The organism is Streptococcus sp. 2_1_36FAA (assembly GCF_000161955.2).
Lineage (GTDB): Bacteria > Bacillota > Bacilli > Lactobacillales > Streptococcaceae > Streptococcus > Streptococcus gordonii.
The window spans coordinates 115343-230177 of sequence record NZ_KI391974.1 but is presented as its reverse complement, the minus strand read 5'-3'; the positions used below and the strand labels follow the sequence as shown (position 1 = coordinate 230177).

Here is a 114835-nt window from a genome sequence, read left to right as displayed (position 1 = left end):
AAGTTAAAGAAGCTGTGGCAGGACAAGGACCTCTTGATCGTAGAGGGCTTGACTTCTCGCTCTGGTGTTGGCAATGACCTCTTTGACGGGGCTAGGTCCATCAAGCGGATTATCTGTCCTTCTCGCAATGCCTACAGCAAGCTGGAGGTCATCAAGCAGGCTGTTCGAGAGCATGTGGATAATCGTCTGATTTTGACCATGCTGGGTCCGACGGCCAAGGTCTTAGTCTATGATCTGGTTCAGGAAGGTTACCGGGCGCTGGATATTGGACATATTGACTCAGAGTATGAGTGGTTCCAGATGAGAGCTAGTCACAAGATCAAGCTATCGCACAAGCATACAGCTGAGCACAACTTTGATCAGGATATTGAGTTTAGAGACGACCAAGCTTATGACAGTCAGATTGTTGCCAATCTGGCTCAGGAATGAAGATTAGAAAAAGAATATGAAAGTTAATATTACCAATCTATACGGTATGTCTGGCCAGAGTACGGCCTTGATTGCCCAGAATGATGTGACTAAGCTAGCCAAGCAACTGGGCTTTAATGAACTGAGTTTTTATTTTTACGATATTTACAGCGACAGCCAGTCGGAGCTCAGTCGTCGTCTGGACGGTATCATGGCTAGTGTTGGCTATGGAGATGTGGTTATCTATCAGTCGCCCACTTGGAATGGTCGGGAGTTTGATCAAGCCTTTATCAGCAAGCTCAAGATTTTGCAGGCCAAGTTGATTACCTTTATCCATGATGTACCGCCACTGATGTTCCCGTCAAACTACTATCTGATGCCGGAGTACATCGATATGTACAATCAGTCAGATGTAGTCATCGTGCCTTCTGAGCAGATGCGGGACAAGCTGCTGGCAGAGGGGCTGACTGTGGACAAGATTTTGATCCAGCGCATGTGGGATCATCCCTATGATTTGCCCCTGCACCAGCCTCAGTTTGCGCCTAAGCTGTATTTCGCAGGAAGTGTGGAGCGTTTTCCACATCTGATCAATTGGTCTTATGCTACGCCACTGGAGATTTTTTCGCTTGAGGAAGAGTCAAATCCAGAGGCCAATGTCAGCTATCGCGGCTGGGTTAGCCGGCCCGAGCTGCTCTTGGAGCTGTCCAAGGGGGGGCTAGGCCTAGTCTGGGGTGTTGAGGAAAATCCAGCAGACGAGCCGGAGTACTATGGTCTCAATATCTCTCATAAGTCTGCTACCTATCTGGCAGCTGGTATTCCGGTCATCGTCCCTTCTTACCTGTCCAATGCAGAGCTGATTCGTGAGCGTGGTCTTGGCTTTGTCGTAGACAGTCTGGAAGAGGCCAGTCACATCGTTGAAAATCTGACTGTCGAGGAGTATCAGGCTATGGTCGAGCGGGTCAGAAAGTTCTCTTACCTGCTTAAGGAAGGTTATTTCAGTAAAAAAGTATTAATTGATGCGGTGATGGAAGTCTTGTTTTAAAATTCTCGAGCCATCATCATAAGGAGTCAGAGTGAAGTCATTTTTTAAACCGCTTATTCTCAAAAAGTTTCTTTGGACCTTACTTTTCGTATTTATTTATATTCTGGGAAGTAAGTTGACTCTTCCATTTGTTGATGTCTCGAGTATAGCTAAACTAAATGGAGATTCAGTAACCCTAAATTATGCAGCTGCTTTGATGGGTGGAAACTTAAGGAGTATATCTTTTTTTTCGATTGGACTGGCCCCTTGGATGTCGTCTATCCTCATCTGGCAAATGTTCACCGTTTCAAAACGATTGGGACTTAATAAACTTTCTATGGAGAGTCAAGAAAAGAGACGAATGTTGTTGACTTTAGCTATTGCTCTGATTCAATCCTTAGGTTTAGTTCTTAATTTGCCTTTGAAGACAGTGACAGGAGTTGGACAAGGAACGATTGTCTTCCTGGATACCTTGATCTTAATAGCAGGAACTTATTTTCTTATTTGGTTGACTGACCTTAATTCATCAATGGGACTTGGGGGTTCTATTATGATTGTCATGGTCAGTATGATTTCCTATATTCCTCAGGACATATGGCTTTCTATCCAAGAACTCAAAATTTCTCCTCTTATTTTAGCTCTAATAGGCTTCTTTAGTCTTTGTTTTCTATATCTTGCTGTTCTAGTTGAGAGAGCCAAGTATAGAATACCTATCAATAAGATTAACATACACAATCGTTTTAAAAAGTATTCCTATCTAGATATCCGAGTGAATGCTGCTGGGGGTCTTCCTATTATGTATGCCATGACTTTGGTCAGCATTCCCCAGTATTTCCTCATGCTAGTTCTGTTTTTTCAACCAAATAATAGGCTGGTGAAAGAATGGATTCTAAGCTTAGCGATGGGGGAAATACCTTGGTTGATTCTCTATCTGCTGACTATTTTTATTCTGGCTTGGGCTTTTGCTTTTATTAATGTTAACAGTGATCAAATTGCAGAGCGGATGCAAAGGAGTGGGGAATATATTGAAGATTTGTATCCTGGTGAAGCAACCCGTCGTTATATTCACAAAATTGTAGGTTATTTTGCCTTTGTCGGAGCGCTTTACCTAGTTTTGGTGGCTGGTCTTCCAATGCTTCTGATCCTCTTGGATATTCGTTATATGAGGCTTGGTATGATTCCTGGTATGTTTATGATTTTTATTGGCATGGTCTTTTCTATTAAGGATGAGGTAGATACTTTAACACTTAATGACCGTTATCATTCATTGTTCTAGGAGGAACTATGTATTATTTTATTCCTTCATGGAGTGGAAGTGGAAAGAGGGTTTGGCATCGAGATATTATTCCCTGGTACCGCTCTATGCGGAGACTTGAGTTCGATGACACTATTCATCAGATTCGGATTTTTCAAAGTGAGAATCTGCCAGTCAAACTCCTCTTACAAGCTTATATGCCACATGCCCGTTATTTTTTACATCGCCAAGATATCTTTGAGACGGAATACTATTCAGTTTTTGATGAGATCCAGGCTGTAGAATCTAATGATATGCAGGTTTTACAAATCAAAGATCTTGAATGGGAAGATGATTGTGAATTTATTTATACTCCATTTTTGATTATCGTACACAGGCAAGGACAGCTTTATGCTCATGTCGAGTTTGGAGTAGAAGGCTTTATCAGTTTTATTAAATTTTTCAAGGATGATCAGCTGGAAAAGCTAAATATTTTTGATGATAGAGGCTTTGTCTCTAGTATCGTCTATTATGAAGATGGTCAGGAAGTATACCAGGACTACTTAAATCCAAATGGAGATTGGCGTATACGAGAATATCTAAAATTTGAAAATAGTCATGTAGTAGTCAATCCAGTTTTTTCTCGAGACTTTGATAAGCTGGAGTATGAATGCATGCCAGATTTGATTCTTGAGAAGTTGGGATATTATATTTCTCATAATGTTGAAGAAGACAGCCGATTTGTAGTCGCTGCACAGCCTTTTACTAATCAAGGGGTGCTAGATCTGTTACCTCAACATTCTCATAGTATTCTCAGTTTTTTCCACGAACGTAATCAAGCAAGCAAAATAGAGAATTTTAAAGCTGATTTGGAGTACGTGGACTTGGTATTGACAGATCGAATGGATTTCAAAGAGACTCTTCAGAATCATTTTCCTCTCCAGGCAGAGAAGATTCATTACTTGTCTCCATTTGATACACGTTTGCAGCTAGGAAAGAGTCAACAACGTCATGAGTCAAAGATTTTTTATCAAATTGATCTTAGTGAGCTTTTGAATGACTATGCTATTTTTAAGGTTCTGTTTTATGTAGCCCAGCATCCAGACACGGAACTGGTTATCGGTGTATACAATGCATGGCAAGAGGGTATTAAACAGGTGGAGAATAAAGTAGAGGAACTTATTTCTGATTACTTGGATTTAAAAGATTTTATCAAAAAATCTTATAAAAATAACCAAGCAGAAAACCCTTTACCAGAAAACCAAGAGTTGGAATACCGATTTAGGATTAGGAACATTACAGATGAGCTTAGCCTGATTCAAGAGTTGGATGATACTCGTCTTATTATTGATTTAAGCCAGCAACCTAATCTTTATACACAAATTGCCGGTATCTCAGCTGGTATTCCACAGGATCAATCTGGTTGCTTCTGACTATGTGACCCATTTGCAAAATGGTTATATTCTTGATTCTATCTCTCAACTTGCGGTTGCTGTAGATTATTATTTACAGGGGCTGAAAAATTGGAATCAGGCTTTGATTTATTCAATCGAAAAGATCAAACTGAATACTGGACATCAAGTGATTGCCCGGTGGGAGAAGTGGCTCAAGGAGGCTATAGATGCAAAATAAGCTGAAAATCTTACAGATTGGTTCGATTGATTGGAGCAAGGAAGTAATGATTCCGGATAATATGGATTGGTATTATTTCTTTCCTCACTCTCAGCTAGCCATCAAAAAAGTTATGGAAATGGAGAAAATCAGTCATTTCAGCGCCATTATTGTAGACGATTTAGACTTGATTCCAGATTTATTTTTGATTGAATCAAAAATCATTCCTTATACTATTTTTTACAGTAAAAAGCAGCAAGCCAGTCAAGAGTCTATCAACTTTTTCCTAAAGAGATACTGCGCTCAACAGATAGATCTAAGTGATAGACCAGACTTGCTGAGAAAACTTTCTAAGGCACTTTTTCGTGGCCAATATGGAGATAAGATGACACCTCTTGATATGGTCGTTAGTCCAGGTTTTAAGGGCAGGATTTGTCACAATGGCTATGAACATTTGGAATTGGAAGGGAATTTTGGGTCAGACTTTAGGCCAATTGTGTCTTGGAAATATAATATTGTAGCAAGCAAGAAAAATCCTGTAGAAATTTGGCTTGAATACGAAAAAGACTTTAGTTGCGAACTTCGCTTAAGAATTTATAATATTCAGGAAGGTTCGGCTGCTGATCTTGTTAGAGAATCAGTTTTTTCAGAAACTGATATGCAGGAAGCTATTGTTTTAGATAATGATTTCACTTCCTTTTTAGGAATCACTTTAGAAGCCAGAGGCTTTGGTACTTTAAAAGTCGGGGCCTTCCACCAGCGTTTGACTCGCTATGAATTTGGTAAGTTTGTTTTAGGAGGTGAAATTTTAAAGGATAGCCATCGGCAGGAAATCAATTATTTCTTTTATCCTGGAGATTTTAAGCCACCCTTGGTTGTTTATTTTTCTGGCTATCGTAGAGCAGAAGGCTTCGAAGGATTTGGTATGATGAGAGGTCTAGGTTGCCCTTTTCTTTTGATTTCTGATCAGCGATTAGACGGTGGTGTCTTTTATCTAGGTAGCGATGAATTAGAAGAAGGTATTAGACGCATAATCCAAGAACATATGGAATTACTAGGTTTTTCTGAACGAGAATTAATCCTATCCGGTATATCCATGGGAACCTATGGCGCCGCTTATTACGGGGCAGATTTCAGCCCTAGAGCAATTATATTATGTAAGCCACTTGCTAATCTTGGAACAATTGCTCAACGTGGCCGTCTTCGGCTACCAGAAGTTTTTCCGATGGCTCTTGATATCCTTCATCGTCATACAGGAGGGAAAGGTCGAGAAAATGTAATAGAGCTAGATAATCGCTATTGGAAAAAATTTAAAAATGCGGATTTCAGACGTACTATTTTTGGTCTGGCTTACATGAAGGAAGAAGACTACGATCCGACAGCTTACGAGGATTTAGTACAATATCTCTATCCTACTGAAACCCAGTTGATGAGCAACGGGCTTTCAGGGCGACATAATGACGATTCTACTATGGTGATCAATTGGTTTATGAATTATCATCGCATCATACTGGAAAAAGAATTTGGAAGAAAGAAATGAAGATTCAAAAACATAAGGAAATTTACTGGGGAGAATTGAGAGGTGCGTCTATCTCAAAAACTAGAAAAGATTTCACCTACTTGTATGGTTCAACCATCATATTTCATTCTCCTGACCAGGTCTATTTTGAAAACAAATTAATGGCTTCTGGTCAAACGATTCATGAATGGTCCTCCAGTTGGAACTATCAAGGAGATAGACAGGTTCCTTCCCTTCCTTTGCTAAAAAGGGGAAGATCTTATTCTTTGGCTAGAGATATGACTTCCTACCCTTCCGAAAGTGTTTTTCTAAAACTTATTTTTTTCGATCGTTATAATAAAGAAGTCGGCAATATTGTTGAGCGTTCGGATAAAATGACTTTTACTTATCCCGAAGAAGCCTACAGCTATAAGGTACAGCTTCTTAGTGCGGGTGTTGAGTCTTTTGAGTTTCACTGCTTAAGAATTGAAGAAATTTTAGAGGAGTCAAATGGTTAAAAATTTTTTTCATATTCGGCGCTTAAAGAAAATTTTAGCTAAAATTAAGAGTTTTGAAAAAGAGATGTCTAGTCTGTCAGATTTAGACCTACAGAAAAAAACTGTCGAATTCAAGAAGAGATTAGCTGACGGGGAAAATTTGGATCAACTTTTGCCAGAAGCCTATGCTGTTGTTCGAGAAGCAGATAAGAGGATTTTAGGATTGTTCCCTTACGATGTCCAAGTCATGGGAGCAATTGTCCTCCACGAGGGAAATATTGCTGAAATGGCGACAGGTGAAGGTAAAACTTTGACAGCGACTATGCCTCTTTATCTAAATGCCTTGTCTGGTCAAGGAGCGATGTTGGTCACTCCTAATTCCTATCTGGCTTTGCGAGATGCGAAAGAAATGGGTCCTGTCTACCGTTTTTTAGGACTGACGATTGAGACAGCAGTGAGGGCGGATGAAACAAAGCCCTTGGAGACCAAGGAAAAACGTAGGATCTACCAGGCAGATATCCTATATACAACCAATAGTGCTTTAGGATTCGATTACTTGATCGAAAATTTAGCAGAAAATAAAAAAAATCAATTTCTAAGAGAATTCAACTATGTTATTATAGATGAGATTGACTCTATTCTTCTGGACAGTGCACAAACCCCTTTGATTATATCTGGCGCTCCGCGTGTCCAGTCAAATTTCTATGACGTGATGGACACGTTAGTACAAACTCTCTATGAAGATGAGGATTATTGCTATGATGATGAGAAGAATGAAGTTTGGCTGACCCAGAAAGGAATTCGAGCAGCAGAGTCTTTCTTAGGATTAAACCATCTCTTTTCCAAAGAAAATCAGGAATTGGTTCGACATCTCAATCTAGCCTTGAGAGCTCATATGGTTTATAAAAAAGATCAAGACTATGTGGTACGACAAAGTGAAAATGAAGCAGAAGTAGTGCTTTTAGACCGTTCAACCGGTCGCCTTATGGAATTAACCCGTCTTCAAGGAGGCCAGCATCAGGCGATTGAGGCTAAGGAACATGTTAAACTAACTCAGGAAACACGTGCCATGGCCTCCATAACTTATCAGAATCTTTTTAAACTCTTTCGAAAACTCTCGGGTATGACCGGGACTGGAAAAGTTGTAGAAAGTGAATTCCTAGAAACTTATTCTATGTCTGTCGTTAAGATTCCAACAAATTGCCCTGTCATTCGAAGAGATTATCCTGATCAGATTTACCAAACCTTGCCTGAAAAAGTATTTGCTTCACTGGATGAAGTAAAGCATTATCATGCAAAAGGAAATCCTCTTTTGATATTCACGGGTTCTGTTGAGATGTCTGAAATCTATTCTTCTCTCTTACTGAGAGAAGGAATTGCCCACAACTTGCTAAATGCTAACAATGCGGCTCGAGAAGCACAGATGATTGCTGAATCTGGTCAGCTTGGAGCGGTGACTGTAGCTACATCTATGGCTGGTCGAGGAACAGATATTAAATTAGGTCCAGGAGTAGCTGATCTAGGTGGCTTGGTTGTTATTGGAACTGAAAGAATGGAAAACCATAGAATTGACCTACAAATTCGTGGCCGTTCAGGCAGGCAAGGTGATCCGGGGATCAGTAAGTTTTTCATCTCTTTAGAAGATGATTTACTAAAAAAATGGGGACCAGATTGGATAAAAAACTTTTATCGAGATTATTCTCCAGAAGATCTTAAGAACAACCCTATCTTGCTTAAACAAAGACGTTTTAAAAAACTTGTCTCTAAAGCACAAAAAGCTAGTGAGGGCAATGCTAAATTATCACGACGTCTGACTTTGGAGTATGCTCAAAGTATGAAGATTCAGCGAGAGCTGACCTATGCGGAGCGCAATCGCTTACTTGAGGATACAAATGAGATGGAAGAGGAAATCAATCGAGTTATTGAGTATGTCATTAAACAAGTTGCCTATGAACAAAGTTTTGAAAATAGGGCAGATTTTTATCGATTTATCTTGCACCATTTTAGCAACCGGGCTGAAAGAATTCCCCAGGAGTTTGATATTCACTCACCAAAAGAAGTCTCTCATCTTCTTCAAGCCATTGCTGAGCAGGAATTATTGGCAAAGAAAAGCTATCTTAAGTCGGACAAGCTTTATAGTCAATTCCAGAGTTTAGCTATTCTTAAGGCGATTGATGAAAACTGGGTTGAACAAGTAGACTATTTGCAACAGTTAAAAAGTGCTTTGAGTGGATTTCATACTTCTAATAAAAACCCTATAGTTGAGTATTACCAAGAGGCTTATGATGGTTTTGAATACATGAAAGAACGTATGAAACACCAAATTGTTAAGAATCTTTTAATGAGTGAATTGGCACTTAACCCCAAAGGAGAAGTCGTAATGTACTTCCCATAGGATGAGGAAAACATGACAGTATATAACATCAATTTAGGCATTGGCTGGGCCAGCAGCGGTGTAGAATACGCCCAAGCTTATCGGGCCCAACTTCTGCGCAGGATTCAGCAACCGGCTAAGTTTATCTTTATGGATATGATTTTAGCGGATAATATCCAGCATCTGACGGAAAATATCGGTTTTCTGGATGAGGAAGTTATCTGGCTTTATAACTATTTTACTGATATCAAGATTGCACCGACGACGGTGACGCTGGATCAGGTGCTGGCTCAAGTAGCTGGTCAGCCGGATCGCTCGGAGAGAGAGGGCAAGATTGTCCGCTATTTCTATCCGCAGGATGACCAGTTTATCACTTGCTATCTGCGGCAGGAAGATCAGGACTTTGTCGAGCATGTGGAGTATGTCTCGCGGGGGAGATTGATTCGCAAGGATTATTTCTCCTATGTTCGCTATGCCAGCGAGTACTTCGCACCCCACAATGACGCCGCAACCCTCTACCAGCGCCGTTTCTACCATGAAGACGGCAGTGTGGCCTATGACTTGCTGATAGAGGATGGTCAGGAAGAGCTCTATCGCTTTCCAGATCGGATTTTCTATTCCAAGGCTGAGCTGGTCCGTTATTTTCTTCAGTGTCTGCAGCTACAGGCTGATGATGTGGTCATCTTGGATAGGGAGACAGGGATTGGTCAGGTTGTCTTTGAGGAGAGTCAGAAGGCTAAGCTGGGAGTAGTGGTCCATGCGGAGCATTTTAGTGAAAATGCCAGCAGCGACGACTACATTCTCTGGAATAATTTCTATGACTACCAGTTTACTAATGCAGACAAGGTGGACTTTTTCATCGTGGCAACAGAGGCTCAGAAAAGGATTCTAGAGCAGCAGTTCCAGCATTACTCGGACAAGCAGCCCAAGATTGTCACCATACCGGTGGGGAGTTTGGACCAGCTGACTTATCCCAAAGAGCCTCGCAAGCCTTTCTCCATGATTACGGCTTCGCGTCTTGCTACGGAAAAGCATATCGATTGGCTAGTGGCAGCGACTGTCCAAGCCCATATCCAGCTGCCTGAACTGACTCTGGATATTTACGGTAAGGGGAGCGAAGAGGACAAGCTGCGTCGCAGGATTGAGGAAGCAGGAGCTCAGGACTACATTCGGCTCAAAGGGCATGCAGATTTGAGCCAGATTTATGCAGGCTATGAGCTTTATCTGACGGCTTCAACCAGCGAAGGCTTTGGTTTGACTCTTATGGAAGCGGTCGGATCAGGTCTGCCCCTCATCGGCTTTGATGTCCGCTATGGCAATCAGACTTTTATCGATGATGGTAAAAATGGCTATCTGCTACCGGTCAGTTCCAATCAAGTCGAGGACCAGATTATTGCTGCTTTTGTGGAGAAAATAATAGCTCTCTTTAGCCAAGGGCGCCAGCAGGAGATGAGCCAACACTCTTATCAAGTGGCCGAGAATTATTTGACCAGCCGGGTTGAAGCGGCTTGGACCCAGCTTTTAAAGGAGGTTAGAGATGATTCAGCTCTTTGATTATTACAATCAGGAAACCCAGGATCTGCATGATTCCCTCCTTGCAGCTGGCTATGCCTGTCAGACCATTGTCATTGAGGCCAATGGCTTTCTGCCGGACGACATGATCTCCCCCTATACTTATTTTTTAGGGGATGAAGAGGGAGTAGATCATCCGCTCTTTTTCAATCAAGTGCCAGTGCCCCCTTTCTGGGAAATCACAGGCGACCATCAGGCGGCGCGTGTCAGTGACATGGGAGAAGAAAGAGCACGGATTCACTATGCCAGTCAGGCCAGGGGCCGGCTGGTCAATCAGGTGGATTGGCTGGATAAAAAAGGCCAGCTGCGACTGAGTGAGCGCTATAATAAGCAAGGCCGTTGCTTTGCCAAAACAGCCTATAAATCAGGCCAGGAGGCTTTCAACACGACCTATTACAGCACTGATGGTCAGGAGCGTATCGTGGAAAATCATGTCACTGGTGACATCATCCTGACTCTGGACCAAGAGCCTTTGCGAATTTTTAAAAGCCGAGTGGATTTTATCCGTTTCTTTTTAGAGCGCCTAGACTTTGACTTGGATCACATTCTCTTTAATTCGCTGGCTTATTCTTTCCTAGTTTCCCACAGCTTGACAGGTCGAGCTGGGCAGGATATTCTCTTTTGGCAGGAACCTCTGTATGACGAGCTTCCGGGCAATATGCAGCTGATTCTGGACAATAGTCAGCTGCGGACGCAGACCATTGTCATTCCAGACTTGGCGACTTATGAAAAGGCCATGAGTCTGGCTGCAGCTGACCAGCAGCAGAAGTTCCTGCATCTGGGCTATCATTATGACTTCAAGCGGGACAACTACCTACGAAAAGATGCTTTAATCCTGACCCATTCGGATCAGATTGAGGGCTTAGACACCTTGGTTCAGTCCTTGCCGCAGCTAGTCTTTCGTATTGCAGCCCTTACGGAAATGTCGCCTAAGCTCTTGTCTATGCTGTCCTATAAGAATGTTGTCCTTTATCAAAATGCCAGTCTCAAGCAGATTGAGCAGCTCTACTTGGAATCGGACATTTATCTGGATATTAATCACGGAGGTCAGGTCCTGCAGGCAGTGCGCAAGGCTTTTGAGAATAATCTCTTAATCCTAGGCTTTGAGCAGACCCTGCATGACAGACACTACATTGCCCAGCAGCATATTTTCGACAGTAGCCAGCCTGCTCAGCTGGCATCGACACTGGAAGAAGCCTTATCTGGTGTTGAGCAGATGCGGTCGGCCTTGCAAGCTCAAGGCCGGCATGCCAATGATGTACCCGTTAGTCTTTATCAGGAGACTCTCCAAAGCTTGTTAGGAGGTCAGCATGGCTAAAAATGATTTATTTCATAAGGATATTGAGGGGCGGTTAGATGAGCTAAAGCATGGCAAGCCCAAGAAAGAAAAGGCCAGCCTGGGAGAAAATCTCAACAAAGTCTTTGTCATCGTCTTGGGCTTGATGATCTTGATTGGCTTGATTTTTACATTGATTGGAGCCTTGAGGAAATAAAATGCAAAAATTATTACTTATTCTGACTATCTTACTTGCTCTTATTTTAATTACATTGGTTATTTCTTTGCCTAGAGAAAACCAACAGTTTTTCAGCGAAACTCGTTCAACAATTGGTAAGTCAGGTTATTGGGAGACAAATTTTTTTAAAAAAATTATTCTTTTGATTGTTAGTATTCTTCTCTTTTTAATCCTCATTTTCTATATGATTCAAACAGCCTAACTTTTTAGATCAAAAAGAGACCCTTAGACTAGGGTCTCCTTTGATTTAAATATTAGGAAGTTGATTCATTATTAGCCGATTTCATATCCCATTAATAATCCGCCTTCTTCTGCATAGAAACTACATAAGCCGGATGTCGGGATAGCTTGAATTTGGGCGTTAGGAAATTTTTCCTTGACTAAGTCAGAGAATTGCTGACAGAATTTATCATTATTGCGGTGAGAGATAATAATTTCACCTCCTGCATAACCCGCCTTGATGATTTCTTCAAAAGCAGCAGACAACGACTTCTTATAACCTCTAGCCTTCTGCAATAGTTCTAAGGTTCCTTGTGGCCCAGCTTCCCCAACCATGCGAATATTGAGCAAGCCTACGACTGCTCCAATTAGCTTATTTAATCGCCCGTTTTTAACCAGATTATCCACTTTGGCCAGGACAAAAAGTAATTTGGTTTTTGATTGGTAGTTTGTAATTTCTTGCACGATTTCGTCAAAAGAAAGGCCGTTACTAATTAGCTGATTGAGCTTTTGAACAAGCAAGTCAACTTCACCTCCAGCCGATAAACTATCAATCACATGAATATTGACATTCGGATGCTCTTCAAGGTAAAGCTTTTTAGCAACCTGAGCGCTGTTATGGCTACCAGATAAGGTTCCAGTAATAGTGACAACAAAGATATTATCAGCTCCTGCAAATGCTTTTAGATAGTCATCTGGACTTGGGCAAGCAGATTTAGAAGCAGTTGATGTGGCATACATTTTTTCCATCATTAAGTCAATATTTAGTTCTGCGTTGTCAATAAAGATTTCCTGGCCTACCTGAATGGTTAATGGGACATTTTCAAAATTTGTGTCTAAAGCCAGGTCTTTTAATTCTCTAAAATCGCATCCAGAGTCACTAACGATTTTCCAAGTCATTTTTAATCCCCTTGTTCCTATAATTATACATTGACAAAGATTGTGTCTTTTTTTACAATTATATCATGAAAGACTGTTTCCAGAAAGCTATTGATATCCGATGAGACAAGAAGGAAGAAACTGTTATGCCTGAACGTAAAATATCCAAAAAATCTCTTGAAAACCTAACGATTTCCAATCGGGAATCCAATCGTTTAACTCGCGAATCTTTGGAAATTTCCTTATTACAGTTATTAGAAAAAAAAGAATTGGCTAAAATCACTATTTCTGAGTTAGTAAACCGTGCTGGCGTATCCAGAGCGTCTTTTTACCGAAACTACAGCTCAAAAGAAGAGATTCTAGAGGAGCTTTTCGGCCAGACTGTGCATAATATTATGGAAAAAATGGCTCAGTTCGATTTTAAGACGGAGCTTTACCAAGTATGGCTTGCTCTGTTTAAAGAGGCACAGAAGGAAGCGTATCTCATTCGTTTAGCTGTTGAGTATAATTTAGAGAAACACTTGACGCAAGCAGTTCTTAACTTTTTAGAGAAAGGTCAAGAGTCCAAGAAAGATGCTTCGTCCTACGTTAATTCTTTCTGGAGCTCAGCTTTGGTTTCTGTCCTGTCAAAATGGATCAAAGAAGGCATGAAAGTGCCAGCTGAAAAGATTGCTTCTCTTGGTTTGCCTTTAATGGTTCAAGAAAATATCTAGTAAAGAAAAGAGAAAGAAATGGAAACAAAACGATTAGCTTGGGATGAATATTTTGCTGCACAGGCTCTTTTGATTGCCAATCGCTCGACTTGTAAGCGCGCAAGAGTAGGAGCGGTTTTGGTCAAGGAAAACAAGGTTATTTCTACGGGATATAATGGCTCCGTATCAGGAACAGAACATTGTATTGATCACGAATGTTTGGTAGTCGATGGCCACTGCGTAAGAACCCTACACGCTGAAGTGAATGCCATTTTACAAGGCGCTGAACGAGGTGTTCCAAAAGGGTTTACTGCCTATGTAACTCATTTTCCCTGTCTCAACTGTACCAAGCAGTTGCTCCAGGTCGGATGTAAGCGTGTAGTCTATATCAATCAGTATCGGATTGACGAGTATGCTGAGTACTTGTATCGCGAGAAAGAAGTGGAATTAGTGCACCTGCCTTTAGAGGAAGTGAAGTCAGCCATAGCGGAAACAGATTTTATTTAAAAAGTGACTATCCTAGTTATTGTTTAAGATAAAAAGGCTCTATCATTACGATAGAGTCTTTTTACAATCATACTGATTATTTGACTTGACCACCTTCTACAACAAGATCATCGGCCTTAGCTGCATCTCCGTAGGTAGGATGAAGAGTTTTTTCATAAGCCTTATGGAAGAAGTTTTCCTTACCAAGCTTTTCTATATCCTTGTTGATAAAGTCAAGAAGTTCTTTGTTTCCTTTTTGAACGGCTGGAGCAATAGTATCAGGGTCACCTAAAGAAGTAATACCAACTTCGTAACCCTTGTTTTCAAGAGCCCAAGCTAGGACTTCAGTGTTATCCGTTGAGAAGGCATCACCACGTCCATCAAGCAGAGCTTGGTAGGCGTCACTGTATTGATCATATTTTTGAAGTTTAACCTCTGGGTGATTCTTTTCAAAGTATGTTTCAGCTGTTGTACCTTTGGTCACGATCAAAGTTTTTCCCTTAAGTTCCTTAACGTCTTTTATAAGGGCATCTTTAGGAGAAACGACTCCCAGTGAAACCTTCATATAAGGAAGCGCAAAGTCGACTTGTTTTTTACGTTCATCTGTTACAGTGAAGTTTGCCAGTGTAATATCAACCTTGTTTGAGATCAAGTACTCTGCACGGTTGGCTGCGTCAACAGAGACATATTTAACCTTGACTCCAAGATCTTTGGCAAGTTGATTTCCAAGTTCGATATCGTATCCTTGGTAAGAACCATCATTATCAACATAACCGAAAGGTTTTTTGTCTCCAAAGACTGCGATACGAAGCTCGCCACTTTTCTTAATTTCATCAATGGTCCGAGCCTTAGAACTTGATGCATTGGAGTTTTTGCTAGCACCACAAGCTGTGATAAAGACTAGAGCAAGGGCAAGTGTCATTACAGTTAAAATTGATTTAATTAGTTTCATAATCGTCTCCTTTATAGATATGAGCCAAATTGGCTAAAGTCAAATACGTTTAAAAATTCTTGCGCTCTTTTTGTTTTAGGATTGGTAAAGAAAGAGTGAGCATCTCCTTCTTCAGCGATCTGACCTTGGTCCAAGAAGATGATTCGATCAGCAATAGCTTGAGCAAATTGCATTTCATGTGTGACCAAAATCATGGTGCGTCCTTCTTGGGCAAGATCATTAATTAATTCTAGCACCTCTCGTACCATCTCAGGATCTAAAGAGGCGGTTACTTCATCGAAAAGGATGATTTCAGGATGCATGAGAAGGGAACGAACAATTGCCACCCGTTGTTTTTGACCTCCAGAGAGCTGTCTTGCGTAGCTATGCTTTTTCTCTAGAAGACCAACGCGTTTCAGTAGTTGTTCGGCTTCCTGAATGACTTCCTCTTTCTTACGACCCTGAGCTTTTGTTGGCCCTAAAATAAGATTTTGCAGAACATCCAAGTGTGGAAAGAGTTCGTAGCTTTGGAAAACCATTCCAATTTTCTGGCGGACAAGATGAAAGTTCTTTTGATTGCCTGTGATGGATTGGTCATCTAAGAGGATATCACCTCCTTGAATATTTTCTAAGCCATTAATACAACGAAGAAGTGTACTTTTACCACATCCAGAAGGACCCAAAATCACGACAACTTCACCTTTTTTAACTTCAAGTGAAAGACCTTGAAGGATAGGATTGTCTCCAAAGGATTTTTGAAGGTCCCTTATTTTTAAAATCGTTTCAGGCATATTAATTCCTCCAGTGTTTTTCTAAATGACCTGCTAATTTGGAAATAGGGAAGCAGACAAGGAAGTATAAAACAAGAATAGTTCCATAGATCCAAAAGGAAGCAGTAGGAATGGTCAATCGGTTGCTATCGATAATTTGCTGGCCGACCTTCGTAACCTCAACAACACCAATCAAAACGACTAGCGAAGTTGTTTTAATCATACGTGTAATCAGGTTAATGGCTTGTGGTAGTAAACGTCTTAGAACCTGTGGAATGATGACATAATAGTAAAGCTGAAACTTGGTTAAACCTAGAGCTTGACCACTTTCAAACTGGTGCTTGGGTAGAGAAGTGATAGCTCCTCGAACTAGGTCCCCCATTTCAGCAGTTCCCCAAAGAGTAAAGACAATGATGGCTGAACTCTCGCCTGAGATATTGATATTAAAGTTACGTGCTAACCCGAAGTAAACAATAAACAGTAAGACGAGCTGGGGCATTATTCGGATGAATTCTAGATAAAATCGAGTTAATAGACGAACGATTTTAGATCGAGAAGTCATGATAATTCCCAAAAAAGTACCAAGGATCATGGATAATAGAACGGAAATAACTGAAATACCAATTGTAACTCCCAAGCCCTGTAAAATACGAAGGAGATTATTTCCCTGAAAGAGTACCTGGATTCCCGAATCCTGCATGGCGTAATCTCCTTTCTATCCAACCAAAGAGAAGTGAAATCGGTAATAACATGAGCAGATAGGCAAGGACTAACATGGCTAAGGCAATATCTGTCTCGTAGTAAAGTCCAATCAAGTCCTTGGCCACATACATAAGATCCGCCAAAGCCACTACAGAAAAAACTGAGGTTTCCTTGATTAAGAAAATGACATTTGCACTAAAAGAAGGAAGTGCTACAGCAGTCGCTTGTGGAAGAACAACGTAGCGAAAAACTTGTCTGGGTGTTAATCCAATCGAAAGACCAATTTCATGCTGGGTTTGACTAACAGCTTCCAAGCCACTACGGAAGGATTCAGCCATGTAAGATCCACCTAGGAAGATGAGACCGATTGTTGCACAAGCTTCTGAAGACAATACAAGACCAATCCTAGGTAGGCCAAAATAAAGAAAGAAGAGCTGAATCAATAGTGGCGTGTTCCGAGATAGCTCAATGTAGGCAGTAGCTATCTGTCTCAAAATGGGAACACGGTAGTGTCGGATGATACTAACAACCAAGCCTAAAAGAAATGAACCAATTATCCCCCAAACTGCGATATGCAGGGTCAAAAAGAAGGCCTGCTGGTATAGTGGATAATATTGTTCGATAATAGACCAATCCAAAAATGAATTCCTCCCCTCCTTAAGTCAGGAAATCATTTTTCTTCCTGAACTTATAGGTATAATAATAGAGTCATTTTACCATCAATTACACTGTTTGAATAATATGTATATTTTATCGGTCTGATAGAAAAAATTTATAAGGACTGTCAAAAAGATTGTATTTTAGTAACTGATCTAGACAAAGATGTTTGTCTAGATGCTGGATTGTTTTGAGAGAAGATGGGTATACCTGATTATTATACTGAAAATAATTAAAGAATAGAGTATAATGTATATAGAAAAATATGAAAGAGTATTTTGTTTTTTTTAAAGAAATATAACAGTAGGATGGATCAATCAAATGTCAAATAAAGAGATAAACCAGGAGTTAAGTCAAACGCGTAATGAGATAAGCCCAGAGATAGATAATGAAAAAAATAAGGAGAAGATTGAAGAAAATCAATCTATTGATGAAGCAATTGAGTCAGAACAAGTGGTAAAAGATTCAAAAGAGATCAAGTATACATCGGCTCTTCTTTCATTTTCCTTCTTCTCATCGATCATTTATCTGATTCTTTTCGTGTCACTTTTTAGTATAGCTTTACCATGGGGAATTGTCTTGTTGATTTTTCTAGGCCCTAGCTTAATTTGTTTTTTTATTGCAACTATTTTAACTAGGGTTGGGATGACTAATGGGAGGAAAGGTTTACTATATGCAAGTTCAGGTATTTACCTGATTTCAGCTCTTTGTGCAGGAGATCCTGATTGGCATCTTTTTCAAATAGCACCTTTTGTTTTCGCAGTTCTCGTTTTGGTTGGAACGCTAATGGCTAAAGAAGAAAAGAGATAATATGACGCGAAGTCATATCTTTTTACGGAAATTTTTGAAACCATAAAGGATGCGATCCCCATTCTAGTACAACTATTTTCACTCTCAAAAATTAAGCAATCAAAAGAGTTTTCTTTATCTATCAATGGTTCTGTACTCACTTTCTTATGTATGGACACTTGGTTCATCTTTTAGCCTCTTTTTGATTGTACCCATTGTAATCGTAGCTCTAATCAGGATTGGTTTGCTAAAAACAGCAGATTCATAATTTTAAAAAGGTATAGTTTATGTCTATACCTTTTTCTTTTTTTAAACAAAGGAGTGTTAGCGTAAATTATGTTATAATGAAAAAGTTATATAGTCCCGATAAGGTGGTAGTTTTTTCTATCAGTACTTTGTAACTCTATAACAATATTTTTTAAGGGGGGACATTTCTATGTCAGAACGTAAATTATTCACGTCTGAGTCTGTATCGGAGGGACATCCCGATAAGATTGCAGACCAAATTTCCGATGCTATTTTGGATGCTGTCTTGAGTCAGGATCCAGATGCCCATGTGGCTGCTGAAACAGCTGTTTATACAGGCTCTGTTCATGTTTTTGGTGAGATTTCGACTACAGCTTATGTAGATATTAACCGTGTGGTTCGTGATACCATTGCAGAGATTGGCTACACCAATACAGAGTATGGCTTTTCGGCAGAGACCGTCGGTGTGCATCCATCTTTGGTGGAGCAGTCGCCAGATATCGCTCAGGGTGTCAATGAAGCTTTAGAGGTTCGTGGGAATGCAGATCAAGATCCATTGGACTTGATCGGTGCTGGCGACCAAGGGCTTATGTTTGGCTTCGCAGTGGATGAAACACCGGAGCTTATGCCATTGCCTATCTCACTCAGTCATAAGCTAGTCCGTCGATTGGCAGAGTTGCGCAAATCAGGAGAGATTGGCTATCTGCGTCCAGATGCTAAGTCACAAGTGACTGTTGAGTATGATGAAAATGGCCAGCCTGTACGCGTGGATACGGTGGTTATTTCGACCCAGCATGACCCAGAAGTGACCAATGAAGAGATTCATCGTGACGTGATTGAAAAGGTGATTAAAGCTGTTATTCCTGCCCAGTATCTGGATGATAAGACAAAATTTTTCATCAATCCAACCGGACGTTTTGTAATTGGCGGCCCGCAAGGTGACTCTGGCTTGACTGGACGTAAGATTATTGTGGATACTTACGGCGGTTATGCTCGTCACGGCGGCGGTGCCTTCTCCGGTAAGGATGCAACCAAGGTTGACCGCTCAGCTTCATACGCAGCACGCTATATTGCTAAAAACATCGTGGCTGCTGGACTAGCCAAGAAAGCAGAGGTACAGCTAGCTTATGCCATTGGTGTGGCTCAGCCGGTTTCTGTACGGATTGATACTTTTGGCACTGGAGTAGTTGCGGAAAGCAAGCTTCAGGAAGCTGTTCGTCAGATTTTTGATCTGCGTCCGGCCGGTATCATTAAAATGCTGGACCTGAAACGTCCAATCTATCGTCAGACAGCTGCTTATGGCCATATGGGTAGGACAGATATTGATCTGCCTTGGGAAAAAACGGATAAAGTTCAAGCGTTGAAGGATTATCTGGCCTAATTATAAAGAGTTGCAAGATGATTATTTGATGGTTTCTACTTTATAGAAAAATAAAGATTATGAAATTAGAACGATTAATTTATATTTTATTAGCCCTTTTGAATAAGAAGCAGATAACGGCTAAAGAAATTGCTGAACGTTTTGAAATATCTACTCGTACAGTATATCGAGATATGGATACGCTCAGCTTAGCTGGAATCCCTATTTACTCTGAACGTGGGGATAAGGGAGGCTTTTATATACCAGATGACTACAAGATGGACAGCAGCTTTTTCACAGAAGAAGAAAAGCAGTTTATCATCAATATGAGCCAAAATGTTGGCAAAATTGTCGGTCGTCCAAGTTTTGACAGCATTGAGCATAAGCTTACTTCTCAAGAAGTGACTGATAATGTTAATCCTTTTTACTTCGATCTTACTTCATGGTCTCTCAATACAAATTATTTACTTGAAATTGAGCAGGCTATACAAACTGGAAAGAAAGTTTCCTTTTCTTATTTTTCTAAAAAACAAGAACGAAGCCTGCGAACAATTCTTCCTTATCGACTGATTTTTAAACTAAATGCCTGGTATGTGATCGGCTACTGCTTTGAAAAATTAGATTTTCGTATTTTCAAGCTTAGCAGAATTCGTGATTTGCTGATAGTAGATGAGGGGATAGAAGTTGGTGACTACCCACTTTTATCTCAAGAAAAGCTAGATCTTTTTCTAAATCCATCTAAAGATAAAGTTGAGGGCAGTAAAGAGGAAGTAGAGTTGATTTTCACAGAGTCTGCGCTTCCAAAAATTTATGATCATTTCACAGAAGAAGAAATCACTGTTGAGCAAACCAGAATAAAGGTCCATGCTTTCAGAGCATTGACACCGGCCTTTTTCGAATTGATTTTAAGTTTTGCTCAGCAAGTAAAGGTCATATCACCAAAAATCTTACAGGATAAATTAATTGAAACTCTTCAAAAAAATCTTCAGCAATATGACAGACTGTAGTCATATTGCTTTTTGTATACTCTTAAGTGGGCTCAAGCTTTCATTAGTTTGAAAACTGCCTAAATTATTTTTGGAGGTTCCAAATGGATACAAGAACATTAGCAGAAAGCTATTTTACCGCAGTCAATAAAGGTGGCTGGGAAGATTTTGTAGCTGAAAACTTTGATTATGGTATGTGTGACAGTCAGGAAATCAGGCGAGGTCGTGATGTTTATCTGCAAGGTGCAGGTCAGTTCTATGCTTTAAGTCAGCATCTTGAAGTGAAGAAGTTGCTGGTAGATGGAAGAGAAGTAGTGGCTTTAAATCGCTATCGCTTGCAGTCGCCACAAGGAAATCAACTAGAATTGGATGTGGCGGAATTTTTGAAATTTGACGAATCAGACAAATTAATAGCATCCAACATTTACTTTGATACTCATCGTTTCCAAGAGTTTATGCAGGGCAAATAATTCTTAAGTTTCATTTGACAAATAGTAGAACTTGTTTTATACTGTTAAAAATTAAATATGACTTTAAACATGTTCCGTGAGACATGAAAGTTCTAAAATGAGACTAGCAATTGCTATGCTCTAATTTTCTGTAAACTTTTAGAGGTTGGGAACATGATTTCCAACCTCTTTTTAAGGCGTATTCAATTTAATAAATGCAGTCTGTGAGCTGCGATTAAGGAGAATCATATGTCAAAATTGTCTTTAGACAAAAACAATCAACGGGCTTTAGTCGCTGCGATTGTCGCTTCTGGTACGGATGACTTAAATGTCATGTTTCTGGCCTTTTCAATGTCCTCTATTATCTCAGAACTTGGGATTAGTGGTACCCAGGGTGGTTGGATAGCTACTATAACTAATTTGGGCATGCTTGTTGGTGGCTTGATTTTTGGCCTTTTAGCTGACCGATATCACAAATTTAAGGTCTTTAAATGGACCATTCTGATTTTCTCTCTGGCAACCGGTTTGATTTTCTTTACGAAAGACGTCCATTACCTTTATATCATGCGCTTTATTGCAGGCATGGGTGTTGGAGGCGAATATGGCGTGGCTATTGCTATAATGGCGGGAATTGTTCCACCAGAAAAGATGGGGCGGATTTCATCCCTAAACGGTATTGCGGGTCAAATAGGATCGATTACATCGGCTTTACTTGCAGGCTTGCTAGCTCCTGCTTTGGGATGGCGTGGGCTATTCCTTTTTGGGCTAGCACCTATTGTCCTAGTACTATGGATGGTTTTAGCTATTGACGATCAGAATATTCGTGACGACGGTGGAGCTAAAGTAGAAGAAGAAACAACACAACCCGTTAAAATAAGTCAGCTTTTCAAAACTCCAGCTCTCACATCACAAACCATAGCTCTAATGGTTATGACAACCGTGCAAATCGCTGGTTACTTCGGAATGATGAACTGGTTACCGACGATTATTCAAACTAGTTTGAATATTTCTGTCAAAGACTCTTCTCTTTGGATGGTGGCAACCATTTTGGGAATGTGCCTAGGAATGTTGACTTTTGGACAAATTTTGGATAAATGGGGACCTAGAGTCGTATACTCTGGCTTTCTTCTTGCATCATCTATCTGTGTCTATCTTTTCCAATTTGCAAATTCTATGGCCACTATGGTAATAGGTGGAGCAGTTGTTGGTTTCTTTGTGAATGGAATGTTTGCTGGTTACGGTGCCATGATCACTCGTCTATACCCTCATCAAATTCGATCAACAGCTAATAATGTTATCTTAAATGTTGGACGAGCAATTGGCGGATTTTCATCTGTTATTATTGGAAAGATTTTGGATATCTCAGGTGTTTCAACAGTTATGATTTTTCTTGCCTCTTTGTATCTAATCAGTCTAGCTGCTCTTTGGACAATCGGCAATTTGAAATCTGATATTTATCAAGACCTAGGTCAAGGTCTTGAAGCAGAAAAAGCGTAGCCATTAAATAAAAAAAGACAAAGAGAATTATTCTTTGTCTTTTTTATGATCATGTAAAAAACTCTCTACTTTAAATAGAGAGTTTTAAGGTTACTCTTAGTGTGCTACGCGTTTGCGAGCTGCTTTTTTACGGTTTTCTTCAATGAAAGCCGCTTTTTGTTCTTCAGGTTCGATAACTTTTTTCTTGACTGTATAAACTGCACCAGCTACAGCCGCAACAGTAGCCGCAACACCTGTAAGTACGCCTTTTCCAAATCCTTTAGCCATAAGATTTCTCCTTTTCTGAACTTTAATTATTTATGTTATAATTAATAGTAACGGAAAATCAAAATTTTTTCAAGGAAAAAAATGAAAACTAAGATAATTGTAATTGTAGGGCCTACAGCTGTTGGAAAAACGGCTCTGAGCATTGAGGTTGCTAAAACCTTTAATGGTCAGATCGTCAGTGGTGACAGTCAACAGGTCTATCGTGGCTTAGATATTGGCACGGCTAAGATTCGTCCTGAGGAGCAAGAGGGCATTCCCCATCATCTGTTGGATGTACGGGAGGTTGGAGAGAGCTACTCGGCCTATGATTTTGTGACTGAGGCGGCTCAGGCTATTCGTGAGATTGAGTCTCAAGGTCAGCTTCCCATCATTTGCGGCGGCACAGGGCTCTATATCCAGAGTTTGCTCGAGGGCTATCATCTGGGCGGCTCCGTTCCTCACGAGGAGATTCTGGCCTATCGGGCGCAGCTGGACAGTTGGTCAGATGAGGATTTGTTTGGAAAAATAGCAGAGCTGGGTATTGAGATTCCCCAGATAAATCGCCGTAGGGCTATGAGGGCGCTGGAGATTGCTCAGTTAGGTGGTCAATTAGAAAACAGCCAGCCAGATTATGAAGCCCTGCTGATTTGCCTAGATGATGAGCGTGAGCGACTTTATGAGCGAATCAATCAGCGAGTAGATCTGATGATAGAAGATGGTCTCTTAGAAGAAGCCCGTTGGCTTTATGAACAGGCTCCAACCAGTCAAGCCAGCAAGGGGATCGGCTACAAGGAACTTTTCCCCTACTTTGCAGGTCAGGTGAGCCTAGAGGAGGCCGTGGACAAGCTCAAGCAGAATACCCGTCGTTTCGCCAAGCGCCAGCTGACTTGGTTTCGCAATCGGATGTCCGTAACCTTTTATCAGGTGGGAAATCCAGACTATAAAAATCAGGTTATGGAGGACATCAAGAATTTTCTGGACAAGCAGCTGGCTGACCAAGTCATAGTAAGGATATGAGATGATAGAAACAGAGAAAAAAACAGAGCGTGTCTTTCTGGTTGGTGTGGAACTAGCAGACACGGAGAATTTTGACCTATCCATGGAGGAGCTTCAAAATCTGGCTAAGACGGCAGGGGCGGAAGTAGTTGGCTCTTATAGTCAAAAACGAGAAAAGTATGATAGCAAGACCTTTGTCGGCTCTGGCAAGTTAGAAGAAATCCGGCAGATGGTTGATGCCGAAGAAATTTCGACCGTTATTGTCAATAACCGTCTGACACCTCGCCAAAATGTCAATCTGGAGGAAAGTTTGGGGGTCAAGGTCATTGACCGTATGCAGCTGATTTTGGATATTTTTGCCATGAGAGCTAGGAGTCACGAGGGCAAGTTGCAGGTGCATCTGGCCCAGCTCAAGTACCTGCTACCTCGCTTGGTTGGACAGGGGATTATGCTTAGCCGTCAGGCAGGAGGTATTGGCTCCCGTGGGCCTGGTGAAAGCCAGCTTGAGCTCAATCGACGCAGTGTCCGCAATCAGATTCATGATATTGAGCGCCAGCTCAAGGCAGTGGAGAAAAATAGAGCTACCGTTCGTGAAAAACGGTTGGAATCTAGTATTTTCAAAATCGGACTCATCGGCTACACCAATGCTGGCAAGTCTACGATCATGAACTGCTTGACTAGTAAGAGTCAGTATGAGGCCGACGAACTCTTTGCAACGCTAGACGCTACGACCAAGAATATAAACCTTAGTGGTCAATTAAACGTCACTCTGACGGATACGGTTGGTTTCATTCAGGATTTGCCGACGGAGCTGGTGTCAAGCTTTAAGTCTACTCTAGAGGAGAGTAGAAATGTTGATTTGTTGGTCCATGTTATTGATGCCAGCGACCCTCATCATGAGGAGCACGAAAAGACTGTCCTCGACATTATGAAAGAGCTGGACATGCTGGATATTCCCCGTCTGACTCTCTATAACAAAGCGGACAAGTCTGAGGATTTCACTCCAACCCTGACTCCTTATTCTTTGATTTCGGCTAAGGCAGACAATAGCAGAGCTCTTTTGCAGCAAGTCCTTCTGGAGCGGATGAAAGAGTTATTTTTGCCTTTTACCATCAAGGTAGCGTCGGCTAAAGCTTACAAGATTCATGATTTAGAGCAAGTCGCGATTATGGGGAATCGAGAATACATAGACGATATCGAAGTCATTTCAGGCTGGATTGCCGAGAAAAACAAATGGAAACTGGAAGAATTTTATGACTGATTATATAGATTTGGCCCTCAAATACGGCGGTTTTACTAGCCTAGACAGGGTCTACTTAGAGCAAGTATTGGCTAGCCTGACAGAAGAGCAGAAGCTGAGCTTTATCACACCACCGCCTAGCGTTATCAATGCTTACTTTGCTGAGCTTTATCAAAAGAAAAGTCCTGAAGCCGCGACAGCATATTTTCTAGAGATTAGCCAGGCACTGGACTTGTGGAATGTGGATCCTAGCTTTATAGAAAATAAACCTTTTGTTAGGCTTAATCTTTCTGGCAAGTCCTATGGATTTTGCTATGAGAGTGAGGAAGTCGGCTTGGTTTTTCCTGAAAAGCCTGAGCCGGTAACAGCGGACTTGCTTTTTGAAATCGCACAAGTCTTTCCGCAGTACTTGGTCTACGAAGAAGCTGGGAGAATAAAAATGGCACCTCTCAAAGCTGACTCTAAAGTTGTGGACAGTCAGGCGCTGACTGCCTTGACCGATTGGGAGCAACTGGCAGATGGTAGCCAAAGACTTTTTGGATACAATCAAGATGAAGTCAGTGATCTGGCTCAGTCCTATGCAGGCAGAAAATACTATCACTCGCAGAATCGGTCTGCCATGATTTATATCATTTAGAAAGAAAAATATGCAATTACAATTTTTAGGAACAGGAGCTGGTCAGCCATCCAAGGCCCGAAATGTATCCAGCCTCGTTCTCAAGCTCTTGGAAGAAATCAATGAAGTCTGGATGTTTGATTGTGGTGAAGGGACCCAGCACCAGATCTTGGAGACAACTATTAAACCTCGCAAAATTAGCAAGATTTTCATCACGCATCTGCATGGAGATCATATTTTTGGCTTACCTGGCTTTCTATCCAGTCGTTCTTTTCAAGCTAATGAAGAGCAGACGGATATAGAGATCTATGGCCCTAAAGGGATTAAGAACTTTGTTATGTCCAGTCTTCGAGTTTCTGGTTCTCGTTTACCTTATCGAATTGATTTTCATGAATTTGATGAAAATAGTTTGGGAAAGATTTTGGAAACGGACAAGTTCACTGTTTATGCAGATAAGCTGGATCATACGATTTTTTGCGTTGGCTATCGTGTAATGCAGAAAGATTTGGAAGGCACGCTGGATGCAGATAAGCTACGAGCAGCGGGGGTTCCCTTTGGCCCTCTCTTTGGTAAAGTCAAGAATGGTCAAGACATCGTCTTAGAAGATGGTACAAAGATTATCGCAGCAGACTATATCTCAGCCCCTCGTCCTGGGAAAACAATTACTATTTTAGGGGACACAAGGAAAACAGATTCTAGTGTACGCTTAGCTGTGGCGGCAGATGTTCTTGTACATGAAGCTACCTATGGTAAGGGAGATGAAAAGATGGCCCGTAAGCATGGGCATTCTACCAATATGCAGGCAGCTGAAGTAGCCAAAGAAGCTGGAGTTAAACGACTTCTTCTCAATCACGTCAGTGCTCGGTTCTTGTCGAAAGATATCAGCGTTATGCAACAAAATGCTAGTGAAGTTTTCGAAAAGGTTCATGTGGTTAAGGACTTGGAAGAAGTTGAAATCTAAGGATATTAAAGAGAATTTTAATTCAAGAAAAAATACAATAATGACAAAGAGGCGGGAGATTTTCCTGTCTTTTTTATGTTATAATGTAAAAAAAGGAGAAAGAATGAGAACAATCATCATCACAGGGGCTAGTGGAGGGCTAGCACAGGAAATGGTTAAGCTTTTGTCTAAGGATAAATTGATTTTGGTAGGACGTAGCAAGGAAAAGCTTGAAAAACTATATGGAAAAAGCGAAAATATTGACCTTGTGGAACTGGATATTACAGATAGCTCAGCTTTGGAGAGATTTGCTGAGCGGATTGATAGTCAGTACGGCCACGTTGATGTTCTAGTCAATAACGCTGGCTATGGGATTTTTGAGGAATTTGACAAAATCAGCTCAAGCGACATCGAGTCTATGTTTGAGGTCAATACTTTTGCTCTGATGAACCTGTCTAGACTTTTTGGTAGTCGTATGAAAAAGGCTGGACAAGGACGTATCATCAATATCGTCAGCATGGCTGGCCTTATCGCAAGCAGCAAATCCAGTCTTTACTCAGCGACTAAGTTTGCTGCCATTGGTTTTTCCAATGCTTTGCGTTTGGAACTCTTGCCTTTTGGTGTTTATGTTACGACGGTTAATCCCGGGCCTATCAAAACTGCCTTTTTTGATCTTGCCGATCCTGATGGTTCCTATGTTAAAGCTGTTGATAAGTATATTCTTGAGCCTGACTTTGTAGCTGGCAAAATTGTCAGCTCTTTCGGCAAAAAGAAACGGGAAATTAATCTCCCTGGGATTCTCAATCTTGCTCATAAATTTTATACCCTGTTTCCAAGAATAGCTGATAAATTGGCGGTTAAGATGTTTAATTATAAATAAAAGTTAAATTTCAACTTTTTAGAAAAGGAAAATGAGAAAATGGATTTACAAGCTTATAAAAATCATTTAGAAGAGCCTTGGGGTAAAATCTATTATGACATTCTGTTTGATCAGCTGAAAAATGTTGAAGGAATGAAAGTTCTTGATTTTGGTAGTGGGTTTGGGATTGTGGCCAACCACCTTGCTGAAAAAAATCAGGTCACTGCGCTGGAACCGAATATGGAAATGATTATTCATCGTAAAAGAACGAATTCTTATGAGCAGTTGCAGGGAAGTCTAGAAGTTCTTGAAATTTTTAAAGATGAATCCTTTGACCTTATAATTTGCCATAATGTTTTAGAGTATATTGAGGATATTGATCCATACCTGATGGCTTTCTCTCGTTTGCTCAAAAAGGGAGGGAAACTGTCGATTGTTAAACATAATTACGTTGGCCGAATTATGCATACAGTAATATTTGAAAATGATATTAAAAAAGCTCGGGAACTCTTGCTTGGAAAAGATTACCTGACGCATAGTATGGGGCAGGCTGTCTATTATGAGATAGCAGATGTCATCAAGCCTTATCCTTTTGAGATTCTAGATTTTCAAGGAATTCGAATTTTTTATGGCTTACAACCCAATGATGTAAAAACTGATCCAGGATGGCGTGAAAATATGCTAGAGATGGAACTTTCTGTTAATAACCAGTCACCCTATCGCGATATTGCAGCTTTTCAGCATTACTGGCTCGTGAAAAAATAATGGCTTAGATTTTTTGTGTATGAATGAATTTTTGACCTTGTTTGGAGAAAACTAGATGGTGGAAAAAGAAGTTAAAGAGCAAGAGCGATCAGTTAATTATGCCATGCTCAGCCTTTTTCAATATGTAGCGTCTATCTTAGTTATTTTAGTGCACTGTCAACGTCTCTTTCCTAATGAAATTTTGCATTTCACACAAAAGAGTATGTTTGGACGAATGGCTGTGCCTTTTTTTCTCATATCATCTGCCTTTATGCTTAAATCTAGTCTAGCTAAAAAGAAGAGTATGAGTACTTACGTAAGTAGGATTTTAAAACAGTATATTTTTTGGAGTATTCTTTATCTTCCATACGCTCTTATTTATTTTTGGTCGCTTCCAGTTGAGAAGTATTATGCCCCATTAGCTTTAATAGCGGGATTTTTATATATTGGACTTTGTTACCAGCTTTGGTATATTCTGGCTTTTTTGCTGGGGCTTTGGATCGTCCATTATTTATACAAAAAAATAGGACCTAAATGGGCGGTAGTTGTATCTTTGGTCCTTTATTTACTTGGCTCGATTGAGACATACTATACTTACTTTGCTAATACTTGGCCAACTCATTTATATGATGTTTATTCCCGTATTTTTTTCTCAACCCGTAATGGCCTTTTTTACGCACCAATCTTCATTCTTTTTGGTTATTTGCTCTATGATTATTGGAATAGTAATTTCTTTAAGAAAGATGTAGGAAAAAAATTTCTGCTGGCTTCAATTTTACTTGCTCTGGATGGTTGGTTAGTTTTTGTTAATCAAGGAATCGATAAAAATTTCTTTCTAGCCTTACTTCCTTTTTCTTTATTTTTGGTTAATGGAGTTTTAAGGACAGAGATCGGAAAGAAGTGGGAATTATACCATCTTAAAGAATTAAGTGTGCTCTATTTCTTTTTACATCCGATTTTTATAGAAAGTTCTTTCTATCTTTTAAGAGAGACAAATATTTCCAAATGGCATAAGGGTCAAATTGTATTTGTTCTTACTATAGTTTTGACTCATTTGACTTCAGAAATTATTTTAAAATTTCGTAAGTCAGTATTTGCAAGACAGAAAAACGGAAATAAGACTGTCTGAATGAGATAAGGAATAAAAATTGTTGGAGGTCTTATCATGTTTGAACGTTTACAGCAACAGTTAGCTTTTACTAATGAGCTGGAAAAGCTGAAAGCCACTCATCGCAACAACAGGACCTTGGATGCTTATCGTTTTGAGAATTCTGCAGAGCATAGTTGGCAGGGTGCGCTTATGGCACTAGTTTTTCGAGAATATATCCCTGAAGAAGTTAATATGGAAAAGGTCCTGTCTATGTTATTGATTCATGATTTGGGAGAAATATATGCTGGCGATACCTTTATCTTTGATGACGTGGGCAAGAGCGATTCTTACGATAGAGAGCTGGAGTCCTTGAAAATCAGTTTAGACAAGCTGCCGCTAGATCAGCAGGATTCCTTTTTAGAGCTTTGGCAGGAGTTTGAAACCGGCATTAGCATAGAGGCTAAATATGCCCGAGTGCTGGATGCTCTGGTTCCCTTGCTCAACCACTTGGAAGTCGCTCAGCCTCACGACAATCCACATGGCCTGACCAAGTCGCAGGTTATTGCGAAAAAATCCTTTATCCAAGAAACCTCTGAAACTCTTTGGGAATTGGCTCAAGAGGTTATTGACCAAAGTGTTGCTAAGGGGCTTTACCTAGATGAGTGAGGCTGAGGAACTTGCTCGCAGATAGAAAGTTTGAGACTGGTTGAACCAGTCTTTTCATGTTATAATATTCAGACAAGATTGAACGGAGAAAGTGTTTCACTCATCATGATTAGCTCAAAATACGACTGGCAGTTTGCCACTAATTTTACAGACGAGAATTTTTTAAAAAAGGCTAAGAAAGCTGGATTAGAACCTGCCGCTGCCAGTCTTCTTTACCAAAGAGGTGTGCAGACTGAAGAAGCTTTACAGGAATTTTTGGAGCCTAGTTTAGACCAGCTTCACGACCCTTATGACCTGCATGATATGGAGCGGGCAGTGGAGCGCATTCGCGCAGCGATTGAGAATTATGAGCAGATTTTGATCTATGGTGATTATGATGCTGATGGTATGACCTCGGCATCGATTGTCAAGGAAGCCTTGGAGCAGCTGGGGGCTGAGTGTCAGGTTTATCTGCCCAATCGCTTTACGGATGGCTATGGTCCTAATAGCAGTGTTTACAAGTATTTTATTGAAAATCAAGGAGTTTCGCTCATTATTACAGTGGATAATGGAGTGGCTGGCCTTGAAGCTATCGAGCTGGCACAGTCTCTCGGCGTGGATGTCATCGTGACGGATCACCACTCCATGCCTAAGGAGCTGCCAAACGCCTATGCGATCGTCCATCCGGAACATAGCAGAGCGGATTACCCTTTCAAGCAACTGGCTGGTTGTGGAGTGGCTTTTAAGCTGGCAACAGCCTTGCTTGAAGAAGTCCAAGTCGAACTTTTGGACTTAGTTGCTATTGGTACCATTGCCGATATGGTCAGTCTGACGGGGGAAAATCGGATTCTAGTCAAATACGGCCTTTCCGTCCTCAAAAACACCCAGAGAGTAGGACTTCAGGAACTCTTCAAAATCGCTGGCATTCAGCCTGACGAACTGGATGAAGAAACAGTTGGCTTCCAGCTTGCTCCCCGCCTCAATGCCTTGGGAAGGCTGGATGATCCCAATCCTGCGGTTGAGCTTTTAACAGGCTTTGACGATGAAGAAGCTCGTGATATTGCGCTTATGATTAACCAGAAAAATGACGAGCGCAAGGAAATCGTCCAGCAGATTTATGAAGAGGCACAAACCATGCTGGATCCTAAGAGACCAGTGCAGGTGCTTGCTAAGGAAGGTTGGAACCCTGGTGTGCTAGGAATTGTCGCTGGCCGCTTGCTGGAAGAGCTGCACCAGCCAGTCATAGTGCTTAATATTGAGGATGGCATCGCTAAGGGCAGCGCCCGCAGTATTGAAGCAGTCAATATTTTTGAGGCTTTGGACAGTCACCGTGATCTCTTTGTAGCCTTTGGCGGGCACGCAGGAGCGGCTGGAATGACTCTTGAAGCAGACAAATTAACAGAGCTATCTGATATCCTGACGGCATTCATCTTAGACAATGATTTGGATTTGACTGGTAAAACAGCTCTGTATTTAGATGAGGAGTTGTACTTGCCAGAACTGACCCTTGATACACTCAAAAGCTTTGAAAAATTGGCGCCTTTTGGTATGGATAATAAGAAGCCGCTTTTTTACCTCAAAGATTTTAAAGTTGACAATGTTCGGACTATGGGGGCTGGCAATAGCCATCTCAAGCTGAAGATTTCTCAGGAAGATGCTACTTTTGAAGTAGTTGCTTTTGGCCAAGGAAGCCTGGCGACAGAGTTTGCACAAACCAAGAATCTGGAGCTAGCTGTCAGCCTCTCTGTCAATAAATGGAATGGACAGACCAGTCTCCAGCTCATGCTGGTAGATGCTCGTGTAGATGGTGTTCAGCTTTTCAATATCCGCGGAAAAAATGCGACGCTACCTGACAAGGTTCCAGTTTTGCGTTTCACAGAGGAATTGCCGGATTTGGCAAATAGAAGAGCAGTTGTGGTTTATGACCTGCCTGATGATTTACAGGACTTGAAAAAGATTCTTCAGACTCAAGATTTCGAAGCGATTTACTTTAAAAATGAGATTGCCAAGCCATACTATCTGACAGGTTACGGTAGCCGTGAGCAGTTTGCCAAACTCTACAAGACAATCTATCAGTTCCCCGAATTTGACGTTCGCTATAAGCTTAATGATCTGGCAGCTTACCTGAAAATTGACTCGATTCTCTTGGTCAAAATGATTCAGATTTTTGAGGAGTTGGGCTTTGTCAGCATCACAGAAGGCGTCATGAAGGTCAATAAGGAAGCAGAAAAGAAAGAAATTAAAAACAGTCACATTTATCAAGACCTTAAGCGCCTAGTAAAAGAACAAGAACTCATGGCTCTGGGCACTGTGCAGGAGATTTATGATTATTTGATGGAGAAATAAAAGTTAACAAATAATATTTCAAGCACATTTAAATAAAAAAATGGTATAATAGAGAGTAAAAATTTTTTATATAGAAAGAACATTATGAATTTAAAAGACTATATTGCAACAATTGAGAATTATCCAAAAGAAGGTGTTACCTTCCGTGATATCAGCCCTTTGATGGCAGACGGGAATGCATACAGTTACGCTGTTCGTGAGATTGTTCAATATGCGACAGACAAGAAGATTGACATGATTGTTGGACCGGAAGCTCGTGGCTTTATCGTGGGCTGTCCAGTTGCTTTTGAGTTAGGAATCGGCTTTGCTCCAGTTCGTAAGCCTGGAAAACTTCCTCGTGAAGTTATCTCAGCTGATTATGAAAAAGAGTATGGTGTAGATACTTTGACCATGCATGCAGATGCTATCAAGCCAGGTCAGCGTGTATTGATTGTTGATGATTTATTGGCAACAGGTGGAACTGTTAAGGCAACCATCGAAATGATTGAACGCCTTGGTGGTATCGTTGCAGGATGTGCTTTCCTTATCGAATTGGATGAATTAAAAGGTCGTGAAGTTATTGGTGAATATGACTATAAAGTATTGATGCATTATTAATACATAGTTTCAGACTATACCTAGGTAAAGATAAAATATAATTGAAAACTATATCTCCTTTTAGTATAATAAATATATTAGAGAATAGGAGATATTTTCATGCCAATTAAGATTGATAAAAAATTACCAGCTGTTGAAATTTTAAGTTCTGAGAATATCTTTGTAATGGATGACGATAGGGCGGACCATCAGGATATCCGCCCCTTGAATATTTTAGTCTTGAATCTTATGCCTCAGAAAATGGTGACGGAGACTCAGATACTGCGCCATTTAGCTAATACTCCGCTACAGTTGACTATTGACTTCCTCTATATGAGTTCGCACCAATCTAAAACCACACGTGCAGAGCACATGGAGACTTTCTATAAGACTTTTGATGAAATTAAAAATCGCTATTTTGACGGCTTGATTATCACTGGGGCACCAGTAGAGCATCTTCCTTTTGAAGCGGTGGATTACTGGGAAGAGTTCCAGCAGGTGATTGAATGGTCCAAGAGCCATGTTTTTTCGACTCTGCATATTTGCTGGGGAGCTCAGGCTGGACTTTACGCCCGCTATGGCGTTGACAAGTACCAGATGTCGCGCAAATTATCAGGTGTCTATAGCCAGTCTGCTGACAGCAACAATCTGCTTTTCCGGGGCTTTGACGATGAGTTTTATGCGCCTCATTCCCGTCATACTGAAGTTCTGAAGGAGGATATTGTCAATCTAACTAATCTGGAGATTCTCTCATACGGAGAAGATACGGGTCTATCTGTGTTGGCTAGCCGAGACTTGCGAGAGGTGTATAGTTTCGGTCACATGGAATACGACCGTGATACTCTATCCAGAGAGTATTTCCGAGACTTGAAGGCAGGGAAGAATCCTCACATTCCAGAGAATTATTTTAAAAACGATGATGTCCATGAGACACCGGCCTTGCGTTGGAGTTCAGCTGCAGCTTTATTTTTCAATAACTGGATTAACTATGCAGTGTACCAAGAAACGCCATTTGATTGGGAGAATCCAGAAAATGACGCTTCCTATTTTGCTTATTTATAAGAGGGACTATGACTTATTTATCAGCCTTTCAACAAGGCAATTTAGTATTACCAAGTGCCTTGTACTTTCATTTTCAAGAGATTTTCTCGTCTAGTGAAGATTTCCTTGTTTGGCAATTCTTTTATTTGCAGAATACAACAGCATTGGAAGAGATAGAGCCGAGTCAGATTGCTGAAAGCATTGGAAAAACGGTGTCTGAGGTCAATCGCATTATGTCTCATTTGACCGAACAAGGCTTATTACAGTATAAAACCATTGAATTAAATGGAGAGATTGAAGCGATTTTTGATGCCTCTCCAGCCTTGGAAAAGTTAGATGAACTGCTGGGAGCTAATCTTAGTCAACAGCCAACAACAAAAGTATCTCAAAATGTTTTAAAAGATTTAGTTGAAACCTTTCAACAGGAATTAGGTCGCCTTTTGACTCCTTTTGAGATTGAGGATTTGACTAAAACTATTCAGGAAGATAAAACAAATCCTGACTTAGTAAAAGCTGCTCTTCGAGAAGCAGTTTTCAATGGGAAGGCTAACTGGAAGTATATCCAAGCAATTTTACGAAATTGGAGACGAGAAGGTATTACGACTTTAGCACAAGTTGAAGCCAAAAGAGAGGAACGTGAAGTATTTAATCCACAGAATGTTACGGTTTCAGATGATTTCCTTAGAGCAATGGATTTGTGGAAGGACTGACTTTATTAGATATACAGCGGCCTGTTAGATATGACAGGCCCTTGGTTTTATAAAAAAGGAGAAAAGTATGACCTATCAATTGCCAAAAGTCTGGTCTGCTGCGGACAGCGACCAAGGAAAATTTTCAGGTATTAATCAACCTTCTGCAGGTGCACGCTTTGAGCAGACGCTTCCTGTTGGTAAAGAACCTTTTCAGCTTTATTCGCTTGGGACTCCTAATGGGGTCAAGGTGACGATTATGCTTGAGGAACTTCTGGCAGCAGGTGTGACAGAGTCTGGCTATGACCTTTATAAGATCAGCATCATGGAGGGAGACCAATTTGGCTCAGATTTTGTGAAAATCAATCCCAACTCTAAGATTCCGGCCTTATTGGATCAGTCAGCTGATAAGCCGATTCCTGTCTTTGAGTCTGCGAATATCCTGCTTTATCTGGCAGAGAGGTTTGGAATGTTGATTCCGTCCGATTTGCCAGGTCGAACTGAGGTGCTCAACTGGCTCTTCTGGCAGACGGGTGCTGCGCCCTTCTTGGGAGGTGGATTTGGTCATTTCTTTAACTATGCTCCAGAAAAGATAGAATATCCTATCAATCGCTTTACCATGGAAGCCAAGCGACAGCTGGATCTGTTGGATAAAGAATTGGCCAAGAAAGCTTATATTGCAGGGGATGAATACAGTATTGCTGATATTGCTATCTGGTCTTGGTATGGGCAGTTGGTGCAGGATAAGCTCTATCCAGGCGCTGCGGAGTTCTTGGATGCTGCATCCTACAAACAACTATCTGCTTGGGCGGAGAAAATTGCAGCTCGTCCAGCAGTCCAGCATGGTTTAGCTGCTGAGTATCAAGAACTTAAATAAATAAGTGTTTGGTAGGAATATACCATCATCAAGTGGCGAGATGAAATCAGTTTATCAACAGGCTGATTTTTCTTTCGTTGCTTTTTTTATACCTTTAAAAATGATATACTGAATAAAAGAATGTTTAGAAAAGAGTATGTAATGCAAAAAAAGATTATTTCCCAACGCTTGGAGCGAGTAGCTGCTTTTGTTCCGGATGGGGCAAAGTTGCTGGATGTGGGGAGCGATCATGCCTATCTGCCTATTTACCTGATTCAGGAAGGACGGATTGAGAAGGCTCTGGCCGGTGAAGTGGTGGAAGGGCCTTTTCAGTCTGCCCAGAAAAATGTGGCAGAGCATGGACTGACGAAGCAGATTGAGGTTCGCTTGGCAAATGGCCTAGCTGCTTTTGAAGCGGAAGATCAGATTGATACTATCGTTATTGCTGGTATGGGTGGTCGCTTGATTTCGGAGATTTTGGAAAATGGCAGAGCTAAGCTTGGGTCTATTTCCCGCTTGATTTTGCAGCCCAATAACCGAGAGGATGAGCTTCGTAGCTGGCTGGTATCTAACGGCTTTCACTTGCTGGCTGAGGATATCTTAGAAGAAGCTGGTAAGTTTTACGAAATCTTGGTAGCAGGAGCTGGCCAGCAAACTTTGACAGAGCAAGAAAAGCGTTTTGGTCCTTTTCTGATGAAGGAACAGTCACCTGCTTTTCAGCTAAGATGGCAGAAAGAACTGAAAAAACTAGAAGGAGCTCTAGCCCGTATCCCAGAAAAAAATGAGCTAGAACGCTCTGCTATGTCCAAAAAAATCGAAAGTATCAAGGAGGTGCTCCATGTTAGCAAGTAAAATCATCGCCCGTTATGAAGCATACTGTCCGCAAGAACTGTCTATGGAGGGCGACATTTCTGGTCTGCAAATCGGGACTTTGGACAAGGAAGTGGACAAGGTGTTAGTGGCTCTGGATATTCGCGAGCAGACGGTGTCGGAGGCCATTGAGGCAGGTGCTGGACTGATTATCGTTAAGCATGCGCCTATTTTTCGCCCGCTCAAGGACCTAGTGGCAGATAAGGCGCAAAATCAAATCATTTTAGACCTTATCAAGCATGATATTGCTGTCTATGTCAGTCATACTAATATTGATATTGTGGAGGACGGTCTTAATGACTGGTTCTGCCAGCTTCTTGAGATTGAGGAGACAAGTTATCTTAGTCAGACGGGGCCAGATTACGGTATTGGCCGCGTAGGGAAGATTGCTCCTCAGACCTTTGGGGACTTTGCGGCTAAGGTCAAGGCAAGTTTTGGAGTAGATAGCTTGCGTCTGGTAGCTTATGAAGAAGCGGATCTTGAACGCGTGATTGAGCGTGTGGCTATCTGTGGAGGCGGTGGCCAGTCCCTTTATCCAGAGGCTATCGCCAAGGGAGCGCAGGTCTACATTACAGGTGATATTTACTATCATACAGCTCAGGAAATGCTGACAGAAGGGCTTTTGGCGCTGGATCCTGGACATCATATCGAGGTTCTTTTTACAGAAAAAGTAAAAGAAAAGCTTGATACTTGGAAGGCTGATGAGGGATGGAAGCTTGAGATTCTGGCTAGTCAGGCTTCGACCAATCCTTTCCGACATATTTGTGAGGGAGCGACATGAAAAGAGTAGCAGTGATTGGAGCTGGGATTGTTGGCTCAACAGCCGCTTACTATCTATCCAAATCCCCAGATGTGGAAGTGACTGTCTTTGATGATGGCAAGGGGCAGGCAACCAAGGCAGCCGCTGGCATAATCAGTCCATGGTTTTCCAAACGTCGTAACAAGGCTTGGTACAGGATGGCTCGTCTAGGCGCTGACTTTTATCAAGATTTAATTGCGGATTTGAAAGCTGCGGGTATCCAGACGGACTTTTACCTACAGACAGGTGTTTATCTGCTGAAAAAGGATGAGAGCAAGCTACAGGAGCTTTATGATTTGGCTGCTAATCGTCGGGAAGATTCGCCTTTAATAGGGGACTTGAGTCTTCTCAGCCGTCATGAAGCCCAGGAGAAATTTCCAGACTTGCAAGGCTTTGAACAACTTCTTTATGCTTCTGGCGGTGCCCGTGTGGAGGGAGCACTCTTAACGGAGACGCTTCTGAAAGCCAGCAAGGCAGATCTGGTTGAGAAAAAGGTAAGCCTGGCAGTAGAAGGAGAGCAACTTCTGGTGGATGGTCGGAGCTTTGACTGTGTGATCTTAGCTGTGGGAGCTTGGCTGGGAGAAATCTTGCAGCCACTGGGCTATAAGACAGATGTTCGACCGCAAAAGGGACAGCTGCGCGATTTTAAGCTGGCTGAGCAGACAGATGACTACCCAGTTGTTATGCCTGAGGGCGAGCTGGATATCATTCCCTTTCTGGCGGGCAAGGTCAGTGTCGGTGCCAGTCATGAAAATGATCAGTGCTTTGATTTGAAGGTAGATAAGAAAGTGTTGGATCAGTTGCAGCAAGAAGCGGAAACCTACTTGCCGAGGTTGGCTACTGCAGAGATTTTAGATGAGCGCGTGGGAACACGGGCTTATACCAGTGACTTTGCGCCTTTCTTTGGAGCTATACCAGATTTGCCGCATGTCTACGCTGCTAGCGGACTAGGCTCTTCTGGTCTGACAACTGGCCCACTCATCGGACGCCAATTGGCTCAGATGGCTCTAGGAGAAGCGAGGCTGCTGAATCCAGCTGACTATCCTATTGAGCGGTATGTAAAGAAGGTTTGATATGACAGAAACTATTTTGAATTGGGTCAATATTTGTGTGAAAAAAGATGATGAAATTTTACTGCTTAATCGTCAGCATGATAACTTTAAAGGGTGGATACAACCAGGCGGGAAGGTGGAGTTTCCAGAATCTTTTTTTGAAGCTGCAAGGCGCGAATTAAAAGAAGAAACAGGGCTGACTGCTCTAAACTTGCAATTGAAGGGTATTTCAGGCTTCACTAATTCGAGAAAAAAAGAACGGTATGTGTATTACGATTTTCTTTGTACTGCCTTTGAGGGGCAAGTTAGGGGAAACGATCATGAAGGGGAGCCCAAATGGTGGAAGATTTCGGAACTTGACCAAATAGATATGCAGGATGACATACGTGAACGTTTGCCTCTCTACTGGCGGAAAGGCTCTTTCGAGCGGATTCATTACTGGAATGAGGAAAAGCACTGTATAGGGGAAACTAAGACGATTTTGTATGATTGATTTTAGAGAATAAGGGGAAATTATGGACTGGTTACGATCGCAGCCAGTGGTTATGCAGGCACTCTTGGCTGGGCTTTTTACATGGGGGTGTACCATTGTAGGATCGGCTTTTGTATTTTTCTTTAAACATATTAGTAGGAAGTTACTGGATATTATGATGGGCTTTGCGGCAGGAGTCATGATTGCGGCTTCATTTTGGTCGCTTTTAGCACCGTCGATTGAGTATGCGCAAAGCTCTTATGGTAAGCTCTCTTGGTTACCAGCTGCAATAGGTTTTTTAGCAGGTGGTTTTTTTCTGCGGTTGATTGATGCAGTAGTGCCTCACTTGCACTTGAGCAAAGACATTTCGGAGGCTGAGAGTGTTCCTGAACATAGCCGCAAGAAGCTGTCCAAGACTGCTCTGCTTTTCTTAGCTATTACCATTCACAATTTTCTAGAAGGTTTGGCAGTCGGAGTAGCCTTTGGTGCTTTGGCCGCCAATCCTAGCCCGTAAGCCTTTGTCGGCGCGATTGGCCTAGCTTTGGGAATTGGCCTGCAAAACGTCCCAGAAGGAGCGGCTCTGTCCATTCCAATTCGGACGGACGGCAAGTCTCGCCTTAAAGCTTTTTACTGGAGCTCCATGTCTGCTATTGTGGAGCCAATTGGTGCTGTTATGGGGGCAGTTGCTGTTATGGCCATGACAGCTATTCTGCCTTATGTCCTCTCCTTTGCGGCAGGAGCTATGATTTTCGTGGTGGTAGAGGAGCTGATACCGGATTCGCAGACCAATGGCAATACAGATGTGGCGATTTTAGGTCTCATGATGGGCTTTGTTCTCATGATGGTCTTGGATGTTGCTTTAGGGTAAAGGACTTTAAAGTTTCTGAGTTGTTAGATTCAGAGACTTTTTTGTTTGGAAACAGTTAATATCTTAAAAAGTGACATTCGCTTGTAAAAATGGTAGAATAAAAGCAATATGTAACAGAGAGGAAACACATATGAAAGGTATTATTCTTGCAGGTGGATCTGGGACTCGCTTATACCCATTGACACGTGCGGCATCTAAACAACTTATGCCAATTTACGATAAGCCAATGATCTATTATCCATTATCAACACTGATGTTGGCTGGAATTAAAGATATCTTGATTATCTCAACTCCAACTGATCTTCCTCGATTTGAGGATCTATTAGGTGATGGCTCTGAATTTGGTATTAAGCTCTCTTATGCAGAGCAGCCTAGTCCAGATGGATTGGCGCAAGCCTTTATCATTGGGGCTGATTTCATCGGAGATGATCGAGTAGCGCTAATTCTTGGGGATAATATTTACCATGGACCTGGTTTAAGTAAGATGCTTCAGAAAGCAGCTACTAAAGAAAAAGGGGCAACTGTTTTTGGCTACCATGTCAAGGATCCAGAGCGCTTTGGTGTAGTAGAATTTGATGAGAATATGAATGCTATCTCCATCGAAGAAAAACCAGAACAGCCGCGTTCTAACTATGCAGTGACTGGACTCTATTTCTATGATAACGATGTTGTTGAAATTGCCAAGAACATCAAGCCAAGTCCTCGCGGAGAACTGGAAATCACAGATGTTAACAAGGCTTACTTGGATCGTGGTGATTTGTCTGTTGAGCTCATGGGACGTGGTTTTGCCTGGTTGGATACAGGAACTCACGAAAGTCTCTTAGAAGCCGCTCAATATATCGAAACAGTTCAGCGTATGCAGAACGTTCAGGTGGCAAATCTGGAAGAAATTGCCTATCGTATGGGCTATATCACTAAAGAGCAAGTGCATGAATTAGCGCAACCATTGAAAAAGAATGAATATGGCCATTATCTCTTGCGCTTGATTGGAGAAGAATAAGAAGATGACTGAACAATTTTTTGATAAGGAATTAGCAGCGCGTGAGGTTCCTGGAATCCCTGGAATGCTGGAGTTCGATATCCCTGTTCGCGGGGACAACCGAGGCTGGTTTAAGGAGAATTTCCAAAAGGAAAAAATGCTTCCGCTAGGCTTTCCTGAAAGCTTCTTTGCAGAAGGAAAACTGCAAAATAATGTCAGCTTTTCTCGTAAAAATGTGTTACGTGGTCTACATGCTGAGCCATGGGACAAGTACATCTCTGTTGCAGATGACGGTAAGGTTCTAGGTTCTTGGGTTGACCTGCGTGAGGGAGAGACCTTTGGTAATACCTATCAGACAGTAATCGATGCTAGCAAGGGGATTTTTGTGCCACGTGGCGTAGCCAACGGCTTCCAAGTCCTTTCTGACACTGTTTCTTATAGCTATCTGGTAAACGACTATTGGGCTTTGGAGCTCAAACCGAAGTATGCCTTTGTCAACTATGCAGACCCAGCTCTAGGCATCCAGTGGGAAAACCTAGAAGCAGCAGAAGTCTCAGAAGCAGACAAGAACCATCCACTACTTAAGGACGTCAAACCTCTTTAAGAAAAGAAGATTTGTAATTATTATGAAAGAATTTTTGGAATCTCGAGAATTTAAAAAAATACAAATAAATCTTGGACTATCAATTTTATTATTATCTCTAGTTACAACTATAAAAGGAGTTTTCAACTCCGCGAATTCATTTCAACTTTTAGAATGTTTATCAATTGGTGTATCTGCATTTTTGATTAGTTTTATGGGAATATTCGGAAATGAAAATTATTTTAATGATTTGAAAGAGCTTTATAATAAAAAAAGTAAAAGAGAGAAATCTCTCTTACTTATGATGCCAATTATTTTTCTATTTTTAGTTTTAGTTTTTAATTATCTATTTATTAAACTTCCCATTTTCTTAAAGTGGTTGGATGAAGTTCTTGATTTACCACAATTAGATTCTTTGACAACAAAAATAACTGAAATAAATATTTATTTTGTGACTTTATTATGGAATTTTTCATGTTATATAATAATTAGTATGATGATTTCAATGGAATTAACATTTATTGGGATAATATTCTTTGATAGGATTTCAGAGTATTATTCGCAGATTGGAGATAAGAAAATCAATGACTGAATACAAAAAAATTATCGTGACTGGTGGAGCTGGATTTATCGGTTCTAACTTTGTCCACTATGTTTACAATAACTTTCCAGATGTCCATGTGACAGTACTGGACAAGCTGACCTACGCGGGTAATCGTGCCAATATTGAAGAAATTTTAGGCGACCGAGTTGAGTTGGTTGTTGGAGATATTGCTGATGCAGCCTTGGTAGATAAGCTGGTAGCTGAAGCTGATGCTATCGTTCACTATGCAGCTGAAAGCCACAATGACAACTCGCTTAATGATCCGAGTCCGTTTATCCACACCAACTTCATCGGAACTTACACACTTTTGGAAGCAGCTCGTAAGTACGACATTCGTTTCCACCATGTATCTACTGACGAAGTTTATGGTGACCTGCCTCTGCGTGAAGATTTGCCAGGTCATGGAGAAGGTCCTGGTGAGAAATTTACGGCTGAAACCAAGTACAATCCAAGCTCACCCTACTCATCAACCAAGGCCGCTTCAGACTTGATCGTCAAAGCATGGGTGCGCTCATTTGGTGTCAAAGCGACTATTTCTAACTGTTCAAACAACTATGGTCCTTACCAGCACATCGAGAAATTTATTCCGCGCCAGATTACCAATATCTTGAGCGGTATCAAGCCAAAACTCTACGGTGAAGGTAAAAACGTTCGTGACTGGATTCATACTAATGACCATTCATCAGGCGTTTGGACGATTCTAACCAAGGGACAAATCGGTGAAACTTACTTGATTGGTGCTGACGGTGAGAAGAATAACAAGGAAGTACTGGAGCTCATCCTTAAGGAAATGGGGCAGCCAGCTGATGCTTATGACCATGTGACAGATCGTGCTGGTCACGACCTCCGCTATGCCATTGATGCTAGCAAGCTCCGTAATGAGCTGGGATGGAAACCAGAGTTTACTAACTTTGAAGCAGGTCTCAAAGAGACAATCAAGTGGTACACAGACAACCAAGACTGGTGGAAATCTGAAAAAGAAGCAGTAGAAGCTAATTATGCTAAAACACAAGAGGTCATTAAATAATTTTAAACAATTTAATGATTCTTAAAGGAGCAGTTATATCATGAAACATAAAATTTTAGTAACAGGTGGGGCTGGTTATATTGGTACTCACACAGTGGTCGAACTTATTAAAGTTGGCCATGAGATAGTTGTTGTTGATAATTTTAGTAACAGCAGCAAAAAGAGTCTAGAGGCTGTCGAAAAAATCGTTGAACAGACCATTACTTTCTATGAAGTGGACATTTGTGATAAAGAAGCTTTATTAAAAGTCTTTAAGGACTTTAAACCTACTGGAGTGATTCATTTTGCTGGTTTAAAGGCAGTAGGAGAGTCTAGCCAAATTCCTCTAACCTATTACGAAAATAATGTTGCAGGTACCTTAACTCTTTTGAGAGTGATGGAAGAAGTAAATTGTAAAAATATTATCTTTAGTTCATCTGCAACAGTTTATGGAGATCCTCACACAGTTCCAATCTTAGAAGATTTCCCTGTTTCAGTTACTAATCCATACGGACGTACGAAATTAATGCTTGAAGAAATTCTGACGGATATTTACAAAGCAGATTCTACTTGGAATATTGTATTGCTTCGTTATTTCAACCCAATTGGTGCTCATGAAAGTGGTGATTTGGGAGAAAATCCAAATGGAATTCCTAATAACTTGCTTCCATATGTAACTCAAGTTGCTGTTGGAAGACTAGAGCAAGTACAGGTATTTGGTAATGATTATCCAACTGTAGACGGTACTGGTGTTCGAGACTATATTCATGTGGTTGACCTAGCTAAAGGCCATGTTGCTGCTTTAAAAAAAATTGAAGGCAAGCAAGGTTTGAATATATATAACTTAGGGACTGGTAAAGGCTATTCGGTTTTAGAAATCATCCATAGTATGGAAAAAGCTGTTGGAAAGCCTATTCCTTATAAGATTGTTGAACGCAGACCTGGTGATATTGCAACTTCATATGCTAATCCAGCTAAAGCCAAAGCAGAACTTGGTTGGGAAGCTCAATTTGATATCTCGAGGATGTGCCAAGATGCTTGGCGTTGGCAGAGCAAACATCCCAATGGATTTGACGAATAGTTATTATTGGAATTTAGAAATTTTAGATAAGCCTAGCACAAATATGTGTTAGGCTTTTTGTAATAGTTGAATATTTTAGAGCTTTCTTAATATAATAAAGATGATCTTTTTCACGGATATTATGGTGAATTAATTTTGACTATAGCACATGAACATACCATTAGATAAGATATCTTTCTTTTTCATTCTATGATTTCTCTCCTTCTTGTATGGAAACAGTAGAAATAAGGGCTTGGTTATAGTATAATGAGTCTATATGACTTTTAAGGAGAATGTGAGTTAGTGAAGTCTTCGGAATTATTGATTATTATCCCTGCCTTTAATGAAAGTGGTAATATTCAAAAAACAATCAAGATGATAAAAACACATACACCAGAATTTGATTACGTAATTATCAATGATTGTTCTACAGATAATACTTTGGAAATTTGTCGTGAAAATAAATTTAATGTTATTGATTTGCCAATTAATTTAGGAATCGGCGGTGCGGTTCAAACAGGCTACCTCTATGCTGTTCAAAATAATTATCAATATGCTGTTCAAGTAGATGGAGATGGTCAACATAATCCTCAATATATTAAGATGATGCTTGAACGTATAAAAAAAGATAAAGTTGACATGGTAATAGGATCTCGATTTATTGAGAATCAAGGATTTCAGTCTTCTTTCGCTAGAAGAATTGGAATCACTTTTTTTGAAAAATTAATTAAATTATTGACTGGAAAGAAGATCACGGATCCAACATCAGGATTACGAGTTGTTAATAAATCAGTCATTGAATTATTTGCTGAGCACTATCCTAGTGATTATCCTGAACCAGAAACTATAGTTTCCTTATTAGAGGCTGGTTTTAAAGTGGAAGAGATGCCTGTTCTAATGAATGAAAGAGAACATGGTACATCTTCGATTACCTTGACTAAGTCTGTGTATTATATGATTAAAGTATCTATAGCAATACTGGTTGCAAAGATTAGTGGAGGATATAAGAAATAATATGCTTATTTTTTTAATTACTATTCTCATTTTGGCATTTTTGTTTAATATTCTTCGTTTAGTTGCTAAAAAGCAAGTAGAGATGAAAAATGTTATTTCATGGATTGTTTTATCTATCATTGCTCTACCTTTTGTCTGGTTTCCAGACATTCTAACTTTTTTTGCACATCTTATGGGAGTACAAGTGGCTAGTAACTTAATATTCTTTGTTGCTATCTGCTTACTGCTTTATTTAACTTTTTCTTTAACTAGACATCTTTCGAAACAGTCAGTTCAGATTCGTCAATTGGCGCAAAAAATTGCTTTAAAGGAAAAAAGTGATCAAGATGAAGAATAAAGTGTCAGCAAAAGAAATATATTTTTGGAATTTACTGGGGAATCTAATGTTTGCTGGTTCCTCAGCTATTTTTATGATGATTGTTTCTAGACTTTCTTCTGCAAAAATGGCTGATGTATTCAGTTTAGCATATGGTATTGCTGGTATATTAGTTGTTCTTGGACTTTTTCAAGTTAGAACCTATCAGGGAACTGATGTGACTTTTAAACATAGTTTTACCAGCTATACGATTGCAAGAGTATTTTCTATTACTCTTATGCTAATTACCTTATTTCCATATCTATTTCTAGTTCATTTTGATTTTTCAGATACTTCAAAGTTGGCAGTAGTAGTTTTATATGTTCTGTTTCGGATGTGTGAGGCTATATCTGATTTATTTCAGGGGCTCTTCCAGCAACATGAGAGGTTAGATATTGCTGGTAAATCCATGACAATCAGATACGGAGCAAGTATTTTTATTCTTCTTATCTCTCTAGTTGTTCTCAAATCTTTAGAAGTTTCTCTTTTAATCTTGTTTCTTTTTAATTTTGTATTTGTTTGGATTTATGATTTTCCCAAGTCACTATCCTTTGATAAAGTTTCTTTTGACAAGAGTACCATCAGGTTGCAGGTCAAAGACGCCTTTTTGATTTTAAAAGGCTGTATTCCTTTATTTATTAGCGGTTTCCTTTTAGCTTATATCTTTAATGAACCTAAGATAGCAATTGATAAAGCTATTCAACTTGGAAAATTAGCAGAAGGGCTTCAAAGGAATTACAATATTTTGTTCATGCCAGTGTTCTTCATGAGTTTGTTTATTCTTATTCTTCGACCATTAACGACAAGCTTAGCTATTCAATGGCAAAGAAAAGAGTTTGCAAAGTTTGATCGAACAGTGAAGCAGATCGGTATCTACTTGCTTGGAGGTGGAGCTATTTTAACGATGTTAGCTTTTTTAATTGGAACTCCTATTTTAAGTATAGTTTTTGGTGTGGATCTTGCTGGCGACGCTCTGACTTTGACAATTCTAGTTTTCTCTGGGATCCTTTATTCAGTTGGAATTGTTCTTGGAGATATCCTCACTATTTTTAGAATGCAACGAAAACTCATACTGGTATACCTACTTATGTTTATCGTTTCAATTGCTATTACAAATCCTTTTGTAATGTCAAAAGGTCTACTTGGAGCTTCGTATAGTTTTCTGTTTGTAATGCTTATTTATTCAATCGGAAGTTACTTAACTTATATCAAGGTAAGAAAATGGAAAGGAAAGCTTTAATGCCCTTAAATTCTCAACATACCTGGGTGATTTGTGCCTATGGTGAAAGTCAGTATCTAGAAGCGTGTATTCGGTCTTTAAAAAATCAAACTCTTACTTCAAAGATAATTTGTTATACCTCCACACCTTTGACCTCAATTTATGAAATTTGTGGGAAGTATGATATTCCAGTTCATCACAAAACCAGTGGTGGAATTGGAAGAGATTGGAATCAAGCATTATCATTCGTAACTACAAAATATGCTACCATTGCCCATCAGGATGACTATTACGAGCCTAAATTTCTTGAAAAAACTCTGGAAGCTTTTGAGTCTCACCAAGATGGATTGATTACTTTCACTGATTATTTTGAAGAAAAAAATGGAAGTAAAATTGATGCGAATACGAATTTAAAAATTAAGCGCCTTATGCTTGGTACCTTATCAATTTTTCCAACCTCACGTTTTTGGAGAAAGCGCGTCTTAGCTTTTGGAAATCCCATCTGTTGTCCTGCGGTTTCATACAATCTTGAAAAATTAAAAGATTTCCAGTTTGATGAAGATATGAGAGTAAGTCTTGATTGGTATGCTTGGTATAAAATTAATGAATACAAAGGAAGCTTCCTTTATATTCCGGAAGCATTAATGTGCCATCGGATTCATCAAGAATCTGAGACAACCAAGACTATTTCAGATAATACTCGCACAAAAGAAGATTTGTATATGTATAATCTATTTTGGCCAAAGTGGTTTTCAAGAGTAATTATGAAGTTTTATGTCAAGAGTCAGGATACTAACCACTAGGAGATTAATATGAAATTCATGAAAGATGCCTATCAGGCTAACATAAAATATATTTTTACTTTTTTGGTCTTATCCGCTTTTATGTTTGTAATTTATACAAAACATCTTTTGGATGTCCCAAAGATAGGATTGGCAGTTGTTCTTCTTATTGCAGTATTTTTATTATTTTTACCTAAAAAAAATATTGCAATATTTTATGCCCTTGTCTTTTCGGGAGTTTTGACTTCTTTGATAACTCCGGTTTTGAATACTCCTGACGAACCAGTTCATTTAGCTAGAACGATTCATATCGTTGAGGGAGATTTGAATCTAGATAATAGTAAACCTCTTATTTCAGAAGATTTTTTTGATATTTATGATCAAATAAAGTCTCCATTAACTAAAACAAATCTTTTCAATGAAGGTCAGACAGATAAGAAAGTTGATTTCGGTCGTACTACTGATTACCGGGCTACTAATTCATATTGGTTCATTGGTTATATTCCTCAGGCAATTGGCTTTGGAATTGGTAAATTATTACATTTGAGTGTAGGTATCTCGTATTATTTAGGGAGAATATTTAACGCATTAGCTTATGCAGTTTTGGCTTATATTGCCATTCGATTATCAGGTAAAGCTAAGCAACTTATAATGATGGTTGCGTTTATTCCAATGAATTTAGTATTAGCTGGCTCATATAATCAGGACAGTGTATCACTCGGATTGGCTTATATTATCGTATCACTCTTTATTAGTTGGGTTAGTGATAGCGAGAAGAAGGTAAGAAATAGAGATTTGATTCTTTATGTCATCATTTGTTGCCTTCTAGCCACGATGAAGCTCCCTTATGTTCTGCTAATTGGATTATTGCTTTTTATTCCAAAATCTAAGTTTAATGGTAGATTCTTTTATGGCAAGGTTATTTCTGCTGTTCTTTGTGTAGGAGCAGTAACTGTATTTTGGTTTTTACTCAGCCAACAAGTGAAATTAGCTAATTTTCAATTAGAAGGCGCCGACTTACGTGGCCAATTAATGAACCTGATCCATCGTCCACAAGATTACCTACCAGTTGTTTTTAAGGAAATGCTTTTGTCCATTAGTCATCTTGATCAACTATTTAATTTTGGTTGGTTAGATCTATCAATGAATGAGGTTCTTATTCCAATTTATGTCTTTTACACTTTAATTGCTTTAGCTAATGTTGGACGTTTTAAAATTCATTTGATTTCAAAAATTGGAGCAGTGCTGGTTTCGTTAGCAATTATTGGTTTAATCTCTTTAACTTTATATTTGACATGGACTCCTGTAGGATCCTATACTGTCTTAGGTGTTCAGGGAAGATATTATTTGGGAGTCTTAGCTCTAATGCTCCCAGTAATTGTTAGCTGTTCTAAAAATCAATTAAAATTTGATTTTATAACTGATCACTGGATTGTAGAAAGCAGTGTTATTATTGTTGGCTTATCCATGATCCATACTTTAGCAATCATTTATGCGGTAGTTTAATATTTTTATATTTAAATAAAAACAGACGGGAATCTAAGTCCTGTCTGTTTTAATATCAGTCATCTTGACGGTCTTTAAACATGTTGCTATACTTGGTATAACTTAAATTTTTATCCTTGAATATAGAATGATTATTAGTTATTTTGCTTGGTTTTGGGGGGAAATATGATTTTAGATTTAATAAAAAAGTATAGATATCCTTTGATTCTATTTTTCTATTCATTATTGTTTGTTCTCGTTTCCCATGTTGCGATTAATACTCAAAGCCGTGAGTTTGACCATGTTTTTCATTTGACTCGAATAGTCGGATTATCACAGTCTATCAGTCATTTTGATTTATTGCCTAACTTAAATCATATATTTGCTTTTGGTACAGGATATGCGGTTCCAATGTTTTATGGTAATTGGCAATTTTATTTACCTGCTCTCTTATTTGTTCTAGTTCAGCAAGCTGATTTGGCTTTTGATTTTTTTGCATTCTTGTTGGTTCTTTCCACTTCCTTGACAAGTTTTTATTGCTTTAAAAAAATCAGTCAAGATTCCATTAAAAGCTTGTATGGAGCTTTGTTAATCCCTCTCTATTTTCCTTTATTTGGATATGGTATGACAATGGTCTTGCCATTAGTACCTATTCTGTTTTATACCATATACAAGGTTCTTTTTTTAAATAAATATAGTCCGGCTTTATTAGGAATTACCATTGCCTTACTTATTCAAACACATATTTTATCTACCTTGATTTTGGCCATCTATTCACTGATTTTTGTTTTGCTATGTGCTCGCAAATTAACAGTAAAAAAAATAATCTCTTTTCTTGTATCTATCTTTATTGGTATTTTACTTTCGATTGGCTACTTAGTTCAATATCTGGAACAAGTTAGTTCACAAATTTTCTATTTCAATTGGACGGCTCGTGATTTTCCTGTTGAAAACACTCGAATGTTTAATGTTCCAAATATTTTACAGTTCAAATTTAGCGGGTTATTTGCACCATTTACATCTTTGTTTTTGGTTATCGATATCCTAGCGATTATATTATTCTTTTATCTAGTATATGGTTTTAAGTATTTAAGTGAAGCCAGCCAGAAACTATTAATACTAATAGCCATTATGGCGATTTCTACAACAGCAGTTTTACCTTGGAATAGTTTGTTAAAATTTGGTTTTTTGGGAGCTATTCAATATACTGGTCGTCTGCTCTTTTTTATTCCTTTTCTTTTGATTTGGATTTTAGTTAACGACTTTAGCCACATTTGGTCTATCAGCTTTGCTAGTCTGTCAACATTGGTATATCTTGGGACAGTTTTAATTTCTTATTCCCCAGTTGTTAACCTGAGGACAGATCATAAGAACTATATATCAGAAATAAATCAAAGAATGCTTAGTTATTACAAGGGAGATAAAGAACAGTTTTCGAATACTATTGGTGATGAATATTATAATTTAGATGTTGATCCAGTTGCTATACGTGACAGTTCGATTACTCAATTTGATGATGTAGAAGGGGCAAAAATAAAAAATATAAAGTCTTCTTACAATTCTTTAGAATTTGATGTTATCTTAACTGAAAAAAATGCAAGTTTCTTTGTCCCTAGACCTTGGTATAAGGGATATATTGCTGACTATACTAATGGTGCTTCAGGTACTCAACCTGCTTTGAAGTATCGTCAGTTAAGTCAAGAGGAACAAGAGAAAAACCAGAAACTCCATAGACCCAAGACTCAGAAAATGGCGTTACATAATGGGAAGATTTTTTTGAGAGTTTTTTCTAGTGGTCATGTTAAAATTAGTCATCATAAGACTTTCCTTCAGCATTTCTTTTTCTTGGTTGAAGGCCTGTTCTGGGGATTTATTATTTTCGTTTTTTATCAAATTAAAAGAAGAAAGAATAGAAAAGCTAGTTTAAAAAATTAAATCAAACTTTACAGGTGAAATATTTTATTATACAATTAACACTTAAAGGAGTAACTATGACCATTTCAGTAATTGTTCCTTGTTATAACGAGGAAGAAAGCCTTCCGCTTTTCTATGCGGAAATGGAAAAAATAAAGCCAAGACTTCGTGATAACATAGAATATATTTTCGTCAATGATGGTTCTCAAGACAGAACCTTGGAAGTTTTGCATGAACTTAATATGATGGATCCCAATGCTCACTTTATTTCTTTTTCTAGGAACTTTGGGAAAGAGGCGGCTTTATATGCTGGTCTTCAGCATGCAAGAGGAGAGCTTGTGACGGCCATGGATGTGGATTTACAGGATCCGCCAGAGCTTTTAGTTGAAATGAAAACCATGTTGGACGAACAGAAAGATCTAGACTGTGTGGGGACACGTCGAACGAGTCGTGATGGAGAACCACCTATTAGGAGTTTTTTTGCAAATCTTTTTTATAAACTGATTAACAAAATTAGCCAGGTAGAAATGGTGGATGGTGCGCGTGATTTTCGCCTTATGCGTCGACCTATGGTAGATGCTATTTTGGAGGTTTCTGAATACAATCGTTTCTCTAAAGGGATTTTTGCCTGGGTAGGTTTTAAAACTGAGTATTTGGAATATAAAAATGTTGAGCGCGTGGCGGGAAAAACCTCTTGGAATTTCTGGCAACTTTTTAACTATTCTTTAGAAGGGATAGTCAACTTTTCAGAAGCACCTTTACACATTGCTTTCTTGGGAGGTTTGCTTTCTTGGATGCTTGCATTTATTTTGGTTGTTTTTATCATTGTAAGAACTTTGGTATTCGGTGATCCTACATCAGGTTGGCCGTCACTCATGACAGTTATCCTCTTTATTGGTGGTTTTCAGTTACTGACCATCGGAATTTTGGGGAAATATATTGGCAAAGTCTTTACAGAAACTAAAAAAAGGCCTGTCTACATCATTAAAGAGAAGAGTAAATAAGCAGATTTTTTCTGCTTTTTTTGTTATAATATTTTCATTGAATGTTTACGACAGGAGAAGAATAACACATGATTTTAATCACAGGTTCAAATGGTCAGCTTGGAACAGAACTTCGTCATCTTTTAGATGAGCGTAATGAGGACTATGTTGCAGTTGACGTTGCCGAAATGGATATTACGAATGCTGAAATGGTTGAAGAGGTCTTTGCAGAAGTTAAACCAACTTTGGTATATCACTGTGCAGCTTATACAGCAGTAGATGCAGCAGAGGATGAAGGAAAAGAGCTTAATTATGCCATCAATGTGACTGGAACTGAAAATGTAGCAAAAGCGGCTGAAGCTCACGGAGCGACATTAGTTTATATTTCTACGGACTATGTCTTTGATGGTCAAAAGCCTGTCGGTGAAGAATGGGAAGTAGATGATCAACCAGATCCTAAGACAGAATATGGTCGTACCAAGCGCATGGGTGAAGAGTTGGTAGAGAAGTATTCTAGTCGTTTTTACATTATTCGTACAGCTTGGGTCTTTGGCAATTATGGTAAAAACTTTGTCTTTACTATGCAAAATCTAGCTAAGACTCACCCAACCTTGACAGTTGTTAACGACCAGCATGGCCGTCCGACTTGGACTCGTACCTTAGCTGAATTCATGACCTACTTGGCTGGAAATCAAAAGGAATTCGGCTATTACCATCTGTCTAATGACGCTGCAGAAGACACTACTTGGTATGACTTTGCAGTTGAGATTCTCAAGGATACGAATGTAGAAGTTAAACCGGTGGACTCAAGCCAATTCCCTGCTAAAGCAAAACGGCCACTCAATTCAACTATGAGCTTGAATAAGGCAAAGGCGACTGGCTTTGTTATTCCAAGCTGGCAAGATGCCCTGAAAGAATTCTATAAACAAGAGAAAAAATAAAAAGAAGAGGCTGAAACAAATGTTTCAGTCTTTTTTATAATGCTTAAAGAAAGCCTGGAATTTATCAAATGATGATCCTCTAATCAATAGAATCTCTTACGGTTCTTCTATTTTTTCGGGTCTAAGCTCACAAAAAAGCTGATAAAATGGTATAATAGATTAGATTGCAATAAATTTGAATCGGAGAAGAATATGCAACATGTCTTTATTATTGGAAGCCGAGGTCTTCCTGCAAAATACGGGGGCTTTGAAACCTTTGTAGAAAAATTAGTTGAACATCAAGTATCTTCTCAGTTGCAATATCATGTTGCTTGTTTGTCAGAGCATGAGACAGGACAGCATACCATGTATAAAGATGTTGATTGTTTTAGTATTAAAGCACCTAAACTAGGTCCAGCTAGAGTGATTGCCTATGATATGATGGCTATTCGCTATGCTTTAAAAATGGTTAAAGAACAAAACATTGAATCACCCATTTTCTACATTTTAGGAAATACGATTGGTGCCTTTATTGCACCTTTTGCCAAAATGATTCATCAAGCAGGCGGGACATTTTTTATCAATCCAGACGGTCTTGAGTGGAAACGGGCTAAGTGGCCTAAGCCTGTTCAAGGTTACCTTAAGTACTCCGAAAAGTTGATGACAAAACATGCAGATTTGGTTATATGCGATAATCAAGGTATTGAATCCTACATCCAGAATGCCTATCCATGGTCTAAGACGACTTTTATTGCTTATGGTACAGATCTTAAGCTTTCTAGCTTGACTGATCAAGATGAGAAAGTTCGAAATTTCTTCGGAAAATGGCAGAGCAAAGAGAAAGAGTATTATCTGATTGTTGGTCGTTTTGTTCCAGAAAATAACTATGAGACTATTATTCGTGAATTTATGTCTTCTGATACCAAGCGAGATTTAGTTATCATATGCAATCATAAAGGAAATGCCTATTTTGAAGAATTGCGTCAGAAAACGAACTTTGATCGAGATAAGAGGATCAAATTTGTAGGGACAGTTTATGACCAGGAACTATTGAAATATATTCGCAATCATGCTTTTGCTTATCTCCATGGTCATGAAGTCGGAGGGACTAATCCAGGCTTACTTGAGGCTCTGGCTCAGACAGATCTCAACCTAGTTTTAGGTGTGGATTTTAATCGACAAGTAGCTAGTGAAACGGCTCTTTATTGGAAAAAGGAAAAGAATAGCTTAGCTGCTTTGATAAATCAAGTGGACAGCCAAAATGACTTTTCTAATTTTGGCCAAACAGCTAAGCAAAACATGAAAGATAATTATACTTGGGAAAAGATTGTCGGTGAATATGAGGAGTTATTCTTATCATGAAAGTAAATATCTTGTTGTCCACCTACAATGGTGAGCAATATCTGAAAGAGCAGGTTGAAAGTATCCAGCAGCAGACCTATCAAAATTGGCAGCTTTTTATTCGAGATGATGGGTCATCGGATGGAACTGTTACGGTTATTCAAAGATTGGTAGCTCAGGATCCACGTATTCACTTTATCAATGAAAATCAGATTGAAAATCTTGGAGTCATAAAGAGTTTTCACACTCTCTTAAAATATGAGATAGCAGACCTTTACTGCTTTAGTGACCAAGATGATGTCTGGCTCCCTGATAAGATTGCACTTCAAGTGGCCGAAGCAGAGAAATATCCTCAAGATAAGCCGTTACTGATTTATACTGATTTAAAAGTAGTGGATGAAAACCTGACTGTTCGGCACGAAAGTATGATTCGTACTCAGTCAGATCATGCAAATACAGAACTGGTACAAGAGTTGACAGAAAACACTGTAACAGGTGGAGTAGCCATGATCAATCACGCCTTGGCTGAGTTATGGACAGGGCAAGAAGCCCATGAACTTCTCATGCATGATTGGTACTTAGCCTTGCTGGCCTCTGCCTTTGGAAAGCTTGTTTATATTGATAAGCCAACCGAGCTATATCGTCAGCATAGCAGTAACGTTTTGGGGGCACGTACTCTTAGAAAAAGGGTGAAAAACTGGGTTCGGCCCCATGTGCTTTTTAATAAGTATTGGCACCTTATCAAGGCTAGTCAAGAGCAAGCAAAAAATTTATTAGATCAGTCTTTGAGCCCTGAAAATAAAGAATTAATTGAAAACTTTGTGACTATCATGGACGTGCCGTTTAGGGAACGCTTAGCACGTATACGCAAATACGGCTACCGTAAGAATCGTGCTTTTCACACATGTGTTTTTACAACCTTGATATTGACAAAGTTTGCTTATAGAGGTAAAAAATAATGTTTGACGTTTTTAGTCATAAAAATCGAATTTTATTACGAGAGTTAATTAAAACGGACTTTAAATTACGCTATCAAGGATCAGCAATCGGCTATCTTTGGTCTATTTTGAAGCCATTGATGACCTTTAGTATTATGTATATCGTCTTTATTCGTTTCTTACGTTTAGGTGGAGATGTTCCTCATTTTCCGGTTGCTTTGTTATTAGCCAACGTTATTTGGGGATTTTTCTCAGAAGCGACTTCTATGGGTATGGTATCGGTTGTTAGTCGGGGCGATCTTTTGCGTAAGCTAAATTTTTCAAAGCATATTATTGTCTTGTCAGCTATTTCAGGCGCGGCCATTAATTTCGCTATCAATTTAGTCGTTGTCTTGATTTTTTCACTCTTTAATGGAGTGACCTTCAGCTGGTCGGCTTTGATGGTGATCCCTCTCTTTCTTGAGTTGTTTTTGATAGCAACTGGTTGTGCTCTGATTTTATCAACTTTCTTTGTCCGCTTCCGTGATTTATCACAAATCTGGGAAGTAGTGCTACAAGCTGGCTTATATGCGACACCAATTATTTATCCTATTACATTTATTGCGGATCGCAATCCATGGGCAGCCAAATTAGTTATGATGAATCCTCTGGCTCAGATTATCCAAGACATGCGTTATTTCTTGATTGATAAGGCCAATACACCTGTCTGGCTTTTGGTTGAAAATAAATTTTTGGTTCTAGTTCCTTATGTATTACCAATTCTTATTTTCCTAGCTGGCTTTGCTTACTTTAACAAACATGCTAAGAAATTTGCGGAGATTCTCTAATGACAGATAAACAAATTGCAGTAAAAGTAGACCATGTCAGCAAGTACTTTAAGTTACCTACTGAGGCAACTAACAGTCTTCGTACTGCTATGGTCAATCGCTTTAAAGGAATTAAAGGCTATAAAGAACAGCACGTTCTTAATGATATTTCCTTTCAAGTAGAAAAAGGAGACTTTTTTGGAATCTTGGGTCGAAATGGTTCAGGGAAGTCTACTCTCTTAAAAATTATTTCTGAAATCTACGTACCTGAAAAAGGTTCCGTCACAATCGATGGAAAGTTAGTTTCTTTCATTGAGCTTGGAGTCGGTTTTAATCCTGAACTAACAGGTCGTGAAAATGTTTATATGAATGGTGCAATGCTGGGCTTCTCAACAGCTGAAATTAACGCCATGTATGATGATATTGTGGACTTTGCTGAGTTGCATGATTTTATGAACCAAAAGCTCAAGAATTACTCTTCTGGAATGCAGGTTCGTCTTGCTTTCTCGGTTGCCATTAAAGCGCAAGGTGATATCTTGATTTTGGATGAGGTTCTTGCAGTAGGAGATGAGGCTTTTCAGCGTAAATGTAATGATTACTTCCAAGAACGTAAGAAATCAGGGAAAACGACCATTCTTGTTACCCACGATATGGGAGCAGTTAAGAAGTATTGCAATAAGGCTGTTTTGATTGAAAATGGTTTGGTTAAGGCAATTGGTAGTCCAGAAAATGTAGCCAACCAATATAGTTTTGATAATACTGCACCTTTGCAACATGGAGGAGAAGCGACTGGAGATGGACAAGCTTCTTCGGATGAACAAGTTCTCGTTGAAAACTTTCAACTACAGTTGTTGAGTTCGAACAAGTTACGCCCGCAAGATCCAATTCAGTTCCAGATTGATTTTGATGTTCGTGAGGATATTCAAACTTATATTGCTCTTTCTTTAACAGATATCGATCGGAATATTTGGATTTATAACGACAATTCGATGAACCAATTAATGACTGGTGCTGGTCACAAAAGAGTTCATTACACTTGTTCACTTCCAACAGTGAATGATTTGAAAATGAAATTGGAGGTAACAGTCCGAGATGCCGAGGGGCAAATGTTGGCCTTCTCAGATGCTACTCAAACTCCACTCATTTTCATCAATCGAGATGATATAGATTTGGATGATAAGTCTGCTATGGATTCAGCAAGTGGCTTAATCCAGCGCAATGGAACATGGTCAATAACGGACTAGACTGAGGGAGATATGGAAACGACGCCTTTTGTTTCGATTATTTGTACTGTTTTTAACAAAGAACCGTGGTTGAAAAAAACTATTGATAGTTTTTTAGCTCAGAAAACAAGTTTTTCCTTTGAAATTATTTTGGTGGATGATGCCTCAAGTGATGGCTCTCGCAAAATAATACAAGACTATCAAGCAAATTTTCCTGATTTAATTCGTGCCTTTTATCATGATGATAATCAAGGGATTGCTAAAACATGGGTTACTATTTGTAAAGAGGCGCGCGGGAAATACATTGCTCGTTGCGATGGTGATGACTTCTGGCTGGATCCTCTAAAACTTCAAAAGCAAGTAGATTTATTGGAGAGTAAGCCTGATTGTAAATGGTCTAATACAGATTTTGATATCTATAACGAAAAGGGAGACTTTGTTTCTAAGGCTGGCTTTGCTAACAACACAATCCCCCTTGCGGATACCTATGAAAAAATGTTGGCTACCCGAGGATTTACCATGGCATCTACCTGGTTGGTTGATAGGGATCTAATGCTAGAAGTAAATCAAGAGTTGGATTTAACTACATCAGATGACACCTTTAATCTGCAAATGGAGCTCTTCCAACGTACCTCTTTAGCTTTTCTAGATGAACCGACGGTTGCGTATACAATTAATCAAGGATCAGATTCACGTCCTTGTGATTTTAGAAAATTAGAACGTCGTTTCCAAAAGTTGTTACAAACGCAACTTGACTATCTTGATAAATATCCTAATGCTGATTTTAAAGAGATGGTTAAGATTCTTCTTGAGCGAAACAATACTTACGAAATTCGTCTATCCAAACCCATGGATTCCTTGTCTCATATTGGGATGGAGTCAGTTACAGTTTATTTTGGGGATGGTGAAAATGCTTACTCAGAAGAGCGCACTTTTGCCAAACTACTTCAAAAAGAAGATAGCTTAACATTTGAAATTCCTAAAGGAACGTCTGTTATTCGTGTAGATATTTCGGAACGTCCAAGTTACTATTCTGAAGTAGAACTGAGGGGGCCTGACGGGAATGTTTCGTCACCTATCTATACGAACGGTGTTATTGCTGACGGCTTGTATTTCTTTATCGAACCCGATCCGCAGTTGATCTATGAAGTTGAAGAAGAAGCAATCTATCAATTGAGCTATAAGATGATTTCTGTGGATGATGCCTCTGCTCCCGATTATATTGGAAAAGTATTTGCGGCTGAAATGTTGGATAGTAGTAATAAGGTTAAAGAGCTTGAAGCTGAATTAGAGGCTACGAAAGAAGCTTACAAGACTATTATCAATTCAAAACGTTGGACTATCCCAACAAAAATTTTGAAATTCTTAAGAATAAGGAAATAAAATGAAACGATTACTTTTATTTGTTCACTATAATAAGTTCAATCAGATTAGTGAACATGTACTTTATCAGCTTGAAAAAATGCGCCCCCTCTTCAGGAAAGTGATTTTCATTTCAAATAGCAAGATAAGTAAAGATCAGGAAGATGGACTGAAGAAAGAACTGGTTGATGAAGTTCTTTTGAGAAAGAATATTGGTTTTGATTTTGCTGCTTGGCGAGATGGAATGAATTCTGTTGGCTTTGAAGAATTAAAAAAATATGATTCAGTCACTTTAATGAATGATACATGCTTTGGACCTTTGTGGGATTTAGAGCCTATATACCAAGATTTTAAAGGTGATAGAAACGTTGATTTCTGGGGAATGACGAATTATCGTAAAGACAAAGATTTTAACGAGCATATCCAAAGTTATTATCTATCATTTAAGAAAAATGTAGTCAATTCAGAAACCTTTCAACTGTTCTGGCAAAACATTCAGGATTATACAGAAGTTCAAGATGTTATAGATCATTATGAAACCCAGGTTACAACTAATTTAGTGCAGGCAGGTTTTCACTATCAGACCGTTTTTAATACAATCCAGGCTGATGCTTCAGGTATGCTCTATCCGGATTTTTCTTACTATAATCCAACCTCTATCCTAAAAAATAGAGTGCCGTTTATCAAAGTAAAAACAATAGCAGCAAATGAAGGATTAACACCTTATATTTTAAACGACATTGAAAATACAACGGACTATCCTGTTGATTTAATTGTCAAACATATGTCTCGTATTGATTTGCCTGACTATCCTTACTTGCTTGGAAGGAAAATTTTAGATTTGTCTCTTCCAATTTCTATACCTGACAAGAAAATAGCTGTCCACCTTCATGTTTTTTATGTAGATTTACTAGCTGAATTCCTTCATGCATTTGAATCTTTCCATTTCTCTTATGACTTATTCATTACAACAGATAGCGAAAAGAAAAAGAACGAGATACTTGACATTTTAGAGGGAAAACAAGCAAAAGCAGAAGTCTTGGTAACAGGAAATGTTGGGCGAGATGTTCTTCCTATGCTTAAATTAAAGAGACATCTATCTCAGTATGACTATATTGGGCATTTTCATACAAAAAAATCTAAAGAAGCTGATTATTGGGCTGGAGAAAGTTGGCGTAAAGAGCTAATTAACATGCTTGTTCATCCAGCAGATCAGATAGTTAGTCAATTAGGACAAGATGATCGCTTAGGGCTAGTCATAGCTGACATTCCTAGCTTCTTCCGCTTTAACAGGATTGTAGTCGCCTGGAATGAAGCCCTGATTTCTCCTGAGATGAATAAACTGTGGGAGCGCATGAACTGTCAAAAAGAAGTTGACTTTAAGCAAATGAATACCTTTGTCATGAGCTATGGAACCTTCGTTTGGTTTAAATATGACGCATTGTCTCCTTTATTTGATTTAAACTTGACGGAGGAGGATGTTCCGAGTGAGCCACTTCCACAAAATTCCATTCTTCATGCGATAGAAAGACTTTTGGTTTATATTGCTTGGGACAAGCAGTATGACTTTAAGATTTCTTATAATCAACTCGGTCTAACAGCTTTTATAGATAACAAGCAACTAAATAATCGAGAAGATTTACAGCCTCATACCTTTGTAGATTTTAACCAGATTGGTGGAATCAAGGGGGCGATGAAATACATCTTTATTGGACCTGCAAGAGCTATCAAATACATCTTAAAACGATTGTTAGGGAAGGGCAAGTCATGAAAAAAGCAGTTAAAATAGAACGTTTTTTATTGTTTATCCTGCCTATTTTATTCTTTTTTATCAATTTGTTCTTAATTCAAAGCCAGTTAGTTAGGGAGACTGATCCAACTGCTCCAGTAAGAATTCTAATTAAGCAAGAACGAATTTTTTACCTCATTGGGTTAGGTGGCATTCCAATTTTACTGTCTTGTTATCGTTTTAAATTTGTATCTCTTATTCGCTTAGCTTATATCTATATTTTGTATTCCTTCTTGTCAAATTTAGTTGAAGATGCTTTAAATATTAATAATGAAAGCTACAAAAGTTGGAATTGGTTTGAGCATATATTTTCTCAAAAGAATTTCTTTCCAGTTTTATTGTGGCTAGTACCTGCTATTGCCATTTTAACCCTGATCTTTAGGACCTTAAAGATAGTGTCTTTTCGTCTCAACAAGATTCAATTGTCATCCAATGTTGAATTCCTTGTTTTGTCACAAATTTTACTATCTTTCCTTTTGACAGATAGTAAATTTCCTCAAGCACTTTACCAAACTGAATGGTTTATGGCTTTGAATCACAAATATGGCAGTGAATTGTTTACAGAACACCATTTCTGGCTTGTAACAGTGATAGTAGCAGTATTTTCTCTGCTAGCAACATTTATTTCCTACCATTTCGTAAGAGGTTTAAGTCACTTACTTAAAAATAGAAGTTCTTATTCTTTAGCGGTGGCAACTAGTATGACGGCTGCAGTTGTCTTTAACTATTTGATTCAAATGGGACTTGGTAAGGGAACACCTTTTTTAGAATACTACCAGTTGCCTGGAGCGACTAGTCTTCAGATCATTATTCTCTTTTTGATCTTCTTGTTCTTTTACCTGCTCATTAATCGGTATTTCTTGACAACAGTCATCTTGGTTGGAGGAATGAGCTTATTTGTAATTGCGAATTCAATCAAGTTTAGCATGCGAGGCGAGCCTGTCTTACCAAGTGATATGATTTGGCTTTCTTCACCAAGTACATTGCTTAGTTTTGTGGATACCTCTTACATGAATGAAGCATTGAAATGGCTAACTATACTGATTATTGGATTTTTAATTCTTAACTATTTCCTGTTCAAAGGAAAAATGATTCAAAAATTCAGTCGTAGGTTTGTAAGATTAGTTTGTGTTTTCTTGTGTTTGATTGGAATTTTTCAGGTATTTGCTCAGAAGGAAAATGGTATGGTCAAAAGAAATATACCTGTCATTACAGTTCTGAATAACTTACAAGATATTACCTGGCTTGGTAATACAAATAATGCACGCTATCGTTCATTAGCTTACGTCTGGATAAATCAATTGACGACAGAAGTAATGGCTAAACCAGAAGGCTATAAGGCGTCTAAGATAAAAGAAATAGAAGAGAAGTATGCTAAAAAGGCAGAGGAGATCAATCAAGCTCGAACAGACAACTTAAAAGATCATACAGTTATTTATGTATTGAGTGAGAGTTTTGCTGATCCAAGACGTATACAAGGGGTCACACTGACTGAAAATCCGATTCCGAATATTGAAGAGATCAAAACTAAATCAACTAGTGGACTCATGAGATCGGATGGTTATGGTGGAGGAACAGCTAATATGGAATTCCAGACTTTAACTGGTTTGCCATTTTATAATATTTCTCAAAGTGTTTCGATACTTTACACAGAAGTTTTTCCTAAGATGAATAAAACTCCGGTTATAAGTGACTTATACGAAAGCAAAAATAGAATTGCTCTTCATTTAGCAGGTGCCGCAAACTATTCAAGAAACTATATCTATAATCACTTGAATTATGATCGTTTTATCACCGTAGAAACAAAAGGAATTAGTTATCAAAAAGAAGGAGTCAGTCCTAGCGATGCTTCAACTTATCAAATAGTCTTGGATAACATTAAAGAAGGAGATAATCAATTCTTTTCTGTAATGACGATGCAAAATCATTCTCCTTGGCTTGAAGCGAATCCTGAAACAATGGAAGGAAAAGGAGAGGGGTTTACAGACGAAGAAAATTCAAAGCTAACCTTCTATAGTCGCTTGCTTTTTCAAACTGATGTAGCAACCAAAAACTTCCTTGATCAACTGTCAAAAATCAATAAGAAAATAACAGTTGTCTTTTACGGTGACCATTTACCAGGGTTGTATCCAACATCGATTTTTAAGAACCAGGAAGAAAATCAATACCTGACAGATTATTTTGTTTGGAGCAACTACGAAACACCAAAACTGAATTACCCACTAGTTAATTCCAGTGATTTCTCAGCTTTAGTCATGGAGCAAACAAATTCTAAAGTCTCACCATACTATGCATTACAAACCGAAGTATTACATAAAGCAAGTGTAGATAAATCTGATCTGGATGCTGAGGCTCAAGAAATAGCTAACGATATGCGAATGATTGAATACGATATGGTTGCTGGTAAAGGATATTTATCAAAAGACTTTTTCAAAGTCCCTCAATAGTTTATAAAAGTGGTTGAAAGCAATCCTAAAGGTTGTTATTTCACCACTTTTTATTTTGAAAATTTCTTATAAAATAATCATTTTATAGGATGATTTATACTCCCATTTTTTCTCAAAATATGCTAAACTAGTTAGAGGAGGATGAGGATATGATAAAGATTTTTGGACAACTTCGATATCACTGGCAACCAGATCTTTCAATCTTAGTTATTTATTGGTCTTTATCTGTCATTCCAATCTTTATTGGACTGTCTTTGATGTATGAGAGTTCGGATGTTCCTACTTTAGTCTTGTTTTTCCTGTTTTTATTTATGGTTTTACTTGGTGTAGGAGTTCATCGTTATTTCACCATTTATGATAATGGGATTTTACGCATCATAACAGCTAATCCCTTTACGCCATCAAAAATCGACATATCAACCATTCGAAAAGTGGCTGTAACGAAAACATCGATCACACTATACTTTGATGGCAAAGAAAAAGGCCGAACTTTTTGTATGAGAAAGTGGCCTAAAAAGTATTTTGTGAATGATTTAGCTTTAAATAAGCATTTTAAAGGTGAAGTCGAATTAGTTGATAACTTGACACACATTGATTACTTTGAAACCTATTATGCTAATCAGGATAAACACTCTTAATCTTTTTTTAGAGCGCGTGTGGGACAATTTTTGATTGCTTCAAGAACATCATCTGATTCTTCAATATGAGTTTCTAGGAGCTCGTTATTGTTGGAAAATTTGACAATACCATTGTCATGGTAATCAAAAAGTTCAGAATAGGTTTGGCAGAGCCCACAAGCAATGCATCGTTCTGGAATGAGTGTTACTTTCATAGTCATATTGTAATAAGATTTTTAGAAAAATTCAAGGAGGAAGTCATGGCAAAAGAACCATGGGAAGAAGATATTTACGATAATGGAGAAAAAGATTTGAAAAGAACAAAAAAATCAAGTGATGTTTTAGCGAATAGAGTCCTAACTATTTTAGCGGTTATTTTCTTCATCATGGTCATTGTGATTGTTGCAGGAATGATTTATCTTTCTGTTGGTGGCGGTGGGAAGACAGCTGCTAAAGAAGGTTTTCTTGATACTAGCGCACCTGCTAGTAGTCAAGTAGCTAGTTCTGCACCTGCTGCAAGTTCTGAAGCTAGTTCTGAGAGCACAACAGCTTCATCTGAAGGAACTATTACTGTTCAAGCTGGAGAAGGAGAAGCAGCCATTGCTGCTAGAGCTGGAATTTCTATTGCTGAATTAGAACGCTTAAACCCTTCTCATATGACAACTGGATCATGGTATGCTAATCCAGGCGATGTTGTTAAAACTCGTTAGGAGGATACTATGAAACAGATTCAAATTGCAATTGATGGTCCAGCTTCCAGTGGGAAGTCTACGGTTGCAAAAATAATTGCTAAAGATTTGGGTTATACTTATCTTGATACAGGGGCTATGTATCGTGCAGCAACTTACCTGGCTTTGCAACATCAGCTGACTGCTGCTGATACAGAAGGTATCATTAGATTATTGGATGACTATTCTGTGAGTTTCGGTCGTTCTGAGTCTGGTCAACAGTTAGTTTTTGTTGGGGATGTAGATGTGACCAACCCTATTCGCGAAAATGATGTTACTAATAATGTTTCTTGGATTTCTGCTATTCCAGAAGTTCGAGAAAAATTAGTAAGCCTTCAGCAACAGATTGCCAGTCAAGGTGGCATTGTTATGGATGGTCGTGATATTGGCACGGTCGTGCTACCAGATGCCGAGCTCAAAATTTTCTTAGTGGCTTCAGTTGATGAACGAGCTGAACGTCGCTATAAAGAGAATTTAGAAAGAGGTATTTCAGCGGATCTTGAAGTCTTGAAGAAAGAAATTGCTGACCGAGATTATAAAGATAGTCACCGTAGTGTATCTCCTTTACGTCCGGCCGAAGACTCCATCACATTTGATACAACTGGAGTTAGTATTTCTGATGTAGTTGCATTTATTGAGGAAAAAGCAAAAAAAATTCTTGACAAGTAAGAAGAAACTTGGTATGATAGTAGAGTTGAGAAAAGCAGAAGTGAGAGCTTCTCGCCTTGCGACTAACGTTGTCTGGCTCTACGGATTAAGTTTCAGTAATGAAATACTATCATGTAGTGCGGGCTTGCGTTAGCAAGTCCGCTCTTGTTTTTCTCGAATACTTAACTAAGTTTGGTCTAATTTAGGGATTTAATGCTAGTTGGTTCATCTGACATAAACATTGAATTCTGAAATCTTGACTCAGATTTGGAAGAGTAGAAAAATAAAAAAGAGGTGAAAACTATAGCAAAGCAAGACTTATTCATCAATGATGAAATCCGTGTACGTGAAGTTCGTTTAATTGGTCTTGAAGGTGAGCAATTGGGAATTAAGCCACTTAGTGAAGCGCAAGCACTTGCTGACGATGCTAATGTGGACTTGGTTTTGATTCAACCACAAGCTAAGCCGCCTGTTGCGAAAATTATGGACTATGGAAAGTTCAAATTTGAGTATCAGAAAAAACAAAAGGAACAACGTAAAAAACAAAGCGTTGTAACTGTAAAAGAAGTGCGTCTTAGTCCGACCATTGATAAGGGAGACTTTGATACTAAACTTCGCAATGCACGCAAGTTCCTTGAAAAAGGAAATAAAGTTAAAGTTTCCATTCGCTTCAAAGGGCGGATGATTACCCATAAAGAGATTGGGGCTAAAGTTTTAGCGGAATTTGCTGAAGCAACTCAAGATGTTGCTATTATTGAGCAAAGAGCTAAGATGGATGGACGTCAAATGTTTATGCAGTTAGCACCGCTTCCAGACAAAAAATAATTTTGTCAAAAGTTAAAAAAAGGAGAAATTTATCATGCCAAAACAAAAAACACACCGCGCATCAGCTAAACGTTTCAAACGTACAGGTTCTGGTGGCTTGAAACGTTTCCGTGCTTACACTTCACACCGTTTCCACGGAAAGACTAAGAAACAACGTCGTCATCTTCGTAAAGCATCTATGGTGCATTCAGGAGATTTCAAACGTATCAAAGCAATGCTTACTCGCTTGAAATAAGAGCAAGTTAATCACTGAACTATTCTAGGAAATATTGGAGGAAATAAAACATGGCACGTGTTAAAGGTGGCGTTGTATCGCGCAAACGTCGTAAACGTATTCTTAAATTAGCAAAAGGTTACTATGGAGCAAAACACATCTTGTTCCGTACTGCAAAAGAGCAAGTAATGAACTCTTACTACTATGCATACCGTGACCGTCGTCAGAAAAAACGTGACTTCCGTAAATTGTGGATCACTCGTATCAATGCGGCAGCTCGTTTGAACGGACTTTCATACTCACAATTGATGCATGGTTTGAAATTGGCTGAGATTGAAGTTAACCGTAAAATGCTTGCTGACTTGGCTGTTAACGATGCAGCAGCTTTCACAGCTCTTGCTGATGCAGCTAAGGCAAAACTTGGCAAATAATTAAAATTGGTCCTCAGGGACCTTTTTTTTGTTTTTAAAATCCTGATTGTAAAAAATATAACGATTTATAAAATCGATAAATGGGAACTTGCTTTCAAAAATGTTATAATATACAAAAGGAGGAATTATATCTTATGGCTTCAAAAATGCTACATACTTGCTTGCGAGTGGAGAACCTTGAAAAATCAATCGCTTTTTATCAAGATGCTTTCGGATTTAAAGAATTGCGTCGCAAGGATTTTCCAGATTATGCCTTCACCATTGTCTATCTAGGACTTGATGGTGACGACTATGAATTAGAATTAACTTATAATTATGATCACGGACCTTATGTCATTGGAGATGGTTATGCTCACATCGCCCTTAGCACACCTGATCTTGAGGCTCTCCATCAGGAACATAGTGCTAAAGGTTATGAAGTTACCGAACCAAAGGGTCTACCAGGTAATCCACCAAACTATTACTTTGTTAAAGATCCTGATGGCTACAAGGTCGAAGTGATCCGTGAGAAATAAAAAGGATATAGTTTTAATATTTCAAAAAATAAAATAACTCCGGCAATTTTTTTTGCCGGAGTTATTTTATACATTAAGAACCTTGTCTAGGAAATCTTGTAAGCGTGGATGCCGAGGGTTGTCGAAGATTTGGTCAGGTTTTCCATCTTCAAGGAATTCACCATCTGCTGTAAAGATAACACGATTAGCTACTTGACGTGCAAAGCCCATTTCGTGAGTTACGATAATCATTGTCATACCTTGCTCTGCTAATTCTTTCATAACATTTAGAACGTCACCGACCATTTCTGGGTCAAGAGCAGAAGTAGGCTCATCAAAGAGCATAATATCGGGGTTCATAGCTAAGCCACGAGCGATAGCTACACGTTGCTTTTGACCACCAGAGAGGCTGTTAGGGCTAGCATCGGCCTTGTCAGCTAATCCAACCTTTTCTAGTAATTCCATTCCCAAGGCATCCGCTTCAGCTTGGCTCATACGCTTATGCTGAACAGGAGCGAAGGTGATATTTTCAAGAACAGTCATATGTGGAAATAGGTTGAAGTGTTGGAAAACCATTCCGATATTTTCACGAACTAAGTCTACATTAGTGTTTTTGTCAGTTAGATCAAAACCATCAACAGTGATGGTACCACTAGTAACTTCTTCAAGTAGGTTAAGACTACGAAGAAAAGTTGACTTTCCTGATCCAGAAGGACCGATAATACAAACGACGTCCCCTTCATAAAACTTAGCAGTAATACCTTTAAGGACTTCATTTTCTCCATAGTATTTGTGAAGGTCATTTACATCAATTTTTAATTTTGCCATTATTGGATCCTCTTTTCTAAGCGTTTAGCTAATCTAGTAAGGAAAGTAATAATCAAAAGATATAAAACAGCGAGAATAGCGTACATACGGAAACTTTGATAGTTACGAGCGATGATGTTCTTACCTGTTTGGAAGAGCTCTACAAGTCCGATTGCTGATACGATTGTAGTATCTTTAAGCGCAATTACAAATTGGTTGACAAAGTTTGGAAGCATGATTTTAGTTGCCTGTGGTAAGATGATTTTTCTCATAGTCTTAGAATAGGAAATACCCAAACTCCGGCTTGCTTCCATCTGTCCTACAGGTACTGCTTGGATACCGCCACGCACAATTTCAGCAATATATGCGCCTGAATTAAGAGAGAGAGCAATGGTACCAGCCACAAAATCGTTAATAGGACTTTGCTGGTTTGTAATTGATTCAATCAAGTTCGGTATACCCCAGAAGATAAAGGCAGCAAGAATCATAAGTGGCACACCACGAATGACATCGACAAAGATTTCAGCAATCCAACGTAGTGGTTTATAAGGGCTGACACTAAACATTCCAAAGATAATACCGATTACTAAAGCTATAGCGAAGGAAAGAAGTGCTAAAGCGATCGTTACACCAAAACCTTTAAGAAGTTGAGGATAATTATTCTTTAAGAGTCCCAAAATAGTTGATTCATCAACTTCTGATTCAGAAGAATTATCTGCTAGGTATTTTTCGAGAATCTTATCGTAAGTTCCATTCTTTTTCAAGTTAGCTAGTCCATTGTTGAACATCTTAATCAATTCAGGATTGCTTCCTTTTTTTACGGCGAAAGCCAATTTACCGCTAGGAGTTCCTTCGATAGGTGTTTTAAATTTTTTCCCTTGCTTAATGGCATATCTAATGACAGGTTCATCATCCATGATAGCTGCTACTGAACCGGAATTCAGACTATCATAGAGAGAAGCGCCATCAGAAAAAGTCTTAATTTTGTAACCATACTTCTTTTGATTATCAGTTAAGAAAGTTTGAGAGGACGTCCCATTTTTAACACCGACAGTTTTCCCTTTTAAGTCTTCATAAGAAGAAATGGTGCTGGATTTAGCCACAGCTAAGATTGAATTTGCTGAATAATAAGAATCTGAGAAATCGAAGGTCTTTTTTCGTGCATCCGTTACAGTCATTCCTGCAATCATACCATCAGCATGACCGGTTTGTACATCGTTAAGCGCCACATCAAAACCAGGATTTTTAATGGTGATATTGAAGCCTTGATCTTTAGCAATGGCTTTGATCAAATCCATATCAATACCTGTATATTGATTGTTATTGTCTTGAAAAACGAAAGGTGCAAAAGAGGAATCACTGGAAATAACGTATTTTGATTTTACAGGTGTTGCTTTATCTTCTGCATGAACAACGCTACTAGCAAAAGTAAGTAGCGAAGAGAATGTTAGTAAAAGTGCTATAATTTTTTGTTTCATACTAGTCTCCTTTTTAGAATATTGTACGATTATATCAGAAATTGACGAAGATAGCAAATTTTAACGAGTTTATGTTAGATTATATAACATCAATCACTTAATCTCATCGATTTGGAAACATGCTGTGTTTACTGATTGCCCTATTTTAGTTATCATTTTCAAGCAATTAATAGTTTTGTTATTTTAATAAGATTTATTACCTATGTTTCAAAATTCAATTTGCATAGTTTAGAACGGACTTTATTCTTGTCTGTCAATGAAATGTAGGATAAAAAAAGAATGATGATAGAGTTGTGGACCATTGGCTCACATCCAAATCCAGAGAAAATAGGGCAAATATGGTAAAATGATAGAAGCACAATTTGAGGAATAAAAGATGATTAACAGAATAACAGATAATAAATTTGAATTGATTTCCAAGTATGAGCCTTCAGGAGATCAGCCCCAGGCTATCGAGCAGCTGGTGGATAATATTGAGGGCGGCGAGAAAGCCCAGATTCTCATGGGGGCGACTGGTACTGGTAAGACCTATACCATGAGTCAGGTTATCGCTCAGGTCAACAAGCCGACTCTGGTTATCGCCCACAATAAAACGCTGGCTGGCCAGCTTTATGGCGAGTTTAAGGAGTTTTTCCCCAATAACGCGGTGGAATACTTCGTTTCCTACTATGATTACTACCAGCCTGAGGCCTATGTGCCTTCCAGCGATACTTATATCGAAAAGGATAGCTCGGTCAATGACGAGATTGATAAGCTCCGTCACTCAGCGACATCTGCCCTTCTAGAGCGCAATGATGTGATTGTCGTGGCTTCTGTCTCTTGTATCTATGGTCTGGGTTCACCTAAGGAATACTCCGATAGTGTGGTTAGCCTGCGTCCTGGACTTGAAATTTCCCGTGATAAGCTACTCAATGACTTGGTAGATATCCAGTTTGAGCGCAATGACATTGATTTTCAGCGGGGGAAATTCCGGGTTCGTGGTGATGTGGTAGAGATTTTCCCAGCTTCTAGGGATGAGCATGCTTTTCGGGTGGAGTTTTTTGGAGATGAGATTGACCGGATTCGTGAGGTTGAAGCCTTGACAGGTCGAGTCTTGGGTGAGGTGGACCATTTAGCTATCTTCCCAGCCACTCACTTCGTAACCAATGAAGACCACATGGAAGTGGCGATTGCCAAGATTCAGGCGGAGCTGGAGGAGCAGCTAGCTATCTTTGAGAAGGAAGGCAAGCTTCTGGAAGCCCAGCGCTTGAAACAGCGCACAGAGTACGATATCGAAATGCTGCGCGAAATGGGTTATACGAATGGTGTTGAGAACTATTCTCGCCACATGGATGGTCGGAGCGAAGGAGAGCCGCCTTATACCCTTTTGGACTTTTTCCCTGATGACTTCTTGATTATGATTGACGAGAGTCACATGACCATGGGACAGATTCGCGGTATGTACAATGGCGACCGCTCTCGTAAGGAGATGTTGGTTAATTATGGTTTCCGCTTGCCGTCTGCCTTGGACAACCGTCCGCTGCGCCGAGAAGAATTTGAAAGCCATGTTCACCAGATTGTCTATGTATCGGCTACGCCGGGCGACTATGAAAATGAACAGACGGATACTGTTATTGAGCAGATTATCCGACCGACAGGGCTTCTGGATCCAGAGGTGGAAGTCCGCCCAACTATGGGACAGATTGATGATCTTTTGGGTGAAATCAATGCACGTGTTGAAAAGAACGAACGCACCTTTATCACAACCCTGACCAAGAAGATGGCGGAAGATTTGACGGACTACTTCAAGGAAATGGGAGTCAAGGTCAAGTATATGCACTCGGATATCAAGACATTGGAGCGGACTGAGATTATCCGTGATTTGCGCTTGGGTGTCTTTGACGTTTTGGTTGGGATTAACCTGCTACGCGAGGGAATCGACGTACCCGAGGTTAGTCTGGTGGCAATCCTTGATGCGGACAAGGAAGGTTTCCTCCGCAACGAGCGTGGCCTGATCCAGACCATCGGTCGGGCAGCCCGCAACAGCGAAGGGCATGTGATTATGTATGCGGATACCATGACCCAGTCCATGCAGCGTGCTATCGACGAAACTGCCCGCCGTCGGGCAATCCAGATGGCTTATAATGAAGAGCACGGCATTGTACCTCAGACCATCAAGAAAGAAATCCGCGACCTAATCAGTGTGACCAAGGCTGCCCTGCCAGACAAGGAAGAAACAGTCGAAATCGAAAGCCTCAACAAGCAAGAACGCAAGGATATGATCAAGAAACTGGAAGGCCAGATGCAAGAAGCTGCCGGACTCCTCGACTTCGAACTAGCCGCACAGATTCGCGATATGATTCTGGAAATAAAAGCAATGGATTAAAAAATATAGTTAGTGCCAAAGTTGCTAACTAAGTTCTTAATTACATCTCTAGTCAATGAGTCACTATGTAAAAAAATAAGTTAGAGAAGTTTAAGTGGGGGAATTGAAGTGAAAAAGGATTTAATTAAACTAATACTTATTTTCTTTATTTCAATTTTTGTCATAGGCTTGTTACCGATAGTTCAATTTTTTTGGGCATTTATGCCGACAAAACTTGTTACGAAAGAGGAAAAGCAGCATATTGAATATGTTGTGAACACAGCTTTTGAAGATGATTTAGGATTGAAGGTTAAGAAAATAGAGATTCCAACTTTGGTTAGTCGTGTTACTTATCAATATTATGTAAAAGTTCAATTGGCAGAAGGCGCAGAGAAAATTTTAACAGAGAAGTTAGAAGATAGGACTTATTCCTATTATGCTAATAGTGATGATAAACCATCTTCGATACTAACAAATCTTATCTTTTCTTATGTCTTAGATACAAATTCCCATCCTATGTTGAATACCTTATATTTTGATAAAGAGTCTGTTCTAAAGCCAGTGAAATTTAAGGAGCTGAGAACAGATTTAGATTACTATGTAACTGATGACCAAAAAGGGTTTTATCGTGATTTGGTTCAAATTAAAAAAGAACTAAAGTATAATCCCAAGACAGAGAAGTATGATGCTTCAGCAGATGAAATAAAGAAATTGAGAAAAGATATGATTCAATTGTCAGAAAAGTATGGGGCTCAATTGAATTTGTATCTCAATCTGGAAGGTGATATTCCTGAAGGAGCGAGTCTAACTGACTATGTTGATTTTGCTAGCTTACCCAAAAATGTTTATGTAGTTGTTTGGGGAGAAAAAGGGAAATTAGATAGCAATGGTTTTCAGGCGGAATAATTGAAGATTGATTTATTCAAGGAGAAAAACAAATGGACATCACTATCAAAGCAATGGAAACAGCTGAGGAGATAGAAGGGAAATCCCGAGTTCATTGGCGGACATGGCGTGAAGCTTATGATGAGATTTTGCCTGCGGAATTTCAAGAGCAGATGACTTTGGATAAGTGCCGATTTTATAGTCAAAAGTATCCTGAAAATACCTTGATCGCTTTGGATGATGCTAAAGTGGTCGGCTTTGTTAGCTACGGTGATTTTCGAGATCCAGCTAGGATAGCTGGTGAAATTTTCGCCTTGTATGTCTTAAAAGATTATTATGGCAAAGGTGTAGGACAGCAGTTAATGCAGGCTGCTTTTGCTGCCTTGTATGGTTATCAAGAGATTATATTATGGGTTTTAGAAGATAATAAACGTGCCATCGCCTTTTATGAAAAAATGGGTTTTGTTTTTGACGGTGAGGAAAAAGTCATTGACTTAGGAAAAGCCGTGAAAGAAAAACGGCTGATTTACTCGAAAAACTCTAACAGTTAGTTTGGACATAATAGATATATTTTAAGGAGCACACATGCGTTATGCACTTTTACTCCGCGGCATTAATGTCGGAGGAAAAAACAAGGTTGTTATGGCTGATTTGAAGAAGGATTTAGCAGAGTTGGGTTTTGAAAATCCAGTTTCCTACATCAACAGCGGCAATCTTTTCTTTGATAGCGAGGAGCAGGAGGAGAGGATTTGGGAGAGCTTGACTGCTTATTTCAGTCGGTCTTATGATTTTCCCCTGCCTTTTGTCCTTGTCAGCTCTGCCATGCTTGAAAAAGAAACAGCCAATCTGCCTACTTGGTGGCAGGATGAAACAGCTTTTCGGCGAGATGTTCTCTTTTATCTGCCGGAGATAGACAGGGAGAGCGTTCAAGAGCTGGCAGGCAGTTGGGCAAATGACAAGGAGCAACTGCATTTTGGGCAGACAGCTTTCTTTTATAGCAATGCTGATCAAGCAGACTACCTCAAGTCCAACTATCATAAGAAACTGCTCAAGTCTAGTTTCTACAAGCAACTGACCATCCGAAACGGCAAGACTTTCCAGAAGATTGTGGAGTTGGTGAATGAGAAGTAAAACCAAAAAGAAAAATAAAAACAAAAGAAAAGTAAAAGTTCAGGGGAACAAGTTTATCCTTTGGTTGGAAAAGCATTGGATAGTAGAAGCTCTTTTAGGTTATATATTTTTTATAATGGTTGGTCTTGGCGTAGGATATTTAACATTTGGTAATGAGAGTATCCCTGCTCCGCTTCGTGAGTTTAGCTATATTAGCCCCTTGTATTTAAATTTGTTTCTTTTGATCACTTTTCCATTCTATTCTTGGTTTGGAAGTCTGAGAGGAGAGGGGAGCAACTCGCTGGAAGGTATTTCAGAATTTTTTCTCTATCTAAATGGCCCGATTTTTCTTTTTCATTGTTTTGTAGGGATTAGATTGAAACACGGAAAAGGTTTTTTGCCACCTTTAATCACTTTGGATTATCGCTATGTTTGGTTTCCGATTGCTACCTATCTAATCTTTTTCTTCATTTCAGGGTTAACGATGTTGATTTTAAAATATAATGAAAAAAAGAGGAAAAATCATGACAAAAGAAAATCTGTCTAAATTATTTTCATTTAAAACACTCTATCTGGCCTTGCTAACCTTCGTCATTCTTCATTTGATTTTGTTAGCTTTTGGCCTATCCTTTACTCCGGTTTTGTGGAATGGTTGGTTTTTCATTCTTTGTTTGACCTTCTTTATCCATCCTTGGATAGTCTTTTTTAGAACAAGGGATTTTCAATGGTACCACCTTATCTTTCAATTGTTCAGTGCATTAGTGGTACTTTATCTTTGGTTTGCAGCATTCTTTGTTTTGTCAATCATTCAAAATCCTGCTATTCCCATCAATATAGACTATCATATACAAGATAAAGAAATCATCATTGTTAGAGGTTTTTTGGTTCATAGTACTTATGAACATCATGAATTGATCAATCCCTTTATCATGAAGTCAGAAGTAAAATACAACGAAGATATGTTTTAATAACTTAGAAAGCAAGTTGATCCATAGCCTGTTTGAGATCTAGTCATAATCTTGAGAAGAAGAAAAATATTATGAAATATTTAAATGTGTATAGAATCGTTTATCTTGCCTTGTTATCCTTTGTCATTTTCCATCTTATTTTATTAACATTTGGTTTAGCATTTATTCCTACTCTGTGGAATTTCTGGTTTTTTTGTCTTTGTTTAACCTTATTGTTCCATTTATGGGGTCGATTTTATAAATCAAGGGTAAATCAAAAGCGTCATCTTATTCTAGAGCTCTTTAGTGCTTTTGTATCTTTTTGTATCTGGGGTGTTTTGCTTTTAGCTTTTTCTTTTATAGAAGATTCACGCATTCCAATTACAGTAGATTGTAGAATAGTAGATAGAGAAGTTATCATCGTTAGAGGATCTTTGCTTCATGGTTATCGTGAATACCACGATTTAGTTAATCCTTTTATGATGAAGTCCGAAGTAAAATTTCGGGATGAATATTAACAAATAGAAAGTGAGTGAATCCATGTCATGTGCCCAAGAAACGATTTTAACTAATATTTGCCTTATAGAAGATCTCGAGAACGAACGTGTGGTTATGCAATACCGCTCTCCTGAGCGTAATCATTGGTCTGGCTATGCCTTTCCGGGTGGCCATATCGAGAAGGGCGAGTCTCTCCATGATGCAGTTGTGCGTGAGATTTTAGAGGAAACAGGTTTAACCATTCGTCATCCAAAATTGGTCGGGGTAAAGAACTGGCATACGGATGAGGGAATTCGCTATATCGTCTTTTGCTACAAAGCGACTGAATTTTCTGGTCAGATTCACTCGACAGAAGAGGGCGAGATTTCTTGGGTAGACAAGAATGCTCTGCCAAAACTAGACTTAGCCTATGATATGCTAGAACTTCTGCGTATGATGGAAGATGAGGAGCTTTCGGAATATTACTATCACGAGTGGATAGAAGGTGGTTGGCGTAAAAGTATGTACTAAAAAAACTGACTAGGTTAGATCCTAATCAGTCTTTTTTTGTTTACTCCAACAAAAACCCCAAATCCCTCAAAGCAGTCTCAACATAATCCAAATCCTGTTGAGAGTCAGCTTGGATCAGGTGATAGTGAACTCCATCTGTCAGCTCAGATAAAGGACGGAATTGAGATCCTTCGACCTGTTGAAGAAAATGTTGGACATCACGGCGACAGGTCAGCTTCAGGTAAGTCTGTATTTCACCATAAACTGGATGCTCAATCAGAATATTCTGGACTCGACCACCATTATCAACAATGGCTAATAGTTCAGTTTCCATATCTTCTACGCCATGTTTAATCTTGAATAGCCGATGAAAAGTAGGAATGTCGTCAGTTCCTTTATATAGATATCCACGATTGGTTGAAAGAATGGGAGCACCATCAGCTCTAAGCAAGGCAATATCTTGAACAATAATCTGTCTGGGAACATGAAAATGCTCAGCCAAAGCTTGACCATTGATAGCAACACTAGATTGTTTTAAAAGTTCTAATAATTTTTCTTTTCTTTGCTTTGTCATAGCTTCATTTTAAGACAAATAAGAATAAGTTGCAAGGCTTATCTAATTTTTTTCAAAGCTTGGAAAATAAAATCGGAAATCAGAAAGTCTACGATACTGTGAATAACAGTACCAAAGCCAACCAAAATAACTAAAAGATAAAAAAGATTTCCATTTGGATAGGAAGTCGAACTATAGAAAAGTAGACAAGCAAGAACTTCTCCTAATGCGTGGATAATGGCCATTACAATATTGAAAATCCACTTCTTAATTGGATTATTTAAGGTTTCGGGAGCTTTCTTCAAATAGAAAGCACCAAGGGTACCGAATACAATATGAGAGAAAGCACGTAAAACAATCACAAATTGATAGCCGGAAACCAAAAAACCATAAGTCGATCCTAAAATGACAATCACAGTCATTAGAGGCGAGATAAACATGGCTAGAAAGATAGCGACATGGCTCCCTAGTGTATAAGAGGCCGGCGGTATGACAATTTTCAAGGGCATGACCATAGGAATAGCAATTGCTAAGGCTGTGAGCAAAGCGGTCATGGTTAAAAATTGATTTTTAGATTTAATTTTCATTATAATCTCTTTTATGTGTATATACAGTAGTATAGTACACTGTTTTATCAAGCAAGTCAAGGGGAATTTGAAGCAAGCCTTAGAGCATTAGCCCGAGTTTTTCATTTATAACAAGGAATGGTATAATATAATGAAGAAATTTCATGAAAGAGGATAATCCATGAACGAAATCAAATGTCCCAACTGTGGGGAAGTCTTTACAGTAAATGAAAGTCAGTATGCCGAACTCTTATCCCAAGTGAGAACGGCTGAGTTTGATAAGGAATTGCACGATCGGATGAAGCAGGAACTGGCCCTAGCTGAGCAAAAAGCCATGAATGAGCAACAGTCTAAACTAGCTCAAAAAGACCAAGAAATCGCTCAATTGCAGAGTCAAATCCAAAACTTTGATACAGAAAAAGAACTCGCTAGGAAAGAAATAGAGCAGACAAGCCATCAAGCCTTATTGGCCAAGGACAAGGAAGTACAGGCCTTGGAAAACCAATTGGCTACCTTACGTTTGGAGCACGAAAATCAACTGCAAAAGATACTTTCTGACCTAGAAAAAGAACGGGATCAGGTCAAAAACCAGCTCCTCTTGCAAGAAAAGGAAAATGAATTGTCATTGGCTTCTATTAAGCAGAATTACGAAGCCCAGCTCAAAGCAGCTAGTGAACAGGTCGAGTTCTATAAGAATTTCAAAGCCCAACAATCTACAAAAGCTATCGGGGAAAGTTTGGAACAGTATGCAGAGAGTGAGTTTAACAAGGTTCGTAGTTTTGCCTTTCCAAATGCCTACTTTGAGAAGGATAACAAGGTCTCTGCGCGAGGGTCTAAGGGAGATTTTATCTTCCGTGAATGCGATGAAAATGGTATCGAAATCATTTCCATCATGTTTGAGATGAAAAATGAAGCGGACGGAACAGAGAAGAAGCATAAGAATGCAGATTTTTACAAAGAATTGGACAAGGACCGTCGGGAGAAAAACTGTGAGTATGCCGTTTTGGTGACCATGTTAGAAGCAGATAACGACTACTTTAACACAGGGATTGTTGACGTCAGTCACGAGTATGAAAAGATGTATGTGGTCCGTCCTCAGTTCTTTATTCAGTTGATTGGTCTCCTGCGAAATGCGGCGCTTAATTCTCTTAAATACAAGCAAGAGCTAGCCTTGGTTCGGGAGCAGAATATTGATATTACCCATTTTGAAGAAGATTTGGATGCCTTCAAAGTAGCTTTTGCAAAGAACTACAACTCAGCTTCGACCAACTTTGGCAAAGCCATCGATGAAATTGACAAGGCTATTAAGCGTATGGAAGAGGTCAAAAAGTTCCTAACCACATCTGAAAATCAACTTCGCCTTGCCAACAACAAACTAGACGATGTCTCAGTTAAAAAATTGACCAGAAAAAATCCAACCATGAAAGCGAAGTTTGAAGCGCTGAAGGGGGAGTGAGAAAATAATGTTTTACTCTTCGAAAAATAAGGTCCTTCAACTGGATCAGAAAAACATGGATTATGTGACCTTTGGTAAAGGAAAGAAGTCTCTCGTTATCATACCAGGGTTGGGGGATGGATTACAGACAGTTAAGGGCATGGCTCAAATGCTAGCTTTAACTTACCGAGAATTTGCCAAGGTTTATAAAGTTTATGTTTTTAGTCGCATCAACAAACTTCCAGAAAATTATACAATACAAAATATGGCTGCTGATGTAGCGGATGCCATGGATGTCTTAGGACTAAAAAGTTCTGTTGTGATGGGGATTTCCCAAGGCGGCATGATTGCTCAATGGCTAGCTGTAGATTTTCCAGAAAAAGTTGAAAAATTGATTTTAGCTGTAACAACAGCAAAACTTAGTGATCTTGGCACGGAGCGTATTAGACGCTGGCTGAACCTGAGTCAAACTGGGACTTATAAAGAACTAATGTTTGATATTGCTAGCCACTCTTACACAACTAAATCCTTTGGAAAGTTTAAATACCTTTATCAAATAATGGGAATCTTTGGTCGCATTAAAGATAAACAACGTATTGCTATTCAGGCTGCATCTTGTTTGAAACATGATAGCCTAACTGTTTTGGAAAAAATCAACTGTCCTACGCTAATCATTGGAGCGGAAAAAGATGATGTTCTAGGCATAGAAGCTTCGGTTGAATTGCATCAGCATGTTAAAGGTAGCCAGCTCACTATTTTGCCAGAGTGTGGCCATGCACTCTATGAACAGCATAAGAATTTCCAAAAGAGAGTTTTAGTATTTTTAGAAAGTTAATCAATGAACGGTATTATCAACTTAAAAAAAGAAGCGGGAATGACCTCGCATGATGCGGTTTTTAAACTGCGTAAGATTTTGGGAACTAAAAAGATTGGTCATGGTGGGACCTTGGATCCGGATGTGGTGGGTGTTTTACCCATTGCAGTTGGCAAGGCGACACGCATGGTTGAGTTTATGCAGGATGAGGGCAAGGTCTATGAGGGCGAGATTACTCTGGGCTATTCAACGACGACAGAGGATGCCGGTGGGGAAGTGGTCGCAGAGACCCCGGTTTTGTCGTCCTTGGATGAAAAGCTTGTCGATGAAGCGATTGCTAGTCTGACTGGGCCTATCACACAGATTCCGCCTATGTATTCGGCCGTAAAGGTCAATGGTCGCAAGCTCTATGAGTATGCGCGTGCTGGTCAGGAAGTGAAACGTCCAGAACGCCAGGTAACTATTTATCAATTTGAACGGACAAGTCCGATTTCTTATGAGAGCCAACTTGCACGTTTTACCTTTCGTGTAAAATGCAGTAAGGGTACTTATATCCGTACCCTTTCTGTTGATTTGGGAGAGAAGCTTGGCTATGCTGCTCATATGTCTCATTTAACACGAACTAGTGCTGCAGGTATGCGACTTGAGGATGCTTTGACCTTGGAACAAATAGCAGAGCGAGTAGCAGAAGAAGATTATTCTTTTCTCCAGCCGCTAGAACTGGGTATCGGGGATTTACTGAAAGTCGAGCTATCAGACGAGCAGGTTGAAGATGTCAGAAATGGCCGTTTTATCAGCTTGGTGTCAGATGAAGCTGAGCTAGCTGCTTTCCATAATGAGAAATTGATAGCTATTTTAGAAAAACGAGTGAATCAGTATAAGCCTCGCAAGGTCTTTCTCTGATAATTTATGATAGAATATAAGAATGAAAACAATCCATATTTCAAATGAAAAAGATATCCAACAAACTCAGGATACTGTCTTAGTTTTAGGTTATTTTGATGGTTTACATAGGGGTCACCAAGCCCTTTTTGCCGAGGCTCGTCAGATTGCAGCAGAAAAAAAACTGAAGATTGCTGTGCTTACTTTTCCTGAATCTCCCAAGCTAGCTTTTGTACGTTACCAGCCTGATTTATTACTTCATCTCAATAGTCCTGAAGAAAGAGAGCAACTGCTTGAAGCACAAGGAGTTGACTACCTTTATTTGATTGACTTTACCAGCTGTTTTGCAGGAAATAAAGCAAAAGATTTTTTTGAAAAGTTCGTTAAGAGACTGAAAGCTAGAGCAGTTGTAGCTGGTTTTGACTATCATTTTGGATCAGACAAAAAAGAAGCTAAGGAGCTTAGTCAGTTTTTTGACGGGCAAATTGTTATCGTTTCATCGGTAAATGAAGATGATGAGAAAATATCTTCTACTAGGATACGTCAAGCCATTAAAGAAGGTCGTGTTGCTGACGCTACAAAATTACTAGGCTACCCATTATCAACTAGAGGGATCGTCGTTCATGGAAATGCTCGTGGTCGAACCATTGGTTATCCAACAGCTAATTTAGCACCACTTGATCGAGTCTTTTTGCCGGGAGACGGTGTTTATGTCGTCGAAGTTGAACATAATGGTGAACGTTACAAAGGTATGGCTAGCGTTGGAAAGAATGTCACTTTTGAAGGTGATGAACTTCGTTTTGAAGCAAACATTTTTGATTTTTCAAAAGATATTTATGGTGATACGATTAAAATATACTGGCTTGATAAAATTCGGGATATGGTGAAGTTTGATGGAATTGAAAGTTTACTCAATCAGTTAAAATCAGATGAAGCAATTGCACGTGCCTGGAAAGCATAAAAGAAGTATCTGGATATAAAAAGGTCTAGTCAAGCGCTTATATTTTTAGTATAATAGAGGAAGTTATTAAGAAATAAGAAGAGAAGCGCATGATTACATTATTTTTATCACCGAGTTGTACGTCTTGCCGTAAGGCGCGTGCTTGGTTGCTAAACCATGAAGTTCCTTTCGTGGAACATAATATCATGACCAGTCCTCTATCAGCTCAGGAGTTACAACACATCCTATCACTGACAGAAAATGGAACGGACGATATTATCTCAACTCGATCAAAAATTTTTCAAAAGCTAGACTTGGATGTTGAGAGTTTATCTATATCAGAATTAATTAGATTGATTGAGGAAAACCCTTCTTTGTTGCGTCGTCCAATTATTTTGGACGCCAAACGGATGCAGATTGGTTTTAACGAAGATGAAATTCGAGCATTTTTACCTCGCAGTTATCGTCAGCAGGAACTTAGAGAAGCTACTTTACGAGCAGAAATTGAATAAGATATGAATAAGAACTATAGTTACCCACTAGATCTATCGTGGAGCACTGAAGAGCTTGCTTCAGTGCTTTATTTTTTGAATGATGTTGAAAAGGCCTATGAGTCAAAAGTCTCTGCTCAGCAGTTACTGGCCTCTTATGCTGTTTTTAAGGAGGTTGTTCCTAGCAATGCTGAAGAGAAAAGAATCGGTCGTGAGTTTGAAGCAGTTAGTGGCTATTCTCTTTATCGTGCAGTTCAAGCAGCTAAAAATACAGAGAAAGGAATGATTTCTCTTGGAAAATAAATTTGCTTTTGCAAAAGATTTGGTTTATAAAGCTGGTGCCTATATACTGGAACATATGGAAGAAGGCTTGGAAGTAGAAGAAAAGACTTGTGCAACTGACTTAGTAACCCAGATGGATAAAAATGTTCAAGCTTTATTGGTATCTGAAATCTTGAAGCATTACCCGAATGATGCTATTTTCGCTGAAGAAGGTCAACTCAAGGAAGATATAGAAGTTGGCTCAGTCTGGGTGATTGATCCGATTGATGGCACGGCGAATTTCGTAGCGCAGGGATATGACTTTGCAGTGATGGTTGCATACTATGAGAACGGTATCGGTCAATTTGGAATTATCTATGACGTTATGAGAGATGAAATGTATCACGGCGGTGGACAGTTTGATGTCAAATGTAATGATAAAGTCTTGAAACCATTTCGCAATCACTCTTTGAAACGTTTTTTGATCGCTTCAAATGCTGGAATGTTAGAAAGAAATGACTGGGGAGTAGCAGACCTTACGAAGGACTGTCTTGGAGCGCGTGCCTATGGAAGTGCGGCTATTAGCTTCAGTCGTATTCTACAGGGGCGTTTGCTAACCTATATCACCTATCTTTATCCTTGGGACTATGCTGCAGCGTCAATTTTAGGGGAAAAACTAGGCTATCAAGTAATGACTCTTGATGGAGCTAAACCCGATTATAAGACGAGACAAGGGATTATGATGCTTCCTAAAGAAAAAATATCTGAACTACAAGAATATATTTATCGCAGAGGAGAGAATTAAATGCGGTTTCCGACAGGTTTTGAAGAAAAATACCAGCGACTTTTAGGAAAAGAAGCCGCTTCTTTTTTCTCAACTTTTGATCAAGAGCCTATTTCCGCTTTTCGGACCAATCCTTTGAAAGAAGGGCGAGTTACATTTTCTAATCCTATTCCTGGAACCAAGTGGGGGTATTATGGTAAGGTATCAGGAAAATCACCTGAACACGTAACAGGCCTGATTTATTCACAAGAGCCTGCGTCTCAAATGGTTGCTCAAGTTGCTCATCCTCATGAGGGCATGAGGGTTCTAGATCTAGCTGCAGCACCAGGTGGAAAATCCACTCATTTGCTATCCTATCTAAATAATACAGGTCTATTGGTTTCCAATGAAATCAACAGCAAACGCTCTAAGATTTTAGTAGAAAATATCGAACGATTTGGTGCGAGAAATGTCCTTGTCACCAACGAATCAGCGGAGCGCTTGGCAAAAGTATTTCCTTCCTATTTTGACTTAATTGTTTTAGACGCACCATGTTCTGGTGAGGGAATGTTTCGCAAGCAACCTGATGCCATGGACTATTGGTCACTTGACTATCCAGCTCAATGCGCTGCTCTACAAAGAGAAATCTTAGAAGATGCAGTTAAGATGTTGGCGAATTGCGGGGAGCTTGTCTATTCAACTTGTACCTGGGCTCCAGAAGAAAATGAAGAAATTGTGGCTTGGCTACTAGACGAATTCCCTTTGGAATTGGTTGACCTTCCAAAGATTAATGGAATGACTCCTGGGATAGACTATCCAGAAACAGCTCGTATGTATCCCCATCGTTTCAAAGGAGAAGGGCAATTTGTCGCTAAGTTTCGATTTGTTGGCGAACACAAATTACCAAAGTTGAAGCCTGCTCGATCAAATTTAACTGCTGACCAGAGAAGTCTTTGGCAGATTTTCCAAAAAGAGCATTTGAAAGTAGAGCTAAAAGGTGATTTACAAACTTTTGGTGATCAACTTTATCTATTACCACTTGGTCTTCCTGATTTATCCAAAGTAAAAATAGCTCGTAACGGCCTTCATTTAGGTACCTTTAAGAAGAAGCGCTTTGAGCCAAGCTTTGCTTTAGGATTAGCCTTGCAACCTAGTGAAGTTAAGAATAAACTAGAATTAAGTCAACAAGACTTTGAAGTCTATGTAGGAGGAGAAACTCTTCAAATTAAGGAATCTCTTCCTAATGGTTGGTATCAATTGATTATTCATGGAAATGGATTAGGTTTTGCAAAATTAGCTAATCAAACATTAAAAAACTATTTTCCTAAAGGGCTTCGCTTTAGGTAAAAATCTTTTCAAAAATCTATATATATGATATAGTTGGAAATGAGGAGCAAATGCGAAATTGCAGGCTTTTCTGTCCAAACTAAAAGGAGATATAATTTGAGAACGAGTAAGAAAATAGCTTTAGGGCTGATAACCATTTTTAGTAGTTTTACTTTATCAGCCTGTGCTTCTTGGATTGATCGTGGAGAATCCATGACAGCCGTAGGTTCAACTGCATTACAGCCCCTGGTTGAGGCTGCAGCTGATGAATTTAGCTCCAACAATCTCGGAAAGACAGTCAATGTACAGGGCGGTGGTTCTGGTACTGGCTTGTCCCAGGTTCAATCTGGGGCGGTTGAAATCGGAAATTCTGACGTTTTTGCTGAAGAAAAAGAGGGAATTGATGCTTCAGCTCTTGTTGATCATAAGGTTGCTGTCGCTGGACTAGCCGTAATTGTCAACAAAGAAGTTAGCGTTGATAACCTTACGACAGAGCAACTGAAAAAAATCTTTTCTGGCGAATATACTAATTGGAAACAGGTAGGTGGTAAGGACTTAGAAATCTCCATTATCAACCGAGCAGCCAGCTCAGGCTCACGTGCAACCTTTGATAGTGTGATTATGGATGGTACTTCAGCCGTCCAAAGTCAAGAGCAAGATTCAAATGGGATGGTTAAGTCTATTGTTTCCCAAACACCAGGGGCAATTTCTTATCTAGCTTTTGCTTATTTAGATCATTCAGTAAAAACGATTAGTTTGAATGGAAATAAACCGACTACAAAAAATGTAGCTACCAATGCTTGGCCTCTTTGGTCTTATGAGCATATGTATACACTTGGTAAGCCGAAAGGTCTAGCAAAAGAATTCCTGGATTATATGCTGTCTGATGAAGTTCAAGAAGGCGTTGTTAAGGGAATGGGCTATATTTCCATCAATGATATGAAGGTTAGCAAAGATGCTGACGGAAATGTCACAAAGATAGAAGGAGATAAGAAATGAAACGTGAAGAACTAGCTAAGAAATTGCTATCATCTTCTAAGAATTCTCGTTTGGAGAAGTTTGGTAAGTATCTGACTTTTGCTTGTCTGTCTTTGATTGTCATTATCGTTGCCATGATCTTGATCTTCGTTGCTCAAAAAGGTCTTTCTACTTTCTTTGTTAACGGAGTTAATGTTTTTGAGTTCCTCTTTGGCTCAACCTGGAATCCTTCTGGTAAAGAATTTGGTGCTTTGCCAATGATTTTGGGATCTTTCATCGTGACCATCCTGTCCGCTGTGATTGCAACGCCTTTTGCAATTGGAGCGGCAGTGTTTATGACTGAGGTATCTCCAAAAGGAGCTCGTATCCTGCAACCGGCGATTGAACTGTTAGTTGGTATTCCATCTGTTGTGTATGGATTTATTGGTTTGCAAGTAGTTGTACCCTTTGTTCGTTCTATTTTTGGTGGAACTGGTTTTGGTATCTTGTCAGGTATCTTCGTTTTATTCGTTATGATTCTGCCGACCGTTACCTTTATGACAACAGATAGCTTACGTGCTGTACCTCGTCACTATCGTGAAGCAAGTTTGGCCATGGGTGCTACCCGCTGGCAGACCATTTGGCGAGTAACCTTGAAAGCAGCACGTCCAGGTATTTTTACAGCTGTAGTCTTTGGAATGGCGCGTGCATTTGGTGAAGCACTTGCTATTCAAATGGTTGTAGGAAACTCTGCTGTAGTTCCAACTTCTTTAACAACACCAGCAGCAACTCTGACATCTGTCTTGACCATGGGAATCGGAAATACCGTAATGGGTACAGTTGATAATAATGTTCTTTGGTCATTGGCTTTAGTTCTCTTGATTATGAGCTTGGCTTTCAACAGTGTGATTAAATTGATTACGAAAGAAAGGGGTAAGAAAAACTATGCACGCTAAGAAATTAGATAAATTAGCAACAAGTATTCTCTATACCATAGCAGGCATCATTGTGACCATTCTTGCCTCCTTGATTCTTTATATCTTGGTAAGAGGATTGCCACATATCTCATGGTCTTTCTTGACTGGCAAATCATCTTCTTACCAAGCTGGTGGCGGTATCGGGATTCAATTATATAATTCTTTCTTTCTGCTGGTGATTACTCTGATTATCTCTGTTCCTCTTTCTATGGGGGCCGGTGTCTATCTTTCTGAGTATGCTAAAAAAGGTCCTGTGACCAATTTCATCAGAACCTGTATTGAGATTCTGTCTTCTTTGCCATCAGTCGTTGTCGGACTTTTTGGTTATTTAATCTTCGTTGTACAGTTTGAATATGGATTTTCAATCATTTCTGGTGCCCTGGCTTTGACCGTGTTCAACTTACCACAGATGACGCGTAATGTTGAAGATAGCTTGCGCCATGTTCACCATACACAGAGGGAAGCAGGACTAGCTTTAGGGATTTCTCGCTGGGAGACAGTGATTCACGTAGTTATTCCAGAAGCTCTCCCAGGGATTGTGACAGGGATTGTCCTGGCTTCAGGACGTATCTTTGGTGAAGCTGCAGCCTTGATCTATACCGCTGGTCAATCCGCTCCAGCTTTGGATTGGTCCAACTGGAACATCTTTAGTATCACTAGTCCAATCTCTATTTTCCGTCAGGCAGAGACTCTTGCGGTTCATATTTGGAAAGTCAATAGTGAGGGGACCATTCCGGATGCAACAGCTGTATCTGCTGGGTCAGCAGCCGTTCTTTTGATTTTCATATTGATTTTCAACTTTGGTGCTCGCAAGCTCGGTAGCTATTTACATAAGAAACTAACCTCTGCATAAAGGAGAAGAAATGACAGAATATAATTGGAATGAAAAACATATCATTACTTTTCCTCAAGAAAAAGTGGCCTTAGAGACCAAGGATTTACACGTTTACTATGGTAAAAAAGAATCCATCAAGGGCATTGATATGCAGTTTGAAAAAAATAAGATTACCGCTTTAATCGGTCCATCAGGTTCCGGGAAATCAACCTATCTACGAAGCCTTAATCGAATGAATGATACCATCGATATCGCAAGCGTAACAGGAGAAATTCTCTATGAGGGGATTGATGTCAACCGTCCTGAAATTAATGTTTATGAAATGCGGAAACACATTGGCATGGTCTTTCAAAGACCCAATCCTTTTGCTAAGTCCATTTATCGTAACATCACCTTTGCTCACGAGCGGGCAGGGGTTAAGGACAAGAAAGTCTTAGACGAAATTGTAGAAACTTCACTCAAGCAGGCTGCCCTTTGGGATCAGGTCAAGGACGATTTACACAAGTCGGCTCTGACACTCTCAGGTGGTCAACAACAGCGCTTGTGTATTGCTCGAGCTATCTCTGTCAAGCCTGATATCTTACTGATGGATGAGCCTGCTTCAGCCTTGGATCCTATCGCGACCATGCAGCTGGAAGAAACTATGTTTGAACTCAAAAATAACTATACCATCATCATTGTGACCCACAATATGCAACAGGCAGCACGCGCAAGTGACTATACAGGATTTTTCTATTTGGGAGATCTGATTGAATACGACAAGACGACAAATATCTTCCAGAATGCTAAATTGCAATCAACAAATGATTATGTGTCTGGTCATTTCGGATAAGTGAATTCCATGTTGATAATAACAATGTATAAAAGTTAAGGATAGAAAAAATGACAGAACCTATTTTACAAGTCAAGGACTTGTCGGTTTATTACAATAAAAAGAAGGCTCTGAATAGTGTTACTCTAGATTTTTTGCCAAATGAAATTACAGCTTTGATTGGACCATCCGGTTCTGGGAAATCAACCCTCTTAAAAGCTATTAATCGTATGGGTGATCTTAATCCGGAGGTGACGACTACAGGAACGGTTCTCTATAATGAGCACAACATTTATGGTCCCAGAACTGATACTGTTGAGCTACGAAAAGAAATTGGAATGGTCTTTCAACAACCCAACCCTTTCCCAATGACTATCTATGAGAATGTGGTCTATGGATTGAGAATAAATGGAGTTAAAGATAAGCATATCTTGGATGAAGCTGTTGAGAATTCTTTAAAAGGCGCTTCTATCTGGGATGAAGTGAAGGACCGTCTCCATGATTCGGCTATCGGTCTCTCTGGTGGGCAGCAGCAGCGTGTCTGCGTAGCTCGTGTACTTGCTACAAGCCCTAAAATTATTCTTCTGGATGAGCCAACTTCGGCCTTAGACCCTATTTCAGCAGGGAAAATTGAAGAAACCCTCTACGGTTTGAAAGATCAGTATACCATGCTCTTGGTTACAAGATCTATGCAACAGGCTTCACGGATTTCAGATAAAACAGCCTTTTTCCTAGGTGGAGATTTGATAGAGTTTAATTCGACCAAGCAAATGTTCCTAGAACCTGCTCATAAAGAGACAGAAGATTATATTACTGGTAAATTTGGATAAGAAGAAAGGATAAAGACAGGTATGCTTCGTGTACAATTTGAAGATGATTTAGAGAAATTGCATAATCAATTTTATGCGATGGGAAATGAAGTACTTTCGCAAATCAATCGGACGGTCCGTGCTTTTGTAACACATGATCGAGATATGGCTAAGGAAGTTATCGAGGAAGACGCTGAAGTCAATGAGTACGAAGTGAAATTGGAAAAGAAATCCTTAGAGATCATCGCTTTGCAGCAACCAGTTTCACAGGACTTACGGACAGTTATTACTGTACTAAAAGCAAGCTCAGACTTGGAAAGAATGGGTGATCATGCTGTATCTATTGCGCAGGCAACCATTCGCATGAAAGGTGAAATTCGCATTCAGTCTGTCGAGGAAGAAATCAAGAAGATGGGTCGTGATGTGAAAAACTTTGTTGAATCAGCCTTGGATCTTTACCTTAATGGAAGTGTAGATCAAGCTTATGAAGTGGCTGCTTTAGATGAAAAGATTAATCATTATTTCGAAAATATTCAGGAGTTAGCTACAGAAGAAATTCGCAAGAATCCTGAATCCATCGTAACTGGTCGTGATTATTTCCAAGTAATCAATTATTTGGAACGTATTGGCGACTACGCAAAGAACATTTGCGAATGGGTTGTCTACTTTGAAACAGGTAAAATTGTTGAAATGTAATGTTATAAAAGATGCGATTCATGTCGCATCTTTTTTTATATATGAAGCTATGTAAGAGGTCTGTTTTTCATTGGATCTTAAGCTTGACTATGATACACTAGTAGAATATACACGAAAGGCAATATTTTCATAGCAAATAATTTAGGAGACAAGAATGAAGAAAAAAATTTTAGCCATTATCAGTATCTTGCTTATTTCGCTTTCAGCTGGCTTTGTTTATATGACTCAATTTCACAGTTCAACAGGTTTAGATCAGAAGGAAGAAAAAATCATCAAACATGGTTTTCGTTTGTTGGAAGAACAGATTGGAACATATATCAAAGAAAACTACTCAGGAATCTCTAAAATAGAATTCTCGCCTATTTTCATCCAAGGTGGTAAGGACAACCCTCCATTCACAGCGGACGTTCTGCCAGTAATTTATGATGAAGAAGGAAATAGAGCTGTTTTAGGAGGACAGTTTGGGAAAACCGGATATCCGGCTTATGGATTAAGTAGTGATCTTAGGCTAGATTTTGACAATAATGATAATGAAATTATTGAATTAGGAAATTCTGCAAAAGGATTAGGGGTTGAAATAGATGTAAGTAACGCTAAAACCTTACCATATGAAGCTAAGATAAAAACAGCTATTAAACCGATTGATAAAAATATTGCAGCTCTGATTGATACTAAAAAATTAAAAAATGTAAGAAAAAACAAAGAAGGAAGTCCTAAAGCTGAGTTAATCTATAATTTAGAAATCAAAAGAGGAGAATATTGGAAATATCATTAGACTTTAAAAAATGATGCTGCCATTCTTAATGATACTAACCAGAGGAAAATAGCTATGAAGAAAAAAATTTTAACGATACTTGCTTTTATTTTAGTCTTGGTATCAGGAGGCATCTTTGTATACAACAAGATGACAAAACCTAACTTTGGGCCTAAAACAACCAAGCTCTATCAGCATGGATTTCAACTTCTTGAAGAACAAATTGGAACCTATATCAAAGAACACTATAAAAGTATTGAGAAGATTGAATTTTCTCCAATTTATGTTACGGGAGATGACGGATCTTCTATGCTGAATGCTTATGTACGTCCGATTATTTATGATAAATATGGGAATAAAGCAACTCTAGGTACACAAATAAAAAATTATGCTCCAAATAGTTTTGGTATTGTTACTGACTTAATCGTTGATTTTGACGGGAGTGGTGACGAAGTTATTGAGTTAATGGATTCGGAAGACAGACAAGTAGATGTTTCAAAAGCAAAACATTTGCCAGACGAAGCAAAGCTCACGAAGGCTAGAAGTACAGATGAAAATATTTCTTTGTTGGTTCAAGACGGTCAGTTAAAAGATGTTGTGAAGGATGAAAAAGGAAGCCCAGAAGCTGAAATAGTATATAATGTAGAGTTACGGAAAGGTGACACAGAATGAAGAAAAAAATTTTAACGATACTTGCTTTTATTTTAGTCTTGATATCAGGAGGCATCTTTGTATACAACAAGATGACAAAACCTAACTTTGGGCCTAAAACAACCAAGCTCTATCAGCATGGATTTCAACTTCTTGAAGAACAAATTGGAACCTATATCAAAGAACACTATAAAGGTATTGAGAAGATTGAATTTTCTCCAATATATGTTACAGGGGATGATGGTTCTTCCATGTTGAATGCGGAAATTGTTCCAATTATTTACGATTCTCACGGAAATAAAGCAAAATTTGGAGGATCATATAAAAATTTTCAACATCCCGCTTATGGTATTATAGGGTCATTGCGTTTAGATTTTGACTATTCTTCGGAAGAATCTATTGAATTAAAAACAGACTCAGGAGAATTTGTAAGTGTTTCTTTTGGAAAACCTCTTCCCCGTCAAGCCCTTCGGACATTTATAGATTCAATTGATGAAATTTTTCAAACTTTGATTGAAGAAGAAAAAATAAAAAATGTTAAAAAATCTGGTGTAGGAAGTCCAAACGCAGCAATTATTTACAATACAGAATTAAAGAAAGGAAGTCGATTAGATGACCTTGAGTGATAAAGAAGTTCAAAACTTACAAAGTTTGACGAAAAGTCATGTAAGATTACCCGAGGGAAAAGTATTCAAACTTAATGATTTAGAAAATGCTGTAAAATTATTCTTCGCATAATTATGACACGATATATGTAACCAATTTATTGTTTTTTGTGTTTATTAATAAAATGGAGGAGACTGATGAAGAAAAAAATTTTTGCCGTTAGCGCAATTCTTATAGTTTTAATTTCAGGAGGAGTATATTGTATGACAAAATGGATTGAACACCAAGATTCACCATATAATGTTAGTGATGTTTTAGACGACAAAGGAGTGAAACTTTACAAACGAGGATTTCATTTGTTGGAAGAACAACTTGCAACTTACATCAAAGAACACTATTCAGGAGTTAGTAAAATTGAGTTTTCGCCAATTTTTGTTCAAGGTGGGGATGGACAGACTATGTTCGATGCTAATATCGTTCCCGTAATTTATGACAATCATGGGAATAAGGCTTATTTAGGGCGGAAGGTTGGTAAGCATGGATATGCAAGCTACGGTCTTTTGGGAGATCTACGGTTAGATTTTAATGGATTTGATGAGGAAGTGATTGAAATTGATGTAGATGGTAAATTTCTTGACATAACGAATTACAAAAGCTTGCCTCCAAAAGCTAAATTGACAATCAACCCCTCAATGGATGAAAATATTGTAGCGCTTGTCAATGCTGGTCACCTAAGAGATGTGGTAAAAAGTGAAAAAGGCAGTCTAAAAGCAGAAGTTGCCTATAATACAGAAATTAGGAAAGGAGACCACTTTGAATGGCGTTGACAGATGAAAAAATGCAAGAGCTACAAGTAAATGTCCTTGATATAATAAAAGAAAGCGATGCTGGAAAAGACTATACAATCCCCAGAACTAATCATAAGTATAGGTTAATCAACGAAGTCAACGAAACAACCCAAGCCATTGCTGTTGCGCCTCTTGATATGGAAGGTAATCCAGATTACAGTCAAACTACTATTGTTGTTGCCGGAACTCAAGCTCTCAATGGAGACATTAATAATCATGTTATAGAGTCTGGATTTTATGCAGCAACAGCAAGAGTTCAATTAACAGAACAGACAAAAGCAATACTGAAATCAAAATGGAAAGTTAATAAAATGGTATTTATGTTATAATACAGGTATATAGTTGCTGTTACACAGTTTTCACGAAATATAAAAGGAGGAGACTGATGAAGAAAAAAATTTTTGCAATCAGTGCAGTTCTTATAGTTTTAATTTTTGGAGGAATCTATATGTACAATAAACTAACAAAACCAAACTTTAGTCCCAAAACAACCAAGCTTTATCAGCATGGATTTCAACTTCTTGAAGAGCAAATTGGAACTTATATCAAAGAGAAATATTCAGGTATTGAAAAAATTGAATTTTCTCCAATTTATGTGACTGGAGATGATGATTCTTCTATGTTGAATGCTTATGTACGTCCGACAATTTATGATAAATATGGGAATAAAGCTACTTTGGGTACGCAAATAAAAAAATATGTCCCAAATAGTTTTGGGATTGAAGCAGATCTTGTCCTTGATTTTGACTGGAGTGGTAATGAAGTAATTGAGTTGCTAGATTCAGATGATAATAGTATTGATGTCTCAAATGCTAAAGAACTCCCTGAAGAAGCTAAATTAACAGATGCAAAAAGTATAGATATAAATATTCAAATGTTAGTAGAAGATGGTCAGTTAAAAGATGTTGTTAAGGATGAAAAAGGAAGCCCAGAAGCTGAAATCATTTATAATGTTAAGCTAAGCAAAGGAGAAGAATGATATGACATTATCTGATCAGGAAATCCGAAGATTACAGTTAGGTCTTAAGGGAAACGTAAAAAAGAATGAAGGAGAAATTATAAATGTTGGAACGAAAGCTTCTCCAGAATTTTACCAAATTGTTTATCGACAAGATAGTACAACTCAAGCAATGGCAGTTGTACCTGTCGATAATGAAAAAGGGGAGAATCCTAATTATCAAGAAACAGCTATTGTAGTCGCAGGTACTCAAGTTCCAGGTGAAAATTTTAAAGATTTTGGGAATCAACCATATTTTTGGAAAAAGAATCGGAATATTGTTGATTCATCTGAAAGAGCATTCTTTGCTAGTGGAGGATTTGGCATATTTCCAGGAATGCTGACTCCTCAATCAGATGATATTGATATGTTTTATCAAATTACTGAAGAAAAGATAAAATCTCATAATGGTATCATTTCTAATATGTCTGGGCACAGTCAAGCAGGACCCGGTGTAGCTTATACAGCTTCAAAGTACGGTCTCAAACAAAACCGTCCAATCAAAGTGACAAATTTTATGGATTTTGCTGCTAAGAAAGCTGTTGACACAGGTGGTATTTCAAAAGAACAAGTAGCCTATCTCAACAAAAACGCCACTATCTATAGAGATAGTCGAGGCGATGTCGTTTTCTTAGATGGAAATAATGGTGATGTTCCCTATGGAAAAACAATGAGATTTGAAGTGGTTGAAGGAGAAGACGGACATTCACCAAGAACTCCTAAAATGAAGGGTAATAAACTAGATGTTGAATGGTATTATAAAAGAAATCGATTCGCCACTGGCATGACCGAAAAGCAAGTCAGAAAGGTTATTAAAGCAAAATTAAAAGCTATCAAAAGTGGTAAAAGCAAAGAATTTCTAACTAGTTTAAACCTTAATTTTTACTTGATGCTTTACAAAAAAGTGTATGGTGACTTTGCGCCTGAGCCTTCTAAGCAGGATTTAATTGCCATAAATAGAGGATACATTGATGAATTGCATGCTTCATTAAGAACCAGCTCTGGCGACAAAACAATTAGTTTAAGAGAGGAACTCGTTCGCACAAGTGCGAAAACCGCTCAGCTTCAGGCGGAGGTCTATGAGCAAGAGGTTAAAGATAAGTTAGCAAGTGCAAAATCAAAAGTTGAAGCACACATCTCAGAACTGACTAATGCAGCCTATACTCTAGCCCATAATCTTTCAGCTGATGAGGTAGAGGGGTTGTTATCTGAGTTGAGCATGTCAACTGCTTGGAATGACGGAACAGAAGCGTCTACCCTTGCCTCAGCAAGTGCATATACGACTAAAATGACAGAAATTGCTGGTAATTTAAACAAGGCTGCTGATAATATCGTTGCGATTGATCAAAAAGGTGCCCAGATTTTTACAAATAAATAGGAGGAAACGCATGATTGAACCAAATACAGAAGATCGAGCTGAAGCAGAACGTATAAAAAAAGAATATTTAAAGATTCAGGAACGTATTGCCATTCGTGGCTTGATTTCAGCTAAAAGAGCTGTCCTTCTTGAAGAAAGTCAAGCTTTGCAAACTTGGTTAGATAGTTAAGCTGAGGCCATGAAAACTTTTGCATCCACTCAAGTACCAGCTGACTTATCCGGGGCCTTCACAGGTGGAGCAGCAGATTCAATCAAGGAGGTACTAGGTGCTGTTCCTAAGCCTAGTTTGACCAGCCCTATCTTATAGGAGGCTCTATGGATATTCAGAAAAAAATTGATCGTCTTGATGACGAGCACATAGCTTTTCGAAAGAAAGTTAGTGAGTATGAATGGGATTACCAAGATATGAGAAGAGAGGCTAGAAATGTCTCTGAAAGAATGAGTGAATCTATTCTGTCTTTCTGTCGTAACAATCCCGACTCTATCCCGACTTATGAATTGCATCAGCTAGAGGATAATAGGGATGAATTTGAAAGACAAATTCGACGATTTGAGGATCGTCTGCAAGAGACCTACCAGGAAGAAAACCGCATCTACAACCAAAGCATGGCAGAACTCGAAAAAGAAAAAAGAAAAACCTAATGTTTTGATTTTTTTGTGAATTACAAAGACAGGTCATCCTTGTCTTTTTCTTTGCTTTAAAATGTGGTAAAATGGTTTCAAAAAGTATTTAATGAACAGGATTTCCTGTATCTTAGATGAGGAGAAAAACATGCAAGCAGTTGCACACTTTATTGACGCTTTTGTTCCTGAACACTACGATCTATTTCTAGATCTCAATCGTACAGATAAGACCTTTTCAGGCAAGGTGACCATTATTGGGGAAGCTAAGTCAAGTAAGATTTCCCTGCACCAAAAGGACCTAGTAATTGAAACCGTCGAAGTAGCTGGTCAAACACGTCCTTTTACAGTTGACAATGCGAACGAAGCTCTTTACATCGAGTTAGATGCCACAGGTCAAGTTGAAGTAACAGTGACTTATTCTGGTAAGATCACGGATAATATGACTGGTATTTACCCATCTTACTACACAGTGGATGGTGTAAAAAAAGAAATCATTTCTACTCAATTTGAGAGTCACTTTGCTCGTGAAGCTTTTCCGAGCGTGGATGAGCCAGAAGCTAAGGCAACCTTTGACTTGGCTTTGAAGTTTGACCAGTCAGAAGGCGAGCTAGCTCTATCTAATATGCCAGAAATTGACATTGAAAATCGTAAAGCAACTGGTATTTGGAAGTTTGAAAGAACTCCACGTATGTCATCTTATCTACTAGCTTTCGCTGCAGGTGATATGCAAGGAGTAACTTCTAAGACTAAAAATGGAACTTTAGTCGGTGTCTATGCAACAAAGGCACATCCAGCTAGTAATTTAGAGTTTGCTTTGGACATTGCTGTTCGTTCCATTGAGTTTTATGAGGATTATTATGGCGTTAAATATCCTATCCCACAGTCTCTTCATGTAGCTTTGCCTGACTTCTCATCTGGTGCTATGGAAAACTGGGGTCTGGTTACTTATCGCGAGATTTACCTCTTGGTTGATGAAAACTCTACGGTCTCCAGTCGCCAAGATGTAGCTCTTGTTGTTGCTCATGAGTTGGCCCACCAATGGTTCGGAAACCTTGTCACTATGAAGTGGTGGGATGACCTTTGGCTTAATGAAAGCTTTGCTAATATGATGGAATATGTCTGCGTCAATGCTATTGAGCCGACTTGGAATATCTTTGAGAATTTCCAAACAACCGGAGTTCCACTTGCTTTAAAACGAGATGCAACAGACGGGGTTCAGTCTGTCCATGTAGAGGTGAATCATCCAGACGAAATTAACACCTTATTTGACCCAGCAATCGTATACGCCAAAGGAAGCCGTCTCATGCATATGCTTCGCCGCTGGTTGGGTGATGAGGCCTTTGCCAAAGGTTTGAACGCCTACTTTGCTAAACACCAGTATGGAAATACAATCGGACGTGATCTCTGGAACGCTCTTGGAGATGCTTCTGGTCGCGATGTAGCAGCCTTTATGGACTCTTGGTTGGAGCAACCTGGCTATCCTGTTTTATCTGTTCGTGTAGAAAATGACACCTTGAAGTTGACTCAGAAGCAATTCTTTATTGGTGAACATGAAGACAAGAAGCGGACTTGGGTTCTGCCGTTAAATAGCAATTGGAATGGTTTGCCTGATACACTGGAAACTGAAACACTTGAAATTCCAAACTATTCTGCTTTGGCAGCTCAGAACCAAGGAGCTTTGCGCTTCAATACAGAAAACACAGCCCACTATATCACAGATTATCAAGGTGTCTTGTTAGACCAGATTCTAGGTACGATTACTGAGTTAGACAGCACCAGCAAGCTCCAAGTGGTGCAGGAACGCCGTCTCTTAGCAGAAGCAGGACACATTTCATTTGCTGATTTGATCCCGGTTATTGAAACATTGACGGAAGAAACATCCTATTTGGTAGTATCAGGAATCAAAGCGGTACTCAATGAACTTAAACTATTTGTAGACGAAGGTAGCGAGAGTGAACAACACTATCATAATTTGATTAGAAAACTTAGTCTCTATAACTTCGATCGCCTAGGTTTTGAAGCCAAAGACGGAGAAAGCGATGAGGACGAATTAGTCCGTCAAATCGTTATTGGAAACTTGATTGCTGCCAATGATGAAAAAGCGATTCAAGAAGCTGACCGCATCTTTAAAGCTCATCAAGATGATCTGGAAAAACTTCCTGCAGCTATCCGCTTGCATATCCTGATTAACCAAATCAAACATCATGAGAACAAGGAGCTGACGGAGCAATATCTGAAGAATTATGTATCGACGGTTGATGGAAGTTTCAAGAGACAATTGGCTTCAGCTTTGGCCTACACTAATGATAAAGAAACGCTTGATCAAATTTTAGAAGCATTAAAGAATAAAGACATTGTCAAGCCCCAAGATTTAGCTATGAGCTGGTATCTGCCTTTACTCAATCACGATTTTACTCAAGCTACTGTTTGGGCTTGGGCTCGTGATAATTGGGACTGGATCAAGGCAGCCTTGGGAGGTGATATGAGCTTTGATAAGTTCGTCATCTATCCGGCTAATGCCTTCAAGACAGCAGAAACACTCGCTGAATACAAAGCTTTCTTCGAGCCTCAGTTGTCAGATATGGCTATCAGTCGTAATATCAGCATGGGTATCAAAGAAATTGCAGCTCGTGTTGACTTAATTACACGAGAAAAAGAAGCAGTAGAAAAGGCTTTGAAAGCAAGTAAGTAATAGATAAAAAACAGCGGATCTTGCAATCTGCTGTTTTTTTGGAAGTCAGTATAAAGTGTCCATCCTAAAAATCATGTTATAATAGCAATGTCAAAGAAATTTTACCTAGAATTGTATAGGATGTTAAAGAATTTCGTCTAGCCAATTCGTGAAGAAAAGAATAATATAAAGAGGAAATGCAGATGTTAGGAAAACAATTAAAATTACTTAGAGAACAAAAGGGCTATAGTCAGAATCAAATTTCAGAATATCTGGGAACAACTCGTCAAACTATCTCAAATTGGGAAAATGATAAAACAATTATAGATAGTCATAGTTTGATTCGCTTAGCTGATTTTTATCAGATCTCTTTAGATGAGTTATGTGGACGAACAAAGATTCCTGTTTACAAGAATTCAAAGATCAAGTCTATGATTTTAGATAATGCTTGCACACTTTGGACTTGCTTCGCTTCCACTCATCGCTAAATCAATTGTTTACCTACTAGCTTTTCAATTCTATTGATTCTAGGAGGACAATGATGTCTTATGTTTATTTAACTCTTGCTATTGTATCTGAAATAGCAGCCACAAGTCTGTTAAAACTGTCGCAAGGTTTTTCGAAAATGCTTTTTGGGATTCTTGCTTTAGTTTTGTATGGCTTGTGTTTTTTCTTTTTATCCTTGTCTTTGAAAGGCATGCAACTAAATCTAGTGTATGCTATTTGGTCGGGTGTTGGTTTGGTTGGAACAACAGTACTATCTATTTTGCTTTTTCATGAAAAAGTAACGTTCGCAAGCCTCTTGGGAATTGCTTTGGTTATTGTGGGACTCGTAATATTAAACTTATCCCAAAAGGTTCACTAATGAGGGGGTATGTTATGTGTGACAATTATTTTAAAAATAAAAAGGTCGTTATTATTGGTGCTAGTGGTAATTTGGGACAAGCCTACACACAAGCTTTTTTTCAAGCGGGTGCTCATTTATTTCTTTTAGGTCGCAATATGAATAAATTAGCTGCTTTTTCTGAGGATATTGCTTCCAACATTCCGATTTGCTCGGTAGATATAACAAATGAAACTTCTATTAAAGTTGCAGTGTCTGAAGTTCAAAAGTGGTCGGATAATATAGATATTGTTATTAATGCAACGGGATTTGATGTTCGAAAATCTTTATTATCTCACTCTGAGGAGGAGATCAATCAGACTATGACGATTAACCTAATAGGGGCTATTCTTGTCAGCAAACATTTTTTACCTTTGTTAAAAAATCAAAAAGGAGCAACCATTGTGCATTCAGGAGGTTTTGCAGATGGTAGGCTGGCCTTTCCCTATTATAGTGTAGATGTGGCGAGCCGCGCCGGACTTTTTTCTTTTATCGAATCAATGAATCGAGAATTAAAACAGGAGAAGAAAAAGATGCATCTAACTTATTTTTGCTCCAATGCAGCAGATACACCATCAGAAAAGCCTTATCATCCAGTTTGGAGAGAGATGGGGATCTCTATATCAAGTACAAATCAAGTAATCCAAGCTTTACTTAAAGGTATAAAATCTCGTAAAAGAGTGATTTTGATGGGACAAGGTACAAAGATTTTTACAACATTGAACCTGCTATCCCCAGCAATAGCGGATTATCTTTTACTGAGACGATACGGTCGTATTTTAAAAAAATATTTTGGATAAATTTTCTATTATTTTTCTAAGAATTTTCTCATCATTTAGTATTCTTTAAGAAAAAATTTAGGTCACTTTAAGAAAAAATAATTAAAATGTATGTAACCTAAAGAAAGGATGTGGTGAATTCATGAAGTAAAACTTCTTTACTTTATCACAGAAACTTAAAACAGAAAGAAGAAAAAACTTAGAATGAATAAAGAGAAAATGATTGTTGTAGAAAAAAGCACCAAGTGGTGGCTATCGGTAGTAGCGACAGGTTCTTTAGTAGTCGGCTTGCTTGGTGGCTATACATTCGGTTCTTTGACGCAAAAAGCAACAAATCAGCAGTCAACCGTTCAAGCATCGAAAACGCAGCAAAATAATCAAGACGGCAATAATATGCAAGGTCCCGGTGGACAACCGCCTCAAGGACAGGGTCAAAATAATGGAAATGGTATGCCACCTCAAATGAATGGTCAAGATGGACAAGGTGGTCCTGGTGGTAACGGTGGACCTGGAGGGCCAGGAGGACAGCCACCGCAAGGAAATAATAATCAAGAAGGCGGTAGCAATTCTAAGAAGAAGCCAGCCAATGCAGATGGAAGTACAAAGGATAAGGAAAGCAATTCTAATCAAAATAATGAAGAAAACGCTACAAAATCTTAATCCATTTGTTAAAGTCATGATATAATAATTAAAGAATTATACTAAGATCCAAAAAAATGGGACAAAAATTCTTTATTTTACATAATCTTAGATGAAGCAGATCAGTATCTTATAGCAGGAGGAGAACAAGATGATTAAGATTTTACTAGTAGAAGATGACTTAGGGTTGTCGAACTCTGTATTTGATTTCTTAGATGACTTTGCGGATGTCATGCAGGTTTTTGATGGTGAAGAAGGACTCTATGAAGCCGAAAGCGGTGTTTATGATTTGATTTTACTTGATCTGATGCTCCCTGAAAAAGATGGCTTTCAAGTTTTAAAAGACTTGCGTGAAAAAGGAGTCTCAACTCCTGTTCTCATCATGACTGCTAAAGAAAGTTTAGATGATAAAGGGCATGGTTTTGAATTGGGTGCAGATGACTATCTAACCAAGCCGTTTTATTTAGAAGAATTAAAGATGCGGATCCAAGCCTTACTCAAGCGTTCAGGAAAATTTAATGAAAATACCTTATCATATGGTGATGTAACAGTAAACCTCTCTACCAATACCACATTGGTGAACGGAAAAGAAGTAGAATTACTAGGAAAAGAATTTGATTTATTAGTTTATTTCTTGCAGAACCAAAACGTAATTCTACCTAAAACTCAGATTTTTGATCGACTCTGGGGCTTTGACAGTGATACTACCATTTCTGTCGTTGAAGTCTATGTCTCAAAAATTCGGAAAAAATTGAAAGGAACGACTTTTGCGAACAATATGCAAACCCTTCGCAGTGTCGGTTACATTTTGAAGAATGCTGAATAAACTTAGACGAACTTTTTATGCGGATGATTTTTCATATTTCATTCGCTATTTTGGTGTATTCACACTTATTTTCTCGGCCATGACTCTTTTAATCATTCAGATTATGCGCTCAGGGCTTTATACAACAGTTGACGATAATTTAAAAAGTTTAAGTCAGAATCCCAGATCTGTCCTCCACCTTGCTTTGGCTCGTGCAGCCAATATGCAACCAACGATTGATGAGGGTCAGTCATCTGATGATGTATCTGGACCACAAGACGCACCAGACCCTGGACCAATGGATAATCTGAAGGTGAATTCGAACACTGAAGCAGTCTTGTTTGATGAAGACTTGAAACCATTGACTACTGCAGATCATTTTCTTAGTTTAAAAAAGATTTCAATCAAGAAAAAGGATGTAGGTAAAATTATTCAGACTACTTTGAAAAACAACTATGGTCAAGAAGAACTCTATCGTATGTTGGTTTTTGAAATTAATCCAAGCGAATTCTTATCTGGGAATCTTTTGAACAAAGTAAAATATGCGGCAGTTTTGATCAATGTCAATCAATTGGAGCAAACCAGTCAGAATCATGAACAAATCATTGTCATTGTTATGATTAGTTTCTGGTTAATTTCAATTATTGCCAGTATTTATTTGGCTCGGGTCAGTGTGAAGCCTCTAATAGACAGTATGCAGAAACAAAAATCTTTTGTTGAAAACGCCAGCCATGAGTTGCGTACTCCTTTAGCTGTTTTGCAGAACCGTTTGGAAACTCTTTTCCGAAAACCGGAAGCTACGATTATGGAATCTAGTGAAAATATTGCCTCCAGTCTGGAAGAAGTTCGGAATATGCGGATGCTCACAACTAATCTATTGAATCTTGCAAGAAGAGATGATGGCATTAAAGCTGAAATTGCTGATGTTGAACCAGAATTTTTCACTACAACATTTGCCAACTACGAAATTATTGCTGATGAAAACGAGAAAGTATTTGTCTTCGAAAACCATATTAACCACAATATCAAGACAGACAGAACACTTCTAAAACAGCTGATGACCATTCTCTTTGATAATGCTGTAAAATATACGGAAGAAGATGGGGTTATTAAGTTTATAGTATGGTCAAAAGACCGTTCTCTTTACTTACGAGTGTCTGATAACGGACCTGGAATCAATAATGAAGACAAAAAGAAAATTTTTGATCGTTTTTATAGGGTTGATAAAGCCAGAACAAGGCAAAAGGGTGGTTTTGGTCTAGGTCTATCCCTTGCAAAACAAATTGCCGATGCTCTAAAGGGAACAATTACTGTTAAAGATAATAGACCGAAAGGTACCATTTTTGAGGTCAAAATTTCCATCAAATCAGAAAGTAAGAAACGAGTTGGTCGATTGAGTGATGGAAAAAAAGATTGAAGGTTTTATTCTAAAGAGTAGCTATTGGATAGACATCATTGTCTTTGTTAAAATAGGATTAACAGATATATAGTGATTCTAAAAAGCTTGGTTTTATTAAGCCAAGCTTTGTTGTTATATTTAAAAATCAGCTCAAAGAGCTGATTTTTAATTTTTAATAGACCAAACACTAACAGATTGTTCTTCAACAGGAAACTCTCCCCAGCCTTCTTCATCAATAGTGACAATTGTTTGGCAATTACCAAGGTAGTCGGAACACTCGTGCCCTGAGCAATCTTGGCCAAAATACATTCGTTTTGAAGTAGCAGAAGCATTTGAAATTAAAACAGCAATTGGCTGACCACCATCTTGACCAGCCCTTGTCCATCCGATACAATTTGGGTCATCAAAATAGTCGGTCTCTTCACCATATGCTAGGTTTAGACGAAGGACCAATAGTTTGTCAATCTCTTCTCGGAAATCTTGCTGAGCAAATTCACCATTTATGCCATAGTAGTCTCCGTAGAAAATACATGGGAGGCCAGACTCTCGAAGTAGAATAAGAGCATATGCTGCCGGTTTAAACCATTCTTCAACAGTAGATTCAAGAGCTTGACCACGCTGAGTATCATGATTTTCTACAAATGTCACAGCTGATTCTGGGTGATTTTTTACTAAAGTATGATCAAAAATAGTACGCAAGTCATATTCTTCACCCTTTTGACTTGCTTCAAAAAGATTAGTATGCAATTTAACATCGACAAGATCGAAGCGATAGTCAATATTTTCTAAGTAGTCATTATTAGCAGCTTCATCATTATTCCAAAACTCTCCGAAAACATAGAAATCATCACCATATTCTTGCAAAATATCTCGAATAAAGTTGGCCATAAAGAAGGAATCTATATGCTTAACTGCATCCAAGCGGAAACCCTGTATACCTGTAGTTTCGATAAACCATCTAGCCCAATCGTATAAGTTTTTAATAACATCTGGATGTTTGAAGTCCAGATCGGCGTACATTAGATAGTCATAGTTTCCGTTTTCGCTGTCTACCAGCTCATCGTTTGCCCAACCTTTATTATCACCTTGAATTAAATAAATACCAGAGCGTCGACTTTTTGCATCAAAGTCAGTTCCAGTGAAATGATACCAATGCCATTCAAAATCATTGTATTGCTTATTTCTTCCAGGGAAAGTAAAGTGAGTCCACCCTTTAATCGTAAAGGGTTCAGAAATAGCAGTAGTACGGTCATTTGGATCTACTTCAATAACCGTAAATGTTTCAGTTCCATCGGCAGCAGCTTTATGATTTAAAACGACATCAGCGATTGGTTCAATGCCATTGTCTTTTAATGTTTGGATCGCTTGAAGATATTCGTCTTTGAATCCGTATTTAGTACGAATTGCCCCCTTTTGGTCAAATTCACCTAAATCAAATAAATCGTAAATACCATAGCCGACATCATTTGAGCCAGTTGCTTTAAAAGCCGGAGGCATCCATATTTTTTTAACCCCTTTGGCAGCCAAATTTGGCGCATCCATTGCTAAACGATTCCAATGCTGGCCATCATCTGGAAGATACCATTCAAAATACTGCATTAAAGTTTGGTTTTTCATATCAAATTCCTTATTCAATCAATTCTTCTGACTCATAGAATGTATTCATGTCAGATTTACCGCTATTTTATCAAAAATAGAAGGAGGACGCAAAAGTTTGCGTAAAATTTTACTGTTATTCTAATTCTTGTAAATAATCTTTCAACTCTTTTTGATTGGATAATTCGATAAATTTCTGAGGAAAAGTTTGTCGGATTTTCTTATATCTTGCCAGTGCAGTCTGACGTCGTCCTTTCCAAAGGACCCAGCAGATAAACTCACAGTCAAACTTTTCAGGGCAGCCTGGAGCCATGCTTTCTCTGGTCCGATTGCGGTATTTTAGATAGCGTTTGAAAGCTCGATAAAGGCAGTTCCAGCGAGAGAAGTTCAGAAAGATGATTTGGTCTGCTTCTGCCATCCGACGTTCATAAAAACACCAGGAGTAGTTGCCGTCAATGATCCAGTCGGTATTTTTTGACAAAAAATTATCCATCTGTTCACTCATCCAATCACGGTCGCTATCCTTCCAGCCAGGTTGGAACTGCAATCTATCCATGTGAAGTTTGGGAATGGAATAATGTTCAGATAGTTTTTGAGTTAAAGTAGATTTTCCAGATCCAGAGTAGCCGATGATGGCAATTTTCATAGAAGTACCTCCGATAAAGCAACAAAAAAGCTCCGAAGAGCTCATTTTGTATGCAGTTAGTTGATTAACCAAGTTTTGCTGCAAGACGTGCTTTATCACGACTAGCTTTGTTCTTGTGGATCAAACCTTTAGTTTCTGCTTTATCGATAGCTGAGCTAGCAGCGCGGTAAAGTTCTTCAGTTGGGTTTGCTTCAAAAGCTTTGATTGCAGTACGCATAGCTGATTTTTGAGCTGAGTTTTTTTCGTTGTGTTTAACGTTCAATTCAGCGCGTTTGATAGCTGATTTAATGTTTGCCAAGTTTTTCACCTCCAATGTATACTAACTATCTAATTATATATGAAAAGTTCGCATTTGACAAGCCTTAATTATTCTTTTAAAAAAATATCACTTGATTTCAATCGATTATAGTTATTTCTTTAAGTAAATCTCATCTATTTCATGGTTATGAGCTTTATGAAGGATTAATTCAGCGCGATTGCGAGTTGGCTCAATATAATCTTTTAAGTTAACTAAATTAATAGATTTCCATATGTTGCGAGCCATTTTCATAACATCTTCAACTGGTTCTTGGGTGAAGCGATGGTAGTAGTTCTTTGAATCCTGTCTAGCCAAGTCCAATAATTTACCAAAACGATCAAGATACCATTTCTCGATATTCTCAACCTCAGCGTCTACATAAATAGAAAAATCAAAGAAATCTGTTATATAGAGACGTTCATTTTGAGGATTTTGAAAAACATTAATCCCTTCAACAATGACGAAATCAGCAACTTGGATTGTCTGTGTCTGATTTGGAACAATATCATAGATTTCATGAGAGTAGACAGGAACCTGATAAGTTTGTCCGTTTTTTAGGTGATCTAAGAAATTTAGAAGAAGTTCCATGTTATAACTTTCAGGGAAGCCTTTTCTATTTAAAAGGTCATGTTTCTGTAAGATTGAGTTCGGATATAAAAAACCGTCTGTTGTTACGAGTTCAACTTTTGCATTCTCAAAAGTTCTAGAAAGTAAAATTTGGAGAAGGCGGCTTGTTGTCGACTTTCCAACAGCTACGCTTCCAGAAACACCAATGATAAAAGGTTGTTTTTTTAAGTTTTTTTGCAGAAAAATTCCCTTTGAAAAAGCAAGATCTTCTTTGGCTCTCTTATAAATTTGAATCAGATTAGTTAATGGTAAATAGATATCCATAACATCTTGCAAACTAATTTCATCATTAAAACTTTTTATTGAATTTAATTCTTCTTCAGTTAATGGCGGTGTTGTTTTTCTATGTAATTGTTGCCATCTTTCTCGGCTAATTCTATCGAAATGAAGGAATTCGTTTGTCATATTTTTTCTCCTATCAACTTGATTAGTATACCATATTGTTAAAAAAATTGTAGAAAATATTGTAAACGGTTTACATTTTAGGTAAAATTGTGATAAAATTAATTTATGTCAAAGATGTATTTTGCAGAAAATCCGGATGCTAAGCACGATATCCATAAATTACAACTGAATTTATTAGGTCAACCAATGACCTTCCTTACGGATGCTGGCGTCTTTAGCAAGAAGATGATCGATTATGGTAGTCAGGTCCTCCTGTCTACCATAGATTTTTCTATAGGGGATACTATTTTGGATCTGGGCTGTGGTTATGGTCCATTAGGTTTAACATTAGTAAAGTCGCAAGCTGTGAAAGCTACCTTAGTGGATATTAATCTGCGTGCTTTGGATTTAGCCCGAAAAAACGCCGAACTTAATGGGGTTTCAGCGGAAATCTTTCAATCTAATATCTATGATCAAGTAACTGGAGTTTTTGACCATATAATTAGTAATCCTCCTATTAGAGCTGGGAAGCAAGTAGTTCATCAAGTTATTGCAGGTAGCCTTGAGCATTTGACGCTAGGTGGTGACCTAACTATCGTCATACAGAAGAAGCAGGGGGCGCCAAGCGCTAAAGCCAAAATGGAAGAAGTTTTTGGAAATTGTGAAGTTGTCAAAAAAGATAAAGGCTACTATATTTTAAGGAGTGAGAAACTAGAATGAGAGCTGTCGACATTATTCAAAAAAAACGTGATGGTTTTGAATTAACAAAAGAAGAAATTCAATGGTTGATTGATGGTTATGTTGCTGGTACAGTGCCCGATTATCAAATGTCTGCTTTTGCAATGGCTATTTACTTTAAGGGAATGACAACCAGAGAAATTTCAGACTTGACTATGACAATGGTAGGAACAGGTCAACAAATTGACTTATCAGAAATCTCTGGTATTAAAGTGGATAAGCATTCTACTGGTGGTGTTGGTGATAAGGTCACTTTGATTCTTGTTCCTTTGGTTGCTAGCTTTGGTGTACCAGTTGCAAAGATGAGTGGTCGAGGTCTAGGTCATACGGGTGGAACGATTGACAAACTAGAATCTGTAAAAGGATTCCAAGTTGAGCGCAGTCAAGAAGAATTTATCAAACAAGTTCAAGATATCGGGCTTTCTGTAATTGGTCAGTCAGATCAACTCGTGAAAGCTGATAAGTTGCTTTATGCTCTTCGTGATGTGACTGCAACAGTTGACACAATTCCTCTAATTGCGAGCTCTGTTATGAGTAAGAAGATTGCTGCTGGAGCTGATAGTATTTTGCTTGATGTGACAGTTGGTGAAGGCGCCTTTATGAAGAATATCGAAGATGCGCGTCGCCTTGCTCAGACCATGGTTGAGTTAGGTAAAGCTGTAGGCAGACGAACAGTAGCTGTTATTACAGATATGAGCCAACCAGTGGGAACAAGCATTGGTAATCGTTTGGAGATTCTTGAGGCTTTAGAGATCCTTCAAGGAAAAGGCAGAGAAGATGTAACCCATTTTATCTGTGAGTTGGCTCAGATTATGCTTAGCTTAGCAAATGTAGAGAAAACTGTAGAGGAAGTTCGCGAGCACATAATGAATGGCTCTGCTCTCAGAAAGTTTGAAGCTATGATTCAAGCACAGGGCGGTGACTTGGAAGACCTTTATAGGCCATCTTCAGCTCAGTATATAGTAGACGTCACTGCAGATAAGTCTGGTTTCATTTCTGAACTACCAGCTATGGAATTCGGTTTATTTGCTATGCGTTTAGGTGCTGGTCGAGCAGTTAAATCTGACAACTTAGATTATGAAACTGGAATTGTTTTTGAGAAAAAAGTTGGCGAAGCTGTTCAATCAGGTGAAGTAGTTGCTAAAATCTATGCTAACCAAAAAATCTCTGAGGAAATGATTACAGAATTCAAAAAAAATGTTAGAATAGATGTCGAACGGAAAAAAGTAAGCGAAATCATTGAGGTCATTTCTTGAGTTTAAAGGAGAAAAAAATGAAATTGAACAAATACATTGACCATACTCTTTTAAAGCCGGAAGCAACAAAAGAGCAAATTGAAAAAATAATTGAAGAAGCCAAAGAATATGATTTTGCAAGCGTCTGCGTTAATCCAACTTGGGTAAAGCTTGCAGCTGAAGAATTAAGAGGATCTGATGTAAAAGTTTGTACAGTTATAGGTTTCCCTTTGGGGGCAACCACTCCTGAAGTAAAGGCATTTGAAACAAAAAATGCGATTGAAAATGGGGCTGATGAAATCGATATGGTAATCAATATTGGCGCTCTCAAGTCTGGTAACTTGGATTTGCTTGAAAAAGATATTCAAGCAGTAGTAGAAGCAAGTGGTGAGAAACTTGTGAAGGTCATTATTGAAACTTGCCTTTTGACTGATCAAGAAAAAGTTCTGGCCTGTCAAATTTCCCAAAAAGCTGGAGCCGACTTTGTAAAAACATCGACTGGCTTTTCAACTGGTGGTGCTACTGTAGAAGATGTAGCTTTGATGAGACAAACAGTTGGTCCTGATATGGGAGTTAAAGCATCTGGAGGCGCTCGTTCTTATGATGATGCTCAAGCTTTCATTAAAGCTGGAGCTACTCGGATTGGTGCTTCATCAGGTGTTGCTATCATGAAAGGGGAAACAGCTAGTGGCAACTACTGATTTAATCGATTTGGCCGTAGAGACAAGCAAAAATGCGTATGTTCCATATTCTCACTTTCCAATTGGTGCTGTACTAGTTGCTAAAGATGGCCGTGTCTTCACTGGAGTTAATGTTGAGAATGCTAGTTTTGGTTTGACAAACTGTGGTGAACGAACAGCAATATTTAAAGCAGTTTCTGAAGGAGCACTTGAGTTTGAAGAGCTGATTGTCTATGGGCAGACAGAAAAGCCAATTTCTCCATGTGGAGCATGCCGTCAAGTGATGGCAGAATTTTTTAATAAAGATCTAAAAGTGACATTAGTCGCTAAAGATAAATCGACGGTCGTGATGACGGTCGGGGAATTACTTCCATATTCTTTTACCGACTTAAAATAGTTGGTAGTCTGGGTCATCAGACCACACAATTTTGCAACATTGTTGCATATCTTATTTAGGAGGTTCAGAAATGAACAAGAAAAAATGGCTAGGCCTTGGTCTAGTAGCTGTCGCAGCAGTAGGACTTGCTGCATGTGGTAACCGTGCGTCTCGCTCAAATAGCAATTCAGATGCTAAAACAGATCTGAAAGCTGCTATCGTAACCGATACTGGTGGTGTTGATGACAAGTCATTCAACCAATCAGCATGGGAAGGTTTGCAAGAATGGGGTAAAGAAAACGGTCTTTCAAAAGATCATGGTTTCACTTACTTCCAATCAACAAACGAATCAGAGTATGCTAATAACCTTGAGCAAGCTGCATCAAGTGGTTATAAAGCAATTTTTGGTATTGGATTTGCTCTTCGTAACGCTGTAGAAGCTGCTGCCAAAGACCACTCAGACATCAACTATGTCATCATTGATGATGAAATCAAAGGTCAAGACAATGTCGCTTCTGCTTTGTTTGCAGATAACGAAGCAGCTTATCTTGCAGGTGTAGCTGCAGCGAAAACAACTAAAACAAAAGTTGTTGGATTTGTAGGTGGTATTAAAGGTGCCGTATTGACTCGTTTTGAAAAAGGTTTCGAAGCTGGTGTTAAATCAGTAGACCCATCTATCAAGATTGATGTTCAATATGCAGAATCATTTGGTGATGCTGCTAAAGGTAAAACAATCGCCGCTGCACAATATACAGCAGGTGCTGATATCATTTATCAAGTAGCTGGTGGTACAGGTGCTGGTGTCTTCAACGAAGCGAAATCAATCAATGAAACAAGAAACGAAAGCGAAAAAGTTTGGGTTATTGGTGTGGACCGTGACCAAGAAGCCGAAGGAAAATTTAAATCTAAAGATGGTAAAGAATCTAACTTCGTTCTTGCTTCTACCTTGAAAAAAGTTGGTGGAACAGTTAAAGACATCGCAACCAAAGCATCTAAAAACCAATTCCCTGGTGGTAAAACAACAGTTTATGGTTTGAAAGATGGTGGTGTTGATTTGACAACTAAAGCTTTGTCAGATGATGCTAAAAAAGCAGTAGAAGATGCTAAAGCTAAAATTCTTGACGGAAGCATCAAAGTTCCTGCAGAATAAAATTCAAACATTGACTCTCAGGAAGCGATCTTAGAGAGATCGCTTCTTTGAGATTGAGACAAAAGGTTTTGTCTCAATAGAGCTTACTAACTCTTAGTAGGTTCTATTGAAATAAAAGTTTTGAAAGGATGGGATCACAATGACACATGAAAATGTCATCGAAATGCGGGAGATTACCAAAATCTTTGGACAATTTGTTGCAAATGACAAAATTAACCTTCATCTTCGTCGTGGTGAAATTCATGCTCTTTTAGGAGAAAACGGAGCAGGTAAATCTACTTTGATGAATATGTTGGCAGGATTGCTTGAGCCTACTAGTGGTGAAATTGCAGTAAATGGGCAAGTTGTTAAACTAGACTCACCATCAAAAGCTGCCTCTTTAGGTATTGGAATGGTGCACCAACACTTTATGCTGGTCGAAGCATTTACAGTTGCCGAGAATATTATTTTAGGAAGTGAAATTACTAAGAATGGTGTTCTAGACATCAAAAAAGCAATCCAAGAGATAAAAGAATTATCTGAAAAATATGGTCTTGCCGTAGATCCTTCTGCAAAAGTCGAAGACATTTCAGTCGGCGCTCAACAACGGGTTGAAATCCTAAAAACTTTATATCGTGGTGCTGACATCCTTATTTTTGACGAACCAACTGCTGTATTAACACCTGCTGAAATTGACGAATTGATGATTATTATGAAGAACCTTGTCAAAGAGGGTAAATCGATCATTTTGATTACGCACAAGTTGGATGAAATTCGTGCGGTTTCTGATCGTGTTACAGTTATTCGTCGTGGTAAGAGTATTGAAACGGTTGAGATTGCTGGTGCTACAAACCAAGATCTAGCTGAAATGATGGTAGGACGTTCTGTTTCATTTACAACAGAAAAAAATCCTCCTCAACCAAAAGAAGTCATTCTTTCAATCAAGGATTTAGTTGTTAATGAAAACCGTGGTATTCCAGCTGTCAAGAATTTATCACTTGATGTTCGTGCAGGTGAAATTGTTGGTATTGCCGGAATTGACGGAAATGGACAAAGTGAATTAATTCAAGCGATTACTGGTTTGCGTAAAGTTAAATCAGGAACCATTAATATCAAAGGTAAGGATGTAGTTGGCTTGCCTCCTCGTAAGATTACGGAAATGAAGGTCAGTCACGTTCCTGAAGACCGTCATCGTGATGGTTTGGTCCTTGATATGACCATTTCTGAAAATATTGCTTTACAAACTTACTATAAAGAACCACTTAGCAAGAATGGTATTTTGAATTATACTAATATTCATAATTATGCTCGTAAACTGATGGAAGAGTTCGATGTTCGTGCAGCAAATGATTATGTTCCTGCATCAGCTCTATCTGGAGGTAATCAGCAAAAGGCAATTATTGCTCGTGAAGTAGACCGTGATCCAGACCTTCTAATTGTTAGCCAGCCTACACGTGGATTAGACGTTGGTGCGATTGAGTATATCCATAAACGTTTAATTGGTGAGCGTGATAAAGGAAAAGCAGTTCTTGTTGTCAGCTTTGAATTGGATGAAATTCTCAATTTATCTGATAGAATTGCTGTTATTCATGACGGTAAAATTCAAGGTATCGTAACGCCAGCTGAAACCAATAAACAAGAACTTGGTATTTTGATGGCCGGAGGAGAATTAAAGAAGGGAGATTCTAATGTCTAAGAAAACACAGCAGATTGCCGTTCCTTTGATTTCTGTCGTTCTTGGGATTTTACTCGGTGCGATTATCATGTGGATTTTTGGCTACGATGCTATTTGGGGGTATGAAGAACTTTTCAAAACAGCCTTTGGTACTCTAAGAAGTTTGGGAGAAATCTCTCGTGCAATGGGACCGTTGATCTTAATCGCCCTTGGTTTTGCAGTGGCTAGTCGAGCTGGCTTCTTCAACGTTGGTTTGCCTGGGCAAGCTTTGGCAGGATGGATTACTGCCGGTTGGTTTGCTCTATCATTTCCAAATTTACCGCGTCCACTTATGCTCATCATGACTGTATTCCTTGGTATTGTAGCGGGTGGTATCATTGGTGCGATTCCTGGTATTTTACGTGCTTACCTTGGAACATCAGAGGTCATCGTAACGATCATGATGAACTATATCGTTCTATATGTTGGTAATGCCTTTATCCATAGTTTCCCGAAATCTGTCATGCAGAGTGTGGATTCTAGTATCACTGTAGGTCCTAATGCCACCTACCAAACAGAATGGTTGCGTGCCTTGACCAATAATTCGCGGATGAACATCGGAATCTTCTTTGCAATTATTGCAGTTGTTCTGGTATGGTTCCTTCTTAAGAAAACTACTCTTGGCTTTGAGATTCGTTCAGTTGGTATCAATCCGCATGCAAGTGAGTATGCCGGTATGTCAGCAAAACGTACAATTATCCTTTCAATGATTATTTCTGGTGCCCTTGCTGGTGTCGGAGGTGTAGTAGAAGGACTTGGTACATTCCAAAACGTTTATGTTCAAGGTAGCTCATTAAGCGTTGGCTTCAATGGTATGGCAGTTAGTCTTCTTGCAAGTAATTCTCCTGTAGGAATTCCTTTTGCAGCCTTCCTGTTTGCAGTACTTCAGGTTGGAGCTCCAGGTATGAATGTTGCAACTATTCCTTCTGAATTGGTCAGCATCGTAACAGCATCTATCATCTTCTTTGTAAGTGTTCATTACATTATTGAACGTTTTATCAAACCACGCAAACAAGAAAAGGGAGGTAAATAAGATGAATTTTGTCTCAATGCTAAATTTATTAGTGTCATCAATGCTTATTTATGCAGCTCCTTTGGTCTTCACTAGTATTGGTGGTGCCTTCTCTGAACATTCAGGTGTTGTTAACGTGGGACTTGAAGGTATCATGGTAATGGGTGCTTTCTCAGGTGTTGTTTTCAACCTTACGTTTGAAAGTACTTTCGGTAGTTTAACACCTTGGTTGGCCCTTTTGGTCGGTGGAATAGTCGGACTTATTTTCTCACTTATCCATGCAGTTGCTACTATCAACTTCCGTGCAGACCACGTTGTCAGCGGAACGGTCTTAAATTTGATGGCACCTGCCTTGGCAATTTTCTTAGTAAAGGCTCTTTACGGGAAAGGTCAAACTGATAACATTCGAGTTTCTTTTGGTAAATTTAATTTCCCAATTCTGTCTGATATTCCTGTTATTGGTGATATCTTCTTCAAGCACACTAGTCTGATGGGTTACTTGGCTGTAGGTTTTGCCTTTGTCGCTTGGTTCATCATGTTTAAGACGAAATTTGGTCTTCGTCTTCGCTCTGTTGGTGAACATCCACAAGCTGCTGATACACTAGGAATTAATGTTTACCAGATGCGCTATTGGGGAGTAATGATTTCTGGATTCCTCGGTGGTGTAGGTGGAGCAATCTACGCACAATCGATCTCAGTTAACTTTGCTGCAACAACAATTATTGGACCAGGTTTCATTGCTTTGGCGGCTATGATCTTTGGTAAATGGGATCCAATTGGAGCAATGCTTTCAAGTCTCTTCTTTGGGTTATCTCAAAGTTTGGCAGTTATCGGAAGTCAATTGCCATTCCTATCTCATGTTCCAGCGGTTTACTTGCAGATTGCGCCTTACGTTTTGACAATTCTTGTCCTAGCAGTCTTCTTCGGAAAAGCTGTTGCTCCTAAGGCAGACGGTATTAACTATATCAAATCAAAATAAAGCGAAGCAGGAAATTTCCTGTTTCTTTTTTTGTTTTTATGGAGAGTAAAATTGTATTATGTGGTATAATGTCCATAACAATTTAGGAGTGTAAGATGAATATACAAGTAAGAGTTCAATTGTCTGACAAAGAAAAGAATGATGCGTTTTCGATAGTAAAAGAATGTAACCAAGTAGATCATACATATAGAATTCCATATTTAGATAGCAATTATAATGACAATCCCAAAATGCCTGCTTTTATCTTAGCGTTTGTAGACGAGGCTTTGGTTGGCTTTTTATCAATATATGCTGATGAACCACATGAAGCAGAAGTGTCTATTTACGTTGCTCCTGCTTATCGCTGTCAAGGCATAGCTAAGGCTCTAGTAAATGAATTTAAGAAGACCGCTAAGCGTTATCAGCTTATTAAAGTCCATTATGTTTCAGAAACTAATTTTTTAGATCAACATCCAGATTTTTGGAATAAATATTCTACTAACTTAGAAGAGAATGAGATTTGGCTGGAACAAGTCTCTTGTCAATTCCATTTGGAGGCTATTCCAGATATAGAAGTCGCTTTAGCAGACCTAAGTTTAATTAGTGACATTGCTAGCTTCCAATCGCAAGAGTTTGGTAGCACATTGACTTGTGCTGAAAAGTATGCCAGAGAGGCTGTACTTGATGAAACTTGTCGTTTATATGTTTTACGCAAGGATGGACGAGTTCGTGCATCTTGTTCGGTAGATATCAGCTTAGGAACCAATTACTTATTTGGTTTGGCTGTGGAAAAAGGGTATCAAGGCCAAGGATTAGGGTCCTATCTGGTTAAATATATTCTAAACGATTTACATAAAATCAATGGCCGACTTTGTCAAATAGTTGTTGAAGTTCAAAACTCTGGAGCTTTGAGATTATATCAAAGGTTGGGCTTTGAGAAAAAGTCAGAAATAGTTTACTTGGAAAGAAAAGAAAATTTATAAAAAGGCCATGGTTAGTTTAACTTTACCCTTTCTTGGAGAGTAATTTATGAAAATAAAGAGAAGAGAACCCTTATTGGTCCAATCCGGTCTCGTTTTAGGTTTGTTAGCCATTGGAAACTTGGTAGGAAGTTGGAGCCAAATCTTACGTTATTTTTTTGCAGGACTAGCAGTTTTCTTTTTAATTCATTTGATATTTGGTATGGTCTCATATAAAAAACTGGTTAGAAAACAGTTAAGAGATCCTCTCATTGCATCTGTCTTCCCGACTTTCTTCATGCAAGGGATGTTGCTTTCAAGCTATCTGGCAAGCTGGACATTTTGGGGATCTTGGACTATGTTCTTGGCTCGCATTCTGTGGTGGATTAGTTTTATCGGCCTAGTCTTTTTGATGATTTATTATTTCTTTTCGTTTCTTATTCCTTTCAAGTGGGAAAATGTTTATCCTTCTTGGACTGTTCTCTTTGTAGGAATTGGCGTAGCTCCTTTGACAATTTTTGTTTCTGGTCAATTCTTCCTTGGGCAGATAATCTTTTGGTATTGTCTTCTTGCTACCATTCTAGTTTTGCCAATTGTTTTTTATAAGACTTTTAAGATTGGACTAACAGAAGCGATTCTGCCGAATATGACGACGTTTTGCGCTCCGCTTTCATTGGTAACAGCGGCTTATGTAGTTAGTTTCCCAAATCCAAACAATCTTTTGCTCTTATTCCTTATCGTTTTTGGGCAGATACTTTATTTCTTTATCCTATATCAACTTCCAAGTCTTTTGAGAAGACCTTTTTCTGCAGGATTTTCCGCCTTTACTTTTCCTTTAGTGATTTCAGCAACTGCCCTAAAAGCTTTCTTACTGCATTATAATATAGGAATTACTGGACAAATTATTTATGTATGTGAAGTGCTAATCGCTTTAGTTGTTGTTCTAAGAGTAACTTTCCTGTATTTAAAAGACATATTTGCATTATCAGAATAGTGTAAAAGAGGATCTCTAGTTTAGAGACTCTCCATTTCTTTATGAAAGAACGAATTTATGGTATAATATCAATACTTTATATGAGGAAGATAAAATGAATATTCAACAATTACGATACGTGGTTGCTATTGCAAATAGTGGAACTTTTCGAGAAGCGGCAGAAAAAATGTATGTCAGCCAACCGAGTCTTTCCATTTCTGTTCGAGATTTGGAAAAAGAACTTGGTTTTAAAATTTTTCGTAGAACTAGTAGTGGTACCTTTTTAACTCGTCGAGGAATGGAGTTCTATGAGCGGGCTCAGGAATTGGTAAAGGGCTTTGATATTTTCCAAAATCAGTATGCTAATCCTGAGGAAGAAAAGGATGAGTTTTCTATTGCTAGTCAGCACTATGATTTCTTACCCCCTCTTATCACAGAGTTTTCAAAGTTATATCCAGCATATAAGAATTTTCGGATATTTGAATCGACTACTGTCCAGATTCTAGACGAAGTAGCTCAAGGTCATAGTGAGATTGGAATCATCTATCTTAACAATCAGAACACTAAGGGAATTATGCAAAAGATAGACAAGCTTGGTTTAGAGGTTATTGAACTCATTCCTTTCCAGACGCATATCTATCTACGGGAGGATCATCCGCTGACCAATAAAAAAGAATTGATTATGGATGATTTGACTG

The 114835-nt window shown here is 38.8% G+C and carries 122 protein-coding genes, 5 pseudogenes and 1 other annotated feature (2 of these 128 cut by a window edge); of the genes and pseudogenes, 112 read left to right on the top strand and 15 right to left on the bottom strand.

Features of this window, described 5'->3' with window-relative positions; genetic code table 11:
* The 11 genes and pseudogenes from HMPREF0847_RS03605 to asp5 all read left to right on the top strand — a co-directional run.
* Positions 1–429: pseudogene (locus HMPREF0847_RS03605) on the top strand (SP_1767 family glycosyltransferase) (its annotated part extends 1578 nt beyond the left edge of the window); the annotation flags it as partial.
* 16 nt (positions 430–445) lie between these two features.
* Positions 446–1450 (top strand): sugar transferase, encoded by a 1005-nt coding sequence (locus HMPREF0847_RS03600; RefSeq protein ID WP_008808837.1) that lies wholly within the window; start codon positions 446–448, stop codon positions 1448–1450.
* Between the two features lie 31 nt (positions 1451–1481).
* Positions 1482–2705, top strand: a complete 1224-nt coding sequence (gene secY2, locus HMPREF0847_RS03595; protein ID WP_008808836.1) for an accessory Sec system protein translocase subunit SecY2 — start codon at positions 1482–1484, stop codon at positions 2703–2705.
* A gap of 8 nt (positions 2706–2713) precedes the next feature.
* Positions 2714–4295 (top strand): annotated as a pseudogene (gene asp1, locus HMPREF0847_RS03590) (accessory Sec system protein Asp1).
* Positions 4285–5814, top strand: a complete 1530-nt coding sequence (asp2, locus tag HMPREF0847_RS03585) for an accessory Sec system protein Asp2 (protein ID WP_008808834.1) — start codon at positions 4285–4287, stop codon at positions 5812–5814. Before asp1 ends, asp2 begins: the two are co-directional and overlap by 11 nt.
* A complete protein-coding gene (asp3, locus tag HMPREF0847_RS03580; RefSeq protein ID WP_008808833.1) occupies positions 5811–6290 on the top strand; it encodes an accessory Sec system protein Asp3 in 480 nt (159 codons plus the stop codon). Before asp2 ends, asp3 begins: the two co-directional genes overlap by 4 nt.
* Positions 6283–8664, top strand: a complete 2382-nt coding sequence (secA2, locus tag HMPREF0847_RS03575) for an accessory Sec system translocase SecA2 (RefSeq protein ID WP_008808832.1) — start codon at positions 6283–6285, stop codon at positions 8662–8664. Before asp3 ends, secA2 begins: the two co-directional genes overlap by 8 nt.
* A gap of 12 nt (positions 8665–8676) precedes the next feature.
* Positions 8677–10197: an accessory Sec system glycosyltransferase GtfA gene (gtfA, locus tag HMPREF0847_RS03570; protein WP_008808831.1), complete on the top strand. Its 1521-nt coding sequence runs from the start codon at positions 8677–8679 to the stop codon at positions 10195–10197.
* Entirely contained in the window at positions 10181–11533 is a 1353-nt protein-coding gene (gene gtfB / locus HMPREF0847_RS03565) for an accessory Sec system glycosylation chaperone GtfB (protein ID WP_008808830.1), read from the top strand. The genes gtfA and gtfB overlap by 17 nt, the downstream gene beginning before the upstream one ends.
* Complete coding sequence (asp4, locus tag HMPREF0847_RS03560) at positions 11526–11708, top strand: accessory Sec system protein Asp4 (protein WP_008808829.1); 183 nt, start codon at positions 11526–11528, stop codon at positions 11706–11708. Before gtfB ends, asp4 begins: the two co-directional genes overlap by 8 nt.
* A 1-nt stretch (position 11709) precedes the next feature.
* The gene (gene asp5, locus HMPREF0847_RS03555) at positions 11710–11931 is read left to right on the top strand and encodes an accessory Sec system protein Asp5 (RefSeq protein WP_008808828.1); all 222 of its coding nucleotides are present in this window, start codon (positions 11710–11712) and stop codon (positions 11929–11931) included.
* Between the two features lie 71 nt (positions 11932–12002).
* Here the strand turns inward: asp5 and HMPREF0847_RS03550 are convergent, their stop codons facing one another.
* Positions 12003–12848, bottom strand: coding sequence for a DegV family protein (locus tag HMPREF0847_RS03550; protein ID WP_008808827.1), 846 nt, complete (start codon positions 12846–12848; stop codon positions 12003–12005).
* Positions 12849–12973: 125 nt separating this feature from the next.
* Here HMPREF0847_RS03550 and HMPREF0847_RS03545 point away from each other — a divergent pair, with 125 nt between their 5' ends.
* Positions 12974–13540, top strand: coding sequence for a TetR/AcrR family transcriptional regulator (locus HMPREF0847_RS03545; RefSeq protein WP_008808826.1), 567 nt, complete (start codon positions 12974–12976; stop codon positions 13538–13540).
* 18 nt (positions 13541–13558) lie between these two features.
* Positions 13559–14026, top strand: coding sequence for a deoxycytidylate deaminase (locus HMPREF0847_RS03540; protein WP_008808825.1), 468 nt, complete (start codon positions 13559–13561; stop codon positions 14024–14026).
* A gap of 76 nt (positions 14027–14102) precedes the next feature.
* Here the strand turns inward: HMPREF0847_RS03540 and HMPREF0847_RS03535 are convergent, their stop codons facing one another.
* From HMPREF0847_RS03535 to HMPREF0847_RS03520, 4 genes are read right to left on the bottom strand one after another with little or no spacing between them, the layout of a single operon-like run.
* Positions 14103–14957: a cysteine ABC transporter substrate-binding protein gene (locus tag HMPREF0847_RS03535; RefSeq protein WP_008808824.1), complete on the bottom strand. Its 855-nt coding sequence runs from the start codon at positions 14955–14957 to the stop codon at positions 14103–14105.
* Positions 14958–14968: 11 nt separating this feature from the next.
* The gene (locus tag HMPREF0847_RS03530; protein WP_008808823.1) at positions 14969–15727 is read right to left on the bottom strand and encodes an amino acid ABC transporter ATP-binding protein; all 759 of its coding nucleotides are present in this window, start codon (positions 15725–15727) and stop codon (positions 14969–14971) included.
* A gap of 1 nt (position 15728) precedes the next feature.
* Positions 15729–16406 (bottom strand): amino acid ABC transporter permease, encoded by a 678-nt coding sequence (locus HMPREF0847_RS03525; protein WP_008808822.1) that lies wholly within the window; start codon positions 16404–16406, stop codon positions 15729–15731.
* Complete coding sequence (locus HMPREF0847_RS03520; RefSeq protein WP_008808821.1) at positions 16366–17046, bottom strand: amino acid ABC transporter permease; 681 nt, start codon at positions 17044–17046, stop codon at positions 16366–16368. Before HMPREF0847_RS03520 ends, HMPREF0847_RS03525 begins: the two co-directional genes overlap by 41 nt.
* A 340-nt stretch (positions 17047–17386) precedes the next feature.
* On the opposite strand from HMPREF0847_RS03520, the gene HMPREF0847_RS03515 reads away from it, so the two are divergent.
* The 5 genes from HMPREF0847_RS03515 (at position 17387) to HMPREF0847_RS03495 (ending at position 22392) form a co-directional block, all read left to right on the top strand.
* Positions 17387–17875: a hypothetical protein gene (locus HMPREF0847_RS03515; protein WP_008808820.1), complete on the top strand. Its 489-nt coding sequence runs from the start codon at positions 17387–17389 to the stop codon at positions 17873–17875.
* 415 nt (positions 17876–18290) lie between these two features.
* Positions 18291–19481 (top strand): methionine adenosyltransferase, encoded by a 1191-nt coding sequence (metK, locus tag HMPREF0847_RS03510; protein ID WP_008808819.1) that lies wholly within the window; start codon positions 18291–18293, stop codon positions 19479–19481.
* Between the two features lie 59 nt (positions 19482–19540).
* A complete protein-coding gene (locus HMPREF0847_RS03505; RefSeq protein WP_008808818.1) occupies positions 19541–20467 on the top strand; it encodes a helix-turn-helix transcriptional regulator in 927 nt (308 codons plus the stop codon).
* 83 nt (positions 20468–20550) lie between these two features.
* Positions 20551–20916, top strand: a complete 366-nt coding sequence (locus HMPREF0847_RS03500) for a nuclear transport factor 2 family protein (protein WP_008808817.1) — start codon at positions 20551–20553, stop codon at positions 20914–20916.
* A 228-nt stretch (positions 20917–21144) separates the two neighbouring features.
* On the top strand, positions 21145–22392 hold the full coding sequence (locus HMPREF0847_RS03495) for an MFS transporter (protein WP_008808816.1): 1248 nt from the start codon (positions 21145–21147) through the stop codon (positions 22390–22392).
* Positions 22393–22488: 96 nt separating this feature from the next.
* On the opposite strand, the gene HMPREF0847_RS11020 is transcribed toward HMPREF0847_RS03495, so the two are convergent.
* Positions 22489–22659 carry a DUF3042 family protein gene (locus HMPREF0847_RS11020; RefSeq protein ID WP_008808815.1) on the bottom strand — a complete coding sequence of 57 codons (171 nt, stop codon included), beginning with the start codon at positions 22657–22659 and terminating at the stop codon, positions 22489–22491.
* 81 nt (positions 22660–22740) lie between these two features.
* Here HMPREF0847_RS11020 and miaA point away from each other — a divergent pair, with 81 nt between their 5' ends.
* The 39 genes and pseudogenes from miaA to HMPREF0847_RS03300 all read left to right on the top strand — a co-directional run bounded on the left by miaA (position 22741) and on the right by HMPREF0847_RS03300 (position 62785).
* A complete protein-coding gene (gene miaA / locus HMPREF0847_RS03490) occupies positions 22741–23655 on the top strand; it encodes a tRNA (adenosine(37)-N6)-dimethylallyltransferase MiaA (protein WP_008808814.1) in 915 nt (304 codons plus the stop codon).
* Position 23656: 1 nt separating this feature from the next.
* Complete coding sequence (hflX, locus tag HMPREF0847_RS03485) at positions 23657–24895, top strand: GTPase HflX (RefSeq protein ID WP_008808813.1); 1239 nt, start codon at positions 23657–23659, stop codon at positions 24893–24895.
* Entirely contained in the window at positions 24888–25511 is a 624-nt protein-coding gene (locus tag HMPREF0847_RS03480) for a cystathionine beta-lyase (RefSeq protein WP_008808812.1), read from the top strand. The genes hflX and HMPREF0847_RS03480 overlap by 8 nt, the downstream gene beginning before the upstream one ends.
* Positions 25512–25521: 10 nt before the next feature.
* Positions 25522–26451 carry a ribonuclease Z gene (gene rnz / locus HMPREF0847_RS03475; protein WP_008808811.1) on the top strand — a complete coding sequence of 310 codons (930 nt, stop codon included), beginning with the start codon at positions 25522–25524 and terminating at the stop codon, positions 26449–26451.
* 103 nt (positions 26452–26554) lie between these two features.
* Positions 26555–27310, top strand: coding sequence for an SDR family NAD(P)-dependent oxidoreductase (locus tag HMPREF0847_RS03470; protein ID WP_008808810.1), 756 nt, complete (start codon positions 26555–26557; stop codon positions 27308–27310).
* A 39-nt stretch (positions 27311–27349) separates the two neighbouring features.
* Complete coding sequence (locus tag HMPREF0847_RS03465) at positions 27350–28054, top strand: class I SAM-dependent methyltransferase (RefSeq protein WP_008808809.1); 705 nt, start codon at positions 27350–27352, stop codon at positions 28052–28054.
* Positions 28055–28109: 55 nt separating this feature from the next.
* On the top strand, positions 28110–29162 hold the full coding sequence (locus HMPREF0847_RS03460; RefSeq protein ID WP_008808808.1) for an acyltransferase family protein: 1053 nt from the start codon (positions 28110–28112) through the stop codon (positions 29160–29162).
* 36 nt (positions 29163–29198) lie between these two features.
* On the top strand, positions 29199–29789 hold the full coding sequence (locus HMPREF0847_RS03455; protein ID WP_008808807.1) for an HD domain-containing protein: 591 nt from the start codon (positions 29199–29201) through the stop codon (positions 29787–29789).
* A gap of 105 nt (positions 29790–29894) precedes the next feature.
* Entirely contained in the window at positions 29895–32114 is a 2220-nt protein-coding gene (recJ, locus tag HMPREF0847_RS03450; RefSeq protein WP_008808806.1) for a single-stranded-DNA-specific exonuclease RecJ, read from the top strand.
* Between the two features lie 84 nt (positions 32115–32198).
* Positions 32199–32711, top strand: coding sequence for an adenine phosphoribosyltransferase (locus tag HMPREF0847_RS03445; RefSeq protein WP_008808805.1), 513 nt, complete (start codon positions 32199–32201; stop codon positions 32709–32711).
* Between the two features lie 99 nt (positions 32712–32810).
* Positions 32811–33752 (top strand): homoserine O-acetyltransferase MetA, encoded by a 942-nt coding sequence (gene metA, locus HMPREF0847_RS03440; RefSeq protein WP_008808804.1) that lies wholly within the window; start codon positions 32811–32813, stop codon positions 33750–33752.
* An 8-nt stretch (positions 33753–33760) separates the two neighbouring features.
* Positions 33761–34441, top strand: coding sequence for a DnaD domain-containing protein (locus tag HMPREF0847_RS03435; RefSeq protein WP_008808803.1), 681 nt, complete (start codon positions 33761–33763; stop codon positions 34439–34441).
* A 67-nt stretch (positions 34442–34508) separates the two neighbouring features.
* Entirely contained in the window at positions 34509–35297 is a 789-nt protein-coding gene (gene yghU / locus HMPREF0847_RS03430) for a glutathione-dependent disulfide-bond oxidoreductase (protein ID WP_008808802.1), read from the top strand.
* A gap of 141 nt (positions 35298–35438) precedes the next feature.
* The gene (locus tag HMPREF0847_RS03425; protein ID WP_008808801.1) at positions 35439–36128 is read left to right on the top strand and encodes a tRNA (adenine(22)-N(1))-methyltransferase; all 690 of its coding nucleotides are present in this window, start codon (positions 35439–35441) and stop codon (positions 36126–36128) included.
* On the top strand, positions 36115–36927 hold the full coding sequence (locus HMPREF0847_RS03420; protein ID WP_020992647.1) for a Nif3-like dinuclear metal center hexameric protein: 813 nt from the start codon (positions 36115–36117) through the stop codon (positions 36925–36927). Before HMPREF0847_RS03425 ends, HMPREF0847_RS03420 begins: the two co-directional genes overlap by 14 nt.
* Positions 36924–38018: an NAD(P)/FAD-dependent oxidoreductase gene (locus HMPREF0847_RS03415; protein ID WP_008808799.1), complete on the top strand. Its 1095-nt coding sequence runs from the start codon at positions 36924–36926 to the stop codon at positions 38016–38018. Before HMPREF0847_RS03420 ends, HMPREF0847_RS03415 begins: the two co-directional genes overlap by 4 nt.
* A 1-nt stretch (position 38019) precedes the next feature.
* Positions 38020–38490, top strand: a complete 471-nt coding sequence (locus HMPREF0847_RS03410) for an 8-oxo-dGTP diphosphatase (protein ID WP_008808798.1) — start codon at positions 38020–38022, stop codon at positions 38488–38490.
* 22 nt (positions 38491–38512) lie between these two features.
* Positions 38513–39337: pseudogene (tmpA, locus tag HMPREF0847_RS03405) on the top strand (ZIP family manganese transporter TmpA).
* Positions 39338–39467: 130 nt separating this feature from the next.
* Positions 39468–40337: a glucose-1-phosphate thymidylyltransferase RfbA gene (gene rfbA, locus HMPREF0847_RS03400; RefSeq protein ID WP_008808796.1), complete on the top strand. Its 870-nt coding sequence runs from the start codon at positions 39468–39470 to the stop codon at positions 40335–40337.
* Between the two features lie 4 nt (positions 40338–40341).
* Positions 40342–40920 carry a dTDP-4-dehydrorhamnose 3,5-epimerase family protein gene (locus tag HMPREF0847_RS03395; protein WP_008808795.1) on the top strand — a complete coding sequence of 193 codons (579 nt, stop codon included), beginning with the start codon at positions 40342–40344 and terminating at the stop codon, positions 40918–40920.
* A gap of 22 nt (positions 40921–40942) precedes the next feature.
* Positions 40943–41491: a hypothetical protein gene (locus tag HMPREF0847_RS03390; protein ID WP_008808794.1), complete on the top strand. Its 549-nt coding sequence runs from the start codon at positions 40943–40945 to the stop codon at positions 41489–41491.
* A complete protein-coding gene (gene rfbB, locus HMPREF0847_RS03385; RefSeq protein ID WP_008808793.1) occupies positions 41484–42530 on the top strand; it encodes a dTDP-glucose 4,6-dehydratase in 1047 nt (348 codons plus the stop codon). The genes HMPREF0847_RS03390 and rfbB overlap by 8 nt, the downstream gene beginning before the upstream one ends.
* Positions 42531–42570: 40 nt before the next feature.
* A complete protein-coding gene (gene galE, locus HMPREF0847_RS03380) occupies positions 42571–43590 on the top strand; it encodes a UDP-glucose 4-epimerase GalE (protein WP_008808792.1) in 1020 nt (339 codons plus the stop codon).
* Between the two features lie 282 nt (positions 43591–43872).
* A complete protein-coding gene (locus HMPREF0847_RS03375) occupies positions 43873–44583 on the top strand; it encodes a glycosyltransferase family 2 protein (protein ID WP_012000430.1) in 711 nt (236 codons plus the stop codon).
* A 1-nt stretch (position 44584) separates the two neighbouring features.
* Positions 44585–44920 carry a DUF2304 domain-containing protein gene (locus HMPREF0847_RS03370; protein WP_020992646.1) on the top strand — a complete coding sequence of 112 codons (336 nt, stop codon included), beginning with the start codon at positions 44585–44587 and terminating at the stop codon, positions 44918–44920.
* Positions 44910–46178: a lipopolysaccharide biosynthesis protein gene (locus tag HMPREF0847_RS03365; protein WP_020992645.1), complete on the top strand. Its 1269-nt coding sequence runs from the start codon at positions 44910–44912 to the stop codon at positions 46176–46178. The genes HMPREF0847_RS03370 and HMPREF0847_RS03365 overlap by 11 nt, the downstream gene beginning before the upstream one ends.
* The gene (locus HMPREF0847_RS03360; protein ID WP_008808788.1) at positions 46178–46960 is read left to right on the top strand and encodes a glycosyltransferase family 2 protein; all 783 of its coding nucleotides are present in this window, start codon (positions 46178–46180) and stop codon (positions 46958–46960) included. Before HMPREF0847_RS03365 ends, HMPREF0847_RS03360 begins: the two co-directional genes overlap by 1 nt.
* Before the next feature lie 9 nt (positions 46961–46969).
* Entirely contained in the window at positions 46970–48445 is a 1476-nt protein-coding gene (locus tag HMPREF0847_RS03355; RefSeq protein WP_008808787.1) for a DUF2142 domain-containing protein, read from the top strand.
* A 165-nt stretch (positions 48446–48610) separates the two neighbouring features.
* Positions 48611–50359 (top strand): hypothetical protein, encoded by a 1749-nt coding sequence (locus HMPREF0847_RS03350; protein WP_008808786.1) that lies wholly within the window; start codon positions 48611–48613, stop codon positions 50357–50359.
* A 56-nt stretch (positions 50360–50415) separates the two neighbouring features.
* The gene (locus HMPREF0847_RS03345; protein ID WP_008808785.1) at positions 50416–51342 is read left to right on the top strand and encodes a glycosyltransferase family 2 protein; all 927 of its coding nucleotides are present in this window, start codon (positions 50416–50418) and stop codon (positions 51340–51342) included.
* Positions 51343–51410: 68 nt separating this feature from the next.
* Positions 51411–52262, top strand: a complete 852-nt coding sequence (gene rfbD / locus HMPREF0847_RS03340) for a dTDP-4-dehydrorhamnose reductase (protein ID WP_008808784.1) — start codon at positions 51411–51413, stop codon at positions 52260–52262.
* A 192-nt stretch (positions 52263–52454) separates the two neighbouring features.
* Positions 52455–53603, top strand: a complete 1149-nt coding sequence (cps2T, locus tag HMPREF0847_RS03335; protein ID WP_008808783.1) for a beta 1-4 rhamnosyltransferase Cps2T — start codon at positions 52455–52457, stop codon at positions 53601–53603.
* Positions 53600–54541 (top strand): glycosyltransferase family 2 protein, encoded by a 942-nt coding sequence (locus HMPREF0847_RS03330; protein WP_008808782.1) that lies wholly within the window; start codon positions 53600–53602, stop codon positions 54539–54541. The genes cps2T and HMPREF0847_RS03330 overlap by 4 nt, the downstream gene beginning before the upstream one ends.
* Positions 54541–55347 carry an ABC transporter permease gene (locus HMPREF0847_RS03325; protein WP_008808781.1) on the top strand — a complete coding sequence of 269 codons (807 nt, stop codon included), beginning with the start codon at positions 54541–54543 and terminating at the stop codon, positions 55345–55347. The genes HMPREF0847_RS03330 and HMPREF0847_RS03325 overlap by 1 nt, the downstream gene beginning before the upstream one ends.
* Positions 55347–56570, top strand: coding sequence for an ABC transporter ATP-binding protein (locus HMPREF0847_RS03320; RefSeq protein ID WP_008808780.1), 1224 nt, complete (start codon positions 55347–55349; stop codon positions 56568–56570). The genes HMPREF0847_RS03325 and HMPREF0847_RS03320 overlap by 1 nt, the downstream gene beginning before the upstream one ends.
* Before the next feature lie 12 nt (positions 56571–56582).
* Positions 56583–57932 (top strand): glycosyltransferase, encoded by a 1350-nt coding sequence (locus HMPREF0847_RS03315; protein ID WP_008808779.1) that lies wholly within the window; start codon positions 56583–56585, stop codon positions 57930–57932.
* Between the two features lies 1 nt (position 57933).
* Positions 57934–59682: a rhamnan synthesis F family protein gene (locus tag HMPREF0847_RS03310; protein WP_008808778.1), complete on the top strand. Its 1749-nt coding sequence runs from the start codon at positions 57934–57936 to the stop codon at positions 59680–59682.
* Positions 59679–62147: an LTA synthase family protein gene (locus tag HMPREF0847_RS03305; RefSeq protein ID WP_008808777.1), complete on the top strand. Its 2469-nt coding sequence runs from the start codon at positions 59679–59681 to the stop codon at positions 62145–62147. Before HMPREF0847_RS03310 ends, HMPREF0847_RS03305 begins: the two co-directional genes overlap by 4 nt.
* A 149-nt stretch (positions 62148–62296) precedes the next feature.
* The gene (locus tag HMPREF0847_RS03300) at positions 62297–62785 is read left to right on the top strand and encodes an EbsA family protein (RefSeq protein WP_008808776.1); all 489 of its coding nucleotides are present in this window, start codon (positions 62297–62299) and stop codon (positions 62783–62785) included.
* Here the strand turns inward: HMPREF0847_RS03300 and HMPREF0847_RS03295 are convergent.
* The gene (locus HMPREF0847_RS03295) at positions 62782–62979 is read right to left on the bottom strand and encodes a ferredoxin (protein WP_301335834.1); all 198 of its coding nucleotides are present in this window, start codon (positions 62977–62979) and stop codon (positions 62782–62784) included. The genes HMPREF0847_RS03300 and HMPREF0847_RS03295 overlap by 4 nt on opposite strands.
* 45 nt (positions 62980–63024) lie before the next feature.
* Between HMPREF0847_RS03295 and HMPREF0847_RS03290 the strand changes: the two genes are divergently transcribed.
* From HMPREF0847_RS03290 to gloA, 6 genes are all read left to right on the top strand, one after another.
* Positions 63025–63474 (top strand): SAG1386/EF1546 family surface-associated protein, encoded by a 450-nt coding sequence (locus HMPREF0847_RS03290; protein ID WP_008808774.1) that lies wholly within the window; start codon positions 63025–63027, stop codon positions 63472–63474.
* Positions 63475–63483: 9 nt separating this feature from the next.
* Positions 63484–64161 (top strand): (d)CMP kinase, encoded by a 678-nt coding sequence (gene cmk / locus HMPREF0847_RS03285; protein WP_008808773.1) that lies wholly within the window; start codon positions 63484–63486, stop codon positions 64159–64161.
* Positions 64162–64187: 26 nt separating this feature from the next.
* Positions 64188–64317, top strand: a sequence feature (ribosomal protein L20 leader region).
* Between the two features lie 117 nt (positions 64318–64434).
* Complete coding sequence (gene infC / locus HMPREF0847_RS03280; RefSeq protein ID WP_008808772.1) at positions 64435–64965, top strand: translation initiation factor IF-3; 531 nt, start codon at positions 64435–64437, stop codon at positions 64963–64965.
* A gap of 34 nt (positions 64966–64999) precedes the next feature.
* On the top strand, positions 65000–65200 hold the full coding sequence (rpmI, locus tag HMPREF0847_RS03275; RefSeq protein WP_001125942.1) for a 50S ribosomal protein L35: 201 nt from the start codon (positions 65000–65002) through the stop codon (positions 65198–65200).
* 50 nt (positions 65201–65250) lie between these two features.
* Positions 65251–65610: a 50S ribosomal protein L20 gene (gene rplT, locus HMPREF0847_RS03270; RefSeq protein ID WP_000124830.1), complete on the top strand. Its 360-nt coding sequence runs from the start codon at positions 65251–65253 to the stop codon at positions 65608–65610.
* A gap of 134 nt (positions 65611–65744) precedes the next feature.
* Complete coding sequence (gloA, locus tag HMPREF0847_RS03265; RefSeq protein ID WP_008808771.1) at positions 65745–66125, top strand: lactoylglutathione lyase; 381 nt, start codon at positions 65745–65747, stop codon at positions 66123–66125.
* Between the two features lie 66 nt (positions 66126–66191).
* Here gloA and HMPREF0847_RS03260 read toward each other — a convergent pair whose 3' ends face one another.
* Together HMPREF0847_RS03260 and HMPREF0847_RS03255 are read right to left on the bottom strand one after the other, a co-directional pair.
* Positions 66192–66932 (bottom strand): amino acid ABC transporter ATP-binding protein, encoded by a 741-nt coding sequence (locus tag HMPREF0847_RS03260; RefSeq protein WP_008808770.1) that lies wholly within the window; start codon positions 66930–66932, stop codon positions 66192–66194.
* Positions 66932–68317 (bottom strand): annotated as a pseudogene (locus HMPREF0847_RS03255) (amino acid ABC transporter substrate-binding protein/permease); the annotation flags it as partial. The gene HMPREF0847_RS03260 and the pseudogene HMPREF0847_RS03255, both read right to left, overlap by 1 nt.
* Positions 68318–68765: 448 nt before the next feature.
* Between HMPREF0847_RS03255 and uvrB the strand changes: the two are divergent.
* The 8 genes from uvrB to HMPREF0847_RS03215 all read left to right on the top strand — a co-directional run bounded on the left by uvrB (position 68766) and on the right by HMPREF0847_RS03215 (position 74683).
* The gene (gene uvrB, locus HMPREF0847_RS03250; RefSeq protein WP_008808768.1) at positions 68766–70754 is read left to right on the top strand and encodes an excinuclease ABC subunit UvrB; all 1989 of its coding nucleotides are present in this window, start codon (positions 68766–68768) and stop codon (positions 70752–70754) included.
* 108 nt (positions 70755–70862) lie between these two features.
* The gene (locus HMPREF0847_RS03245) at positions 70863–71639 is read left to right on the top strand and encodes a hypothetical protein (protein WP_008808767.1); all 777 of its coding nucleotides are present in this window, start codon (positions 70863–70865) and stop codon (positions 71637–71639) included.
* Between the two features lie 32 nt (positions 71640–71671).
* Positions 71672–72169 (top strand): GNAT family N-acetyltransferase, encoded by a 498-nt coding sequence (locus HMPREF0847_RS03240; protein WP_008808766.1) that lies wholly within the window; start codon positions 71672–71674, stop codon positions 72167–72169.
* A 34-nt stretch (positions 72170–72203) separates the two neighbouring features.
* Positions 72204–72749, top strand: a complete 546-nt coding sequence (locus HMPREF0847_RS03235; protein WP_008808765.1) for a DUF1697 domain-containing protein — start codon at positions 72204–72206, stop codon at positions 72747–72749.
* Positions 72739–73275 carry a hypothetical protein gene (locus tag HMPREF0847_RS03230; protein ID WP_008808764.1) on the top strand — a complete coding sequence of 179 codons (537 nt, stop codon included), beginning with the start codon at positions 72739–72741 and terminating at the stop codon, positions 73273–73275. Before HMPREF0847_RS03235 ends, HMPREF0847_RS03230 begins: the two co-directional genes overlap by 11 nt.
* Positions 73253–73696 carry a hypothetical protein gene (locus tag HMPREF0847_RS03225; RefSeq protein WP_008808763.1) on the top strand — a complete coding sequence of 148 codons (444 nt, stop codon included), beginning with the start codon at positions 73253–73255 and terminating at the stop codon, positions 73694–73696. The genes HMPREF0847_RS03230 and HMPREF0847_RS03225 overlap by 23 nt, the downstream gene beginning before the upstream one ends.
* A gap of 71 nt (positions 73697–73767) precedes the next feature.
* A complete protein-coding gene (locus HMPREF0847_RS03220) occupies positions 73768–74193 on the top strand; it encodes a hypothetical protein (RefSeq protein WP_008808762.1) in 426 nt (141 codons plus the stop codon).
* Positions 74194–74215: 22 nt separating this feature from the next.
* Entirely contained in the window at positions 74216–74683 is a 468-nt protein-coding gene (locus HMPREF0847_RS03215; RefSeq protein WP_008808761.1) for an 8-oxo-dGTP diphosphatase, read from the top strand.
* A 40-nt stretch (positions 74684–74723) separates the two neighbouring features.
* Here the strand turns inward: HMPREF0847_RS03215 and HMPREF0847_RS03210 are convergent, their stop codons facing one another.
* Entirely contained in the window at positions 74724–75236 is a 513-nt protein-coding gene (locus tag HMPREF0847_RS03210) for a transcription repressor NadR (RefSeq protein ID WP_008808760.1), read from the bottom strand.
* A 38-nt stretch (positions 75237–75274) separates the two neighbouring features.
* A complete protein-coding gene (locus HMPREF0847_RS03205; protein ID WP_008808759.1) occupies positions 75275–75802 on the bottom strand; it encodes a hypothetical protein in 528 nt (175 codons plus the stop codon).
* 160 nt (positions 75803–75962) lie between these two features.
* Between HMPREF0847_RS03205 and HMPREF0847_RS03200 the strand changes: the two genes are divergently transcribed.
* The 30 genes and pseudogenes from HMPREF0847_RS03200 (at position 75963) to HMPREF0847_RS03055 (ending at position 100830) form a co-directional block, all read left to right on the top strand.
* A complete protein-coding gene (locus HMPREF0847_RS03200) occupies positions 75963–77237 on the top strand; it encodes a DUF2130 domain-containing protein (protein WP_008808758.1) in 1275 nt (424 codons plus the stop codon).
* Between the two features lie 7 nt (positions 77238–77244).
* The gene (locus HMPREF0847_RS03195) at positions 77245–78051 is read left to right on the top strand and encodes an alpha/beta fold hydrolase (RefSeq protein WP_008808757.1); all 807 of its coding nucleotides are present in this window, start codon (positions 77245–77247) and stop codon (positions 78049–78051) included.
* Between the two features lie 3 nt (positions 78052–78054).
* Positions 78055–78933: a tRNA pseudouridine(55) synthase TruB gene (truB, locus tag HMPREF0847_RS03190; protein ID WP_008808756.1), complete on the top strand. Its 879-nt coding sequence runs from the start codon at positions 78055–78057 to the stop codon at positions 78931–78933.
* Between the two features lie 22 nt (positions 78934–78955).
* The gene (locus HMPREF0847_RS03185; protein WP_008808755.1) at positions 78956–79873 is read left to right on the top strand and encodes a bifunctional riboflavin kinase/FAD synthetase; all 918 of its coding nucleotides are present in this window, start codon (positions 78956–78958) and stop codon (positions 79871–79873) included.
* A gap of 89 nt (positions 79874–79962) precedes the next feature.
* Complete coding sequence (locus tag HMPREF0847_RS03180) at positions 79963–80364, top strand: Spx/MgsR family RNA polymerase-binding regulatory protein (RefSeq protein ID WP_008808754.1); 402 nt, start codon at positions 79963–79965, stop codon at positions 80362–80364.
* 3 nt (positions 80365–80367) lie between these two features.
* Entirely contained in the window at positions 80368–80646 is a 279-nt protein-coding gene (locus tag HMPREF0847_RS03175) for a UPF0223 family protein (RefSeq protein WP_008808753.1), read from the top strand.
* Entirely contained in the window at positions 80636–81409 is a 774-nt protein-coding gene (locus tag HMPREF0847_RS03170; protein ID WP_008808752.1) for an inositol monophosphatase family protein, read from the top strand. Before HMPREF0847_RS03175 ends, HMPREF0847_RS03170 begins: the two co-directional genes overlap by 11 nt.
* On the top strand, positions 81410–82714 hold the full coding sequence (locus HMPREF0847_RS03165) for an RsmF rRNA methyltransferase first C-terminal domain-containing protein (protein ID WP_008808751.1): 1305 nt from the start codon (positions 81410–81412) through the stop codon (positions 82712–82714).
* 96 nt (positions 82715–82810) lie between these two features.
* A complete protein-coding gene (locus tag HMPREF0847_RS03160) occupies positions 82811–83692 on the top strand; it encodes a phosphate ABC transporter substrate-binding protein PstS family protein (RefSeq protein ID WP_008808750.1) in 882 nt (293 codons plus the stop codon).
* Positions 83689–84606 carry a phosphate ABC transporter permease subunit PstC gene (gene pstC / locus HMPREF0847_RS03155; RefSeq protein WP_008808749.1) on the top strand — a complete coding sequence of 306 codons (918 nt, stop codon included), beginning with the start codon at positions 83689–83691 and terminating at the stop codon, positions 84604–84606. Before HMPREF0847_RS03160 ends, pstC begins: the two co-directional genes overlap by 4 nt.
* Positions 84596–85480 carry a phosphate ABC transporter permease PstA gene (pstA, locus tag HMPREF0847_RS03150; protein ID WP_008808748.1) on the top strand — a complete coding sequence of 295 codons (885 nt, stop codon included), beginning with the start codon at positions 84596–84598 and terminating at the stop codon, positions 85478–85480. The genes pstC and pstA overlap by 11 nt, the downstream gene beginning before the upstream one ends.
* A 10-nt stretch (positions 85481–85490) precedes the next feature.
* Positions 85491–86294: a phosphate ABC transporter ATP-binding protein PstB gene (gene pstB, locus HMPREF0847_RS03145; protein ID WP_008808747.1), complete on the top strand. Its 804-nt coding sequence runs from the start codon at positions 85491–85493 to the stop codon at positions 86292–86294.
* A 50-nt stretch (positions 86295–86344) separates the two neighbouring features.
* Entirely contained in the window at positions 86345–87103 is a 759-nt protein-coding gene (gene pstB, locus HMPREF0847_RS03140) for a phosphate ABC transporter ATP-binding protein PstB (protein WP_008808746.1), read from the top strand.
* A 21-nt stretch (positions 87104–87124) separates the two neighbouring features.
* Entirely contained in the window at positions 87125–87778 is a 654-nt protein-coding gene (gene phoU, locus HMPREF0847_RS03135) for a phosphate signaling complex protein PhoU (protein ID WP_008808745.1), read from the top strand.
* Between the two features lie 154 nt (positions 87779–87932).
* Positions 87933–88553 carry a hypothetical protein gene (locus tag HMPREF0847_RS03130; protein WP_008808744.1) on the top strand — a complete coding sequence of 207 codons (621 nt, stop codon included), beginning with the start codon at positions 87933–87935 and terminating at the stop codon, positions 88551–88553.
* A gap of 54 nt (positions 88554–88607) precedes the next feature.
* Positions 88608–89204: a hypothetical protein gene (locus tag HMPREF0847_RS03125; RefSeq protein ID WP_008808743.1), complete on the top strand. Its 597-nt coding sequence runs from the start codon at positions 88608–88610 to the stop codon at positions 89202–89204.
* Complete coding sequence (locus HMPREF0847_RS03120) at positions 89201–89809, top strand: hypothetical protein (protein ID WP_008808742.1); 609 nt, start codon at positions 89201–89203, stop codon at positions 89807–89809. The genes HMPREF0847_RS03125 and HMPREF0847_RS03120 overlap by 4 nt, the downstream gene beginning before the upstream one ends.
* A 177-nt stretch (positions 89810–89986) precedes the next feature.
* Positions 89987–90616 carry a hypothetical protein gene (locus tag HMPREF0847_RS03115; protein ID WP_020992643.1) on the top strand — a complete coding sequence of 210 codons (630 nt, stop codon included), beginning with the start codon at positions 89987–89989 and terminating at the stop codon, positions 90614–90616.
* On the top strand, positions 90607–90966 hold the full coding sequence (locus tag HMPREF0847_RS03110; RefSeq protein ID WP_008808740.1) for a hypothetical protein: 360 nt from the start codon (positions 90607–90609) through the stop codon (positions 90964–90966). Before HMPREF0847_RS03115 ends, HMPREF0847_RS03110 begins: the two co-directional genes overlap by 10 nt.
* Before the next feature lie 56 nt (positions 90967–91022).
* Positions 91023–91616, top strand: a complete 594-nt coding sequence (locus tag HMPREF0847_RS03105; RefSeq protein WP_020992642.1) for a hypothetical protein — start codon at positions 91023–91025, stop codon at positions 91614–91616.
* A gap of 1 nt (position 91617) precedes the next feature.
* Complete coding sequence (locus HMPREF0847_RS03100) at positions 91618–93012, top strand: hypothetical protein (protein WP_008808738.1); 1395 nt, start codon at positions 91618–91620, stop codon at positions 93010–93012.
* A 10-nt stretch (positions 93013–93022) separates the two neighbouring features.
* Positions 93023–93319 (top strand): annotated as a pseudogene (locus tag HMPREF0847_RS03095) (hypothetical protein).
* Positions 93320–93327: 8 nt separating this feature from the next.
* Positions 93328–93654, top strand: coding sequence for a hypothetical protein (locus tag HMPREF0847_RS03090; RefSeq protein WP_008808736.1), 327 nt, complete (start codon positions 93328–93330; stop codon positions 93652–93654).
* Positions 93655–93784: 130 nt separating this feature from the next.
* Positions 93785–96328, top strand: coding sequence for a M1 family metallopeptidase (locus HMPREF0847_RS03085; RefSeq protein WP_008808735.1), 2544 nt, complete (start codon positions 93785–93787; stop codon positions 96326–96328).
* Between the two features lie 182 nt (positions 96329–96510).
* A complete protein-coding gene (locus HMPREF0847_RS03080) occupies positions 96511–96795 on the top strand; it encodes a helix-turn-helix domain-containing protein (RefSeq protein ID WP_020992641.1) in 285 nt (94 codons plus the stop codon).
* A 50-nt stretch (positions 96796–96845) separates the two neighbouring features.
* A complete protein-coding gene (locus HMPREF0847_RS03075) occupies positions 96846–97172 on the top strand; it encodes a DMT family transporter (RefSeq protein ID WP_008808733.1) in 327 nt (108 codons plus the stop codon).
* Between the two features lie 14 nt (positions 97173–97186).
* Positions 97187–97990: an SDR family NAD(P)-dependent oxidoreductase gene (locus tag HMPREF0847_RS03070; protein WP_008808732.1), complete on the top strand. Its 804-nt coding sequence runs from the start codon at positions 97187–97189 to the stop codon at positions 97988–97990.
* Between the two features lie 183 nt (positions 97991–98173).
* Positions 98174–98629, top strand: a complete 456-nt coding sequence (locus HMPREF0847_RS03065; RefSeq protein WP_008808731.1) for a hypothetical protein — start codon at positions 98174–98176, stop codon at positions 98627–98629.
* Positions 98630–98759: 130 nt separating this feature from the next.
* On the top strand, positions 98760–99434 hold the full coding sequence (locus tag HMPREF0847_RS03060) for a response regulator transcription factor (RefSeq protein WP_008808730.1): 675 nt from the start codon (positions 98760–98762) through the stop codon (positions 99432–99434).
* Positions 99424–100830: a sensor histidine kinase gene (locus HMPREF0847_RS03055; RefSeq protein WP_008808729.1), complete on the top strand. Its 1407-nt coding sequence runs from the start codon at positions 99424–99426 to the stop codon at positions 100828–100830. Before HMPREF0847_RS03060 ends, HMPREF0847_RS03055 begins: the two co-directional genes overlap by 11 nt.
* Positions 100831–100977: 147 nt before the next feature.
* Here HMPREF0847_RS03055 and HMPREF0847_RS03050 read toward each other — a convergent pair whose 3' ends face one another.
* The 4 genes from HMPREF0847_RS03050 to coaA form a co-directional block, all read right to left on the bottom strand.
* Positions 100978–102429 (bottom strand): alpha-amylase, encoded by a 1452-nt coding sequence (locus HMPREF0847_RS03050; protein ID WP_020992639.1) that lies wholly within the window; start codon positions 102427–102429, stop codon positions 100978–100980.
* Positions 102430–102544: 115 nt separating this feature from the next.
* Positions 102545–103054, bottom strand: coding sequence for a DNA topology modulation protein (locus HMPREF0847_RS03045; protein ID WP_008808727.1), 510 nt, complete (start codon positions 103052–103054; stop codon positions 102545–102547).
* Between the two features lie 64 nt (positions 103055–103118).
* Positions 103119–103367: a 30S ribosomal protein S20 gene (gene rpsT / locus HMPREF0847_RS03040; protein WP_008808726.1), complete on the bottom strand. Its 249-nt coding sequence runs from the start codon at positions 103365–103367 to the stop codon at positions 103119–103121.
* Positions 103368–103463: 96 nt separating this feature from the next.
* A complete protein-coding gene (gene coaA, locus HMPREF0847_RS03035; RefSeq protein ID WP_008808725.1) occupies positions 103464–104384 on the bottom strand; it encodes a type I pantothenate kinase in 921 nt (306 codons plus the stop codon).
* A 105-nt stretch (positions 104385–104489) separates the two neighbouring features.
* Between coaA and HMPREF0847_RS03030 the strand changes: the two genes are divergently transcribed.
* The 11 genes from HMPREF0847_RS03030 to HMPREF0847_RS02980 form a co-directional block, all read left to right on the top strand.
* Positions 104490–105083 (top strand): class I SAM-dependent methyltransferase, encoded by a 594-nt coding sequence (locus tag HMPREF0847_RS03030; protein ID WP_008808724.1) that lies wholly within the window; start codon positions 104490–104492, stop codon positions 105081–105083.
* Positions 105080–106357, top strand: coding sequence for a pyrimidine-nucleoside phosphorylase (locus HMPREF0847_RS03025; RefSeq protein WP_008808723.1), 1278 nt, complete (start codon positions 105080–105082; stop codon positions 106355–106357). The genes HMPREF0847_RS03030 and HMPREF0847_RS03025 overlap by 4 nt, the downstream gene beginning before the upstream one ends.
* A 17-nt stretch (positions 106358–106374) precedes the next feature.
* Positions 106375–107037 (top strand): deoxyribose-phosphate aldolase, encoded by a 663-nt coding sequence (gene deoC, locus HMPREF0847_RS03020; RefSeq protein WP_008808722.1) that lies wholly within the window; start codon positions 106375–106377, stop codon positions 107035–107037.
* Complete coding sequence (locus HMPREF0847_RS03015) at positions 107024–107413, top strand: cytidine deaminase (RefSeq protein WP_008808721.1); 390 nt, start codon at positions 107024–107026, stop codon at positions 107411–107413. Before deoC ends, HMPREF0847_RS03015 begins: the two co-directional genes overlap by 14 nt.
* A gap of 70 nt (positions 107414–107483) precedes the next feature.
* Positions 107484–108542, top strand: a complete 1059-nt coding sequence (locus HMPREF0847_RS03010; RefSeq protein WP_020992636.1) for a BMP family lipoprotein — start codon at positions 107484–107486, stop codon at positions 108540–108542.
* A 139-nt stretch (positions 108543–108681) separates the two neighbouring features.
* Positions 108682–110217 carry an ABC transporter ATP-binding protein gene (locus HMPREF0847_RS03005; RefSeq protein WP_008808719.1) on the top strand — a complete coding sequence of 512 codons (1536 nt, stop codon included), beginning with the start codon at positions 108682–108684 and terminating at the stop codon, positions 110215–110217.
* Positions 110210–111268, top strand: a complete 1059-nt coding sequence (locus HMPREF0847_RS03000) for an ABC transporter permease (RefSeq protein WP_008808718.1) — start codon at positions 110210–110212, stop codon at positions 111266–111268. The genes HMPREF0847_RS03005 and HMPREF0847_RS03000 overlap by 8 nt, the downstream gene beginning before the upstream one ends.
* A gap of 1 nt (position 111269) precedes the next feature.
* On the top strand, positions 111270–112226 hold the full coding sequence (locus HMPREF0847_RS02995; protein WP_008808717.1) for an ABC transporter permease: 957 nt from the start codon (positions 111270–111272) through the stop codon (positions 112224–112226).
* Positions 112227–112321: 95 nt separating this feature from the next.
* Positions 112322–113188, top strand: coding sequence for a GNAT family N-acetyltransferase (locus HMPREF0847_RS02990; RefSeq protein ID WP_008808716.1), 867 nt, complete (start codon positions 112322–112324; stop codon positions 113186–113188).
* A 46-nt stretch (positions 113189–113234) separates the two neighbouring features.
* Positions 113235–114158 (top strand): TDT family transporter, encoded by a 924-nt coding sequence (locus HMPREF0847_RS02985; RefSeq protein ID WP_008808715.1) that lies wholly within the window; start codon positions 113235–113237, stop codon positions 114156–114158.
* A 94-nt stretch (positions 114159–114252) separates the two neighbouring features.
* A protein-coding gene (locus tag HMPREF0847_RS02980) for a LysR family transcriptional regulator (RefSeq protein WP_008808714.1) crosses the window boundary here: on the top strand, positions 114253–114835 show its 5' portion. It continues 326 nt past the right edge of the window; 583 of the gene's 909 nt are visible here — the first part of the coding sequence; it begins with the start codon at positions 114253–114255; its stop codon lies beyond the right edge, outside the window.

Coding starts and splice junctions, on each gene's coding strand:
- HMPREF0847_RS03210 (WP_008808760.1), bottom strand. CDS start 75,236: ATGACAAAGCAAAGAAAAGAAAAATTATTAGAACTTTTAAAACAATCT.
- HMPREF0847_RS03055 (WP_008808729.1), top strand. CDS start 99,424: ATGCTGAATAAACTTAGACGAACTTTTTATGCGGATGATTTTTCATAT.
- HMPREF0847_RS03090 (WP_008808736.1), top strand. CDS start 93,328: ATGGATATTCAGAAAAAAATTGATCGTCTTGATGACGAGCACATAGCT.
- rfbB (WP_008808793.1), top strand. CDS start 41,484: ATGACTGAATACAAAAAAATTATCGTGACTGGTGGAGCTGGATTTATC.
- pstB (WP_008808747.1), top strand. CDS start 85,491: ATGACAGAATATAATTGGAATGAAAAACATATCATTACTTTTCCTCAA.
- gtfA (WP_008808831.1), top strand. CDS start 8,677: ATGACAGTATATAACATCAATTTAGGCATTGGCTGGGCCAGCAGCGGT.
- HMPREF0847_RS03395 (WP_008808795.1), top strand. CDS start 40,342: ATGACTGAACAATTTTTTGATAAGGAATTAGCAGCGCGTGAGGTTCCT.
- HMPREF0847_RS03495 (WP_008808816.1), top strand. CDS start 21,145: ATGTCAAAATTGTCTTTAGACAAAAACAATCAACGGGCTTTAGTCGCT.
- HMPREF0847_RS03460 (WP_008808808.1), top strand. CDS start 28,110: ATGGTGGAAAAAGAAGTTAAAGAGCAAGAGCGATCAGTTAATTATGCC.
- HMPREF0847_RS03240 (WP_008808766.1), top strand. CDS start 71,672: ATGGACATCACTATCAAAGCAATGGAAACAGCTGAGGAGATAGAAGGG.
- phoU (WP_008808745.1), top strand. CDS start 87,125: ATGCTTCGTGTACAATTTGAAGATGATTTAGAGAAATTGCATAATCAA.
- rfbD (WP_008808784.1), top strand. CDS start 51,411: ATGATTTTAATCACAGGTTCAAATGGTCAGCTTGGAACAGAACTTCGT.
- HMPREF0847_RS03105 (WP_020992642.1), top strand. CDS start 91,023: ATGAAGAAAAAAATTTTTGCAATCAGTGCAGTTCTTATAGTTTTAATT.
- cmk (WP_008808773.1), top strand. CDS start 63,484: ATGAAACAGATTCAAATTGCAATTGATGGTCCAGCTTCCAGTGGGAAG.
- coaA (WP_008808725.1), bottom strand. CDS start 104,384: ATGACAAACGAATTCCTTCATTTCGATAGAATTAGCCGAGAAAGATGG.
- HMPREF0847_RS03455 (WP_008808807.1), top strand. CDS start 29,199: ATGTTTGAACGTTTACAGCAACAGTTAGCTTTTACTAATGAGCTGGAA.
- HMPREF0847_RS03470 (WP_008808810.1), top strand. CDS start 26,555: ATGAGAACAATCATCATCACAGGGGCTAGTGGAGGGCTAGCACAGGAA.
- HMPREF0847_RS03390 (WP_008808794.1), top strand. CDS start 40,943: ATGAAAGAATTTTTGGAATCTCGAGAATTTAAAAAAATACAAATAAAT.
- HMPREF0847_RS03540 (WP_008808825.1), top strand. CDS start 13,559: ATGGAAACAAAACGATTAGCTTGGGATGAATATTTTGCTGCACAGGCT.
- HMPREF0847_RS03325 (WP_008808781.1), top strand. CDS start 54,541: ATGTTTGACGTTTTTAGTCATAAAAATCGAATTTTATTACGAGAGTTA.
- HMPREF0847_RS03075 (WP_008808733.1), top strand. CDS start 96,846: ATGATGTCTTATGTTTATTTAACTCTTGCTATTGTATCTGAAATAGCA.
- asp3 (WP_008808833.1), top strand. CDS start 5,811: ATGAAGATTCAAAAACATAAGGAAATTTACTGGGGAGAATTGAGAGGT.
- HMPREF0847_RS03050 (WP_020992639.1), bottom strand. CDS start 102,429: ATGAAAAACCAAACTTTAATGCAGTATTTTGAATGGTATCTTCCAGAT.
- HMPREF0847_RS03420 (WP_020992647.1), top strand. CDS start 36,115: ATGTTAGCAAGTAAAATCATCGCCCGTTATGAAGCATACTGTCCGCAA.
- cps2T (WP_008808783.1), top strand. CDS start 52,455: ATGCAACATGTCTTTATTATTGGAAGCCGAGGTCTTCCTGCAAAATAC.
- rnz (WP_008808811.1), top strand. CDS start 25,522: ATGCAATTACAATTTTTAGGAACAGGAGCTGGTCAGCCATCCAAGGCC.
- HMPREF0847_RS02990 (WP_008808716.1), top strand. CDS start 112,322: ATGAATATACAAGTAAGAGTTCAATTGTCTGACAAAGAAAAGAATGAT.
- pstA (WP_008808748.1), top strand. CDS start 84,596: ATGCACGCTAAGAAATTAGATAAATTAGCAACAAGTATTCTCTATACC.
- HMPREF0847_RS03180 (WP_008808754.1), top strand. CDS start 79,963: ATGATTACATTATTTTTATCACCGAGTTGTACGTCTTGCCGTAAGGCG.
- HMPREF0847_RS03415 (WP_008808799.1), top strand. CDS start 36,924: ATGAAAAGAGTAGCAGTGATTGGAGCTGGGATTGTTGGCTCAACAGCC.
- HMPREF0847_RS03525 (WP_008808822.1), bottom strand. CDS start 16,406: ATGCAGGATTCGGGAATCCAGGTACTCTTTCAGGGAAATAATCTCCTT.
- HMPREF0847_RS03080 (WP_020992641.1), top strand. CDS start 96,511: ATGTTAGGAAAACAATTAAAATTACTTAGAGAACAAAAGGGCTATAGT.
- HMPREF0847_RS03535 (WP_008808824.1), bottom strand. CDS start 14,957: ATGAAACTAATTAAATCAATTTTAACTGTAATGACACTTGCCCTTGCT.
- HMPREF0847_RS03305 (WP_008808777.1), top strand. CDS start 59,679: ATGAAAAAAGCAGTTAAAATAGAACGTTTTTTATTGTTTATCCTGCCT.
- HMPREF0847_RS03365 (WP_020992645.1), top strand. CDS start 44,910: ATGAAGAATAAAGTGTCAGCAAAAGAAATATATTTTTGGAATTTACTG.
- hflX (WP_008808813.1), top strand. CDS start 23,657: ATGATAGAAACAGAGAAAAAAACAGAGCGTGTCTTTCTGGTTGGTGTG.
- HMPREF0847_RS03545 (WP_008808826.1), top strand. CDS start 12,974: ATGCCTGAACGTAAAATATCCAAAAAATCTCTTGAAAACCTAACGATT.
- HMPREF0847_RS03200 (WP_008808758.1), top strand. CDS start 75,963: ATGAACGAAATCAAATGTCCCAACTGTGGGGAAGTCTTTACAGTAAAT.
- secA2 (WP_008808832.1), top strand. CDS start 6,283: ATGGTTAAAAATTTTTTTCATATTCGGCGCTTAAAGAAAATTTTAGCT.
- gloA (WP_008808771.1), top strand. CDS start 65,745: ATGGCTTCAAAAATGCTACATACTTGCTTGCGAGTGGAGAACCTTGAA.
- yghU (WP_008808802.1), top strand. CDS start 34,509: ATGACCTATCAATTGCCAAAAGTCTGGTCTGCTGCGGACAGCGACCAA.
- HMPREF0847_RS03500 (WP_008808817.1), top strand. CDS start 20,551: ATGGATACAAGAACATTAGCAGAAAGCTATTTTACCGCAGTCAATAAA.
- HMPREF0847_RS03465 (WP_008808809.1), top strand. CDS start 27,350: ATGGATTTACAAGCTTATAAAAATCATTTAGAAGAGCCTTGGGGTAAA.
- pstB (WP_008808746.1), top strand. CDS start 86,345: ATGACAGAACCTATTTTACAAGTCAAGGACTTGTCGGTTTATTACAAT.
- HMPREF0847_RS03515 (WP_008808820.1), top strand. CDS start 17,387: ATGTCAAATAAAGAGATAAACCAGGAGTTAAGTCAAACGCGTAATGAG.
- HMPREF0847_RS03195 (WP_008808757.1), top strand. CDS start 77,245: ATGTTTTACTCTTCGAAAAATAAGGTCCTTCAACTGGATCAGAAAAAC.
- HMPREF0847_RS03070 (WP_008808732.1), top strand. CDS start 97,187: ATGTGTGACAATTATTTTAAAAATAAAAAGGTCGTTATTATTGGTGCT.
- HMPREF0847_RS03260 (WP_008808770.1), bottom strand. CDS start 66,932: ATGGCAAAATTAAAAATTGATGTAAATGACCTTCACAAATACTATGGA.
- HMPREF0847_RS03045 (WP_008808727.1), bottom strand. CDS start 103,054: ATGAAAATTGCCATCATCGGCTACTCTGGATCTGGAAAATCTACTTTA.
- HMPREF0847_RS03175 (WP_008808753.1), top strand. CDS start 80,368: ATGAATAAGAACTATAGTTACCCACTAGATCTATCGTGGAGCACTGAA.
- miaA (WP_008808814.1), top strand. CDS start 22,741: ATGAAAACTAAGATAATTGTAATTGTAGGGCCTACAGCTGTTGGAAAA.
- HMPREF0847_RS03060 (WP_008808730.1), top strand. CDS start 98,760: ATGATTAAGATTTTACTAGTAGAAGATGACTTAGGGTTGTCGAACTCT.
- HMPREF0847_RS03360 (WP_008808788.1), top strand. CDS start 46,178: ATGCCCTTAAATTCTCAACATACCTGGGTGATTTGTGCCTATGGTGAA.
- HMPREF0847_RS03065 (WP_008808731.1), top strand. CDS start 98,174: ATGAATAAAGAGAAAATGATTGTTGTAGAAAAAAGCACCAAGTGGTGG.
- HMPREF0847_RS03215 (WP_008808761.1), top strand. CDS start 74,216: ATGTCATGTGCCCAAGAAACGATTTTAACTAATATTTGCCTTATAGAA.
- HMPREF0847_RS03120 (WP_008808742.1), top strand. CDS start 89,201: ATGAAGAAAAAAATTTTAACGATACTTGCTTTTATTTTAGTCTTGATA.
- HMPREF0847_RS03320 (WP_008808780.1), top strand. CDS start 55,347: ATGACAGATAAACAAATTGCAGTAAAAGTAGACCATGTCAGCAAGTAC.
- truB (WP_008808756.1), top strand. CDS start 78,055: ATGAACGGTATTATCAACTTAAAAAAAGAAGCGGGAATGACCTCGCAT.
- gtfB (WP_008808830.1), top strand. CDS start 10,181: ATGATTCAGCTCTTTGATTATTACAATCAGGAAACCCAGGATCTGCAT.
- asp5 (WP_008808828.1), top strand. CDS start 11,710: ATGCAAAAATTATTACTTATTCTGACTATCTTACTTGCTCTTATTTTA.
- metA (WP_008808804.1), top strand. CDS start 32,811: ATGCCAATTAAGATTGATAAAAAATTACCAGCTGTTGAAATTTTAAGT.
- HMPREF0847_RS02995 (WP_008808717.1), top strand. CDS start 111,270: ATGAATTTTGTCTCAATGCTAAATTTATTAGTGTCATCAATGCTTATT.
- HMPREF0847_RS03220 (WP_008808762.1), top strand. CDS start 73,768: ATGAAATATTTAAATGTGTATAGAATCGTTTATCTTGCCTTGTTATCC.
- HMPREF0847_RS03530 (WP_008808823.1), bottom strand. CDS start 15,727: ATGCCTGAAACGATTTTAAAAATAAGGGACCTTCAAAAATCCTTTGGA.
- rfbA (WP_008808796.1), top strand. CDS start 39,468: ATGAAAGGTATTATTCTTGCAGGTGGATCTGGGACTCGCTTATACCCA.
- galE (WP_008808792.1), top strand. CDS start 42,571: ATGAAACATAAAATTTTAGTAACAGGTGGGGCTGGTTATATTGGTACT.
- HMPREF0847_RS03110 (WP_008808740.1), top strand. CDS start 90,607: ATGGCGTTGACAGATGAAAAAATGCAAGAGCTACAAGTAAATGTCCTT.
- HMPREF0847_RS03130 (WP_008808744.1), top strand. CDS start 87,933: ATGAAGAAAAAAATTTTAGCCATTATCAGTATCTTGCTTATTTCGCTT.
- HMPREF0847_RS03225 (WP_008808763.1), top strand. CDS start 73,253: ATGACAAAAGAAAATCTGTCTAAATTATTTTCATTTAAAACACTCTAT.
- asp2 (WP_008808834.1), top strand. CDS start 4,285: ATGCAAAATAAGCTGAAAATCTTACAGATTGGTTCGATTGATTGGAGC.
- HMPREF0847_RS03425 (WP_008808801.1), top strand. CDS start 35,439: ATGCAAAAAAAGATTATTTCCCAACGCTTGGAGCGAGTAGCTGCTTTT.
- asp4 (WP_008808829.1), top strand. CDS start 11,526: ATGGCTAAAAATGATTTATTTCATAAGGATATTGAGGGGCGGTTAGAT.
- HMPREF0847_RS11020 (WP_008808815.1), bottom strand. CDS start 22,659: ATGGCTAAAGGATTTGGAAAAGGCGTACTTACAGGTGTTGCGGCTACT.
- HMPREF0847_RS03310 (WP_008808778.1), top strand. CDS start 57,934: ATGAAACGATTACTTTTATTTGTTCACTATAATAAGTTCAATCAGATT.
- pstC (WP_008808749.1), top strand. CDS start 83,689: ATGAAACGTGAAGAACTAGCTAAGAAATTGCTATCATCTTCTAAGAAT.
- HMPREF0847_RS03025 (WP_008808723.1), top strand. CDS start 105,080: ATGAGAGCTGTCGACATTATTCAAAAAAAACGTGATGGTTTTGAATTA.
- deoC (WP_008808722.1), top strand. CDS start 106,375: ATGAAATTGAACAAATACATTGACCATACTCTTTTAAAGCCGGAAGCA.
- HMPREF0847_RS03235 (WP_008808765.1), top strand. CDS start 72,204: ATGCGTTATGCACTTTTACTCCGCGGCATTAATGTCGGAGGAAAAAAC.
- HMPREF0847_RS03550 (WP_008808827.1), bottom strand. CDS start 12,848: ATGACTTGGAAAATCGTTAGTGACTCTGGATGCGATTTTAGAGAATTA.
- HMPREF0847_RS03085 (WP_008808735.1), top strand. CDS start 93,785: ATGCAAGCAGTTGCACACTTTATTGACGCTTTTGTTCCTGAACACTAC.
- HMPREF0847_RS03115 (WP_020992643.1), top strand. CDS start 89,987: ATGAAGAAAAAAATTTTTGCCGTTAGCGCAATTCTTATAGTTTTAATT.
- HMPREF0847_RS03435 (WP_008808803.1), top strand. CDS start 33,761: ATGACTTATTTATCAGCCTTTCAACAAGGCAATTTAGTATTACCAAGT.
- HMPREF0847_RS03330 (WP_008808782.1), top strand. CDS start 53,600: ATGAAAGTAAATATCTTGTTGTCCACCTACAATGGTGAGCAATATCTG.
- uvrB (WP_008808768.1), top strand. CDS start 68,766: ATGATTAACAGAATAACAGATAATAAATTTGAATTGATTTCCAAGTAT.
- HMPREF0847_RS03345 (WP_008808785.1), top strand. CDS start 50,416: ATGACCATTTCAGTAATTGTTCCTTGTTATAACGAGGAAGAAAGCCTT.
- HMPREF0847_RS03230 (WP_008808764.1), top strand. CDS start 72,739: ATGAGAAGTAAAACCAAAAAGAAAAATAAAAACAAAAGAAAAGTAAAA.
- metK (WP_008808819.1), top strand. CDS start 18,291: ATGTCAGAACGTAAATTATTCACGTCTGAGTCTGTATCGGAGGGACAT.
- HMPREF0847_RS03000 (WP_008808718.1), top strand. CDS start 110,210: ATGTCTAAGAAAACACAGCAGATTGCCGTTCCTTTGATTTCTGTCGTT.
- HMPREF0847_RS03010 (WP_020992636.1), top strand. CDS start 107,484: ATGAACAAGAAAAAATGGCTAGGCCTTGGTCTAGTAGCTGTCGCAGCA.
- HMPREF0847_RS03290 (WP_008808774.1), top strand. CDS start 63,025: ATGGCAAAAGAACCATGGGAAGAAGATATTTACGATAATGGAGAAAAA.
- HMPREF0847_RS03315 (WP_008808779.1), top strand. CDS start 56,583: ATGGAAACGACGCCTTTTGTTTCGATTATTTGTACTGTTTTTAACAAA.
- rplT (WP_000124830.1), top strand. CDS start 65,251: ATGGCACGTGTTAAAGGTGGCGTTGTATCGCGCAAACGTCGTAAACGT.
- HMPREF0847_RS03410 (WP_008808798.1), top strand. CDS start 38,020: ATGACAGAAACTATTTTGAATTGGGTCAATATTTGTGTGAAAAAAGAT.
- HMPREF0847_RS03445 (WP_008808805.1), top strand. CDS start 32,199: ATGAATTTAAAAGACTATATTGCAACAATTGAGAATTATCCAAAAGAA.
- HMPREF0847_RS03350 (WP_008808786.1), top strand. CDS start 48,611: ATGATTTTAGATTTAATAAAAAAGTATAGATATCCTTTGATTCTATTT.
- HMPREF0847_RS03165 (WP_008808751.1), top strand. CDS start 81,410: ATGCGGTTTCCGACAGGTTTTGAAGAAAAATACCAGCGACTTTTAGGA.
- HMPREF0847_RS03600 (WP_008808837.1), top strand. CDS start 446: ATGAAAGTTAATATTACCAATCTATACGGTATGTCTGGCCAGAGTACG.
- HMPREF0847_RS03005 (WP_008808719.1), top strand. CDS start 108,682: ATGACACATGAAAATGTCATCGAAATGCGGGAGATTACCAAAATCTTT.
- HMPREF0847_RS03030 (WP_008808724.1), top strand. CDS start 104,490: ATGTCAAAGATGTATTTTGCAGAAAATCCGGATGCTAAGCACGATATC.
- HMPREF0847_RS03355 (WP_008808787.1), top strand. CDS start 46,970: ATGAAATTCATGAAAGATGCCTATCAGGCTAACATAAAATATATTTTT.
- HMPREF0847_RS03505 (WP_008808818.1), top strand. CDS start 19,541: ATGAAATTAGAACGATTAATTTATATTTTATTAGCCCTTTTGAATAAG.
- HMPREF0847_RS03100 (WP_008808738.1), top strand. CDS start 91,618: ATGACATTATCTGATCAGGAAATCCGAAGATTACAGTTAGGTCTTAAG.
- HMPREF0847_RS03480 (WP_008808812.1), top strand. CDS start 24,888: ATGACTGATTATATAGATTTGGCCCTCAAATACGGCGGTTTTACTAGC.
- HMPREF0847_RS03205 (WP_008808759.1), bottom strand. CDS start 75,802: ATGAAAATTAAATCTAAAAATCAATTTTTAACCATGACCGCTTTGCTC.
- recJ (WP_008808806.1), top strand. CDS start 29,895: ATGATTAGCTCAAAATACGACTGGCAGTTTGCCACTAATTTTACAGAC.
- HMPREF0847_RS03300 (WP_008808776.1), top strand. CDS start 62,297: ATGATAAAGATTTTTGGACAACTTCGATATCACTGGCAACCAGATCTT.
- HMPREF0847_RS03295 (WP_301335834.1), bottom strand. CDS start 62,979: ATGAAAGTAACACTCATTCCAGAACGATGCATTGCTTGTGGGCTCTGC.
- HMPREF0847_RS03125 (WP_008808743.1), top strand. CDS start 88,608: ATGAAGAAAAAAATTTTAACGATACTTGCTTTTATTTTAGTCTTGGTA.
- HMPREF0847_RS03185 (WP_008808755.1), top strand. CDS start 78,956: ATGAAAACAATCCATATTTCAAATGAAAAAGATATCCAACAAACTCAG.
- HMPREF0847_RS03370 (WP_020992646.1), top strand. CDS start 44,585: ATGCTTATTTTTTTAATTACTATTCTCATTTTGGCATTTTTGTTTAAT.
- rpmI (WP_001125942.1), top strand. CDS start 65,000: ATGCCAAAACAAAAAACACACCGCGCATCAGCTAAACGTTTCAAACGT.
- HMPREF0847_RS02985 (WP_008808715.1), top strand. CDS start 113,235: ATGAAAATAAAGAGAAGAGAACCCTTATTGGTCCAATCCGGTCTCGTT.